Raw genomic sequence first — 114,579 nt, forward strand, 5'->3', positions numbered from 1 at the left:
ATCCCGCCGCCGCCCAGAGCTCCGAGTCTCAGGCCCCTACACGTCGTGGCCTCTCGACGGTCGGTGGCAGCCGATGGTGGCCTCTCGACGGTGAAGGGCCAGCCGAACGTGGCCTTTCGACGGTGAAGGGGGGTCAGCCGGCGTCGCTGCGTCGACGCCGCCGGCGCTGCGACAGCGGGAGCGCCACCCATAGGGCGGTCGCCAGGACGGCGAGCCCGCCGCCGATCCAGAACGCCGTCGAGTGCGACAGCAGGACGTCCAGGACGAGGACCACGCCACCGACGATGCCGACGACGAGAAGGCACAGCCCCGTGCCGATGAGGTGGTCGGTGTGGCGCACCACGTAGTCCTTGAGGCCCTCGCGGAACAGCATCCGGTGCATCGCGACGGGCGCCATGAACACGAGGGTCGCCACGGCGACCGACAGCAGCGTGATGACGTAGATGGTCCGCTGCAGGCCGGTCAGCTGCGAGAACCGCTGCTGGAAGGGGATCGTCAGCAGGAAGGCGAAGAGGATCTGGACGCCGGCCTGGACGATGCGCAGCTCCTGCAGCTGCTCGTTGAAGTTGCGGTCGATCCGCTGGGCTTCGCTCTCGTCCCGCTCGTAGGCGTGTGGGTCGCTCATGCCTCAGGTGTACCCGCAGTGGGCCCGTCGCGCCGCCCCTCCGCGCGGGCTCCCGAAGGGCCGCGACGACGGAGGGCCCGGCACACCAGGTGGGGTGCCGGGCCCTGCATCACGTCGTCCGCCGGCGCCGGCACGCGCCGGGCGGACCGGCGCGTCAGCCTGCGCTGACGCGCGAACGGAGGGTGTCGAGCTCGGTGCGCAGCTCGGCGGGCAGCTGCTCGCCGAACTTGTCGAACCACTCCTCGATGAGGGGCAGCTCGGCCTCCCAGTCGGACGCGTTGACGGCGAGGGCCTTGGCGACCTGCTCGGGCGTCATGTCGAGGCCGTCGACGTCGAGGGCGTCGGCCGTCGGAACGAGGCCGATGGGCGTCTCGACGGCCTCGGCGTCACCGTCGAGGCGCTCCACGACCCACTTGAGGACGCGGCTGTTCTCGCCGAAGCCGGGCCACAGGAACGAGCCGTCCTCCTCGTCGCGACGGAACCAGTTGACGCCGAAGATCTTCGGCAGCTTGGACGCGTCGGCGCCCTTGCCGATCTCGAGCCAGTGGTTCATGTAGTCGCCGGCGTGGTAGCCGATGAAGGGGAGCATCGCCATCGGGTCGCGGCGCACGACGCCGACGGCGCCGACGGCCGCGGCCGTGGTCTCGGAGGAGAGCGTCGCGCCGATGAACGTGCCGTGGTTCCAGTCGCGCGACTCGTAGACGAGCGGCACGGTGGTCTTGCGGCGACCGCCGAAGAGGATGGCGTCGATCGGCACGCCGTTCGGGTTGTCGTACTCCGGCGCGATCATCGGGCACTGCTTGGCCGGCGTGCAGAAGCGGCTGTTCGGGTGGCTCGAGAGCGTGCCCGCCTTGCCGTCCTCGGGCGTCCACGAGTTGCCGTGCCAGTCGGTGAGGTGGGCCGGCGGCTCGTCGGTCATGCCCTCCCACCAGACGTCGCCGTCGTCGGTCAGGGCGACGTTGGTGAAGACCGAGTTGCCCTGGTCGATGGTCGCCATCGCGTTGGGGTTGGTCGAGGCGCCGGTGCCCGGCGCCACGCCGAACAGCCCGAACTCCGGGTTGACGGCGTAGAGCCGGCCGTCCTCGCCGAACCGCATCCAGGCGATGTCGTCGCCGACCATCTCGGCCTTCCAGCCGGGGATGGTCGGGGTGATCATCGCGAGGTTCGTCTTGCCGCAGGCCGACGGGAACGCGGCCGCGACGTAGTGGACGGACCCCTTGGGCGAGGTGAGCTTGAGGATGAGCATGTGCTCGGCCATCCAGCCCTCGTCACGGGCGATGGCGCTCGCGATGCGCAGCGAGTAGCACTTCTTGCCGAGCAGGGCGTTGCCGCCGTAGCCGGAGCCGTAGCTCCAGATGGCGCGCTCCTCGGGGAAGTGGACGATGTACTTCGTGTCCGAGCAGGGCCACGCGACGTCGGCCGAGCCCTCGGCGAGCGGGGCGCCGACCGAGTGCAGCGCCGGCACGTAGGAGGCGTCGGTCTCCTCGATGCGGCGCAGGACCTCGTCGCCGCAGCGGGCCATGACGAGCATCGACACGACGACGTAGGCCGAGTCGGTGATCTCGACGCCGAACATCGGGACCGTGGCGTCGAGGTGACCCATGACGAACGGGATGACGTACATGGTGCGGCCCTGCATCGAGCCCCGGTACAGCTCGGTCATCCGAGCCTTCATCTCGTCCGGCGCCATCCAGTTGTTCGTCGGACCGGCGTCCTTCTCCTCGAGGGAGCAGATGTAGGTGCGGTCCTCGACGCGGGCGACGTCGGAGGGGTCGCTCTTGCAGTAGAACGAGTTGGGCTTCTTGTCCTCGTTCAGGCGCACGAAGGTGCCGGCCTCGACGAGCTGGTCCGTGAGCTCGGTCCACTCCTCGGGAGTGCCGGTGATCCAGCGGATGTCGCGTGGCTGCGTCAGCGCGGCGACCTCGTCGACCCACGCGGCCAGGCCGGCGTGCGTCGTGTGCGTACTCGGTTTCTCTTGGGTCGTGGTCACTTGCGGGCCATCCCTTCGCGCGGTGCACTGCCGGCACCACGTCGTGCCGGTTCTGCTGCTCGCTCGTGGGCCCTCGTCAGGCGCGGGTGGCGCCCCGCCGGGTGTCCACATAGTGAGCAGATGACGTGATGGACTCACCGTACGCCCGGCCCGGAGCGCCGATGACCGGTCTGTCGTCAGGGTCCGGTGAAACGGCTCACACCCGCTGGGCGTTGCAAGACCGGTGACGGGATCGTGTCGGTTTCTTGCAGGAATTGCAGCGGGATTGCCGTGTGGTGGACAGGGCTCCGGGGCCTGTCCGAGGGGGCCGTTGCGGTACGCGTCCGGGGTCGGCGCCGCGGGGTCCGGGCGGGCCGCGTCACCTCGATTTCGTGGTTCGCGACCCGAGGCGCTAAGGTAACTTCTCGTCCCGCCCGGAAGGGCGAAGACACCTGCACCCGTAGCTCAACGGATAGAGCATCTGACTACGGATCAGAAGGTTTGGGGTTCGAATCCCTACGGGTGCGCTCTGTGTTGAGACAGAAGGCGAAGGCCCCGACCGGATGCGGTCGGGGCCTTCGTCATGTCCGCCTTCTCAGGCCTGCGTCTCGACGCCGAAGAGCAGCAGGAGGAAGGCCAGTCCGGCGAGGCCGCACAGCACGATCGCCGGCAGCGATCGCTCACGCTGGCGCCACGCCGCGAGCAGGACCATGAGCCCCGAGAGCCCGGCGAGGACGAAGCCGCCCTGGACCGCGAGGTTCTGCACCGCACTCGCGTGCCGGGACCCGACCTCGACGAGCGGCGCCACGGCGGAGGCGACGACGCCGACGACGAGCATCGCCACCGCCACCCAGCCGAGCCGGCTCGTCGGCAGCACCGTGACGGGGCCGCCCGCGGTCCGCAGGTGGTGGACCACGGCGACGACACCGCCGGTGGCCACGAGGGCGAACCCCGCGTAGAACACCACGGCCAGGTCCTGCCCCTGGAAGCCGAGCGCCACGACGACGAGCGCGGCGCCGACGAGCAGGAGCCCGGCGGCGAACCGCCCGATGCGAGTGGGTCGCGGGCCCGTGGGGGTCGCAGGGGAGGGGGTGTCGGTGCGCAGGCTCATGGCGGCTCCTTCGACACCTTCATCGTCCCGCCCGCGGCAGCCGCCGGTCCGCCGGCGTGACGAGGCAGACAGTCGGACGTGGACGAATCCCTTGCGCGGCGACGGGCCCCGGGGTTGGGTGTGCTGAGGAACCGTCAACGACGTCCGGAGGCCACGATGACCGCTGTGCAGACCGACTCGTCCACCGCGCTGGACCCCGCCCTGTCGCACACCCGCGGTGAGAGCGAGCCGCCGCTCATCGAACAGACCATCGGGGACAACCTCGATGCCACCGTCGCCCGGTTCGGCGACCGGGAGGCGCTCGTCGACGTCACCCAGGGCCGACGCTGGACCTACACCGAGCTGCAGCGCGACGTCGACGCCTTGGCGCGCGCCCTGCTCGCCGTCGGCGTCCGCACCGGCGACCGCGTCGGCATCTGGGCCCCGAACTGCTCCGAGTGGACGCTCGTGCAGTACGCCACGGCGAAGATGGGCGCGATCCTCGTCAACATCAACCCGGCCTACCGGGCGCACGAGCTGCAGTACGTCCTGAAGCAGGCCGGCATCTCGACGCTCGTCGCGGCGGAGTCCTTCAGGACGAGCGACTACCGCGGCATGGTCGAGGAGGTCCGCGACGAGGTGCCCGGCCTCGAGCGCGTCGTCTACATCGGCACGCCCGACTGGGACGATCTCGTCGCGCGGGCCGGCGAGGTGTCGGCCGAGGAGCTGGCCCGGGTTCAGGCGGGCCTGAGCAACACCGACGCCATCAACATCCAGTACACCTCCGGCACCACCGGGTTCCCCAAGGGCGCGACGCTCAGCCACCGCAACATCCTCAACAACGGCTACTTCGTCGGCGAGCTGTGCGACTACACCGAGGCCGACCGGGTGTGCATCCCCGTGCCCTTCTACCACTGCTTCGGCATGGTCATGGGCAACCTCGCGTGCACGACGCACGGCGCCTGCATGGTCATCCCGGCGCCGGGCTTCGACCCCGCCGCGACGCTCCGGGCGACGCAGGACGAGAAGGTCACCTCGCTGTACGGGGTCCCGACGATGTTCATCGCCGAGTGGAACCTGCCCGACTTCGACTCCTACGACCTGTCGAGCGTGCGCACCGGCATCATGGCCGGCTCGCCGTGCCCGGCCGAGCTGATGAAGAAGCTCATCGCCTCGGGCATCGAGGAGATGACGATCTGCTACGGCATGACCGAGACCTCACCGGTGTCGACGCAGAACCGCACCGACGACACCTTCGAGCAGAAGGTCGGCACGGTCGGGCGCGTGGGCCCGCACCTGGAGATCAAGATCGTCGACCCGGTGTCGGGGGAGACGCTGCCGCGCGGGCAGGCCGGCGAGTTCCTGACGAAGGGCTACTCGGTGATGCTCGGCTACTGGGAGCAGCCCGACAAGACCGCCGAGGCCGTCACGGACGGGTGGATGCACACCGGCGACATCGGCGTCATGCACGAGGACGGCTACGTCGAGATCACCGGCCGGATCAAGGACATGGTGATCCGCGGCGGCGAGAACGTGTACCCGCGGGAGATCGAGGAGTTCCTGTACACCCACCCCGACATCCTCGACGCCCAGGTCATCGGGGTCCCGGACGAGAAGTACGGCGAGGAGCTGTGCGCGTGGATCCGGATGAAGGAGGGTGCGACGCCGCTGACGTCGGAGTCGCTGCGGGCGTTCTGCACCGGGCAGCTCGCGCACTACAAGATCCCCCGCTACGTCGAGATCGTCGAGGAGTTCCCGATGACGGTGACGGGCAAGATCCGCAAGGTCGAGATGCGCGAGGTGACGGCGAAGCGCCTCGGCCTGGGCTGAGGCCCGCGGGCCCACTCCCGTGGTGATGGTGGCGGATCGGGTACGGATCGGAAAGGACGCGTCGCAGGGGCGCGAACCGGCTTGTGGCGCAGTAGGTTGCCGGTGGAGTGGTCGTCCTGGACCCGTGACCCGAGAGGGATGGAATGTCCGACACCAACAAGACGATCCTGTGGGTGGTCGTCGCCGTCGTCGTCGTAGCGCTCATCGCCTGGTTCTTCGTCTCGGCGAGTCGCCGCAAGGAGATCGAGGCCCGGCGGGCCGAGGCCGACCGCATGCGAGCGAGCCTCGACGCGCGTCTCGCCGAGGTCCAGCAGCAGCAGGACCGCGCCTCGGTGACCGGCGAGATGGCCGCCGAGGCGCGCGCCGAGGCCGAGGCCAAGGCGCGTGAGGCCCGCCGGCTCGAGGAACAGGCCGCCCAGGCGGCTGCCGTGGCCGAGCGCGCCCAGGCCCAGCACGACGAGATCGCCCGCGAGGCCGACCGCATCGACCCCGACGTCCCCACCGAGGACGACGACCGGGGCGGCAGGGCGGCAGCGGCCGGCGTCGGTGCGGGTGCCGGGGCCGCCGTGGGCAGTGCGGCCTTCACGCAGGAGGAGGACGACGACGACCTGGCCGACGCCGAGAACCCGTTCGGTGACTCCGCGGGTTCCGCTGGGGCGCAGGCTGGTTCGCACGACCCGGACGACGAGGCCCGCGCCGACGACGGCGGGCGCTGGGCGCCGGCCACCGACGCGGCCTCGGCGACGACCGCCGCGTCCGACGTCGACGGGCACGGGGAGACCAAGGGCGCCGCTGCCGAGGAGGCCGCGTCGGGTGAGGACGCGTCGGGCGAGGGAGCCGCAGAGGACGCATCGGCGGACGCCGGAGTGGGTACAGGGGCAGTGCCGTCGTGGCACGACGACGCCGAGCCGGAGTCCGACTCGCCGTCGACGGCCGCGGCAGCCACCGACGAGGACGCCACCGGCTCGAGCAGCGCGGCCGCGGGCGCCGCGTCCGACGACGCCGGGCAGCCCGGGGTCGTCGCCGAGCGCAACGGAGCCGACGACATGAGTGACACGACCCAGCTTCACGAGACGTCGGCAGACGACGCCGACGAGACCAGCACGAGCGCCACCGGGCGGTCCGAGCAGGCCGAGCAGGCCGAGCAGGCCGAGCGGACCGACGAGCCGACGGCCGAGGCCGAGGAGGGCGCCGCCGGCCTGTCCGCCGGTGCCGCCGGAGCGACCGCCGCGGCGGCGGGCGAGCCCGTCGCCACCGGCGACGAGGAGTCGGAGCCGCGGGAGACGCCCGCCGCGGCCGCCACGTCAGCCGAGTCGAGCGAGCCGACCGACGGCCCCTCCTCGGGCACCTCCACCGGCGGGGCCGGCTGGGAGCCCGAGGACGCCGACGGCGCCGAGGAGGTCGAGGAGGTCGAGGAGGTCAGGGTCCCGGCGCTCGAGGACCGTGACGACGTCATCGCCGAGGGCGGGACCCCATCGGACGACCCGGGTGACCACCGCGGCCAGCCGTGGGCGACGACGACGGGCCAGCGCCCGCCGGAGGCCGAGGAGCCGGCCGCCCCGGATGCCAGCGACGCCGCGCTCGGCGAGCGCGAGGACCCGACCAAGGCCCCCGAGGGCGAGCAGGCCGCGGCCGACGCCGCACCCGCGTCGGCCGACGAGGCACGTGAGGCGCGCGAGGTCGACGACGAGCACGCCACCGAGGCTCCGGAGGCCACCAGGGCTCCCGAGGGCGCGGACGCGCCCGTCGAGCCGAAGGCGTCTGCCGAGCAGGAGACGTCGACGCAGCACGGGACGTCGACGCAGCCCGAGGCGTCCGCAGGCGCCGAGGCGGCGTCCGGTCGACGCGTCTCCGAGTACGACGAGGTCGTCGACGGCGGCTTCGGCATGGGCTCGGCCGCGACGATCTCCGACGGCGCCCAGCCGCTCGGGCACGCGGTCAAGGGCGTGCGCGACGGCAACCGCTTCCTCACCCCGGGCGAGGACGGCTACGACGACGTCGAGCCCGACGTCTGGTTCTACGACGATGACGCCGCCCGGCGCTCCGGGTTCTCGCGCCGCGAGGACTGAGCACAGCGACTCCACGACGGGGCCGGTCGCCACGGGCGTCCGGCCCCGTCGTCGTGCCGGCCCGCGCCGCGGCGTCCGGGCGCCGGAAACCCCGGCGAGGGCACCACCCGTGCGCACCTAGACTGGCCCGCATGGTCTCCCCGCTCGTCGCGCTCACGCCGAAGGTCCAGTCCGCGATCGCCACCGCGCTCGGTGACGACTTCCGCGAGGTCGACCCGGTGCTGCGCCCGTCGCAGTTCGCCGACGTGCAGGTCAATGCCGCGCTCGCCCTCGCCAAGAAGGTCGGTGCCCCGCCGCGCGACGTCGCCGCGAAGATCGTCGAGGCCCTCGACCTCGACGGCGTCTGCGACTCGGTCGAGGTGAGCGGTCCGGGCTTCATCAACCTCACGTTCTCCAGCGCCTGGCTCGCCTCGCTGCTCCAGGAGGTCGACGCCGACGAGCGCTGCGGCGTGCCGGTCGAGCAGGCCCAGAACATCCCGATCGACTACTCCGCGCCGAACGTGGCCAAGGAGATGCACGTCGGGCACCTGCGCACCACGGTCGTCGGCGACAGCCTGGCGCGCACGCTCGAGCACCTCGGCCACCACGTCATCCGGCAGAACCACATCGGCGACTGGGGCACACCCTTCGGCATGCTCATCGAGCACCTGCTCGAGGTCGGCGAGGGCTCCGACGAGGCCGGGCTGCTCGTCACCGACCCCAATGCCTTCTACCAGGCGGCCCGCGTCAAGTTCGACGCTGCCGAGAAGGCCGAACCCGCCGGCAGCGCAGGCGACTTCAACGTGCGCGCCCGGTCGCGCGTCGTGCTGCTGCAGGCCGGCGACGCCGAGACCCTGCGGCTCTGGAACGAGCTCGTCGACCTCTCGAAGGTCTACTTCAACAAGCTCTACTCGACGCTCGGCGTCACGCTGACCGACCTGCACCTCGCCGGCGAGTCGAAGTACAACGACGCCCTCCCCGGCATCTGCGACGAGCTCGAGTCGCGCGGCATCGCCGAGGTGTCCGACGGCGCCCTGTGCGTCTTCCTCGACGGCTACACCGGCCGCGAGGGCAAGCCGGTGCCGCTCATCATCCGCAAGTCCGATGGCGGGTACGGCTATGCCACAACGGACCTCGCGACCATCAAGTACCGGGTCCACGAGCTCGACGCGCACCGGGTGCTCTACGTCATCGGTGCACCGCAGGCGCTGCACCTCAACATGGTGTGGGACACCGCGCGCAAGGCCGGCTGGCTCCCGGACGACGTCACGCCCGTCCACGTGCAGATCGGCAACGTGCTCGGCGAGGACCGCAAGATGCTCAAGACCCGCTCGGGCAAGCCGCTGCGGCTCATGGCGATGCTCGAGGAGGCCGTCGACAAGGCCGGTCAGGTGCTCGAGGAGGCGCGCCCCGACCTCGACGCGTCGACCCGCGCCACGATCGCCCGCCAGGTCGGCATCGGCGCGGTCAAGTACGCCGACCTGTCGGTGGCGCACGACAGCGAGTACGTCTTCGACCTCGACCGGATGGTGTCGCTCACCGGCAACACCGGCCCGTACCTGCAGTACGTCGTGGCCCGGATCCGCTCGATCTTCCGGCAGGTCGGCACCGACCCCTCGGTGCAGCACGACACGATCCTGCTCGGCGAGCCGCACGAGCGTGCCCTCGCCACGCACCTGCTCGGGTTCGGCGACGTCGTGGCCGAGGTCGGTGCGACGTACGAGCCGCACCGTCTCGCCGGCTACCTCTTCGAGCTGGCCCAGGCGTTCTCGGCCTTCTACGAGAACTGCCCCGTGCTCAAGGCCGACCTCGACGAGGTGCGCGCCTCGCGACTGACGCTGTGCGCGTTGGTCTTCCGGGTCATGACGACGGGCCTCGACGTGCTCGGCCTCGAGGCGCCCGAGCAGATGTGACAGCGGGCGCCGCCCGTGCCGGCTCGGGCTGGGACGGGCGGCGCACCCCCTGTGGATGACGACGGACGCCGGTCGCTCGGCGTCAGTAGCGTCGCCGGCCGTCCGTGGCACGCCGAGACCGACCGCTGGGGCGTGGTGGCCGCGGCCCTCCTGCTGCTGCAGGTCCCGCTCCTCGTGGCCCAGGTCGTTTCGGCCGGGTCCGTCCTCGACGCCTGGCGGGCCCTCGACCCCGTCGCCCTCGAGGCGTCGTCGGGGCGACGTCTGGCGCTCGCCGCCGTCGGGTTCGCGGCACTCGTCGGGTGCGCGGTCGTCTTCTTCACGTGGGTACGCCGGATACGAACGTCCGAGCGGTGCGAGCAGGTCGCCGTCCTCGGGCCGCGCCTGGCCGCCTGGGCCTGGTTCATCCCGGTCGCGTCCGTGGTGCTCGGGCCGCTCGCGCTGCGCGACGTGTGCACCGGTGTCGCGGCGGCCCGACGGCGTGACCGGGGGCTCCCCGCCGGGCGGGACGGGGTGATGACCGTGCTGTTGGCGGTCTGGGCCGCGGCGCTTGCGCTCGTCGCCCTGATCCGCCGGGTCGGGCTCGCCGCCCGTCGCTGACAGGGCGCGTCCCGTACCGGTGTGCTCGATTCGGCTGCCTCCGGGCTGGGTCCGGAGGAGAGTCGGGGCATGACCGACTGGGACTTCACCGGCCTCAAGGCCACGTACGTCAACTGCACGCTGAAGAAGAGCCCCGAGCAGAGCCACACCCAGGGCCTCGTCGACGCCAGTGCCGCGATCATGCGCGACCACGGCGTCGACGTCGACGTGATCCGGTTCGTCGACCACGACGTCGCCACGGGGGTCTACCCCGACATGCGCGAGCACGGGTGGGAGTCCGACGCGTGGCCCGACCTGTACCCCGGCATCCTCGAGAGCCAGATCCTCGTCGTCGCAGGCCCGATCTGGCTCGGTGACAACTCGAGCGTCACGAAGCGCTTCATCGAACGGATCTACTCGCTGTCGGGGATGCTCAACGACAAGGGCCAGTACCTGTTCTACGGGCGCGTGGCCGGGTGCCTCATCACCGGCAACGAGGACGGCATCAAGCACTGCGCGCAGAACGTCCTCTACAGCCTCCAGCACGTCGGCTACACGATCCCGCCCAACGCCGACGCCGGCTGGATCGGCGAGGCCGGTCCCGGTCCGAGCTACCTCGACCCCGGCAGCGGCGGCCCGGAGAACGACTTCACGAACCGCAACACGACCTTCATGACGTGGAACCTCATGCACCTGGCGCGGATGCTGACCGACGCGGGTGGCGTGCCGGCGTACGGCAACCAGCGCTCGGAGTGGAACTCCGGCGAGCACTTCGGCTGGCACAACCCCGAGTACCGCTGACGCGCCGGGCTCGGGTGCCGCCACTGCGTCAGCTGATCGGCGCAGCGGCGCCCTGCCGGACGCCGTGGACGCGCTCGAGCAGGTCGGCGTACCGCCCGACGACCTCGGCTGCCGCAGCCGCCCCGGCGTCGGGCACGTCGTACTCGGAGTCGATCCCGAGCTGCCACGTCGGCGGCTCGTCGGCGCCCGAGAGCACCCACGCGGCCTGACGCGCCGCGCCGACACCGACGTACTCGGCCGGCGACGGCACGACGACGGGCGCCCGGAACAGCCCGGGTGCGATCTCGCGGACCGCGCGGGAGGCCGAGGCGCCGCCGATGAGCAGCACCCGCCCGACGCGGACGCCGTTGTCCCGCAGGGCGTCGACGCCGGCGACGAGGTTGCACAGCATCCCCTCGACGGCGGCGCGGGCCAGGTTCTCCGGGGTGGCGTTGGCCCGCGTCAGGCCGCTCAGGGTGCCGGTGGCGTCGGGCAGGTCAGGGGTGCGCTCGCCGTCGAGGTAGGGCAGCAGCGTCAGGCCGTCGGCGCCCGGGGCCGCGGCCAGGGCCAGGCGGTCCAGCTCGGCGAGGTCGACGCCGAGCACCGCCGCCGACGCGGTGAGCACGCGGGCCGCGTTGAGGGTGCACATGAGCGGCAGGTGGCGGCCGGTCGCGTCGGCGAAGCCGGCGATGGCCCCCGACTCGTCGCGGATCGCCGAGCCGTGCGGCGTGAACACCGTGCCGCTCGTGCCGAGCGACACGACGACGTCGCCGGGCTCGAGGGTCAGCCCGAGCGCGGCACCCATGTTGTCGCCGGTGCCTGCGGCCACGAGCATGCCGGACCCTGTGCGCCCGGCGGCCTCGGCGGGAGCCAGGACGTCGGGCACCTCGAGGCCACGGCCGAACGCCAGCTCGAGCAGGTCGGGGCGGTAGTCGCCCTTGGCCGCCGACCAGTACCCGGTGCCGGACGCGTCGCCACGGTCGGTGGTCCAGCGCTGGAAGCCGTTGCCCTGCTTGAGGATCCGACCTGTGAGCCAGTCGTGCGGCAGGACGACGCGGGCCACGCGGGCCGCGTTCTCCGGCTCGTTCCGGGCCAACCAGCGCAGCTTCGTCACGGTGAAGCTCGGCACGAGGACGAGCCCCACGGCGTCGACCCACGCCGCCGCGCCGCCGAGCTCCTCGGTGAGGTCGCGGGCGGCGCCGGCGCTTCGGGTGTCGTTCCACAGCAGCGCGTCGCGCACGACCGCGTCGGTGTCGTCCATCGCGACCATGCCGTGCTGCTGGCCCCCGACGGCGATGGCGGCGACACCGTCGAGGACGCCGTTGCCGCTCGCCTGCTCGAAGGCCTCCCACCAGCGGTCCGGGTGCACCTCGGTGCCGTCGGGGTGCGGTGCCCGGGCCGTGCGCACGACGGCGCCGGTCTCGGCGTCGCACACGACGACCTTCGTCGACTGCGTCGAGCTGTCGACGCCGGCGACGAGGGTACGGCCGTCGGTCACGTGGTCACCCGGGTGCTCCATGCCTGAAGCGTCTCCCGGGCGCCCTTGTCGTGCAAGGCCGAGAGCGCGTCCGTGAACACCGCTGCGAACCGCTCGTCGTCGGCGAGGCCGCCGAAGAGGTCGCGGTCGCGCAGGAACGCCAGCGGGTCCTCGCCCTGCCGGGCCGCCGCAGCCATGACGCGGTCCTTGACGCGGTCGACGACCTCGATCGGCTCACCGGCCTCGTCGACGCCCTCGGCGTACCGGGCCCACGCGGCCACGACGAGCGCCGACCGGTCGATCTGGCCGCCCGTCTCGAGGTTGCGGTTGATGACCGGCACGAGCCACTTCGGGATGCGGTCGGAGGACTCGGCGCACAGCCGGGCCAGGGTGTCGCGCACCTCGGGGTTGGCGAAGCGTTCGATGAGCTGGTGACAGTACGCGTCGAGGTCGACGCCCGGCACCGCGGGCAGCGTCGGGCTGCCCTCGTGCTCCATGTAACCGAGGAGGAAGTCGACGAAGAGCGGGTCCTGGCAGACCTCGTGGGCGTACCGGTAGCCGGAGAGGTAGCCGAGGTAGCACAGCGCCTGGTGGCTCGCGTTGAGCAGGCGCAGCTTCATCAGCTCGTAGGGCACGACGTCGTCGACGAGCTGCACGCCGGCGTCCTCGAACGGGGGCCGGCCGTCGGTGAAGTGGTCCTCGAGGACCCACTGGGTGAACGGCTCGCACACGACGGGCCAGCCGTCGGCGACACCGAACTCGCCTGCGAGCCGGTCGATGTCGTCCGGGGCGGTCACCGGCGTGATGCGGTCGACCATGCAGTTGGGGAACTGCACGTGCTCGTCCATCCAGTCGGCGAGTCCGGGGTCCTTGAGCCGGGTGAAGGCCGTCATCATCTTCCGGGCGACGTCGCCGTTGCCGGGCAGGTTGTCGCACGACATGACGGTGAACGGGGGCGTTCCGGCGGCCCGCCGCGCCGCGAGCCCGGCCACGACGAACCCGAAGACGGTGTGCGGCGTCGCGCCCTCCTCGAGGTCGGCCCGGATCGACGGGTCGGACGCGTCGAACTCCCCGGTGACCTGGTTGACGAGGTAGCCACCCTCGGTGATCGTCAGGCTGACGACCCGCGTCGAGGGGTCGGCGAGCTTGTCGACGACGGCCTGCGGGTCGTCGGGGGCGAACAGCATCTCGACGATGCTGCCGACGACGCGCGGCTCCCGGCGACCGTCCGGGTGCTTGACGACGAGCGTGTACAGCCCGTCCTGCGCGGTCAGCGTGTCGACGATCCGACGGTCGTGCGGGAGCACGCCGACGCCGCAGATGCCCCAGTCGAGGGCCTCGCCCTCGTTCATCAGCGCGTCGACGTACATCGCCTGGTGCGCGCGGTGGAAGCCGCCGACGCCGAAGTGGACGATGCCGGTCGTCACCGCGCTGCGGTCGTACGAGGGTCGGGCCACGCGCGGGTCGAGATCGGCCAGCCCCGCGGCCGACAGCGGCGTCGCGGTCTGGTCGGTGGGGTCTGCGCTCATCGGACGGCGCCCATCGACAGGCCCTGCACGAGCTTGTCCTGCGCCGCGAACCCGGCGGCCAGCACCGGCAGCGACACGATGAACGAGGCCGCGCAGACCTTCGCGAGGAAGAGGCCCTGGCTCGTGACGAACCCGGTGAGGAAGACCGGGGCCGTGCCGGCGACCGTACCCGTCAGCACCCGGGCCAGCAGCAGCTCGTTCCAGCTGAAGATGAAGCAGATCAGCGCGGCGGCCGCGATGCCAGGCATGACGACCGGCGCGATGATGTCGCGCAGGGTCCGGGTCAGGCTCGCGCCGTCGACCTGGGCGGCCTCGAGCATCTCGACCGGCACCTCCGCGAGGAAGGACCGGAGCATCCAGATCGCAATCGGCAGGTTCATCGCCGTGTAGAGGATGATCAGGTACCAGATGTTGTCGAGCAGGTGGACCTTCTGCGCGATGAGGTAGAGCGGCAGGATGCCGGCCACGATCGGCAGCATCTTCGTGGACAGGAAGAAGAACAGCACGTCGGTCCACTTGCGCACCGGACGGATCGAGAGCGCGTAAGCCGCGGGGAAGGCCAGGAGCAGCACGAGGACCGTCGACACGACGCTCGCGGTCAGCGAGTTGAGCAGTGCCGGCCACGGGCCCGCGGCGAAGAACGTCCGGTAGCCCTCGAGGCTCAGCGGGGCGAGGACGCTCGGCGGGTTCGTCGCCGCGTCGGTCTCGCGGTGGAAGGAGGTCAGGACCATCCAGAGCACCGGCAGCGCGAAGAGGATGCCGATGACCCAGGCGAGCAGGCCGAGCAGGGCCGCCTTCTTCGGTGGCTTGCGGTGGACGATGCTGTCGGGGGTCGAGGAGCGGCGCGACGGCGTCGTGGCCGCGGTGCCCGGCTCCGTGGACTCGGTGGTCTGGGAAGCGGCGCTCATCGGGACTCCTCCTTGAACAGGCTGAACACGGTGCGCAGGGCCAGCGTGGCGATGATGATCGTCGCGATCACCACGACGACGCCTGCGGCAGAGGCGCGCCCGTAGTCCTGGGCGGTGTAGAAGGTCTGGTAGATGAAGTAGGGCAGGTTGGCCGTGCCGAGACCGCCGGACGTGATGGTGAAGACGGCGTCGAAGTTGGCCACGACGTAGATGGCACCGAGCAGGGCCGACAGCTCGATGTACTGGCGCAGGTGCGGCAGCGTCATGTTGACGAAGATCTGCCAGCCGGTGGCACCGTCGATGCGGGCGGCCTCGACGACGTCGAGCGGCCGGCTCTGCAGGCCCGCCAGCAGGATGAGCATCATGAACGGCGTCCACTGCCACACGAGCGCCGCGATGATCGCCCACAGCGGGTTGTTCGTGATCCAGTCGGGTTGGGGCGCGTCGGGGCCGAAGACCCACTTGAGCAGGCCGTTGAAGAGGCCGTACTCGGGGTTGTAGAGGGCGTGCTTCCAGAGCAGCGCCGCGGCGACCGGCACGATGAGGAACGGCACGATCATCAGGGTGCGCACGATGCCGCGGCCGCGGAACTTGCGGTCGAGCAGGAGGGCGATGGCCAGGCCCAGCACGAGGCTGATCCCGACGACGCCCACGGTGAGCAGGACGGTGACGACGACGGCCTGGCGGGCGTTCTCGTCGGTGAAGACCCGCCGGTAGTTGTCGAAGCCGGCGAACCCCCGCTCGTCGGGGTAGTAGGCGTTCCAGTTCATGAAGGAGATGACGAGCGTGCCGATGAACGGCAGCTGCGTCAGGACGATGACGAAGATCAGGGCCGGCAGCAGCGGGGCGCGTCGGGCCCAGTCACCCGCCTTGGCCAGGGTCGTCGACCGGCCGGTGTCGTCGACCGACGACCGGGTCTGCGGGGTCTGCGTGGCGGTGCTCACTGGTTGGCCTCCCTCGACTGGTAGCGCTCGGCGACGTCCTGGGCCAGGCGCTGGCCCTTGTCCAGGGCCTCGTCGACCGTGGTCTTCCCGGCGATCGCCGAGCTGACGTCCTGACTGACCTGCGTCCCGAGATCGGGAAACTCGGGGATGTCGACGAACTGGATGCCGAGGGCCGGCCGCGGCTGGACGCCGGGGTTGGTGGGGTCGGCGGCCTCGATCGCGGCCTTCGTCGGGGCGGCGAAGGCGCCGGCCTCCGCGAGGTAGGAGGCGTTGTCGTACGTCGAGGCGCGCTTGCCCGCGGGCACGCGCGACCAGCCGAGCTTCTCGCCGACGAGCTGCTCGTACTCCTTGCTCGAGGCCCACGAGACGAACTTCCAGGCGTTCTCCTGCTTCGTGCTCGCGGCCTGGATGCCCCACGACCACGCGTAGAGCCAGCCCGAGCTCTTCGTCTTGACGACGGGCGCCGGGGCGTAGCCGAGCTTGCCGCGGACGGGGGAGTCCTTGGCCTCGAGCGACCCGGCGGCCGAGGTCGCGTCGTACCACATGGCCACCGAGCCCTGGGTGAGGTTGTTGAGGCACTCGGTGAAGCCGGCCTGCGGCGCACCCTTCTCCCCGTGCTGACGGACCAGGTTGACGTAGAAGTTCGTCGCCTCCTTGAACTCGGGGGCGTTGACCTTGGGCGTCCAGTCCTTCTCGAACCACGTGCCGCCGAAGGTGTTGACGAGCGTCGTCAGCGGGGCGAAGAGCTGGCCCCACCCGGGCTGGCCGCGCAGGCAGATGCCGGCCATGCCGGGCTGGGCGCCGTCGACCTTGGCGGCGATGTCGGCGACCTGCTGCCACGTGGGCTGCGCGGGCATCGTGACGCCCTTCTGCGCCAGGACGTCCTTGCGGTACATGAGGAACGACGACTCGCCGTAGAAGGGTTCGCCGTAGACCTTGCCGTCGGACGACAGCGACACCTGCATCGGCTTGAGGATGTCCGCCTGGTCGAAGGCGGTGTCCTTGGCGATGAAGCCGTCGAGCGGGCTGATCCACTTCGCCTTGGCGTAGATCGGGATCTCGAAGTTGCTGAGCGAGGCGACGTCGTACTGGCCCGCCTGGCTCGAGAACTCCTGGCTGATCTTGTCGCGCACGTCGTTCTCGGGGAGCACCGTGAAGTTCACCTTGATGCCGGTCTTCGCCGTGAAGTTGTCAGCGGTCAGCTGCTGCAGGTCGACCATCTGCGGGTTGTTGACCATGAGGACGTTGATCGCGTCGTCGCCGCCGCCCTGGCCGACGGCCCCCCAGCCCGCGCACGCCGAGAGGCTCGCCACGAGTCCCGTCGTCAGGGCGGCCCCCGCGACCGCGCGACTGCGGCGGCTTCTCCGGTGTCCGTTCCGTTGCACGTCTCCTCCTTGAGTCCGCTCATTTGAGCGCTAGGCTGCACATATGAGTAAAGTGACTCGGGTCACCGGTGTCAACAGGTCGCCCGAAAACCGGGGTCCTGTCACGGCGGTGGGTCGCAGGCGCAAGACTTCAGGCGTGAAGGAGACCGGGATGGAGCGACGCGGGCCGGCCGAGCTCGTGCTCGCGGCGGCCGTGGCCCGCCGCCACTACCTCGCCGGCCAGTCCAAGGTCGAGATCGCCGACGAGCTCGGCCTCAGCCGGTTCAAGGTCGCTCGCCTCATCGACTTCGCCCGCGAGGCCGGCATCGTGCGCATCGAGATCGTCGCCGACGGCGAGCTCGACCTCGACCGCTCGGCCCGGCTGCAGGAGCGGTTCGGGCTGCGGCACGCCGTCGTCGTCGACGGCTCGCGCATCGAGTCCTCCGCCCTGGCCGACCACCTCGGACGCGCCGCGGCCGGGCTGCTCACCGACGTCGTGCAGGCCGGCGACGTGCTCGGCCTGCCGTGGTCGCGCTCGGTCGACGTCATGACGCGCTCGCTGCGCGACCTGCCCCCGGTCGACGTCGTCCAGCTGAGCGGCGCCATGGAGGTGGAGGGCCACGACAGCAGCGCCGTCGACATCGTCCGACGCGCCGCCCGCGCCACCGGCGGAGGCTCCTCGATCTTCTACGCGCCGCTGCTGCTCGACGACGCCGCCGGCGCGGCCACGCTGCGACGCGAGCCCCAGGTGGCGCGCGTCCTGGCGCAGGCGTCGAGGGTCACCGTCGCCGTCATGGGCGTCGGCGCGTGGGCGCCCGGCCTGTCCACGATCCACGACGCGGTCACGTCCGCCGACCGCGAGGCCCTCGCCGGCCTCGGCGTCGTCGGCGAGATCGCCGGTGTCCTCTTCGACGCGTCCGGCACCGTCGTCGAGCCCCCGCTGACCGAGCGGGTCGTCACGATCAGCCCCGACGCCCTGCGCGGCATCGAGGAGGTCGTCGCCATCGCGTCCGGCGCCGACAAGGGCGTGGCGGTGCGCGCCGCGCTCGCGGGAGGGCTCGTCAACGCCGTCGTCGCCGACGCCGCCCTCGCCGACGCGCTGCTCTCCTGACGCGCACCCGGCCCGGGTCGCGACGTGCTCGGAGCGGGGCCGGCGGCGGCACGGCCGTGACACGCCCACGATCAGAGACGGCCCGGCCGAACGGGTCGATCCGGTGTGTGATGTGACCGGCAGTCCTCCCCGTGCGCGGTGGTCCGTGCTCTAGGTTCGGGAGCCAGTGCCGTCGTGAGCGAAGGAGCCAGCGTGCAGATCGGTGTACCCCGAGAGACGCGAGCCCGCGAGACGCGGGTCGCCGCCACGCCCAAGACCGTCGGACAGCTCGTCGGCCTCGGCTACGACGTCGTCGTCGAACGCGGTGCGGGAGTGCTCGCGAGCTTCTCCGACGACGCGTACGCCGACGCCGGCGCGCGGATCGTCGACCGCGACGAGGCCTGGGGCTCGGACGTCGTGCACCAGGTCAACGCGCCGGCCGACGCCGACATCGCACTTCTGCGACCCGGTGCCGTCATCGTCTCCCTGATGGCTCCCGCCCTGAGCCCCGAGCTCGTCGAGAAGCTGCGCGCAGCCGGCGTCACGGCCATGGCCATGGATGCGGTGCCGCGCATCAGCCGGGCCCAGTCGCTCGACGTGCTCTCGTCGATGGCCAACATCGCTGGCTACCGCGCCGTCGTCGAGGCGGCCCACGAGTTCGGCTCGTTCTTCACCGGGCAGGTCACCGCGGCGGGCAAGGTGCCGCCGGCCAAGGTCCTCGTCGCCGGAGCCGGCGTCGCGGGTCTCGCCGCGATCGGCACGGCACGCTCGCTCGGTGCGATCGTGCGCGCCACCGACGCCCGGCCCGAGGTGGCCGAGCAGGTCGAGTCGATGGGAGCGGACTTCCTCGCCGTGCAGATGCCGGAGGTCGACGAGGCCACCGCGTCCTCCGACGGCTACGCCAAGGAGATGGGCGAGGAGTACAACCGCCGCGCGGCCGAGCTCTACGCCTCGCAGGCCCCGGACGTCGACATCGTCGTGACCACGGCGCTCATCCCGGGTCGCCCCGCCCCGCGGCTCATCACGGCCGAGATGGTCGCGACGATGAAGCCCGGTTCGGTCATCGTCGACATGGCCGCCTCCAACGGCGGCAACGTCGAGGGGTCGGTGGCCGACGAGCTCGTCGTCACGGCCAACGGCGTCAAGATCATCGGCTACACCGACCTCGCCGCCCGGCTGCCCACGCAGGCCTCCCAGCTCTACGGCACCAACCTCGTCAACCTCATGAAGCTGCTGACGCCGGGCAAGGACGGGCAGGTCGTCCTCGACTTCGACGACGTCGTGCAGCGCAACATGACCGTCGCGCGCGACGGCGAGCTGCTCTGGCCCCCGCCCGCGATCCAGGTGAGCGCCGCGCCGGCGCCTGCTGCCGCGTCCGGCAAGCAGGTGGTGAAAGAGCCTGAGCCACCGAAGGACCCACGGCGCAAGTACGTGGCCATGGGTATCGGGGCCGTGGTGTTCGCCCTCGTCGCGGCGGTCTCGCCGCCGAGCTTCCTCGGGCACTTCACGGTGTTCGCCCTCGCCGTCGTCGTCGGCTACTACGTCATCGGGCACGTGCACCACGCCCTGCACACCCCGCTGATGTCGGTGACCAACGCGATCAGCGGCATCATCGTCGTCGGGGCACTGATCCAGCTGGGACAGTGGCGAGCCGGCACGTCCGGCGTCATCGTCGTGCTGGCCTTCCTCGCCACGCTCATCGCGAGCATCAACATCTTCGGTGGGTTCCTCGTCACCCGCCGCATGCTGACGATGTTCCGGAAGGGCTGAGCACCAATGGATCTCGCACTCATCCAGGCCGCCTACATCATCGCGGCGCTGCTGTTCATCCTGTCCCTCGCGGGCCTGTCGAAGCACGAGACCGCCAAGGACGGCAACATCCTCGGGATGGTCGGCATGGCGCTCGCGCTCGTCGCGACGCTGTGGCTCGCGCTGCGCGGGGCGCCGGCGGCCAACTGGCTGCTCATCGCCGTCGCCATGGCGATCGGCGCAGGCATCGGCATCTGGCGGGCTCGCCGCGTCGAGATGACCGGGATGCCCGAGCTCATCGCGATGCTCCACTCGTTCGTCGGTGCCGCAGCGGTGCTCGTCGGCTTCAACACGTTCCTCGCGTCCGGCTCGGAGGCCTCCGACGGCGTGCACCTCGTCGAGATCTTCCTCGGCGTCTTCATCGGTGCGGTCACCTTCACCGGGTCGATCGTCGCCTTCCTCAAGCTGTCGGCGCGCATCTCGTCCAAGCCGCTGATGCTGCCCGCGCGGCACTGGCTCAACCTCGCCGCGCTCGTGGTGTCGGCCGCGCTGCTCGTGTGGTTCGTTGCCTCGCACTCGATCGTGCCGCTCATGGCGATGACCGCGATCGCGCTGGCGTTCGGCTGGCACCTCGTGGCCTCGATCGGCGGCGGCGACATGCCCGTCGTCGTGTCGATGCTCAACAGCTACTCGGGATGGGCCGCTGCCGCGGCCGGCTTCATGCTCGGCAACGATCTGCTCATCGTCACCGGCGCGCTCGTCGGCTCATCGGGTGCCTACCTGTCGTACATCATGTGCACGGCGATGAACCGCTCGTTCGTGTCGGTCATCGCCGGTGGCTTCGGCTCCGACGGGGCGGTCACGAGCGGCGACGTCGACTACGGCGACCACCGCGAGACGAACGCCGAGGAGGTCGCCGACCTGCTCACCCACGCGTCGTCGGTCGTCATCACCCCCGGCTACGGCATGGCCGTGGCGCAGGCGCAGTACCCGGTCGCCGACCTCACGGCGAAGCTGCGCGAGCGCGGCGTCGACGTGCGCTTCGGCATCCACCCGGTCGCCGGGCGCCTGCCGGGCCACATGAACGTCCTGCTCGCCGAGGCGAAGGTGCCCTACGACATCGTCCTGGAGATGGACGAGATCAACGACGACTTCCCCGGCACCGACGTCGTGCTCGTCATCGGCGCCAACGACACCGTCAACCCGGCCGCCGCCGAGGACCCGGGGTCGCCGATCGCCGGCATGCCGGTGCTGCAGGTCTGGAACGCCAAGGACGTCGTCGTGTTCAAGCGCTCGATGAACGCCGGGTACGCCGGCGTGCAGAACCCGCTCTTCTTCCGCGACAACAGCGCCATGCTCTTCGGCGACGCCAAGGAGCGCGTCGAGGACATCATCAAGGCCCTCTGACCCCGCCCTTAGGTCCATTCCGACGCTTTCGGCACCGAACGAGTCGTTCGGTGCCGAAAGCGTCGGTGCACCGACCTGTTCGAGGCTTTCCGGCGTGGTCGCCACCGATCGACTCGTTCGGTCGCGTGTGGGGACGCGTTCGTCAGACGGCGCGGCGGCGGCTGCGGTCCCGGGCCAGGGCCGCCTCGATCCGTGAGCGCACCTCGGCTGGCCGATGGAGGTCGCCCCAGGTCAGCCGGACCACCTCGTAACCGACGCGCCGAAAGGCGTCCTCCCGACGCTTCTCGGCGAACAGCAGCGCCTGGGCCTCGTCCGGGGAGCCCGCCGCGTACTTGCTGCGGCCGTCGAACTCCACGAGCACCCGACTGCCTCGAATGACGAAGTCCGCTCGCTCGGGAAAGCCGTTGGGGCCGAGCGTTCCCGGCTCGAACTGCGGCTCGAGGTCGTAGCCGAGACCGCGAAGAACCAGGGCAGTCATCGACTCTCCGGGCGACTCGTGCCTCGGGTCGAGCCAGGGGACCGCAGACCGCGCGCGGACGAGCCCACGCTGTCCGCGCAGGGCCGCGATGGCAGCCTCCACCTCGCGTCGTGTGGCGTCGCCGCGCCTGAGTGCGGCGTCACCGGCCACGACGAGCGAGGCCACGTCACGCAACCCCGACTGCACGACGGCAAGGGCCGGGTGCACTGTCAGGCCGCGATGGGGCAGGGCTGACGCGTCGACCCCCTCGTGCACGTGCACCCGGCTGTAGGACCGGTAGGTGGTGTCGGATCCGATCCACATGAGGTGGACGGTCCCGAGATCGACGGCCTCCAGTGGCAGCCCCAGCAGGACGAGCGCCGAGCCGTGGCTCGCGACGGCCTGACCGCCGTACTCCTGCAGAAGGGCGGTGGTGCGCAGGAGGTGGCGGTCGCGCGCATCCCTCGGCCGACGGGTGGCATACCAGCCGCGGTGCAGGGGATAGGCCTGACCGGCCCGGACCCGTCGCCTCAGCTCGGCACTCGTCACGCCGAGGGTGCGGGCGTGCGCTGCCGAGACGACATCGTCGCGGGCCAGTGATGCGAGGTCCATGTCGTCGATGGTGCTCCACCCTGGCGGTGACCCGCTGTAGGGCTGTGGACAACCTCTAGGTGAGGGGGCGAACGCGTCGTTACATGCCGAACGCGCCGGTGCACCGGCGCGTTCGGCACCGAACGAGTCGTTCGGTCGGGTGTAGAGGGGGAGGGGCGGATCCGTCAGACGTTGGCGGGGACCTTGGCGCCCTCTTCCTCCTCGCCCGTCTCGAGCTTGCTGTTGCGGCGCGAGTAACCGAAGTAGATGGCGAAGCCGAGGATCATCCACACGATGAAACGCAGCCACGTCTCGATCGACAGGTTGAGCACGAGGTAGAAGCAGGCCGCCGCGGAGATCCACGGCACGACCGGGTTGCCCGGCACCTTGAACGACCGCTTGAGGTCGGGACGGCGCTTGCGCAGGATCGGGATGGCGATCGAGACGAGCATGAAGGCCGTCAGCGTGCCGATGTTGACCATCTCCTCGAGCTTGCCGATCGGCGTCAGCGAGGCGATGAGCGCGACCGCGGTGCCGATGATGAGCGTCAGGCGCACCGGGGTGCCCGTGCGCTCGCTCGTGCGACCGAGCGAAGCGGGGATGAGGTGGTCGCGGCTCATCGCGAACGTCACGCGGGTGGCGCCGATCATCAGCGTCATGACGACGGTCGTCAGGCCGGCGACGGCGCCCGCCGAGATCAACGTCGCGTACCCCTCCTTGCCGACCGCGGAGAAGGCCGAGGCGAGCGCCGCGTCGGGGTCGATCTTGTCGTACTTGACCATGCCGGTGATGACGAGCGAGACGGCCATGTAGAGGATCGTGCAGATGACGAGCGAGCCGATGATGCCGATGGGCAGGTCGCGCTGGGGGTTCTTGGCCTCCTCCGCCGTCGTCGCGACGACGTCGAAGCCGATGTACGCGAAGAACACGACGGCGGCACCGGACATGATGCCGAGGACTCCGAACGTCACCGGCTCGATACCGGTCAGCCACTGGAAAAGCGGCGTCGTCAGGCCGGCGGCTGCCTCGCCCGGCTGCGACGGCGGGATGAACGGTGACCAGTTGTCGCGGTTGATGAAGCCGATGCCGGCGAAGATGACGAACAGCACGATGAAGAGCTTGATGGCGACGAGAACGAGGTTGACCCGCATCGACTCCTTGATGCCGACCGCGATGAGGACCGTCAGCAGGGCGATGAGGAGGAAGGCGGGCAGGTCGAAGTGGGAGCCCGGCGCCAGCGACGCGGGCCAGGTGATGCCCAGCTGCTCCAGCAGCTTGACGAAGTAGGTGGACCAGCCTTGGGACACGACGCTCGCGCCGAGCATGAGCTCGAGCAGCAGGTCCCAGCCGATGATCCACGCGACGATCTCGCCAAGGGTCGCGTAGGAGAACGTGTAGGCCGACCCTGAGATCGGCACCGTGGACGCGAACTCCGCGTAGCAGAGTGCGGCCAGGCCACAGACGACGGCGCCGACGACGAACGAGAGGGCGATCGAGGGTCCGGCGAAGTCCTTCGCGGCGCGGCCGGTGAGGGTGAAGATACCGGCGCCGATGATGACGCCGATGCCGAAAACTGTGAGGTCGAGAGCGGTGAGTCGCTTCTTCAGGTGGTGCTCGGCCTCGTCGGCCGCGGCCATCGTGGCCTCGATCGACTTGGTGCGGAAGATGCTCATGTGGGCCTCCCGGGCTGGAGTGCGTTCGTCAGCATCTGCCCAACGTAGACCCCATGGATGCCCACGGCGAGCCCTGCTGTGCGCGAGTCCAACCCGCGATCCGACGCGTCACGAGACCGTGTTGGCGGTGTAGTGCGGGCGGGTATGTGAAGGGGTTCCGGAACGGCCCGGGCAGGCGGCGCGGCAGGCGTTCAGGCGTCGCGGGAGCCGCGTTCCCCGACGGGCCAGATCGGCCCGGTGTCGGCGCCGCGACGGCGTCGCTTGAGGTCGTCGCTCTCGTAGACCGTCTCGGGCCGGGGGCCACGCTGCACGGGGACCGCGCGCGAGTAGGAGTCGAGCCGCTCCTGGACCGGGTTGTGCGTGCGGTGAACGTCGGGGTAGGAGTCGCCCGAACCGGTGGGGCTGATGGGGCTGCCGGGTGGCGTCGGGCCACCGGGGCTGTCGGGGCCGCCGGGGCCGCGCGGACCGCGCGGACCGTCGTCGGGGAAGTCGGGCAGCTCGATCTCCTCGTAGTCCTCGTCGCCGGGCGGCGGGGAGATGTGGAAGATCTCGGCGCAGATGACCCGGTAGGTCCGGTCGGGGTCCGGTACCCACTTGACCTCGCGCAGGGCCTGGTCCTGGCCGGCGCTCTCGAGGACGAACTTGCCGTAGCCGAGGACGCGGCCGGGCGCCGTGCGCACGTAGCTCATGTCGGTGACCTTGAGCAGCGGCATCATCGCGACCTTCTTCGTGATGATGCCGTAGCGCAGCAGGAGCCGCTTGTCCGTGGCGAGGAACCAGTGGTTGCCGTAGTCGAACAGGATCCACAGCAGTCGCAGCAGCACGGCGATGAAGACCCACCAGAAGATGGTCCCGAAGGCCTGGGTCTGACGGGTGACGTTGGAGTCGATCCAGATCGCCAGGGCGAGGGCGGCCACCGTGGACGCGACCGGCTCGATGAGGGTGGCCCAGTGGGAGTGCACCGCCACGACGAGCTTCTCCCCGGGCAGCAGGACCCGGTCGAGCCCCTTGGGGGTGTCGCGCGTCAGTCGAAGCTGCACGGTGGCCTCCTCACCCGGTGCGGGTCACCGGTTCAGCAGCGAGTTGAAGAAGGCGAGGATCGCGTTGAACCCGTCGACGATGACGCCCCAGATGCTGCTGACGATGTCGGCGGCCTTGGTCGGCGACGTGAAGATCGCGTAGACGAAGAACGCCAGCACGACGATCAGGATGACTTTCTTGGCCTTGGGGCCCATCGCGTGTCGCTCCTTGGAGGGTGGGGCCGAGGCTGCCCTGACAGTCACAACGGCACAGGAATGGAACCAGTGTGCCGCAAGGGGCTGCTGTGGCGAGCCACCGGAGCCCGCGTGTTGGTCACGGGCGTCGATATCCTCGGCGGGTGCCGCGCCCGACCCCGACGTTCGCCGACGAGCTGCGTGACGCCCTGACCCGGGCGATCCGAGGGGTCGACGAGCGGCAGCTCGCACGCGCCACCGAGGCGCTCGTGGAACGCTACCGCGCCGTGGCCCCCGCCGGCGCGCCGATCCTCGCCTCACCCGCGCACGTCCTTGCCTATGCCGCCTACCGGATGCCGGCCACGCATGCAGCCCTGGCGCGGGTCCTCACCGACGTGGCGGCCTCGGGCTTCGAGCCCACCAGCCAGGTCGACCTCGGCGGCGGTACCGGGGCGGCCGCCTGGGCCGCGGCAGCGGCCTTCCCGACGCTGGAGCGCATCAGCGTGCTCGACCAGGTCGAGGAGGCGCTGCGGCTCGGCCGGACGCTGGCCGCCGACGCGCCGGCCGCCGCGCTCCGGTCGGCGCGGTTCGACCGTGCGGTGGCGGGGCGGTGGCCCGAGGGCCGGGTGGACCTCGTCACCGTCTCGTACGTGCTCAGCGAGCTCGACGCGTCCGAGCAGGAGGCGCTCGTCACGGACGCCATGGCGCGGGGTCGTGTCGTCGTCGTCGCCGAGCCCGGCACTCCGGACGGCTACGCGCGGGTCCTGCGGGTCCGTGACGCCTTCCGTGGCGCGGGCTGGACGCTGCTCGGGCCCTGCCCGCACGCCGCGGACTGCCCTCTGGCGCAACCTGACTGGTGTCACTTCGCCGCCCGCGTCAACCGGTCCGCCGAGCACCGCAGGCTCAAGGGGGCAGACCTGTCGTACGAGGACGAGAAGTACTCCTGGGTGGCTGCGGCCGAACCGGATGTTGTTGCGTCGCAGACGAACTCGGCCCGCATCCTGCGACATCCACTGAAGCGCAAGGGCTTCGTCGAGTTCCAGGTGTGTCGGCCTGACGGCTCCGCGGGTCGGGAGGTCGTGTCGAAGAAGAGCGGCGAGCGCTACCGAGCGGCGCGCGACGCCGAGTGGGGCGGTCTGCTCCCGGGGTGAGCGAGGCCCCGCGGTCGGCTGAAGTGGTTCTGAAGTGGTGCTCAGGACAGTGGTCCTCATCAGGAAAACCACCCGGATCCCCGGGCCGACCAAGGAGCACCCCGATGAACACCTCGACCACCGCCTCCTCCACCATCACCTCGACCCCCACCCCGACCGCGACCACGTCGCGCTTCGCCCTGGGCCGCGCGCGCACCCGGCTCCTCGCCCTCCTGCTCGCGACGGTCGGCGTGCTCGGCCTCACCGTGGCCGGCGCAGGCTCCGCCTCCGCGAACGCGGCGAACAACCAGGACATCTGCTGGCACACCATCGGAACGCGGACGCTGATCAGCGAGACCCTTCCTGCTGGCAACGGCGCAAACCAGATCCTGGACACCTACCTCTACCGATACAACGGCTCAGCCTGGGTCTTCACCGGGGTGTCCGAGCGCCTCCGTGGCACCACCGCCGGCTATTGGGTGCACCCGAGCGGGATGATCAGCAACGCGTCCGGCTACCAGCTGGTGAAGGGGACCGGCTACTACGTCATCCGCAACCACATGTTCTCGGCCACGAACCCCAGCCTCGGCGCATGGTTCTACGAGATCGGCTACGCGGACGACCTCCGCGGTGCGACAAGCTACTGCTACGCCTGATCCCCTCCGTCCCATGCGACCGCGCACCGTGACCCACGGCGCGCGGTCGCCGGCCGTCCCGGCCGACCCCGGCGGATCCGGCAGCGACGCAGCGATCCCGCGTCTACGCTCGGGAGCGGGACAGGCTGCCGGTGGGGGGACCGGTCGAGCAGGTGGGGGACGCCGTGCTGATCAGTGTGCTCGGGTCGATGCGCGTCGAGGGCGACGACGGGACCGACGTCGACGTCGGCGGCGTGAAGCAGCGCGCCGTCCTCGCCCAGCTGGCGCTCCAGCCGAACGTGTCGGTGTCCCTCGACCGGGTCGCCGAGGGCGTCTGGGGCGAGCAGGTCCCGGCGCGCTACCGCCAGAACGTCCAGGTCTACGTCTCGACCCTGCGCCGGGTCATCGAGCCCCGACGCCCGGCGCGGACCCCGAGCCGGATCCTCGGCCACGGCGAGGCCTACGAGCTGGTGGCGGGCCCCGACGAGATCGACGTCCTGCGCTTCCGGGCGGCGGCCGCGCTCGGTCGGGACGCGCTTGCCGACCACCGGCCGGAGGCGGCGGCCTCGGCGTTCCGCGGCGCGCTCGACGTCTGGCGGGGCGACGCCCTCGCCGACCTCGCCGCGGTGCCCTTCGCGGCCGACTGGGTCACGGCGCTGGCGGACGAGCGCGCCGCCGCCGTCGAAGGACGGATCGAGGCCGACCTCGGGCGTGGCCGGGCCGCCGAGCTCGTCGCCGAGCTGCGGGCCCTCACCGCCCAGGACCCCGGGCGGGAACGCCTCTGGCAGCACCTGGTCCTCGCGCTCTACCGGGCCGGCCGGCAGGCCGAGGCCCTCGATGCCTTCCGTGAGGCGCGCCGGCGGCTCGTCGAGGATGCCGGCATCGACCCGGGACCCGAGCTCTCCCTGCTCGCCGACCGCATCCTCAAACAGGACCCGGGGCTGCTCGTCTCCGCCCCGGTGGTGGCCCAGGACGCGGTCGGGACGGAGGTCCCGGTCCCGCTCACGGCCATGGTCGGGGGCGAGGCCGCCGTGTCGGCGGCGGCCGGCCTCGTCACCGCCGGCGAGCGTCTCGTCGTCGTGACCGGTCCCGGAGGCGTCGGCAAGACACGGACCGCGCTCGCGGTGGCGGCACGACTGCGGCGAGAGGGCCGGGTGGTCCGTTGGGTGGCGCTCGAGCACGTCACCGATGCCGAGGAGGCTCTGGGCCGCATCGCGGCGAGCCTTCCGGACGGCACGTCGGACGGGGCGCCGGACGGTCCCGGCGGAGAGCCCTTCGTGCTCCTGCTCGACAACGTGGAGCAGGTGGGCGCCCTCGGGCCGCCCCTGCGCGACCTGCTGGAGGCGACGCCGGGCCTCACCGTGCTCGCCACCTCCCGCTCGCCGCTGGGGGTCGTGGGCGAGCGCGTCGTCCAGGTCGAGCCGTTGCCGGCCGACACGGACGCCGTGAGTCTCTTCCGCGAGCGTGCCCTCGCGCACGCCCCGACCTTCACGCTCGACACCCACCGCGAGGCGGTCGTGCGGATCTGCGAGACGCTCGACGGCCTGCCGCTCGCCATCGAGCTCGTGACGCCACGGCTCGCCCTCTTCGACGTCGAGCAGCTCGCCGACGAGCTCGCTGCCGGCGGGTGGTCGGAGGACCTCGACGCGAGGGCGTCGACGCACGAGCGACAGGGGTCGCTGCACGGCCTCGTCGGCTGGAGCCTGGACCTGCTCCCGGCACCGGGTCGCGATCACCTGCGTCGGATCGCCCGGTGCCCGGGCAGCGTCGACCTCGAGGTCGCTGTCGCGCTCGGGACGGTGGTCGGCCTCGGGCCGGCCGCGGCGCAGGCGTCGGTCGGCGACCTCGTGCGGGCCTCGTTGCTGCGACCCGTCGAGTCGGAGGCGGGCCGGCGCTTCGCCATGCTCAACACCGTCCGCGCCGTCGTCCTCGCCGACGCGGACGAGCCTCCCGCCGCGCCCACGGGCGGGGCCGAGCGCACCGAGGTCCTCGACGTGCTCGCGGGGCTCTGGGTGGCCCGGGCCCGCGCCCGGCGTCCTCTCGGCCAGCCGGACGCCCGGGCCACCGCGGCTGCGCGGGCCGACCTGCCGTTGACCTGGCTGGTCCTCGACCACCTCACGCAGGCAGGCCGCGGCGCCGAGGCGGTCGAGATCCTCCTGGCCGATCGTCGCGTGCACATCGTGCTGGGCGTCGCCGACGAGGCGCTGCGGCGGTACGCCGAGCTGCTCGACGCGGGCCTGCCCGACGGCGTCCGCCAGCGGGCGATGGTGGGGGCGGGCTCGGCCGCCTACGGCTGCAGCGACCCTCGCGCGGCGTCGTTCCTGCTGGCCGTCGACGAGCTCGACGCCGCGGACGGGCTGTGGCGGGTCATCGGTCTCACGACGCTGTGCGCCCTGCAGGCGGACGAGGGCGAGGCCGACCTCGCGCGAGCGCACGGAGCTGCGGCTCTGGCCACGGCGCAGGCCGTGGGCGATCCCGCGCTCCTCCGGATGGCGCACTCGGCCGCCGGGTGGGCGGCGCTGCGGGCCGAGGACTACGAAGCGGCGGGACGCCACGCGTCGGCGCAGGTTCAGCTTGCCGACGACCACGCCGCCACGGTGCTCGCCCTGCTGGATCTCTCACTGGCTCAGCTGTTCTCGGGCGACACGGCCGCCGCGTTGGAGAGCTGTGCCGAGACGGTGGGACTGGCCCGCCGGCTCGGGCCGTCCTACCCGCTGGCCCAGGCGTACCAGCAGCTGGGCTTCGCGTTGCTGCAGGCCGACGACGCGTGCGCCGGCGCCGCGCAGCTGGTGCTCGCGCTGCAGGTCGCGCCCGACCACCACGACGCCGGCTTCCTCCTCGAGAGCTGCGCGGCCGTCGGCCTGGCCTCGGTCATGGCCGACGGGCCCGGTGGTGAGGGGACGCGCCTGCTGCAGCGGGCGAACGCGTTCGCGCTTAGCATCTTCGGCGTCGACAGCGCACTCAGCGACGTCCTGGCTGATGTGGCATCGCGGCACGACCAGGTGGCGTCACACCCGGGAGCCGCCCTGCCGGCCGTGGGGACGGTGGCCGACCTCGTGGCGTCCGCGGTCGCGGAGGGGGAGCGGGTGCAGGGGCTCGTCGAGGCTCAGACGACGCCGTAGAGGCGGTCGCCGGCGTCGCCGAGGCCCGGGACGATGTACCCCTTCTCGTTGAGCTTCTCGTCGATGGTGCCGAGCACGACCTTGACCGGGACGCCCAGCGACTCGGTCTCCTGGCGCAGGTGCTCGACACCCTCGGGGGCGGCGAGGAGGCACACGGCGGTGATGTCGTCGGCGCCGCGCTGGACCAGGTACTTGATGGCGTCGGCCATCGAGCCGCCCGTGGCGAGCATCGGGTCGAGGACGAAGACCTGGCGGCCGGTGAGGTCGTCGGGCAGGCGGTTGGCGTAGGTGACCGGCTCGAGGGTCTCCTCGTTGCGCTGCATGCCGAGGAACCCGACCTCGGCGCTGGGCAGGAGGGCGACCATGCCCTCGAGCATGCCGAGGCCGGCGCGCAGGATCGGGACGATGAGCGGCTTGGGGTTGGACAGCTTGATGCCCGTGGTGGCCGCGACGGGCGTCTCGATCTCGAACGGCTCGACGCGCACGTCGCGGGTGGCCTCGTAGGCCAGCAGCGTCATGAGCTCCTCGGCGAGGCGGCGGAACGTCGGGGAGTCGGTCCGCTTGTCGCGCAGGTAGGTGAGCTTGTGGGCGATGAGCGGGTGGTCTGCGACGTGGACGTCCATGGGTGGAAACTTAGCGCGTGGCCAAGCGATCCGAGACCCCCACCGACGAGGCCGTCCCCGCGACCGCCGACAGCTACGACGCGTGGGTGGGGGAGGCGCTCGTGCTGGCGGCCGCCACCGCGTCGTCCGAGGACGTGCCCGTGGGGGCGCTCGTCGTCGACGAGGAGGGCGGGGTCATCGGACGCGGACGCAACGTCCGGGAGGCCGTCGGTGACCCGACCGGGCACGCCGAAGTGGTCGCGCTGCGCGAGGCGGCGGCCTCGCGCGGCACCTGGCGACTCGACGGCTGCACGCTGGTCGTGACCCTCGAACCGTGCGTCATGTGCGCCGGCGCGGCGATGCAGGCGCGGGTCGAACGGGTCGTGTTCGGTGCCTGGGACCCCAAGGCGGGGGCGTGCGGGTCGGTCTGGGACCTGACGCGCGACCCCCTCGCCACGCACAACGTCGACGTCGTCGGAGGCGTCCGCGCGGGTGAGTCGGCCGAGCTCCTCGTCGATTTCTTCGAGGGCCGCAGGCTCGGGTAAGGTCTCCTCTCGGTGGCGTGTCCGAGCGGCCTAAGGAGCACGCCTCGAAAGCGTGTGTGGGGGTAACTCCACCGTGGGTTCAAATCCCACCGCCACCGCCAAATGACTGAGGCGCCCCCGAGCTTGCGAGTGGGGCGCCTCAGTCATTTCTGCGGTTGACGATGCGCGGGATTTGGGAGGAGGCCGGAGCGAAGCGGAGGCCGACGGCTCCCACCGCCACCGCCAGCGTGACCTGTGAAATCGCCGGTTCGGGCTTCACAGCCCGGACCGGCGTTTTCTCGTCTTAGTCTCAGTCCAGTCTCATTGGGTCGTTCAGGCGGGTTCGCACGAGTCCCGTGAGGTCCGCGGAGGTGGCTGGGTTTCGATCTGGACTTGGGTGCACGCGCCTGCACACAAGTGCGCGCTAGGCGTGGGTGCCTGGTTCGGGAGCGCCGGGTGAGGGCGAGGGGCAAGAACGCGTGACGTGGGAGTCAGCGGTCGAGGGCCAGCGCCCGAGCTGACCACGCGACGGTGCCGAGAGCCGCAGCAGTCAGCGCCAAGACGCCCGCGGCGCCGGCGCCCGCAGCGACGAGCCCAGTCAGGCTGGGCAATGCCACTTGGCCAGCGCGGTTGCCCAGGAGTCGCAGCGACATCGCGCGGCCGCGGGCACCGTCGGGCGCGGCCTCAGCAAGCCACGACATCGTCAAGGGCTGCCCGACGCCGAGCCCTAGCCCCGCGACGGCGACCCCGACGGCGAGCACCCACAGCGGCGCCGGTGCTGCACACGTGGCCATCGCGACGGCGGCACTGACGGTGAAGGTGACCAGGACGCGTCGTCGTCCGAATCGGCTGACGAGGTGGCCGAGTCCGATGCGGGACGTCATCGAGGCCACCGCGCGGACGACCAGGAGGGCCCCGATGGTCGAGGAGGAGATCCCGCGTTCGACGCCGAGGGCCGGCAGGTAGGCCAGTGTGATGTCGACGGCGGCCAACACGATGCAGCTGGTGAGTAGCGCGCGTGCCAGGCCAGGCAGGCGCAGCAGGCTCGGGCGGGGGTGAGGACCCCGACCGGGCGAGGGCGATGGGGCCGCGGAATGCCGCGACCGGCTCACGCCGAAGGCGGTGCCGATGACGCCGGCGGACGCTGCCAGCCCGACGATGAACACCGATGTCGTGTCGGGCCGCACGCCATCGCCGCCGAGAACCGCCAGCGCCGCGGGCCCGAGCGCCTGCCCCAGGGACGCGGCGAAGGTGTACCGCCCGAAGGCGCCGTCGAGTCCCGGCCCGCTGGAGCGGTTGGCAACCCACGTCTGCTGGGCGATGACGCCGAACAACTGGCCGAGGCCTAGCAGCACGGTGCCGACGAAGAGCCCGGCGACGCCGGCGGAGAAGAAGATGAGGATGAGCGTCGCGGCGCCCAGGCAGGCGCCTCCGCCCAGGGCCAGGACGCGCTCGCCGACGCGGTCGACAAGGACTCCGCTGGGTAGCGCGAGCAGCATCGGCATGAGGGCGAAGGCAGCGGAGAGGATCCCGAGCAGGGCGCTTGGGACGCCGATGTCCAAGGCTCGGTAGACGGTCGCCGGCCGGATGGCGAATGCGACGAGCTGGACGAGCAGCGTGTTGGCCAGCACCACTGCCCAGAGAAGGGGGCCCGGTCGGAGCGGCAGGTCACGCACCGGCGAGCAGGATGCCGTCCGCGTCGCTGTGCAGCTCGTCGCCCGGCCGGAAGGTCACGCCGCCGAAGGTGACGGGCACGTCGCGTTGGCCGGTGCCGGTCTTCGTGCTCTTGCGTGGGTTGGAGCCGAGCGCCTTGACGCCGACGTCGACGCCTCCAAGCGCGACGACGTCGCGGACGGCGCCGTTGACGACAATGCCTTCCCAGCCGTTGGCCGCGGCCAGCTCAGCCATGTGGTCACCGAGCAGGGCGACCTCGAGCGAGGCTGCACCGTCGACCACCAGGACGCGTCCGGTGCCTTCCTCGGCGAGCACCTGCTTGACGAGGACGTTGTCCTCGAAGACCTTGACCGTCGTCACGGTGCCCGAGAAGGCGGCGCGGCCACCGAGGTTGCGCAGCTGTGTCGAGCAGGACCGGGAGTCCTGGCGCAGGCGGTCGTAGACATCGGCGGTGGGCTCCATGGGATCTCCTGTGGTCGGGGCGTGCGAGGGTGCCCGAGCGCCCGGTCGGTGAAGCGCTCGGTGGTCTGGTGGTCGGTGCGCCGGCGGCGGCTCGTGGTGGGTGCTCAGCGCTCGTCGCGCCGGTCGTGCCCGAGGCGCCACACGGCCGCGGCGCCCAGGCTGGTGTCGATGTGTCGGCGCATGATCTCGGCGGCGGCCCGGCTGTCGCCGGCTGCGATGTGGTCGACGAGCAGCTGGTGCTCCTCGACCTTCTCGTCGCGGGCGGCCTGACCGCGCTCGTTCTGCAGGGCGAGCCGGCGGTATCGGTCGGCCTTGTCCCACAGCGCATCCAGGGCCTCGATGAGCAGCTCGTTGTGGCTGGCGCGATAGATGGCCTGGTGGAAGGCGCGGTGGGCGACGAGCTGCTCGTAGGCGGGGTGGCTGGGCAGCGGTTCGAGCCCATCATGGGCGGCTCGGATGGCATGCAGGTCGGCACTGGTGCGTCGCTCGGCGGCTAGTCCCGCGGCCAGTGGGTCGAGGGACTTGCGGATCTCGAGCAGGTCGCGGGCCTCCTCGGCGCGCAGGGGTGCGATGCGGGCGTCGCGGTGGGCGTCGAGCTCGACGAGGCCTTCGCTCTTCAGGCGTCGCAGGGCCTCGCGCAGGGGAGTGGTGCTGATGCCGATCTGGCTCGCGAGCTCGCGCTGCTGCAGAACGGCCCCGGGCTCGAGCTCACCGGACAGGATGCGGCGGCGCAGCTGTCGGTAGGCGTAGTCGCTCTTGGTCTCGTACAGCTCGGCGGGCTGTGTCATCGCGATCCCCTTTCGGTGGGCGGTTATAACCTACTGGCTGCGCTTCATCTCCGCCAGGGCCGTCACCCTGTGGGCAAGGGCTCCCCGCTAGCCCTGGTGGTGTACGCGCAAGCCAGATGAGTCTGCACGAGTCAAGAAAGGCGTGAGATGGCCTTGACGTCATAGGTTATAACCGTGCACTCTGGCTCGGCAAACGCATGAGGCTGCGGCCTCGTTCTTCAAGGAGGAAGAGCATGAACTCAGTCCCCCAGGGCGTCCGCGTCGGCGCCGCGCCGGGCCGCCCCCGGCGCCTGACGCGGGCGGTCGTCGCCATTGGGGCGATCTCCTCGGTCGCGCTGCTGGCCGCCTGCAGCGGTTCGGCCGACAAGGCGGAGCCCGGCATCACCAACGTCGTCAAGACCGGAGCGGCCCCCGACTACTACCCGGCCGACTACGCCAAGGTCATCGAGGCCTCGAAGGGCGAGGGCGGCACGCTGACGATCTACAGCAACACCGACCAGGAGAACTGGGCCCCGATCTTCCGTGACTTCCAGAAGAAGTACCCCTGGGTCACCAAGATCGCGGCGAACAACCTCGACAGCGACGAAGTCTTCCAGCGCGTCCTCGCCGAGGGCGCGACCGGCACATCGCCCGCCGACATCCTCGTGTCCAACGCCGCCCAGGCGTGGGCCGACTTCGCCGAGCGCCCGGGGACGCTGCTCGACTACGCCTCGCCCGAGGTGGCCAAGCTGCCGAAGGTCGCGACGCTCATGCCGAACGTCTACTCGATGTCCATGGACCCCATGTCGATCGTCTACAACGCCTCGCTCATGCAGCAGAAGCCGACCGGCCTCAAGAGCCTGGCCGACATCGTCAGCAAGGACCCCAACACCTACAAGGGCAAGATCACGACGCGCGACGTCGGTGGCGCGTTCGGCTTCACCGTCGCCCACGCCTTCGCCACGGCCCGCCCCGACGCGTGGGCGCAGCTGGAGAAGGTGCTGCCCCTCGGCAAGGCCGAGTCCTCCTCGGGCACCCAGCTGGAGAAGATCACCTCGGGGGAGTACCTGGCCGGCTTCTTCATCAGCGCCGCGCCCGCCTACCCGAAGGTGACCGACAGCGACGGTCTCATGGAGCTGACCTTCCTGGACGACGGCACCGTCGTGCTGCCGCGCGGCATCGGCATCGCCGCCAAGGCGCCCCACGCCGCGACGGCCAAGCTCTTCGAGGACTTCGTCCTGTCCGAGGAAGGACAGCGGGCGGTCGCCGAAGGCGGGCTCACGTCCTACCGCGACGGCATCGAGGCCACCCAGGGCCGCCACACCTACCAGGAGCTCGTCAAGAAGGTCGGCGAGGCCAACGTCATCAACGTGCCCTACGCCAAGGTGCCCGACGACGAGGTCAAGGCCTTCACGAGCCGCTGGAACGGCCTGCTCGGCCGCTGACGGCTGACGAAGCGACGCACCAACCGACGTGAACGAAGGGCTGAGCACAGCATGACGACGACGACGTCCCCACCGAGCCTCGAACGGCGAGCCCCGACGATCGCCCCGGCACCGCGCTACCGCGGTCTGCTCGGGCGACCCCGGGAGCTGTGGCTGCACTACGCGGTCATCGCCGGTCTCGCGGTGCTCGTCCTGGCGCCGGTGGTGCCGACCCTCTACCAGTCGGTGCTGGACCGACCGCTCTACGAGGCGGGTGGGGTGCTGAGCCTGGACAACTACGTCCGGCTCTTCACCGAGGCCGGCTTCGGACAGGTCGCGCTCAACACGCTGCTGTTCGCGCTCCTCACGACGGTCATGACGCTGGCCATTGCGGTGCCGATGGCGGTCGTCGTCGTGCGCACGAAGCTGCCGGGCGGCCGCCTGCTGGCGGCCGCCATGCAGTGGCCGTTCTTCATCTCCTCGCTCATCCTCGGCTTCGGCTGGATCACGATGTACGGACCCGCGGGGTTCGTCAGCGTCAAGGTCCAGCAGTTGCTCGGGTTCCTGCCGTGGAACCTGTACTCGATCCCGGGGATGGCCCTGACCGAGGCCGTCGCCCTGGCCCCGATCGCCTACACGTTCTGTGCCGGTGCCCTGCGCCAGAGCGACGCCTCGCTCGAGTCGGCCGCCCAGGTCTGCGGTGCCGGACCGCTGCGCATCGTCTTCCAGGTGATCCTGCCGATGCTGCGCCCGCCGATCGTCTACAGCTCGATCCTGGTGGTGTCGATGTCCGTGGAGACCCTCAGCGTGCCGCTGCTCTACGGCCAGCCCGGCAACATCCAGGTCTTCTCGACCTTCCTCTACAAGAACGGGCTGCAGTCGATCCGCCCGGACTACGGGGTGCTCGGCGCCGCGTCGGCGATCATCCTGCTCGTCACGGTGAGCCTCGTGGCCGTGCAGGCCAAGCTGCTCAAGGACGCCCAGCGCTTCGTGTCCGTACGCGGCAAGGCGACCCGGCCTCGCCTGCTCGACCTCGGCTGGCTCAAGTGGGTCAGCACGGCAGCCATCGTCGTCTACGTCGTCATGGGCGCGCTCGTGCCCATCATCGGGCTCATCTTCCGGTCCTTCACCCGGATCTTCACGCCGCTGCAGTCACCGTTCCGATCGGTCACGTTGGCGAACTACGAGCGCATCTTCGGCTACACCGCCTACATCCAGTCCATCCGCAACAGCATCATCGTCGCGGTCGTCGGCGCGCTGCTCGTCAGCGTCGTCTCCCTGCTGGCCGTCATGGTCGCCCGACGCTCCGACTTCCGGTTCCGCCGGACTGTCGAGTACCTGGCCCTGGCACCTCAGGCGATGCCCGGCATCATCGTCGGCATCGGCCTCTTCTGGGCCTTTGCGTACGCCCCCTTCGGCATCGGCACCCTGCTGCAGGGCTCGCTGTGGGCCCTCATCATCGGCTTCGGCCTGCGAGCCCTGCCCAGCGGCTTCGGCTCGCTCGCCCCCTCGATCATGCAGATCGGCCAAGAGCTCGACAACGCGGCACGCGTCTCCGGTGCCGACTGGGTCAAGACCTTCACCACCATCCTCGCCCGCCTGCTCACCCCGGCCTTCGCCGGCGCGCTCGTACTGACCTTCGTGACGATGCTCAAGGAGTACTCGCCGGCGGTGTTCCTCGGCTCGGCCGACAGCAACATCATCGGCACGACGATGCTCGAGCTCTGGGTCCAGGGCAACACCGGTTCCGTGGCGGCGCTCGCCACCCTCCAGATCGTCATCACCGCCGCCTTCGTCGCGCTCGCCGGACTCCTCCTGAAAGGACGCAGCACCGATGCCTGACGTCACCGTCACCCAGCTCCGCAAGCAGTTCGGAGACAACACCGTCCTCGACAACGTCGACTTCACCATCAAGGACGGCGAGTTCTTCACCCTCCTCGGCCCCAGCGGCTGCGGCAAGTCCACGACGCTCAACTGCATCGCCGGCCTCGAACGACCCACCGGCGGGTCGATCTCGGTCGGGGACAACACCTTCGTCGACATCGACGGCGGCGTCTTCGTCCCGCCGGAGGGCCGCAACCTCGGCATGGTCTTCCAGTCCTACGCGCTCTGGCCGCACAAGACCATCGCGGACAACCTCGCGATGCCGCTGCAGATCCGCAAGACCGACAAGGCGTCCCAGACCCGCCTGATCGACGACGCCCTCGACAAGGTCGGGCTGCTGCACCTGCGGGGCCGCTACCCGCACCAGCTCTCCGGCGGCCAGCAGCAGCGCGTCGCCCTGGCCCGAGCCCTCGTCTACTCCCCGAACGTCCTGCTCCTCGACGAGCCCCTGTCCAACCTCGACGCCAAGCTGCGCGAGCAGGCTCGCGCCTGGCTCAAGCGTCTGCAGGTGGAGCTCGGCATCACGACCGTGTACGTGACCCACGACCAGGACGAGGCGCTCGCGCTCTCGGACCGCATCGCGGTCATGTCCGGCGGCCGGATGCTGCAGGTGGCCACGCCGAAGGAGATCTACGAGGCGCCCGCGAGCGCCGAGGTCGCCGCCTTCGTCGGGCGGTGCAACTTCCTCGCGGCCAGCGTCGACCAGGCCGGCGGCTCCGCGGCCGTCGTGACCCTCGCCGCCAACGGGCAGCACATCACCGTCACCACCGAGGAGGCGGTGCGGGCCGGGCAGTCCGTCACGGTCGCCGTTCGCCCGGAGCGCGTCACCGTGCTCGCGCCCGGTGCCGAGGCGCCGGCAGGCGCCAACACCGTGTCCGCCGAGGTGCTCACCGTCTCCTACCTCGGCTCCCGGTACGAGTACGACCTCGGCGTCGGCGACCAGATCGTCCAGGTGGTCTCCGACCGGGGCGGTCTCACCGGCCGCGTCCAGCTCGCGATCGCCCCCGACGACGCCCGCGTCTACGCCGACGCCGACGTCCTGTCCGACGACGCCCAGGCACTCCTCACGGTCGGCCACTGACCGTCCCACGTACGAACCACCCGAGACGACAAGGAAACCCAACGTGACCACCCAGACCCACAACCGCCGCTACACCCTCGGCGTCCTGCACGGCGACGGCATCGGCCCGGAGATCGTGCCGGCCTCGGTGCTCGTCGCGGACGCCGCCCTCGAAGCCGTCGGAGCCGCCCCCGTCGAGTGGCGCGAGCTGCCGCTCGGCTTCGCCGCCATCGAGTCGCTCGACGAGGCCACCCCGAAGACCACCCTCACCGCGCTCGCCGAGACCGACGGCTGGCTGCTCGGCCCGCACGACAGCGCCGCCTACCCCGAGCCGTTCCGCTCCGAGCTCAACCCGAGCGGCACGATCCGCAAGCACTTCGACCTGTACGCGAACGTCCGCCCGGCCAAGGCGTTCCAGGGCGCCCGCGCCGTCGTCGAGGGCACCGACCTGGTCATCATGCGCGAGAACACCGAGGGCTTCTACGCCGACCGCAGCACCTACCGCGGCACCGGCGAGTTCATGCCCACCCCCGATGTCGCCATCGCACTCGGCATCATCACGCGCCAGGCGTGCGAGCGGATCGCGCGTGAGGCGTTCGAGCTGGCCATGCGCCGGCGCAAGCGGGTCACGATCGTGCACAAGGCCAACGTCCTGAAGATGACGACGGGCTTGTTTCGCGACGTCTGCCAGGAGGTCGCGCAGGACTACCCGGAGGTCACGGTCGACGACTTCCACATCGACGCCATGACCGTCCACCTCGTCCGTCGCGCGCACGAGTTCGACGTGCTCGTCACCGAGAACATGTTCGGCGACATCCTGTCCGACCTCGCCGGCGAGCTCGCCGGCTCGCTCGGCATCGCGCCCTCGCTCAACGCGTCCCAGGACCGGGCCATGGCCCAGGCGGCCCACGGGTCGGCCCCCGACATCGCCGGTCAGGACCGCGCCAACCCCATCGCCATGATCCTGTCGACGGCGATGCTCTTCGAGTGGCTCGGCGCCCGGCACGGCGACGAGCAGCTGACGCGGGTGGCCGCCCTCATCGAGCGTGGCGTCGAGGAGACCGTGGCCCAGGGCACGAGCACCCCCGACATGGGTGGGTCGGCCGGGTGCCGCGAGTTCGCCGAGGCCGTCGCCGCGACGATCAAGCAGCTGTGAGCACGAGCACGGCGCCGAAGGCGGCCGTGGCGGTCATCAACGCCACCCCGCTGTCGGTGGAGCCGGCCCGCTCCGGGCTCGGGGCCGCCTTCCCGGAGGCCGACCCGTGGATGCTGCTGGACGACAGACTGATCCGCGACGCGCAGGCCGCCGGCGAGGTCACGCCTGCCCTGAACCAGCGGATGCTCGACCTCATCGCGTACGCGGTGGCTGCGGGCGCCGACGCCGTGCTCCTCTCGTGCTCGATGTACGGGGGAGCGGTGGCTGAGGCACGAGCCCGCCACGGCATCCCGGTGCTCGGGTCGGACGAGGCGCTCTTCGAGGAGGTCGCCACCAGCGGCTTCGCACGCGTGCTCCTGCTCGGCCCGATGCGACAGGCGGTCGCCGACTCCGTGAGCCGGCTGCGCGGGGTCCTCGACGCGTCCCGCGCCGCCTGCGAGGTGGTCGGGCGCCCCGTCGACGGCGCCGCGGCCGCCGTCGCCGCCGGCGATGCCGACACGTTGCACGAGCTGCTGCTCGCCGCCGCGCTCCCGTACGTGCGCACCGAGGGGAGCCAACGCACCGACACGGACGGCACCGGCGGCCCGGTGGACGCCGTCGTGCTCGCGAACTTCTCGATCAGCCCCGCGCGGGCCCGGCTCGCGGACGCACTCGGCGTGCCGGTCCTCAGCCCGACCGAACTGGCCGCCGCGCGCGTGCGCGCCGAGCTCACGGCTCCGGAGGTGCGGGCGTGAGCCGCGGGCCCTGGCTCGGCTGCGTGGCCGACGACTACACGGGAGCGACAGACGTGGCGGCAGGTCTGCGCCGCAGCGGAATCCGCACCCGCCTCGTGTTCGGGGTCCCGTCGACGGCCCTCGACATCAGCGACACCGATGCCGTGGTCGTGGCGCTGAAGACGCGCACCGCACCGGTCGCGGACGCCGTGGCACAGTCCAGGGCCGCGACCCGGTGGCTGCTTGGTCGCGGAGTGGAGCAGCTCTACGTCAAGTACTGCTCGACCTTCGACTCCACACCGACGGGAAACATCGGGCCGGTGCTCGACGCCGTGCTCGACGACGCCGGGCAGCGGCTGACCGTGCTGTGCCCTGCATCGCCCGAGCACGGCCGGACCGTCTTCCACGGCCACCTGTTCGTCGCCGACCACCTGCTCTCTGAGTCGTCCATGGCCACCCACCCGTTGACGCCGATGACCGACGCCGACCTGCGCCGGGTGCTCGCGCCGCAGACGCCGCACGCGATCGGTCTGCTCGACCACGCCGTCCTGGCCGCCGGCACCGCTGCGGCGAGGGAACGGCTGGAGCGCCTCGCCTCCGAGGGCATCCGACACGTCGTCGCCGATGCGGTGGACGAGGCCGACCTCGCCGTGCTGGCAGCGGCCTGTGCTGGTCTGCGGGTCGTCAGCGGCGGGGCCGGCCTCGCCCGCGCGATGGCATCCGGGCGACCCGTGGCCGGGACGGCCCCGCTCACCCTCCCGGACGGTCCCGCTGTCGTCGTGGCGGGCTCCTGCTCGAACGCGACGCTCGAGCAGGTCGAGCAGGCGCGCGCGGCCATGCCCTCCTTCAAGATCACCCCCCTGCTCAGCGACGACCCCGAGGAGATCTGGTCGATGACCCAGACCTGGCTCGACGAGCACCTGGACTCCCGGACCGGGAAGCCCGTCCTCGTCTACTCGTCCGCGACCGCCGCCGAGCGTGCGACGTCCGGCCACGTCTTCGACATCCGCACCCCGGACGTGCTCGAGACCCTGCTCGCCCGCACTGCTCGGCACGCTGTGGACCGCGGTGCCCGGCGCGTAGTCGTCGCGGGTGGTGAGACCTCAGGGGCTGTAGTCCAGGCGCTCGGGGTCGGCAGCGTCGACATCGGGCAGGAGGCCGACACCGGCGTGCCCTGGTGCCTCACCCCAGGCCCCGACCCGGTGGCGCTGCTGCTCAAGTCGGGCAACTTCGGTCGGCCCGACCTGCTGGTCCGGGCGGTGGCATGAGCACCCTGACGGCGCCCGAGAGCCTCTTCGACGCGGCGACGCGGCGCGACGTCGTCGACCTCGGCCGGTCCTTCTTCGAGCGCCGCCTCACCTTCGGTCGCACGGGAAACCTCAGCGTCCGCGTCGGGGACCATGCCTTGCTCACCCCGACCGGGGGCTCCCTCGGGGCGCTCGACCCGACGCAGTTGTCCGTCATCGACGCCCGCACCGGGAGCCACCTCGCCGGCCCGAAGCCGTCGAAGGAGGCGTTCCTGCACGCCGCGGTGTACCGGGCCCGGCCGAACGCCGGCGCCGTCGTACACACCCACAGCACCCACTCGGTGGCCGTGTCGGTGCTGCGCGACGTCGACCCGGCCGACGTGCTGCCCCCGCTCACGGCGTACTACGTCATGCGCGTCGGGCGGCTGCCGCTGCTGCCGTACCACGCGCCCGGTGACGACGCCCTGGGCCCGGCCGCCGAGGAGGCCGCCCGAACCCACCACGCCCTGCTCCTGTCCAACCACGGCCCGGTCGTCGCAGGCGCCGACCTCGCCTCGGCGGCCGACGCCCTCGAGGAGCTCGAGGAGACGGCCCGCCTGCACCTGCTCCTCGAAGGGCGCGCCACCCGGCCGCTCACACCGGAGCAGTCCGACGACCTGCACCGCCGATTCACCTCAGCCTGAAAGAGACCGCCCGTGACCGTCGCCGCACCCAGTACGAAAACCGTGCCCTTCGACACCCTCAGCGCCCACTGCGCCGCGATCCTGACCAGCCTCCAGGTGGCCCCCGGCGACGCCGCGCTCGTCGCCGACAGCCTCGTCACGGCCGACGCCTGGGGCCACCCGTCCCACGGCGTGCTGCGGCTGGGCTGGTACGCGGCCCGCCTGCGCTCCGGGGTCATCGACGCGTCGAGCCCCACCGAGGTGGTCGTGGACGGCGGCGCGGTCTGCGTCCTCGACGGGCACGACGGCGTCGGCCAGGTCGTGACCAAGCGAGCGAGCGACCTCGCTGTCGAGCGGGCCCGGAAGCACGGCGTCGGCGTCGTCGCCGTGCGCAACAGCAACCACTTCGGCACCGCCGCCTACTTCACCCGCGGGATCGCCGAAGCCGGCTGCGCCGCAATCCTCACCACGAACGGCAGCCCGGCGATGGCGCCGTGGGGCGGCCGTGAGAAGACCGTGGGCGCCAACCCCTGGTCACTCGCCGTCCCCGGCGGCACGCACGGGCCCGTCGTGCTCGACATCGCCAACACCATCGTCGCCCGCGGCAAGGTCTACGCCGCGCTCGAGCGCGGCCAGCAGATCCCCGAGGACTGGGCCATCACGGCGGAGGGTGCCCGCACCACCGACCCCCGTGAGGCCATCGCCGGGCTGATCCTGCCGATGGCCGGGCACAAGGGATACGCCATCTCGCTGATGATGGACGTCTTCTCCGGCGTGCTCACCGGCAGCTCGTTCGCCACCGACATCGCCGGCCCCTACGTGCCGGACGGTCGCAGCGGGTGCGGCCACCTCGTCATCGCCCTCGACATCGAGGCGCTTCGTCCGCGCGCGGAGTTCGACGGCGACCTGGCATCCCTGCTCGCGACGACGACCGGTGTCCCGCTCGCCGAGGGACATGACCGCATCTACTACCCGGGCCAGCTCGAGGACCTCAGACTGGCGCAGGCGCTCACCGACGGGGTGTCCTTGCCCGACAAGACCTTCGAAGAGCTCGGCGTCCTCGCCGCGGCGTGTGGCGTCGAGACGATCGGTGGGCGCTGACATGCTCACGGTGATGGTGGACCTTCTCGTGCTGCCCGAGCGGCTCGACGACTTCCTCGACGCGATCACGCGCAACGCAGCGGCCAGCGTCCGCGACGAGCCGGGGTGCCTGCGCTTCGACGTGCACCGCAGCCTCGAGGACCCGTGCCGGTTCCTGCTGCACGAGGTGTACCGCGACCGCCCCGCGTTCGAGCGTGACCACCGGGCGGCGCCGCACTACGCCGAGTGGCTCGAGGCCGCACAACGCTGCCTCGCCAGAGCACGGCAGACCACGCTCTTCGAGACAGTCGCCCTGACCGGAGGCGACGCTGCGCCGGAGAGGAGCCCGGCGTGACGACGACAACGGGCCACCTGGTCGGCACCGCCCACAGCACCGGCTCGGTGCGCGAGCTGCGCGTCGGCGGGCGCACGCTGCGCTTCCACGACGTCACGACGGTGGCACCGGCGTCGATGCCGGTGAGTCGCCGCCTGCTCCTCGAGAACGTCCTGCGCTTCCACGACGGCTCCGCTTCCGGCGACGCCCAGGTGCGAGCCGTCGTCGAGGGCTCGTGCGCCACGCCCGTCGATCTTTACGCCTCGCGCGTGTTCCTCCACGACACCAACGGCGTCCCGACGCTCGTCGACCTCGCCGCGATGCGCGATGCCATGGCCGCGCTTGGCGAGGACCCCGCCCGCGTCAACCCGGTCATCGCCTCCGAGCTCGTCGTGGACCACTCGGTCATCGCCGACGTCTTCGGCACGGCGGAGGCGCGCGAGCGCAACGTCGAGCTCGAGTACGCCCGCAACCGCGAGCGGTACGAGTTCCTCCGGTGGGGCCAGGCCGCCTTCGACGGCTTCGAGGTCGTGCCGCCCGGCACCGGGATCATGCACCAGGTCAACGTCGAGCACCTGGCCCGCGTGGTCATGACCGAGGACGGCTGGGTCTTCCCGGACGTCTGCCTCGGCACCGACTCGCACACGACGATGGTCAACGGTCTCGGCGTCCTGGGCTGGGGCATCGGCGGCATCGAGGCCGAGGCCGCGATGCTCGGCCAGTCCATGTCGATCCAGGTGCCGCCGGTCGTCGGCGTCCACCTCGACGGCACGCTGCCGGCAGGCGCGACGGCGACCGACCTCGTGCTGACCATCACCAACGTGCTGCGGCGGCACGGCGTCATCGGGGCGTTCGTCGAGTTCACCGGGCCGGGCGTGGGCAGCCTGCCGCTCGCCGACCGCGTCACCATCTCGAACATGAGCCCCGAGTTCGGCTCGACGTGCGCGCTGTTCCCCATCGACGAGGAGACGCTGCGCTACCTGCGGATGACCGGCCGCGACGACGCGCACGTCGCTCTCGTCGAGGCCTACGCGCGGGCCCAGGGCCTCTGGCACGACACCGAGCGCACGCTCGAGTTCGACGCCACGGTGCGGCTCGACCTCTCGACCGTCGTGCCCTCCCTGGCCGGACCGTCGCGGCCCGAGGACCAAGTGCCCCTCGACGAGTCGAAGCGACGCTTCCGCGCTTCGTTGGCTGCGCTGTCCGGCCGGCCATTGGGCGAGTCTGCCTCTGCTGCAGTGCAGCTCGACGGTGTGGCGCACGAGGTCAGGGACGGTGCCGTCGCCATCGCCGCCATCACGTCGTGCACCAACACCTCGAACCCCGACGTCATGGTCGCCGCGGCGCTGCTCGCTCGTAACGCCGTGCGTGCCGGTTTGCGCACCAGGCCGTGGGTCAAGACCACTCTGAGCCCCGGCTCACGCGTTGTCATGGACTACTACGCCCGGGCCGGCCTCGTCGACGACCTCGAGACCCTGGGGTTCCACCTGACGGGCTACGGGTGCATGACGTGCATCGGCGCGTCGGGCCCGCTCGTCGACGAGGTGTCCCGGGCCGTGCGCGCGGGCGTCACCGTCGCGTCCGTGCTGTCCGGCAACCGCAACTTCGAAGGTCGCATCCAGCCCGAGGTCGCGATGAACTACCTCGCCTCGCCGCCCCTCGTGGTCGCGTACGCCCTCGCCGGCACGATGGACGTCGACCTCGCCACCGAGCCGCTCGGCCACGACCCCGATGGTGCGCCCGTCATGCTCGCCGACCTTTGGCCCGGGGCCGACGAGGTCCGCGAGGTCATCGCCGGCTCCCTGTCCGCGGACCTGTTCACCGCCGCGTACGCTGACGTCTTCAGCGGCGATGGTCGGTGGCAGGACGTCGCGGTCGCGCCCAGCGAGCTCTTCCCGTGGGACGACGCCTCGACCTACGTCCGCCGCCCGCCGTACCTCGACGGCATGACCCGCGACCCCCAGCCCGTGCGCGACATCACCGGCGCGCGCGTCCTGGTCAAGCTCGGCGACCTCGTCACGACCGACCACATCTCACCGGCTGGTGCCATCACCTCCGGCACCCCGGCGTCCGAGCACCTCGCCGACCGCGGGGTCACCGGCCGCGACCGCAACACCTACGCGTCGCGTCGGGGCAACCACGAGGTGATGATGCGCGGCGCGTTCGCCAACGTCCGGTTGCGCAACGGCGTCGCGCCGGGAACACGGGGCAGCCGCACTCGCGACTTCGCCCGAGACGGCGAGGTCACGACCGTGTACGACGCGGCCGCGTCCTACCGCGCGAGCGGCATCCCGACGGTCGTCGTCGCCGGCCGCGACTACGGCGGTGGCTCCTCCCGCGACTGGGCCGCCAAGGGACCCGCCCTGCTCGGGGTCCGAGCCGTCATCGCGCAGTCCTTCGAAAGGATCCACCGCTCCAACCTCGTCGCCATGGGCGTCATCCCCCTCGAGCTGCTCGATGCAGACCCCGACGACCTCGCGCCGACGGGGGAGGAGGTCATCGACATCACCGGCCTCGACGCGCTGGACACCGGGTCGGTCCCCGCCGCGGTCACCGTGCGAAACGGCGAGCGGACGTTCACCGCGCGTGTGCGCCTCGACACCCCACGCGAGGCCGACTACATCCGCCACGGCGGCGTCATGCCCTATGTCGTCCGCCAGATGCTCGGAAGGGATGCGTAGCCGCGAAGTAAGCAGAGCCACCCAGACGGAGACGACGGACGCCCGGCCGCATCGGCGGATGAGCCGGAGTGCGTAGCCGCCCTCAACGCGAGCTCGAAGGCATGTGTGCGGACGACGGCTCCCACCGCCAGCGCCAGCGCCAGCGCCACCGCCAGCGCCGGCGCCAGCGCCACCGCCACCGCCAGCGCCGGCGTGACCTGCAGGCCGGCTCTCGGCTCACATGTCCTGGTCGGGCGTCTCCTCCGTGGCGATGACGTGCATGACCGCGTTGATCAGGGCCAGGTGGGTGAAGGCCTGCGGGAAGTTGCCGAGGTGACGACCGGTGTGCGGGTCGATCTCCTCGCCGTAGAGCTCGAGCGGCCCGGCGAACGACAGCAGCTTCGCGCACAGCTCGTGCGCGCGCTTCGTCTCGCCGATCTCGGCCAGGGCCGACACGAGCCAGAAGGAGCAGATCGTGAAGGTGCCCTCCTCGCCGGCGAAGCCGTCGTCGGTCTCGTCGACGCGGTAGCGCAGCACCAGCCCGTCGACGGTGAGCTCGTCGGCGATCGCGAGGACCGTAGCCCTGATCCGCGGGTCGCCGGGCGGCAGGAACCGCACCAGCGGCGCGAGCAGCAGCGACGCGTCGAGGGCGTCGGTGTCGTAGTGCTGGACCAGCACCCCGCGGGCGTCGACGCCGTGGGTGAGGATGTCCTCCTTGATCTCGTCGGCGGCCAGCTGCCACTCGGCGGCCTGCGACTCGTAGCCGATCATCGAGGCGAGGCGTGCGCCGCGGTCGACGGCGACCCAGCACATGATCTTCGAGGACGTGAAGTGCTTGAGGTCGCCGCGCACCTCCCAGATGCCGGCGTCGGGCTCCCGCCAGTGCTTGAGCGCCGCCTCCACCTGCCGTCCGAGGATCGGCCAGATGCGCCCGTCGAGGTGGTCGGCCACCTTCGAGTGGAGGTACACCGAGTCGAGCAGGGCACCCCACACGTCGTGCTGCACCTGGCTGTGCGCCGCGTTGCCGACGCGCACGGGACGCGACCCGGCGTAGCCGGGCAGGTGGTCGAGGGTGGACTCGGGCAGGTCGCGCTCCCCGCCGATGCCGTACATGATCTGCAGGTCCTCGTCGCGTTCGGCCACGTCGGCGATGAACGAGAAGAAGTCCACGGCCTCCCAGTCGAACCCCAGCGAGTACAGCCCCCACAGGGCGAACGTCGCGTCCCTGATCCAGGTGTAGCGGTAGTCGTAGTTCCGTTGTCCGCCAATGGTTTCGGGCAGCGAGGTCGTCGCGGCAGCCGCGACGGCACCACTCGGGCTGTAGGTCAGGCCCTTGAGCGTCAGGGCGCTTCGCTGCAGGTAGGTGCGCCAGGGGTGGTCGGGGAAGTGGCCGCGAGCCAGCCAGTGCTGCCAGTGGTGCGCCGTCCACTCCAGGCGGTCGTGCGCCTGCGCGCTCGTCGTCGGCGGGGGCACCGCGCCCCACGACAGGGCCACGAAGCGCTCGTCGCCCTCCTTGAGCAGCGTCCGGGCCGTGGCCTGGCCGCCCTCGAAGCCGAGGCGGAAGTCGGTGGTGAGCCGCAGCGTCACGCCGGTGCCGTCGGCGTTCGCCCACCCCTCGTGGTAGCCGCCCTCGCCGTACTCCCACCGCACCGGCCTGCGCCCGTAGTCGAGGACCGGCTCGCACGCCATCACGGTCTGCACCTCACCGGACACGCAGCGGATGGTCCGCAGCAGCGTGTGCTCGGCGTCGTAGTCCATCGGCGTGCGGTGGTGCTTCTCCGACACCCCGTCGTCGTGGTGCCACGGCCCGATGAGCAGGACGTCGCGCACGATGATCCAGCCCGTCGACGTCCCCCAGCTCGTCTCGAGGATGTTGGTGCCCGGCAGGTAGCGCCGGGCGGTCGGCACGCTCGTGTCCGACGGCCCCAGCCGGAAGCGTCCCGCGTGCCGCCCCAGCAGGGCTCCGAAGATGCTCGCCGAGTCCAGCCGGGGCAGGCACATCCAGTCGATGTCGCCACCCGGGGCGACGAGCGCCGTCACCTCGCCGTCGGACAGGAAGCCGTAGTCGGCGATGGGCACCGTCTTGGTGTGCGCGTCGGCGGCTGTCTGCGCCGACGCGGCGACCGATCCGTCCATGTCCACAGCGTCCCCCCGGCGCTCGGGTACGGACAAGAGCACCGGGACGCTCCTCGGGACGGTCAGACGGACGTACCCTGATCCCGTGTCTGGCGTGCACAGGGAGCCGGAGGCGGACCTGACCCGGATGAGCGACCGGGAGCTGGTCCTCGAGCTGGCTCGTACGGAGGACCGGCTGCGCGAGGAGTCCACGACCGGGTCCCGGCCGCTGCCGGGCCAGACCGCTCGGCTGGCCGAGCTGCGCCGGCACGAACGGCGGCTGCGGGCCGAGCTGGCGCATCGCCGGGAGGCGCCCGACGCGCCCGACGCGCCACAGACCGACGCCTGACCTCGGCGCTGCCGGGGCACGCCACCGCCCGGCCCGCGCTGTTGGAGCCGGGCGATGACGCTGTGTCTGCGTGCTACCCACCCCGGGCCCGCTGATGCGGGTTCGTGGACATTTCGTCCGTCCGCCCGCGCTCTGGGCGCGGCCGTGGCCCGACCCCCGTCGGAGGGTCGGGCCACGGGGGAGACGGGCTCGAACGCTCGCCCGGCTCGGCTCGCCTCGGTCAGCTGAGGGGCGTGGCTGCCGTGACGAACTCGTTGGTGAAGGTCTTGGACAGGTCGATCGACTTGCCCTGGACCTTCGGGTTGAACTCGCCGAGGACGGCGAGGCACGTCTGCGGGCCGTCGGCCGGCATGAGTCCGGTGGGGTTGAAGATGCCCTTCTCGCTGTTGAGCGCCGCGACGTAGGCGTCCTTGCCGACGCCCTTGTAGTAGTCGGCCGGCATCTTGTCGGCGATGGCGGCGCCGTCGTGGGCCTGGATCCAGGCGAGCGTGGCGACGTAGGCGTTGACGAGCTTCTGCACCGTGGCCTTGTTGCTGTTGACCCACTCGGTCGGCATGTAGAGGGACGTTGCCGGATACGTGCCACCGAGCGCGGCCTTCGAGCCCGCGGCCGTGCGCATGTCGAGCAGGATGAAGGCCGTGCCGTCCGAGAGGGCCTTGCTCACGGTCGGCTCGGTCGTCATGCCGCAGGCGATCGTCTTCTGCTTCATCGCGGCGATGAACGTCTGACCGGCGCCGACGCCGCGGCGGGTCTCCTGCGTCGGGTCGACGCCGTTCTTCTTGCTGAGGTACTGGGTCAGGAAGTCGGTCGAGGAGCCGGTGTCGGTGATGCCGAGCGCCTGGCCCTTGAAGTCGGCCGGGCTCTTGATGGTGCCCTTGAGGTCGCTGCGGCACAGCTCGACCTCGCCGGGGATCTGGAGCATCGACACGACGGCCTCGGAGGACTTGCCCTGGGCCTGGAGGGCGATGTTGTGGTCGTAGAACCCGCCGACGCCCTGGACCTGCCCGGCGAGCATGTTCTGCGTCGCGTCGCCCCCGGCGGGCTCGTCGACGAGGTTCACGTTGACGCCGGCCTTGGCGTAGTAGCCGAGCTGCTTGGCGAGCATGAACGGCAGGTAGATCTGCTTGCTCATGCCGCCGACCATGATCGTCACGGTGGGGGCGTTGGCGTCGACCGACCCGGCCGTGCCGGAGGCGCCGGAGGCGCTGTTGGCGCACGCTGCCATCGTCGAGGCGGCGAGCAGGGCGGCGCCGAGCGCGCCGAATCGCTTGGTGTTCAAGGGAACTCTCCTTTGAGTCTGTTGTGGTTCTGGTGCTGGAGGTGCAGGCGTCGGCGGGCTACTCGTGCGCGCCTCCTCCGTGGGTCTGGGGCGGACGCCACCGGAGGAGCCGGCGCTCGAGGAGGGTGATGAGACCCTCGGCGGTCAGGGCGATGGCGGCGACGAGCACCATGCCGGCGAGGACGCCGTTCATGTCGAAGTTGTTCTGCGAGGACCGGATGAGCAGGCCGAGCCCCTCGTTGGCGCCGAGGATCTCGCCGACGAGCGCGCCGATGAGGGCGAAGCCGAAGCTGATGTGCAGGCTCGCGAGGATCCACGTGAACGCCGACGGCAGGACGACGTCGCGGGTCACCCGCCACCGCGACGCCCCGAGCAGGCGGGCGTTGGCCACGAGGTTGCGGTCGACCTCGCGGCTGCCCTGGAAGGCGTTGAAGAAGACGCCGAAGAAGACGAGGACGACCGCGAGGATGACCTTCGACTGGATCCCGAAGCCGAACGCGACCGTGAAGATCGAGCCGAGGATGATGCGCGGGATCGAGTTGGCGGCCTTGAGGAACGGGGCGAAGATCTCCGAGAGGATCTGGATGCGGCCGAGGGCGATGCCGAGGACGACACCGAGGACCGAGCCGATGACGAACCCGAGCACGGCCTCCTCGAGGGTCACGACGATCTGGGCGCCCAGCGAGCCCTGCGGTGTGCCGACGGTGACCCAGTCGACGAGCGTGCTCCACACGCCGGTGGGCTCGCCCCAGAAGAACGGGTCGACGACCCCGGCGTGCACGCACAGCTGCCAGGCCCCGAGGAGGACGACGACGATCCCGAGCCGCGCGGCGGCGAGCCGGACGCGTCGGCGCCGGACCGCGGCCCGTGGGTCGGTGCGGGGCTCGGTGGTGGCGGCGGACGCGTCGACCCGGTCGGCGGCGGGCGCGCGCCCCGGCGTCGGGCTCCCCGGCGTCGGGCGGTCGGTGGCCGTGGCGGGGACGGGGGCGGGGCCCCCTGCGGTCGTGTCGATCACGAGGCCACCTCCGCCAGACGCGTCGTGCGTGCGTAGGCCTCCGCGACCTCGGCCCGCAGCGCCTCCCAGATCTCGCCGTAGAGGCGCGTGAAGCGCGGGTCGAGCCGGATCTCCTGGACGACGCGCGGCCGCGGCAGGTCGATCTCGAACTCGGCCTTGACGGTGCCGGGTCCGGCGGTGATCACGACGACCTTGTCGGCGAGGGCGATCGCCTCCTCGAGGTCGTGCGTCACGAAGACGACGGCCGGACGCGTCTGGTCCCACAGGTGCAGCAGCTCGGTCGACATGATCGCCCGGGTCTGCACGTCGAGGGCGCTGAACGGCTCGTCCATGAGCAGGATCCGGGGCTGGTTGACGAGCGTCTGGGCCAGGGCGACGCGCTTGCGCATGCCGCCGCTCAGCTGGTGCGGGTAGCGGTCCTCGAAGCCCGACAGGCCGACGCGGCGCAGCCAGTCACGGGCCAGGCCCGTGGCCTCCGCCCGGGAGCGGCCGCGGTAGAGCGGTCCGGCCGCGACGTTGTCGAGGACCGAGCGCCACGGGAAGACGGCGTCCTGCTGGAAGACGAACCCGGTGCTCGTGTCGATGCCCCGCACGGGCTCGCCGTGCACGACGGCCTCGCCGCGGGTGGGGCGCTCGAGCCCGGAGACGAGCGTCAGGGTCGTGGACTTGCCGCAGCCGGTCGGTCCGACGACGGCGCAGAACTGGCCGTCCTCGACCGTCAGGCTCAGGTCCTGGATGGCGGTGTAGCTGCCGCCCCCACTCGTGGGGAAGGTCTTGGTGACGCTGCGTAGCTCGATGGCGGCCATGGGCCGGAACCCTTTCTCCTCGTTGAGTTGCGTCACCGTAGGAGTGGGCCCGCCGCGGCCTGAAGCCTTGTGCGCCTTGGCCGTGATAGTCGCGTTGTCCGTGGTTTTGTGCGTTCTGCTCAGTCATGCTGGATCGCGTCCCCGACGGCGTGAGGAGAGGTATGCCGAGGTTTGCCCGGACGCTGGCGTCCCGGATCCTCCTGGCCGTGCTCGGCATCGTCGTGGTGACGATGGCCGTCGGGTTCGGCTTCTACACGCGTCTCACGGGGCAGGCCGCCGACGCGCACGCCATCGACCAGGCGAGCAGCGTGGCCGTCACCGTCGGGCGCATCCCGGCCGTGGCGTCGGCGGTCGAGCAGGGCGACCCCGGGCACGTCCTGCCCCAGCTGGCCGAGCACATCCGGTCGGCCACCCAGGCCTCCTACGTCGTGATCATCGACAGCGCCGGGGTGCGGTACTCGCACCCGAACCCGGCCCTCATCGGGCAGCGCGTCGAGGAGCCCGTCGTGGCCCTCGACGGGCAGGTGCACACCGGTATCGACGAGGGCAGCCTCGGCCGGTCGGCCAACTCGCGCGCCCCGATCCTCGACGCGTCGGGCCGCCCGATCGGCGAGGTGTCGGTCGGCATCCTCGAGTCCGAGGTCGGCGTGCGGGTGTCGGCGGAGGTGACCGACATCGCGCTGTACAGCCTCGTGGCCCTCGGGCTCGGCGTCGTCGCCTCGCTCCTGCTGGCGCGGGCCATCAAGCGGGTCACCTTCGGGGTCGAGCCTGCCGAGATCGTCGCGCTCGTCCAGGAGCGCGAGGCGATGCTGCACGGCATCCGCGAGGGCGTGCTCGGCATCGACGCCGACGGCGCGATCAACGTCCTCAACGACGAGGCGCGCCGGCTCCTCGGGCTCGAGGCCGCCCGGCTCGGCCAGCAGGTCGAGGAGGTCGTGCCACCCGGTCGCCTGCGGACGGTCGTCACCGGCGAGGCCGAGGGCACCGACCTCGTCGTCGTCACCGACGAGCACCTGCTCGTCCTCAACCGGATGCCGGTCGTCGTCGGCGGCCGCGACGCGGGGTCGGTGGTGACGATCCGCGACCGCACCGAGCTGGAAGGCCTTCTGCGGCAGCTGGACTCGGTCGAGGGACTGAGTACCGCCCTGCGCGCCCAGGAGCACGAGTTCTCCAACCGGCTGCACGTGCTGTCGGTGCTGCTGGAGATGGGCGAGGTGGAGGAGGCGACCCGCTACAGCCAGCAGCTCTGGCAGGAGACGTCGCTGGCCAGCGAGGACATCCGCTCGCGGGTCGCCGCTCCCGTCGTCGCCGCCCTCCTGCTCGCCAAGACGACGGTGGCCGCCGAGCACGACGTCGTGGTGAGCCTCGACCCGACGAGCCGCGTCGAGGCCGACGACGTCGAGGGCCTGCCGGTCACGACGGTGCTCGGCAACCTCGTCGACAACGCCGTCGACGCGGTCGCGGGCGACCCCACCACCGCCGGACGCCACCCCCGCGGTGAGGTCGTCGTGCGCCTGGTGCGCCAGGACGGCGTCCTGCACCTGTCGGTCACCGACTCCGGCCCCGGCATCCCGGCCGACCGCCTCGAGGACGTCTTCGTCGACGGGTACTCGACGAAGAGCCCACGTGGGGCGATGCGTCGGGGCGTCGGGCTCGCCCTCGTGCACCGCCTCGTGACGCGCGCCGGCGGGACGATCACGGCGAGCTCGCCGGGCGGGGCCCGGTTTGAGGTGGCCCTGCCGCTCCGGGTGCGGGAGGGGGCCGCATGATCGAGGTGCTCGTCGTCGACGACGACTACCACGTGGCCCACGCCCACGCCCTGGCCGTGGGGCGGGTCGAGGGCTACCGCGTCGTGGGGGAGGCCCACACCGGGGCCGAGGCCGAGCGGCTCGTCGGCGATCTGGCTCCCGACCTCGTCCTGCTCGACATGTACCTGCCCGACTTCACCGGCCTCGACCTCGTGCGACGGCTCGCGGCGAGCGGGCGACCCGTGCCCGACTTTCTCCTCGTCACGGCGGCCAGGGACCTCGAGTCGGTGCGCACGGCGATGCAGCTCGGCGCCTTCTACTACCTCGTCAAGCCCTTCACCTTCGCCGCGCTGCGCGAGCAGCTGGAGGCCTACCGGGCCTGGGCGGAGCGGCTGGGCCGCGCGCCGGCCGGGGAGGACGAGCTCGACCAGGACGTCGTCGACGCCCTCTACACGCTGCGCGGCACGCCACCGCGCCGCGCGACCACGGTCCGCGGGCTCCAGCCGACGATGGCGCGGGTCCTCGAGATCGTCACGGAGGCGCCGTCGCCGGTCGGGGCGGCCGAGGTGGCCCAGATCCTCGGGGCGAGCCGCCCGACCGCGCAGCGCTACCTCGCCTCGCTCGTCAAGAAGCAGCTCATCGACCTCGACCTGTCCTACGGGTCCACCGGGCGCCCGGAGCACCGCTACCTGCCGCGTCGCCGCTGACCCGGGCTGGCGCCCGCCGACCGGCACCGGCCCGGAACGAGTGGGGATGGGTCCTGCTTCTCAGCGTGGTCTCAGGCGGCGTCGGCCAGTCTCGGGGCCGCCGGAACGTCCGGCGGGGGCACCGTGCCCTCTGGCTGAACGAGCCGATACGACCGTTGCGAGGAAATCCACCATGCCTGACACCGTCAGTACCGTTCTCGAGCAAGGACGCAGCCGCTTGTTTCTCGAGCAAGGACGCAGCCGCTTGTCGAGTACACCCCTGCTCAACAAGGTTCCAGCCATCACGGCCACGTTCTGGCTGATCAAGATCCTGTCCACGACGATCGGCGAGACCTTCGCCGACTACCTGGCAGTCCAGGTCGGCCTGGGCACGGCGGTCACCGACGGGGCGATGATGACGCTCCTCGCCATCGCCCTCGTCGCCCAGCTGCGGGCCCGTCGGCTCGTCCCGTGGCTCTACTGGCTCACCGTCGTGCTCGTCAGCATCGTCGGCACCCAGATCACCGACTTCTTCACCGACACCCTCGGCGTGAGCCTCTACGTCAGCACCGCGGTCTTCACCGTCATCCTCGCCGTGGTCTTCACGGTCTGGTGGCGTCAGGAGCGCACCCTGGCGATCACGGCGATCGACACCCCGCGACGCGAGCGCTACTACTGGGGTGCGATCCTCACGACGTTCGCCCTCGGCACGGCCGGCGGCGACCTCGCCACCGAGGCCCTGTCGCTCGGTTTCCGTAACGGGGCCTTCATCTTCGGCGGCCTCATCCTCGGGGTGTGGCTCGGCCGGCGCCTCGGCCTCAACGCCGTGCTGGCATTCTGGATCGCCTACGTGTTGACGCGTCCGCTCGGCGCCTCGCTGGGCGATCTGCTGACCCAGGCTCGCGACTTCGGCGGCCTCGGCCTCGGCGCGAGCCTCACCAGCCTCGTCTTCCTTGCCGTCATCGTCGCCCTCGTTGCACGCGAGCAGGTCAACGCGACCCGGCACGGAATCCGGGCCAAGGGCGAGGCGCCGGCCGTCAGCCCGCACCGGGACTACGCCTGGGCCGCCGCAGGTGCGGTCGCCGTTGTGGCCGCGGCCGTCGTGCTCGCACCGTCACCGACGCCCGCCGTGGCCGCCCCCACCGCAGCCGGGACCGCGGGGAAGCCAGCGCCTGTCAACCCGCTCGAGGCAGACCCGACCTCGCCGATCGGCGACCTGCGCCCGTTCGCCGTCATCGTCGACGACGTGGCAGCCAGGACGAAGAAGGGCGACCTGTCGGCGGCGACGGCACGGATCAAGGACCTCGAGGTCGCGTGGGACAACGGGGAGGCAGCCATGAAGCCTGCCTCGCCAGACGACTGGCACGCCATGGACTCGGCGATCGACGCCGCCCTGACCGCGCTGCGGGCCACGCCGCCCACGAAGGCGGCGAGCCTGTCGGCTCTGACGTCCCTGCAGTCCACCATCGGCACGCTCGAGAAGAAGCAGTAGCAGTCGCTCGGGCACAATCGAGAGCGCGGCGCGCACACGCCGCATACGACCCCGAGGCATGCGCCCCGGGCGGAATCGGAAGGACTCAGACCGTTGGCTCGTCTCCGGTCGCGCCCGGGAGTGCGTCGCCAGGCGACGGTCGCCGCCGCGGTGGTGGTGGCCGTCGCCCTCCTGGTGGGCGGCTCCCTCCTGGTGCTCGTGCTGCAGCGTGCCCTGACCCAGACGCTGCAGGACAGCATCACCGCGATCGTCAACGAGGACGCGAGCGTGCTCGCGGCCAGGGGGACGCCGGGACTCGAGCTCAGCGAACGAGACGAGGGCCCGGACAACGTTCTCGTGCAAGTGATCTCACGGCAAGGCAGTACCGACACAGTCGTGTACACCTCGCGGCCGAACCGGACCGCTCCGGTCACGGACCTGGCACCCCGGGACGGACAGACGCTCGTCAGCGGCCGCTCGCTGCTGCCGCGGCCGCAGTCCCTGCAGGCCCCCCTGGTAGTGGCCCGCGGCGTCGACCACGCGGACACGCCGTACGTGCTCGTGGCGTCCGCCTCGCAGAGCACGCGCGAGCAGGCCGTGCTCACCACAGCGTCGCTGCTGTCGGCGGCCGTGCCGCTGCTCGTCGGGCTCACGGCGCTCGTCACGTGGTGGCGCGTCGGTCGGGCGCTCGCCTCCGTCGAGGCGATCCGGGCCCAGGTCGAGCGCACCGGCGCCTCGCACCTCCACGACCGCGTACCGGTCCCGCCGACCGACGACGAGGTCGCCCACCTCGCGGAGACCATGAACTCCATGCTCGCGCGTCTGGAGTCCGCCCAGCAGGCGCAGCGGCGGTTCGTGGCCGATGCGAGCCACGAGCTGCGCTCACCCCTCGCGACGATCCGGACGTCGTCGGAGCTCGTAGGACCCGGGAACGCGGAGACGTCGTGGGAGCAGCTGGGACCGATCGTGCGGGCCGAGACGGAGCGGATGGGCCGGCTCGTCGACAACCTGCTGCTCCTGTCACGCGCGGACGACGCGTCGCTGGCCGAGGTCCGGCGCGAGGTCGACCTCGACGACCTCGTCGACGCAGAGGCCCGGCGGCTGCGCGGCCTCGGCGGGGTCACCGTCCGGCTCGACAACGCTCCGGTGCGCGTCCTCGGCGACGAGCACCAACTCCAGCAGGTGCTCCGGAACCTGCTCGACAACGCGGCCAGGCACGCCCGCGGGGCCGTGGAGGTCACCGTCTCCACCGACGACGGGCAGGCGATCGTCCGGGTCGACGACGACGGGCCCGGGATCCCGGTCGAGGATCGGCATCGCGTCTTCGATCGCTTCGTCCGCCTCGACGCGAGCCGGTCTCGCAGCTCCGGCGGCGCCGGCCTCGGCCTCGCCATCGCGAGGGAGCTGGCGGCCGCGCACGGCGGGACGTTGTTCGCGACCGACTGCACCGGCGGTGGTGCGCGGTTCGAGCTGACCCTTCCGCTCGCCCCGGCAGACGCGCCCTCCGTCCCACCGGCCTGACCGGGGAGGGAGCTCAGCCGGGGTCGCTCTCGAGGAGCCGGTAGCCCGCTCCCCGCACCGTCTCGATGCTCGACGAGGAGAACGGCGCGTCGATCTTGCGACGCAGGTACCCGACGTAGACCTCGACGATGTTGACGTCGCCGTCATAAGCCGGGTCCCAAACGGCGTCGAGGATCGCGGCCTTCGTGACGACCTCCCCGACGTGCATCATTAGGAAAGTCAGGAGCGCGAACTCCTTGGTGGTCAAAGGGATCTCGGTGCCGCCACGACGCACCCGACGGCGCGCGGGATCGAGCGACAGCGACCCCGCCGTCAGCACAACCGGCCGCTCGGGGGCACCACGGCGGATGAGGGCCCGCAGCCGGGCGACGAGCACGACGAAGCTGAACGGCTTGGTCAGGTAGTCGTCGGCCCCGAGGTTGAACGCTTCGGCCTGGTCGTGCTCGCCGTCGACGGCCGTCAGCATGAGTGTCGGGGTCCACACCCCGGCGTCGCGGAGGCGTTCGACGACCTCGTAGCCGTTGAGCTTCGGCAGCATGATGTCGAGCACGATCGCGTCGTAGACGGACTCCGACGCGGCCCACAGTCCGTCCTGACCGTCGTGGCACACGTCGACGACGAAGCCCTCCCGGGACAGACCCCGGCGCACCACCTCGGCGAGGGGGCGCTCGTCCTCGACCAGCAGGATGCGCACTGGTCAGGCCCTCCCGCGGGTCGCCGAGGCGGCGGCGTCGTGGCTCATGCCTGCGACCCTACGGGTCCGCACCTGAGTCCTCGCTGAGCGGAAGCAGCGGCCCCGCAGGAGAGGTGGCCGGGAGCCCTGGGCGCCCGACCACCTCACCACGCGCTCCGACCGGACCCGGCCGGCTCAGGCTGTCACGGCAGGTCGGCCAGCTGCTGGGAGGAGGCCGCGCTCTGGAAGCCCCGCAGGGGCAGGAAGACGCCCTGGGCGCCGACGACCTGCTGTCCCTGCTTGCTGATGACGAACCTGATGAGCTCGCGCAGCACGGGGTCCAGCTGCCGGCCCGGCTTCTTGTTGACGTTGAGGTAGACGAGCCGGCTCAGCGGGTACTGCGCCGAGGCGACGTTCTCGTACGTCGGCGCGTACGCCGGGTCGTTGTCGTGGTTGCTCAGCGAGAGCACCTTGACGGGCTGGTCGACGTAGGCCATCCCGGTGTAGGCGATGCCGTACGGGTCGTCCTCGACGTGCTTGGCCTGGTTGAAGACCGTGGTGTCCCACGAGACGTCGGGGTCGGCCGGCTGGCTGCCCACGGCCTCGGCGGAGCGCCACTCGCCGCGCTCGCCGTTGTAGTTGAGCACCCTCTCGCGGACGAACTCCTCGAAGCCGTTCCACGGCTTGATGCCGTACACGTGGATCGGCTTGTCCTGCCACTCACCGGTCAGGCCGAGGTCGCCCCACGTGCGGATCGGCGTGCCGCCGCGGTGGTGCGTGGTGGACAGCAGGCGGTCGAGCTGATCGAAGGAGAGCTTGTTGATCGGGTTGTCCTTGTTGACGACGAAGCCCATGGAGTCGAGGAACCCGAAGTGGCGGTAGCTGCCGCCGGAGATCGGGATCGAGGTCGGGCCGTAGCCGAACTTGTCGCGGAAGGCGACGTCGTCGGAGGGCTTGAGCTCGCGCGAGACGAAGACGCAGTCGAGCTTGCCGTCGATGAGGGCGAGCGCCCCGAGGCTGCCCGCGTAGGGCGGGTCGATGTTGATGTGCACCTTCGGGTACATCCGGGTGAACTCCGCGACCCAGTCCTTGGACAGGGCCGCGAGCACGTCGGACGCGCCGCAGTCGTAGGTCCCGCGCAGCGCGTTCCGCTGGAGTGGGCGGTAGGACGTGAGGGCGGGGTCGGGGGTCGGCTGGAGCAGCTCGGGCGTCGGCGTGGGGCGGCCGTGCTCCTTGTTGAACTCGTCCTGGGCGTCGGTCTGCTTCGTCACAGTCTTCTGGGGGGCGATGGCCCACAGGGTCAGGTCCTTGGCCGTCGTGTTCGTCTCGGCCAGGCCCACGGCGGCGCCGGTGGCGGTCAGTGCGGCGCAGGCCACGGCGACGGTGGCGAGGCGGAGTGGGGGTCGTTTCATCTCGCGGCTCCTCGTTGAGCGGTCGGTTGTCACGGCGCGCCACAACGTAGGAATGCCTCTGTGCGGGAACAAGATTGCGAAGGTTGGCGGCATTGAGTTCATAAAGGTCGTGGTGACCGACGGCTGATCCGGGAGCCGGGGCGGGGCTAGGGTGCGGCTGTGCAGGAGAGGCGTTCGGCCGACGGTGGCCGGGCCCGCCCGGCTGGGCCCGGGCCGGCGCGGCGCTCGCGCCTGCGGCTGCGCGACCAGGTGATCCTGCTCGTCACCGGACTGGTCGCCCTGACCCTGCTGCTGTCGGTCGCCGTCGCGGCGTACACCGTCCGTGGCATCGTCGAGCGCCAGTTCGAGATCAGGGCCCTCACGGTCGCCCGGGCGGCCGCACTCGACACGAGGCTCGCCCCGTGGCTCGACGGCCCGGCCACCCGCGACGGGCCGGTGCAGGCGGCGGCCGAGCGCGTGCGGGTCGGCACCAACGTGCAGGCGGTCGTCGTCCTCGACGCGAACGGCGTCCGGTACAGCCACCCCGACGCCTCCCGCGTAGGCAGCCCGGTGCGGGTCGACCTGGACCCGGTCCTCGCGGGGGCCGAGACGATGTCGGTCGAGGACGACGCGGAGGGTCCGGCGGCCCGGGCGCGCGTGCCCCTGCGGGACGCCGCCGGGCGGGTCGTCGGGGTCGTCAGCGTGGGGCTCGGCATGGGGCGCGTCGAGGACAGCGTGTGGGCCCTGACGCGGGGGCTCGTGGCGGCGGCGGTCGTGGTCCTCGTGCTCGGCGTGCTGGGCGCCTTCGTCCTCGCCCGACGCCTGAGGCGGACCACGCACGGGCTCGAGCCGGCCGAGATGGCGGACCTGCTGCGCGGGCAGCAGGCGCTGCTCGAGGGGGTCAAGGACGGCGTCGTGGCCCTCGACCCGGACGGGGTGGTGACGGCCGCCAACGAGGAGGCGCACCGCCTCATGGGCACCCGCCCCGGGGTCTCCCCGGAGTCGGCGCGGGCTGGGCTGCCGGACGAGGTGCAGGCCCTGCTCGCCCGCCCGGAGCCCCCGCGAGGCGAACTGACCGTGGTCGGCGACCACACCGTCGTGGCCACCCGGCTCGCGGTCGTCCGCGACGGCCGCGACCTCGGCACGGTGCTCGTGCTGCGCGACGAGTCCGACCTCGACGACCTGGCGCGCGAGCTCGAGGCCACGCGGGCCCTCGGCGACGCGCTGCGGGCGCAGGCCCACGAGTACACCAACCGGATCCACACGGTGGCCGGCCTGCTGCGCCTCGGGCACGTGCCGCAGGCCCGGGAGTACCTCGTGCAGCTGCAGGCGTCCACGGCGTGGGGCGAGCTCGTCGACGACCCGTACCTGGCCGGGCTGCTCACGGCGAAGGCGGCCGTGGCGTCCGAGGCCGGCGTCGTGCTCCGCGTGGGCGACACGACGTGGGTCGACCGGCCGCTCCGGCACCCGCTCGACTGCGTGACGGTCGTCGGCAACCTCATCGACAACGCGGTCCGCGCCGCGCAGTCGGCGGCCACGCCGGACGGCGACGAACCGTGGGTCGAGGTGACCCTGCTGGCCGACGCCGCCGACCTCGTCGTGCACGTCGTGGACTCGGGCCCCGGCGTCGCCACCGAGGACCGCGAGGCGATCTTCCGTCCCGGCTTCACGACGCGTCCCGGCGGTTCGGTCGACCGCCGCGACCACGGGCTCGGGCTGGCCCTGGCGCGGCGCACCGCGAGGCGGCACGGCGGGGACGTCGAGCTCGTCGACCCCGGCAGCGCCGACCACGGGGCGGCCTTCTCGGCCCGGCTCGAGCACGTCGTCGAACCGGCGACCGTGGCCGGGCGCACATGAGCGGCGCGACGGTGGCCGCGCGTCCGAGGCGGTGGGGGCCATGACGGTGCTGCGCGTCCTCGTCGTCGACGACGACTTCCGCGTGGCCCGCCTGCACGCCGACGCGATCGACGCCCTGGCGGAGTGCGAGGTGGTCGGCCAGGCGCGGACGGCAGCCGAGGCGCTCCTGCTGGCGCGGACGCAGCACCCGGACCTCGTCCTGCTCGACGAGTACCTGCCCGACGCCCCCGGCTCCAGCCTCCTCGGCCGCCTCGGCGCGCCGGCCATCCTGGTCACGGCGGCCAACGACACCGCCACGGTGCGTCGGGCGCTGGCCGCCGGCGCGGTGAACTACATCCTCAAGCCCTTCGACCTCGACCTGCTCGTGGAGCGCGTCACGGCGTACGCGCGCACGCGGGCCAGCCTGAGCGGCTCGGGACCGATCGAGCAGGCCGAGATCGACCGCGCGATCGCCCGGATCCACGGGACCGCCCGCGCTGAGGGCGGCGGCCGTCGTGGCGGGTCCGAGGCCACCGCGGCCCTCGTCCGCGACGCCCTCGCCGAGGCGTCGGGGGCGCTGACGGCGAGCGAGGTCGCGGAGCGGATCGGCGTCTCGCGCGTCACCGCGCAGCGCTACCTGTCCGACCTGGCTCGGGTCGGCCGGGCCACGATCACCCTCGCCTACGGCTCGGCCGGGCGCCCCGAGCACAGCTACACGTGGGTCGGCTGACCTGCCGTTGCCCCGGTCCCGTGCGCGCGCGTCGGGTTGTCGCGTTCTCGTGTGCACGACGTGAGGCGGAGAGATGCTGGAGGGTGATGCGGCGCGCCGATGCCGCACGAGTCCCCGCCCGGGACCGGGAGCGGGCACGGGGAAGGAGCACGCCATGAGCACGTCGTCAGGACAGACACCGTCAGGGGCTCCCGAGCTGGAGAACGCGTCGGTCGACCCGTCGCTGGACCAGCTGAGGCTGCCGCCGCGCGAGGAGGGACCGCCGCCGGAGGACTACGTCGAGAACGACGACGTCCTCGACCCGCTGCCGACCCCCGACGAAGGGGACGTCGAGGACCACGTGTGGGTCGAGGAGTTCGGCGACTCCTTCTCGCGGGAGGTCGGGCGCGCCCCGTCGCAGGCGCGCGTGCCGAACGAAGAGATGGAGGGCTGAGCGATGGTCAGACCGGTCAGGACGTTCACGCTGGGATACGGGTTCCTCGCCCGCGGGACCCTGTGGTCGTGCGACAGGGATGCCGCCGGGAAGGGCCTGCACACCGGCATCGACCTGCTCACCGACATCGGGGTCGACGTGGTCGCCGCCCGCCCGGGGCTCGCGCGCCACGTCGACTTCGGCAACGCCCTCGGCGAGCACCAGGTGGCGGTGGAGGTCGCGGACGGCACCGTCGACTTCTACGCCCACATGCGGATGCGCATCGGGCACGGCATCCAGGTGAAGGCGGGCGACAAGCTCGGCGAGGTGGGCCTGGAGGGGAACACCAACACCCCGCACCTGCACCTCGAACGCCACAAGGACACGAGCGGCTGGCACTGCGGGGTCCACGTCAGCCCGCAGCCGAGCATCGACTTCCAGGTGGCGGCGGCCGTCGCGGCGCACGCCCCGCAGGCGCCCCGCGTCGACTACTCCCTGCCGATGCAGTGGATCCCGGACTGGTGGCCGGAGCCGGGACAGGCCGGCAGCTACTACGGGCCGAGCACGCCCGGCAAGGCCTTCTACTCGGGCCGCGTCGCCGCCGGCACGAACCGGGGCTGGAAGGCCTCGGGGTTCCTCGACCAGCAGAGCATCCAGACGCACATCCGCCAGATCCAGAAGGCCGCCGGGGCGGGCGTCACCGGGCGCTACGACCTCGCGACCCGCGACAAGGTCCAGAAGTGGCAGCAGGACCACGACGTGTCGCCGGCCAAGGGCATCGTCGGCCAGCTGACGTGGGTGGCGATGGCGCGCGCCCACCACCAGTAGCCCATCACCGGTAGCCCGACGCCGGGCGACCTAGAGCCACCGGCGCACCCGGGCCCGGTAGGCGTCGTAGGCCGGACCGAACTTGCCCGACAGGTAGCGCTCCTCGGGCTGGATCGCGCCCCACGACAGCAGGGCGACGCCGACCGGCACGAGCACGAGCGCCCAGGCCGACGGCACCAGCAGCGCGACGCCGACGTCGAGGGCGATCAGGCCGAGGTAGAGGGGGTTGCGGCTGACGCGGAAGGGCCCCGACTCGAGCAGCTGCGTCGTCGGGCCACCCGGGAGCACCGACGTGCCCCGCGACGCCATGACCGCCAGCGTCCAGCCGTTCCAGAGCACGAACGCGACGACGAGCACGCCACCGACCCAGCGAGCCGGCCCGGCCGGGACCGTGAACGGGTCGCCGACCCGGCTGGTCAGGCCGAGCCCCAGCAGGAGCGGCGCGCCGAGGGCGACCGGCGGCCACACCCGGAACGACGGCGCATCCACGCAGCGATCGTCCCACCGGCCGCGGACCCGGGGAGGGTTCCGGCTTTGGCGATTCCGGGGACAGCGTCCCGGGCCGGTGCCAGTCTGGGAAGCGGCTCGACAACCGGTCGAACTGACGGTGGCGGCGCGTTGAACAGCGAGCGCGCCGGCGCCGGCGCCGGGGGTCAGGCCTCAGGTTCGAGGGGACGCCGGTCCCGGGACGAGGCGCAACGGCTGACGTCCAGGTCGACGGCAAGGGTCCCCGCGGCGTGGGCAGCGCCGCGGGGACCATCTCGTGCCCGGTCTCAGGCGGCGGGGAGCCGGACGGTGACGCACAGGCCCCCGGTCGGGCGGGCCGCGAGGGTGAGCGTGCCGTCGTGCGCCTGCACGAGGCGGTCGACGATCGCGAGTCCCAGCCCGACGCCGGAGTGGTCGGCGTGGACGCGGTCGGTGCCGCGCCGGAACGGCTCGGTGAGCGTCGACACCAGGCGCGGGCTGAGCACCTCGCCGGTGTTCTCCACGGTGAGCAGCGCGGCGCCCGCCTCGACGCTCGTCCTGATCAGGACGGTGCCGTGCTCGGCCACGTTGTGGACGATCGCGTTGTGCACGAGGTTCGTCGCCATCTGCAGCAGCAGCGTCGGGGAGCCCGTGGTCGGGGCCCGCTCGCCGGACGCCTCGAGGGTGACGCCGTGCCGCGCGGCCAGGGGCAGGAGCGTCTCGGTGACCTCCTCGGCGAGGAGAGACAGGTCGACGGGTTCGCGGGTGAACGACCGCTGGTCGGCGCGGCTGAGCAGCAGGAGGGCCTCGGTGAGGTCGATGGCCCGGGCGTTGACGACCTGGAGGCGGTCGAGCAGCTCGCCGACGTCGCGGTCGGGGTCCCGGCGGGCCACGTCGAGGAGGGTCTGCGTGATGGCGAGGGGGGTGCGCAGCTCGTGGGAGGCATTGGCGGCGAAGCGCTGCTGCTCGGCCACGTGGGCCTCGAGGCGCGCGAGCATGGCGTCGAAGCTGTCGGCGAGCTCGCGGAACTCGTCGCGGTGGCCCTCCAGCTCGATGCGGTGCGACAGCGACCCGGTCGCGGCCCGACGCGTGGCGGAGGTGATGCGCGTCAGGGGAGCGAGCATCCGCCCGGCGAGGAACCAGCCGCCCACGAGGCCGAGGACGAGCAGGACGACGAGGGCCTGGACCGCCCGGGGCGTGAACGCGTCCGCGAGGTCCGAACGCGTCGGGGTGAACGGCCCGGGGCCGAAGGTCGACCGGTCGGGCACGTAGCGCAGCAGGAAGACCCAGACCGTGGCGAGCAGCAGTCCGCCGGCGACCATGAGGAACCCGGCGTAGCTGAGGGTGAGCTTGAGGCGGACGCTCATCCCCGGGGTCCTATCCACGATGTCCTCCTGCGCGGTCGGTGGTGCCGGCCGTGCCGGCGGTGCCCGGCTCGCTGTCGATGCGGTAGCCGACGCCCGGGACGGTGACGATGACCCAGGGCTCGCCGAGCCGCTTGCGCAGCGCGGACACGGTGATGCGCACCGCGTTGGTGAACGGGTCGGCGTTCTCGTCCCAGGCGCGCTCGAGCAGCTGCTCGGCGCTGACGACGCCACCCTCGGCGGCGAGGAGCACCTCGAGCACCGCGAACTGCTTGCGGGTCAGCGCGACGTAGCGGCCGTCACGGTAGACCTCGCGGCGGAACGGGTCGAGCCGCAGGCCGGCGAGCTCGCGGACAGGCGGCCGGTGGTGGGCCCGCCGGCGGTCCAACGCCCGCAGCCGCAGCACGAGCTCCTGGAAGTCGAAGGGCTTGGTCAGGTAGTCGTCGGCGCCGAGCTCGAACCCGGACGCCTTGTCGTCGAGCCGGTCGGCGGCGGTCAGCATGAGGATCGGCATGCCGGAGCCGGACGCGACGATGTGCCGGGCGATCTCGTCGCCCGACGGGCCCGGGACGTCGCGGTCGAGCACGGCGATGTCGTAGGTGTTGGTGCCCAGCAGCTCGAGCGCGGTCTCGCCGTCGCCGGCGACGTCGGCGGCGATCGCCTCCAGGCGCAGCCCGGTGCGGACGGCATCCGCCAGGTACGGCTCGTCCTCGACCACCAGCACGCGCATGACTCGATGCTAGAGAGGCGCACCTTTCGTCCGCGTATCGAAATCCGCAGACGGGCCGGCAACACGTCGCTGCCTTGACTGGGTCGCATGCCGACGAACCGACAACGCCCGACCCATCACCTGACCCGATCGACCCTGGTCGCAGTCCTTCTCGCCGCCGCGGCCCTTCCTGCCCTCGCCGGGTGCAGCGCCGGCGGCGACCCTGCCGGCCCCTCCGCGACGAGGGCGCTCGCGGGCTCACCGGACGCGGCCTCGCCCGGCAAGTCGGCGGGCCCGTCACGCGGTGCGTCGGCCGACGCGTCGGGGAAGGCCTCGCCCGTGGGCCGCCGAAGCGTGCGCGTCGCGCAGCCGCCTCCCGGCGCGCCGGAGGGCGACGCCCACGCGCGGCTCGGCGCTGCGGACGGGGAGGTCCCCTCCGGTGTGACGGCCTTCGACGACTACCCCGCCGTCGACAACCTCGACCCCGCGCTGCTCGGTGCCCTCCGTGCCGCGTCGAGGCAGGCCGGGGCCGACGGCGTCGAGATCTACGTCTCGAGCGGTTGGCGGTCCAGGGCCTACCAGGAGCAGCTCCTCGACCAGGCCGTCGCGCGGTACGGCTCGCGCGAGGAGGCGGCCCGCTGGGTCTCGACGCCTGCCACGTCGGCGCACGTGTCGGGGCACGCCGTCGACGTCGGGAGGTCGGACGCCGCGGAGTGGCTGGCCGACCACGGTGCCCGGTTCGGCCTGTGCCGGGTCTACGACAACGAGCCGTGGCACTTCGAGCTGCGGCCCGACGCCGTGAGTCAGGGCTGCCCGGCCGGGTACGCCGACCCGACGCAGGACCCGAGGACCCAGCGGTGACCGTCGGCCTGCGGGGCACCGCGCCCCACCCCGTCCCGGGTCCTCCACGGACGCTGCTGCCCGACGACGCCTGGCACGGCTACCTCGCCGTGTACGACCACCTGGCCTCGGTGACCATCGCCGTACTGCCGATGGTCGCACTGGCGGCCTGGGTGCTGGCACGGAGGCGGCGGAGCGCCGGCGTTGAACCCGGGTGGGCGACGCGCACCGCCGTGACCGAGGTGGGCCTGGTGTACGCGATGCTGCCGGCGCTGTGGCTGACCCTTGACCCGGGCGCCCGCGCGGGCTCCGTCACCGGCGCCGTGAGCCTCGTGCCGCTGCAGGACCTGCCCCACATGGGGACCTTCCAGGTCGTCGGCAACCTCCTGCTCCTGGCGGTACCGGGGTTTCTCGCGCCGCTGCGGTTCGCGGTCGTCGCGTCGCTGCCGCGGATGCTCGTGGCCGCGGCCGCCGTCTCCGCGTCGATCGAGACCGCCCAGTACGTCCTGCAGCTGGACCGCGTGTCCTCCGTCGACGACGTGCTGCTCAACACCATCGGTGCCGGGCTGGCGGCCCTCGCCTCCCGACGCGGGTGGCGCGGCAGGCGTGACCGCGACCTCACGCGACCGCGACGAGCGGCCGTGGTGTGATCGTCGCGTGGACAGTGACGACCGCCCCCGCCGGAGCGGGCTGCTCGACGTCGGCGACGGCAATGACGTGTATTGGGAGGAATGGGGAGCCGCGGACGGTGTGCCGGCGCTCTACGTCCACGGTGGCCCCGGAGGGGCTCTCGGTGCGAGTGCCTACCGTGAGCGGTTCGACCTGGGCGCGACGCGGGTGGTGGGCTTCGAGCAGCGCGGGTGCGGTCGCTCGACACCGCACGCCGGAGACGCCAAGGCGTCGCTCGCGACCAACGACACCCCGCACCTCGTCGCCGACATGGAGGCGTTGCGCGTCCACCTCGGCATCGACGCGTGGGTGATCAACGGCGTCTCCTGGGGCTCGACGCTCGCGCTGGCCTACGCGCAGGAGCATGCGGCGCGCGTCCTCGGGGTCGTCCTCTACGCGGTGACGACGACGAGCCGGTCCGAGGTGGACTGGATCACCGAGGGCATGGGCGCGATCTTCCCCGAGGCCTGGGACCGGTTCGCCGGTCACGCCGAGCGGGCCGGCATCGGCTACCGCCGCGGTGAGGCGCGCCTGGTCGAGGCCTACGCAAGGCTGCTGGAGTCGCCGGACCCGCAGGTGCGCGACGCCGCCTCGCGCGAGTGGGCCCTCTGGGAGGACACCCACGTCAGCATCGGCGCCGGCGGCTTCCACCGGCATCCCCGCTGGGACGACGACCGGTTCAGGCACGCCTTCGCACGGCTGACGACCCACTACTGGTCCCACGACGGCTTCTGCGACCCGCCGATCCTCGAGCGGATGAACCGGCTGCGGAGCATCCCGGCGACCCTCGTCCACGGACGGCGCGACATCTCGAGCCCGGTGACGACGGCGTGGCGCCTGCACCGGTCGTGGCCCGGATCCGAGCTGCTCGTCGACGAGGGCGACGGGCACGGCGGCACCTCGATGACGGCCCGCTGGTACGCCGCCAACGCCGCCCTCGTCGCCCGGGTGCGACGCCAACACCGGTCCGAACCGCCGGCACCGTAGGTCGGCCCGTGGCGCCCCGCGCTTGCGGGCACGGCCGGGTCGCCGGGCCGGCTCCGCACGCGGCCTCAGGGCTCCACGCAGAACTCGTTGCCCTCGGGATCTGCCATGACGACGAGCTCGCCGTCGGCACCGATGATGCTGCCGCCGAGCGCGACGAGCCGCTCCACCTCGGCGCCGACCGGCCCCATCGCCCTGAGGTCGAAGTGCTGGCGGTTCTTGGCGGTCTTCGGCTCCGGCACGCGTCGGAACCACAGGTTGGGCCCGCCCCACCCGGCCGGCTCGACCCACGCGCGGTCGGTGGTGCTGTCCTCGTCGACGTTCGAGCCCAGCGCGGCGGCCCAGAAGGTCGCGAGCGCGAGGGCGTCGGCGCAGTCGAACGTCACGGACTTCACGTGAGACACCATGTTGAGGAATCTAGGGCGTCGTGCACCGCGCGGCACCCACGACGTGAGGGACGATCGAGGCATGGCTGACGACACCTTCGACCTCGCCCGCTTCGTGGCGGCCCAGGACGACGGCGGCACCTACGATCGGGCGCTCGCCGAGCTGCATGCCGGGCGGAAGCGGTCGCACTGGATGTGGTTCGTCTTCCCGCAGGTGGCGGGGCTCGGATCGAGTCCGGCGGCTCGCACCTACGCGATCAGCGGGGTCGACGAGGCCCGCGCCTACCTGGCCCACCCGGTGCTCGGGGCCCGGCTCCGCGAGGCCGCGCTCGCCGTCACCGACCTGGGCGCCCGGGACCCGGCCGCCGTCATGGGCTCGAGCATCGACGCGATGAAGCTGCGCTCGTCCATGACGCTCTTCGCCGTGGCGGCGCGGGACGAGGACGACGCGCGCCTCTTCCGGGGCGTCCTGGACCGGTACTTCGCCGGCCAGGAGGACCCCAGGACCACCACCCTGCTCACCTGAGCCGCCCGGCGCCGATCCCGCCGACGGCCGATCGCCCTGTGTTCACGGACTGTTCGGCCATCGGTCGGTGACCGTGGATGCCGATCGGGATCGTGGCCGGATAGCGTCCTACGTGCAGGCCGCAGTGACCGCAGGTGCGGTCGTGCCGGACGCCGTGATGGCCGAGTTGGTGCTCATGACGTCCGACACGCGATCAGGCCCAACGTCGAACCTGCTTGCGGCAGAACGCCTTCCAGGCAGACTCGAACTCAGCTTCGGCTCGTTCGGCGCGCGCCTGCTCGAGGGCGTGGAGGCGACCGTAGGTGAAGCCGTTCTCGCCCGCGAGGTGGGCCTGCACGCCCAGCTCGCGCAGCCGCACGCGCGCCGTCACCGCGTCCTGGTGGGTCCCGAGGATCTTCTGCACCCGCTTGGCGTCCTTGGCCAGCGAACGAGCTCGCTTGCCCGACGCGCGCTCCGCGGACTCGGCCGCGTAGCGCAGGCGCTTGGCCTTCTTGCGGGCCTCGTGGAAGGCCGCGTCGCGCTCGGCCTGGCCGGAGGCGTCTGCGATGTCCCCCACGGCACGGCGGAGCCGCTCGAGGTCGCGGGCCAGCAGCCGACGCGCCATCTTGCGTGCCGGGTTCGCGGCAGCGGACTCCAGCGGCGGGTCGGCCAGGAGCGCGTCGAGGGTGTCGAGCAGTCGCAGGTACCGCTCGCTGTCGATCGCCTCGCCGACCTTGGCGAGCCCGGACGCGTGGTCCGCGCCCAGCTCGTCGTCGATGCGGTTCGCGACGGGCCCCATGACCAGCTCCGGGGGCTCGGCCGAGACGACCTCGACCAGGTGCTCGCGCAGCACCTGGGCATCGCGTGCCGGCGCGAGCTCCTGCCCGATCCAGCGCAGCTCCTCCCGGACAGGGTCGGTGGCTGCACGGTCGAGCACGGGCCGGAAAGTCGTGAGGGCGGAGCGCAACGTCCGGGCGGCGATGCGGAGGCGGTGGACCGACTCGGGCAGCCCTGCGCGGAGGCGCGCATCCTGCTCGTTCAGCCGCGCCACCTGCGCTGCGAGGTGCGTCGACAGCAGCTCGCCGACCGACCCTTCAGGCAGCTCGGCGCGCAGGGGCCCGGCGGGGGTCCGGGTGAGCGGGTCGCCCAGTGCGCGAGCGAGTTTCGAGGCTGACGCCGCAGGTGCTGCGCCGGCCTCGAGAAGGACGTCGGCGAGGGCATCGAGCACCGAGGCCGGGCCCCGGTCGAGCTCGACCTCCCACTCACGCCACGTCTGCTCCGGGCTGTCGGTCTCGAGCAGGCGGGCGCGCACCGAGTCGTCGGTGACCCGGGCCAGGACGCTGCCGTCGGCATCGCGCACGGCGTACTCGCGCCGGGCCGTGCTCAGGGTCACGACGGGGGCGAGCGGCCGGTTCCGGGTGATGCCGCGGGCGCGGGCGCGCAGCTCCTCGGGAAGCCCGTCGTCCGCGCTCCCGAGCGGCACGCGCACCTCCGTGCGGGTGTCCGGCCCGGCGGGCAGCTTGAGGGTCCACCCGTCGTCGGTGCCCCCGGAGCGCCTCCGCAGCGTCATCCCGTGCCGCGCGAGGTCGTGGTCGGGCGTGTCGTAGTACACGGCCTCGAGATCGTGGTCGTCGGGCTGTTCGACCGAGACGACGCCCTCGGCCGCAGTGAGGTTGGGGAAGACGGTCTCCGCCCCCACGTCGAACTTGCGCTCGGTCTCGTTCACCTCGGAAGCGGCCATGCTCCGATCTTGGTCCGCCGGGCCGCGCTGGCAAAGACCCCCGGGCTCACACGTACCGGCTCGCGGACCGGCCGCCGCGGCTAGGGTGCCCGTATGGCGACCTTCCGCACCGTGCTCGAGGCGACCGGCGGCAACAACGTCGGCATCGTCGTGCCAGAGGCGACGGTGCTCGCCTTCGACCGCGGCACGCGGGTGCCCGTCATCGTCACGATCGACGGCGGCTACACGTACAAGACGACGATCGGCGTCATGGGCGGTCGCTACCTCGTGTCGTTCAACGCGGAGACCCGCAAGCAGACCGGCCGCGGTGCCGGCGACGAGGTCGAGGTCGAGCTGGTCGCCGACCCCGACCGCTGACGCGTCCCGCCTGCGGGGACGCCGTCAGGGCCGCAGCCGTCACGGCCGTGGCCACCCGGTGCTCCCAAGCGTCCTCCTGGACCGTCTCAGCACGTCGTACCGGTCCCGCCGACCCGGATGCACGACGAAGGCCGAAACCGCCTCCGGAGGGCGGGCGGGCTGCCCTGAGCGACGACGTCACACCGGGAGGGTGACGCGCTCGCGTGGTCGTCGGACGGCACAATCGCTCATGGGAGGACACGTCCGCAGCCGGCGCGCCGTCGCAACGGTCGTCGCCGCGCTCGCCGTCGGCGCCGTGGCCGCCGGCTGCAGCGGCGGTGGCTCGGTGACGCTGCCGACGTCGGTGTCGCGGACCGCCACGACGAGCGTGACCGGACCCGCCCTGACGCTGCCCACCCTCACGCGCACGGGCCAGACCCCGAGCGAGGCCCCGAGCGAGACCCCGAGCGCGACTCCGAGCGCGACCCCGACCGAGACCTCGGCGGTGTCGCCGAGCCCGACGAGCGGCACGGCGTCGGAGCGGCCGACGGCCACCCGACCGGACGCCACCCGGACGACCACCGTGACGCAGACGAGCACCGCGACCGTGACGCAGACGGCCAGCGCGACCGTGACCCGGACGGAGACGGCGACCGTGACCGCGTCACCCACGACGCGGAGCGCGACGCCGACGCCCAGCGCGGCGGAGAGCACGTCGACCCAAGCCGCCCCGGTGGCATCGGCCCCCGTCGCCGACCAGGGGACGGTCTGGTGGCCGTGGCTGCTCTTCGCCCTCGTCGTGCTCGGAACCCTCGTCGGGCTCCTCGTGCGCCGCCGCCGGACGAGCGAGGTGCTCGCCGCGTGGGACGCCCGGCTCGACGCCGCCCGGCAGGAGGCGTCGTGGGTCGAGGACGCCCTGACCACGCAGGTGCTCTCGACGGCGACCCCCGAGGAGGCCTCGAGCGTCTGGTCCGCGGCCCAGCCCCGGCTGCTGGCGATCGACGAGGACCTCCACGCCCTCGTGACCGACGCCCCGGACGAGCAGCGCGCCGCGACCGCGACGGGCCTTCGCGAGCAGCTGGGCCGCCTCGTCGCGGCCGTCGGAGCCGACGTGGCCGCGGGGCCGGGTACGGACGCCGACGGCTTCCGGACGCGGCGGGCCGCGATCGACGCCGCACGGCGCGACCTGCGCGGCACCCTCGGCCCCGCCGGCCCGCCACCGCCTCCTCCGGGCTAGGACGCGTCGGCCGGGACGCGTCGGAGGGTCCCGTCAGGGGGCGTCGGCCGGGACGAGGTAGCCCTCGGCGTCGACCGTCACGCGCACCGGGTCGCCGATCCACAGCGAGCCGTCCGCGCCGTCGTGGTGGAACCCGAAGATCACGGTGCTGCCGTCGGCGCGGGTGACCACCGGTGCCGCGAACAGGGTCGGGTCGGCCCGGAACGGCCGTGCCAGCGTCAGGTCCCACGGCCCGAGCAGGCCGGGGGAGGGCACCGACCACGTGCAGCAGCCGGCCGCGTCGCGCCGGCGTTCGGGGGTCATCTCGTCGGGGTGGCAGGTGAAGACGAGCACCGGCCGGCCGTCGACGACCTGGCTGCGCAGCACCTCGAGCTGGCCGAACCCGGCGCCGGGGGCGCAGAGCGGCGGGCGCACCTCCCACGTCTCGAGGTCGGGGCTCCACGCATGGGCGATGACGCCGTCGTCGTTGCGATCGGCGTCGCGGGCGCGGGCGGTCACCAGCAGGTGCCAGCCGTCGCCGTCGGGGTCCGGCAGCACGAGGGGGTCGCGCCACGTCTCGCTGCTGCCCTCGAGGTCGGGGCCCTCGGTGGGGACGGGGTGCGAGGAGAGCGTCTTGTAGTGCCGGGGGTCGATCCGCAGCGCCGGCTCGGAGGACGTGCGCGTCCAGTGGTGCAGGTCGTCGGAGACGGCCGAGCCGATCCGTTGGTCGTAGACGTGGTGCCCCGCCGTGGAGATGGCGGTGTAGAACATCCGCCAGCGGTCGCCCTCCCGGATCGTCGAGCCCGTCCAGATCGCAAGGTCGTCGAAGCCCGCCTCGGCGGGCACGAAGGTCTCGCCGAGGACCTCCCACTCGACGCAGTCCGTCGACACGGCGTGCCCGACGGTCGCGTTGACGTGGCGCAGACCCGGGTCGCCGAGCGAGGTCGGGGCGTGCAGGTAGAACAGGTGGACCCGGTCGCCGTCGGTGACGGTCCAGGCGTCCCAGACCCAGTGGTCCTCGAGGCGCAGCATGGGCCGAGTCTGACACCGGCCGGCCCCGAGCGGGAGCGCCGGATCAGTTCTGTCGGGCCGCCAGCGCCTCGAAGTTCTCGTACAGCTCGGGGACGCCGAGCTTGTCGCGCAGCTTCGTCGCCGCGGGACCGACGCGGGCCCAGAGCCCCGACACCCAGAGCCAGTCCAGCACGAGGTCGGTGTCGAGCAGCCCGTTCTTCGTGAGCGTCCCGATCGTCTCGCCCCAGTTCAGGATCCGCGACACGAGGACGTCGTCGACCGACGCCGTCTCGGGGTCGAACGTGTCGGCCCACACGGCGTGCTGCGCTTCCTCGATGCCCATCGCCGAGCCCCACTGTGCGAGCTGCACGAGCAGGGCGGCGTCCTCACGGTTGGCCACGTGACCTTCTCCTGTCCGGCCTCGGTCCCCGCCCCTCGGTCCTCGATGCTGACGGCATCGACGCTACTCGCGGGCGCCGGCCCCGGAGGGTCTTTCGGCGGTGGTCCGGGGCTTGCGGGGTCGGGATGCGCCGGCTGTGCCCGTCAGCATCCCGACGGGCCGCACGCCCCCGCGTCGGAGGGTGGCGCGCCGATCTGGACCAGCTGTGGCGCCGCCCGCAGCGTCGCGGCCATGGGAAGGCCGGCGCGCCCGGACGGTGCCGAGGCCGGCCCGCAGCAGCCGCCGCTCCCGGCGTCGGCCGTGGTGGCGTCGGCATCGTCGAACAGCCCGGCGCCACCGCAGACGCCGGTTTCGGGGAGGGTGAGCTCGACGCGGGAGGCAGCCGCGTCGTCGCCGGCCAGGGCGGCCGCCACGGAACGCACCTGCTCGTAGCCGGTGAGGGCGAGGAACGTCGGGGCCCGGCCGTAGCTCTTCATGCCGACGACGTAGAGGTCCGACTCGTCGTGGGCCAGCTCGTGGGCGCCGTGCGGGTAGACGGTCCCGCACGAGTGGACGTTGGGGTCGATGAGCGGGGCCAGCGCGGCCGGTGCCTCGAGGCGGCTGTCGAGCCGCAGGCGCACCTCGGACAGGATCGAGAGGTCGGGCCGGAAGCCGGTCAGGCCGACGACCTCGTCGAGGCCCTCGATGCGGGTGCCGTCCTCGCCGACGAAGGTGAGGGCGCCGCCACCGACGCCGTGGTCGGCGTCGGTGCGCTCGACGGCCCGGGTCCGGAAGCCGGTGACCACCTCGACGCGTCCGGCGACGACGGCCTCGCGGGCCCGCTGCCCGAGCGCCCCGCGGGCCGGGAGCTGGTCGGCGTCGCCCCCGCCGTAGGCGTTGCCCACAGCACCGCGGCGCAGCACCCAGACGACCTCGGTGCCGGGAACGCGCTCGGCCAGGGCGGCCAGGGCCACGACGGCGGTCAGCGCCGAGTGGCCGGAGCCGACGACGGCGGTGCGCCGCCCGCCGTGGCGACCGGCGTCGGTCGGGTCGGCGCTCGCGGCGTCGGCGGTGTCCGGGACGCGGTACGTGACGTGCGGGGCGACTGCCGGGTCGTGCTCGCCGTCGGCGGGGTAGCCGTCGGCTCCGAGGGGGCCCGGACGCGTCCACGTGCCCGACGCGTCGACGACGGCCCGGGCGCTGAGCCGCGACGCGCGGCCCGCGCCGTCGGTGACGTGCACCGTGAAGGGCTGGCTCTCGCGACCCGAGTCGACGACGCGGTCACGGCCGGCCCGGGCGACGCCGGTCACGCTGTGGCCGTAGCGGACCCGGTCGCCGAGGGCATCGGCCAGCGGTTGCAGGTAGAGGCGGACCCACTCGGCGCCGGTGGGGTAGCGGTCGGGCTCGGGCGCGACCCACCCGGTGGGCTCGAGGAGGCGCCGTGCGGCTGGGTCGACGAGCTCGGACCAGCGGGAGAAGAGCCGGACGTGTCCCCACTCGCTGACGGCCGCGCCCGCGTGGTCGCCACGCTCGAGGACGACCGGGTCGAGGCCGCGCTCGAGCAGGTGCGCGGCCGCGGCGAGCCCGATCGGGCCGGCGCCGATGACGGCGGTGGGCGCCTCGGTGGCAGGCGTCCCGGTGGGGGCGAGGGGGGCCATGGGTCAACCTCCGGTTCGGTGCCGGGCGTGGTCCGGCAGCACGGTGATTCGACATCCGTCGATGTGATGACGCGGCCATCTTGCGCCGCTGTTTCGATGGATGTCAAGATAGACGCATGTCGAATCAGCTCGCGGTCCGAGATGTCACCACCCGGCGCGAGACCGACGGCACCGGCGTGTGCTGCACGCCGCTGGCCCGGGGCCCGCTCGAGGCGGCGGACGCCGAGAACGTGGCGGCGATGTTCAAGGCCCTCGGCGACCCGGTGCGGCTGCGGCTCTTCTCCAACGTCGCCTCCGCGGCGGGCGGCGAGGCCTGCGTCTGCGACATCCAGGACGTCGGGGTGTCCCAGCCGACCGTCTCGCACCACCTGCGCAAGCTGCGCGAGGCCGGGCTGCTGGAGTCCGAGCGTCGCGGCACGTGGGTGTACTACCGCGTGGCTTCCGGGGTGCTGGCGACCATGGCGCAGCTGCTCGCGCCCGCCGACGCCTGACCGCCCCCGGATGGGAGCCAGGCCCGAGACCGCCGCCGTCCCCGACGCGCGGGCGACCCCTGCCGGCACCCCGTCGGACTCCGGGGAGGTCGACGTCGTCGTCATCGGAGGTGGGCAGGCGGGGCTCGCCACGGCGTTCCACCTGCGCCGGGCCGGGCTGGTCCCCGGGAGCGACTTCGTCGTCCTCGATGCCGGCGAGCACCCGGGCGGGGCCTGGCAGCACCTGTGGCCGTCCCTGCACCTGTTCTCCCCGGCCGAGTTCTCCTCGCTGCCAGGCTGGCTCATGCCTCCGTCGGGCGAGCCCTACCCGCCCGCGCGGCACGTCGTCGACTACCTGGCCGCGTACGAGCAGCGCTACGGCCTGCACGTGCGCCACGGTGTCGCGGTCCGCGCGGTGTCCCGGGTCGACGAGGACCCCGCTGGGTGGCTCGAGGTCGCCGCGGCCGGCGGACCTGCCTGGCGGGCGCGCGCGGTCGTCAGCGCCACCGGCACCTGGGGGCGCCCGTTCCTGCCGCACTACCCCGGGCAGGACGCGTTCGCCGGCCGGCAGCTGCACAGCGCCCACTACGCCGGTCCCGAGCCGTTCGCGGGCGCGCGGGTCGTCGTCGTCGGTGGCGGCAACACCGCCGCGCAGCTGCTCGCCGAGCTGTCGCAGGTCGCCGCCACGAGGTGGGTCACGCTGCGCCCGCCCCGGTTCCTGCCCGACGACGTCGACGGGCGCGTCCTCTTCGACGTGGCCACCGCTCGCCGCAGGGCCCTCGACGCCGGCCGTGCCGACCCCGGGGGAGTGGCCGGTCTCGGGGACGTCGTCATGGTCCCGTCGGTCCGGGCCGCCCGCGACCGCGGGGTCCTCGTGGCCGAGCCGATGTTCGAGCGCCTCACCCCGACCGGCGTCCGGTGGGCCGACGGCACCACCGCGGCCGCGGACGCCGTCGTGTGGTGCACGGGCTTCCGCCCGGACCTGCGCCACCTGGCACCGCTGCGCCTGACGCGCGACGGAACCCATCCCGCCACATCGGGGACCCGGGCCACCTCCGAGCCGAGGCTGCACCTCGTCGGCTACGGCGACTGGACCGGGCCCGCGTCCGCCACCCTCATCGGCGTCGGCCGCACCGCTCGGGACGCGGTCGCGACGATCCTCGGGCGCCGGCGGGGGCGGTCCTGATTCACCCCCGGCAGGTCGCGCGGCCCACCTAGCATGGAAGGTGCGCACCCTGGAGGGTCCATGACACGCGTCGCGATCGCAGAGGAGATGCGGGCTGCTCGCGACGACTTCCACGACCTGGTCGAGCACGCGCCCCGTTCCGAGCTGCGCCGGCGCAGCAACGGGACCCGGTGGACGAACGAGCAGCTGCTGTTCCACATGCTCTTCGGCTACCTGCTCGTGCGGAACCTCCTGTGGCTCGTGCGCGGGTTCAGCCACCTGCCCGACGCGGCGTCGCGCGGTTTCGCAGCGGCGCTCGATGCGGCGACGCGTCCCTTCCACGTCGTCAACTACCTGGGGTCCCTGGGCGGTCCCCGCCTGCTGGGCAGGTCCGGGATGGAACGCGCCATGGACCGCGTCACCGGCAGCCTGGTCGACCTCCTGGATCGTGCCGATGACCGGGCCCTTCGCCGCAGCATGCACTTCCCCCTGGGCTGGGACCCCTACTTCCACGACGTCATGACCGTGGAGGACGTCCTGCACTACGCGACGGTCCACTACCGGCACCACCGACGGCAGCTCACCCTGCCCGGCGCCCAAGCGCCCTGAGCCGGCGATGCGGCACGCACCAGCCGACGGAGCCGCCCTGCGCAGGACGCTCCCGGCAACGGCGGCCCTGCTGGCGGCGACGGCCGTGTGGGGCTCCACCTTCATCGTCACCAAGGACTCCCTCGACGAGCTGGACCCCGCCTCGTTCCTGACCTGGCGCTTCGGCATCGGCGCCGCCGCGCTCCTGCTCGTCCGCGGGGCCACCGTCGTCCGGCTGACGCGGCCCGAGCTGCGGCGCTCCGCCCTGCTCGGGGTGGCCCTGGCCGGCGGGTTCCTCCTCCAGACCAGCGGCCTGCAGCACACCCTGGCCGGGGTGTCGGGCTTCCTCACCGGTGCCGCCGTCATCCTGACGCCCGTCGTGGACGCCCTCGTCTTCCACGAACCGGTCGGTCGGGCCGGGTGGGCGGCCGTGGCCCTGTCCACCGTCGGGATCATCGCCCTCGCCGGCGGCGTCGCGGTGCCCTCCTCGCTCGGCACGGCGCTCACCCTGGGAGGCGCCGCCTGCTTCGCCGTGCACATCACCGGCCTGAGCCAGTGGGCCACGCGCGAGAACGCCTTCGGCCTGACCGCCCTCAGCGTCACCGTCGCAGCGCTGCTCTGCGCCGCCTTCGCGCTCGCGACCGGGCGGGGCGTCACGATCCCCGCCACGGCCACCGCCTGGCAGTCGGTGCTCTACCTCGGCGTCCTCGCCACGTGCGTCGGCTTCCTCGTCCAGGCCTGGGCGCAGTCGGCGCTGACGGCGACGGCCGCAGCGGTCGTCATGACCATGGAACCCGTGTTCGCCGCCGGCCTCGCTGCCGTCGTGGGCGAGACCGGCCTCGGTCGGGTCGGCTGGGCGGGGGGCCTCCTGGTCCTCGCCGGCATGGCCCTCACCGAGCTCGGACCGCGCGAGTGTTGCGACGCCATGGCACCCCGGGTCGAGTGCTGCTGAGGCGCGCCGCGCCGCTCGTGGGACGGACGCGTCAGTGCCCCGCGGGCGTCACGTCGAGCGAGGCCAGCAGGTCGAGGACCCGGCGCCGGATCTCGTCGCGGATGGGGCGCACCGACTCGACGCCCTTGCCGGCCGGGTCGTCGAGCTCCCAGTCCTCGTAGCGCTTGCCGGGGAAGATCGGGCAGGTGTCGCCGCAGCCCATCGTGATGACGACGTCGGACTCCTTGACCGCCTCGGTGGTGAGGACCTTGGGGGTCTCGGCCGTGATGTCGATGCCCTCCTCGGCCATGGCCGCGACGGCGGAGGGATTGACCTGGTCGGCCGGGGCGGAGCCGGCGGACCTCACCTCGACGGCGCCACCGGACAGGTGGGCCAGGTAGGCGGCGGCCATCTGGGAGCGGCCGGCGTTGTGGATGCAGACGAAGAGGACGGAGGGCTTGTCGGTCACGACGCTGGCTCCTGGGGTGCGATGGGGTGGGAGGTGGCTCAGTGGCCCGGGTCGTGGGCGGCGGCCCGGTCGGTCCGCGGGTCGGCGTGCTGGCCGTGGGGGACCACGACGTCGTCGGCGCTATCGCCCGCGTCGGGGTAGAGGGCGAGCGTCACCCCGACACCGACGGCGAGCCCGAGGAGCTGCGCGACGACGAAGCCGGGCACCGAACCCGGGGCGATGCCGGCGAAGGTGTCGGTGAAGACCCGGCCGAGCGTGACTGCCGGGTTGGCGAACGACGTGGAGCTGGTGAACCAGTACGCCGCACCGATGTAGGCCCCGACCGCGGGCGCGGCGAGGGCGGCGCGCCCGGTGCGGGCCAACGCGAACACCAGCGCCACGAGGCCGGCACTCGCGACGACCTCGCCGATGCCGTGCCCGACAGTCATGCGGTCGGTCGACGAGATCGCCGTGCCGACGCCGAACATCGCGTTCGCGAGCAGCGCGCCGCAGACGGCGCCGAGCACCTGGGTCACCGTGTAGGCGCCGAGCTCGGCGGGGCGCAGCCCGTGACCGCTGCGGCGGCCGAGGAACCAGTCCGCGGCCGAGACGAGCGGGTTGAAGTGCGCGCCGGACACCGGTCCGAACAGCAGGATCAGCACGGCCAGGCCGAGCGCCGTGGCGATGCTGTTCTCCAGCAGCTGCAGGCCGACGTCCTGCGGCGACAGGCTCTGCGCCGCGATCCCCGAGCCGACGACGACCGTGACGAGCATTGCGCTGCCGAGGAACTCGGCCAGGAGTCGGCGGGGGAGAGCTGTGGAGGTCGTCACCCGACGATGTTGACGCGTCCGAACCAGTCAGTCAAACTTGAGTCAATGAATGTTGAGCGAACTGACGAGCTTGCGCGCCGGGCCCGCGCCCATGCGGCGCTCGCGGACGTCACCCGCCTCCGGATCATGGACCGGCTCTCGGTCAGCGACGCGGCGGCCTCCGAGCTCGGAGCCCTCCTCGACGTCCCGTCCAACCTGCTCGCGCACCACCTCAACGTGCTCCAGGACGCCGGCCTCGTGGCGCGCCAGAGGTCCGAGGGTGACGGCCGCCGCACCTACGTCACCCTGACGCGGGACGCCGTTCTCGCGACGAACGCATCGGCCGGCGACCTGCGACGCCCCCGACGCGTCCTGTTCGTCTGCACCGCCAACACCGCCCGCTCGCACCTCGCCGCCGCGCTGTGGCGCCGGGCCAGCCCGATCCGGGTCGCCTCGGCCGGCACGCAGCCCGGCGACCGGGTCAACGAGCGGGCCGTGGCAGCTGCCGCACGCCACGGCCTCGAGCTGCCCGACGTCCGGCCGGCGCTGCTCGAGGACACCGCGCGCGCCGGCGACCTCGTCATCACGGTGTGCGACCGCGCCCACGAGGAGCTGCGCGGCGCCGACTGGGCCCACTGGTCGGTCCCCGACCCGGTCGTGGCGGGTGGCTCGAGGGCCTTCGACCGGGCGCTCGACCGGCTGGCCGGCCGGGTCGCCGCCCTCGCACCACGCTTCGCCCCTGCGCGCTGAGCGACCCGCGGGACGGCGACGGCCCCGGCCCCACGGGGACCGGGGCCGTCGGCCTCCTGAGCGTCGGTCAGGCCGACTCGCTCGGCCAGGACTCGAGGTGGAGCGCCTCGTGCCCGTCGCGCAGGGCGGTGAGCGTCTCGTCGGTCAGGGGCACGTCGGTGTCGGTGACGACGTAGCCGAGCTGGCCACGCGTCGCGAGCGATTGGCCGACGACGTTGACCCCGGTCGCGGCCAGCGTGTTGTTGATCGAGGCGAGCACGCCGGGGATGTTGTGGTGCAGCAGCGCCATCCGGAAGGAGCCGTCGCGCGGCGTCGGGAGCACCTCGGGCAGGTTGACCGACAGCGACGTCGCGCCCTCGGCGATGTAGCCGCTCAGCTTTCCCGCGACGAAGGAGCCGATCTCCTCCTGGGCCTCGGCGGTCGACCCGCCGACGTGCGGGGTGAGGATGACGTTCTCGAGGCCGCGCAGCGGCGACTCGAACGGATCGCCCTGCGCCTTCGGCTCGGTGGGGAACACGTCGATGGCCGCACCGGAGAGGTGGCCCGAGAGGATGTGGTCGCGCAGTGCCTGGTCGTCGACGACCATGCCGCGCGAGGCGTTGATGAACACGGAGCCGGGCTTCATCATCGCGAACTGCTCGGCGCCGAAGAGGCCGGCGTTGCCCGGCCGGCCGTCGACGTGGAGGCTGACGACGTCGGACGCCTCGAGCAGCTCGTCGAGCGAGCCCATGCGGCGGGCGTTGCCGTGCGCCGGACGGTCGGCGGTGTCGAAGAAGACGACGCGCAGGCCGATGGCCTCGGCGACGTTCGACAGCTGCGTGCCGATGTTGCCGTAGCCGACGATGCCGAGGGTGCGGCCGCGGGTCTCGTAGGCGCCCTTGGCCGACTTGTCCCAGATCCCGTCGTGCATCTTCTGGGTCTTCTCCGGCAGGCGCCGGGCCAGTGCGATGACCTCGCCGAGGACGAGCTCGACGACGCTGCGGGTGTTGGAGAACGGGGCGTTGAAGACGCCGACTCCGAGCTCGGTGGCGCGGCCGAGGTCGACCTGGTTGGTGCCGATGCAGAAGCAGCCGATGGCGCGCAGGTCGGGGGCGGCGTCGAGCACGGCCGCGGTGACCTTCGTGTTCGACCGGATGCCCAGCACCGTGACGCCCTCGAGGGCCTCGATGAGCTCGTGCTCGCTCAGCGATCCGGAGCGGGTCTCGACCTCGAAGCCGTTGCGGCGGAACGCCTCGGGCGCGACGGGGTGGACGTTCTCCAGCAGCAGTACCTTCACGCGTGTCTCCCTCGGGGGCTTCCCGCACGGTGCGGGGCGCCCGAACTCTTGGTGGGTCTCGGTATCAGGGTGCCCCAGCCGGCGGCCGGGGCGCGATCTCGTGCGCGGGCTGAGACGCGCCGCCTCGGTGGTGTCACGGCTCGGCGCCCGTGGTGGCTCGCTCGAGCGTCCGGGCGAGGGTCCGGGCGAGCAGCTCGCCGGTGTGCTCGAGGTGGTGGCGCATGGCCGCCTCGGCGTCGGCGCCGCGGCGGTCCAGGACGGCCGTGACGATCGGCTCGTGCTCGTCGCGGATCTCCGCGAGGGTCCGCCCCGCGGTCGTCGTCGGGGGTCCGAGCAGTGCGGTGGTGGCCCGGAGCCGGTCGATGATCGCGGCGGCGCGCTGGTTGCCGCCGGCGCGCATCAGGGTGTCGTGCACGGCGTGGTCGGCGACCCAGAACTGCTGCTCGTCGGCGGCCCCGCCGTGCTGGCCCAGCGCCGCACCCATGGCGTCCAGCGCCGCGCGGATCTCGGCGTGCTCGGCCTCGGTGCCCTGCTCGGCGGCGCGGCGCGCGGCCGGCGGCTCGAGCGCGAGGCGGATGTCGATGATCTCCTCGATGTCGCGCGCCTGCGGCGTGAGGACGCGGAAGCCACGGTTGCGGTCGATCCGCACGAGCCCCGCCTCCGCGAGGCGCAGCAGCCCCTCGCGGACCGGGCTGCGCGAGACGCCGAGCAGGTCGGCGAGCTGGTAGACGGAGTACGTGGCGTCCGGGACGAGCTCGCCGCCGATGATCCCCGCGCGCACGGCGTCGACGACCGCGTCCGCGAGGGAGGGGGCGCCGTGGGGCAGGCTCAGCCGGGGCATGCGTAACATGTTACTCATGGACGAGCCCGACGCGAACGTGGTGCAGGCGCTTTCCCGTGCCGGCCTCGACGTGCACGCCGATGCCGGTACTCGCAGCATGTACGCCTCCGACGCGTCGCTGTACCGGATCCCGCCGCTCGCGGTGGTGCGCCCGCGCAGCGTCGACGACGTCGGCGCGACTCTGGCCGTGGCGCGGGAGACCGGCATCCCGGTCACCTCGCGCGGCGCCGGCACGTCGGTGGCCGGCAACGCGGTGGGGCGCGGCGTCGTGCTCGACTTCTCGCGGCACCTCAACCGCGTCCTGTCGGTGGACCCGGACACCCGCACGGCGGTCGTCGAGCCCGGCACCGTCCACGCGGTGCTCCAGAAGGCCGCCGCGCCGCACGGCGTCCGGTTCGGGCCCGACCCGTCGACCCACCCGCGATGCACCATCGGCGGGATGATCGGCAACAACGCCTGCGGCTCCCGGTCGCTCGCCTACGGCCGCACCTCCGACAACGTCGCCGGCCTCGAGCTGCTGACCGCCGCCGGCGAGCGCCTCGCCACCGGCTACGACGACGCCGGGGTGCCGTTCACGCGGGGCGCCGAGGACGTCGTCTCCGGCGCCTGCGCCGTGATGGCCCGCCACCTGTCGACGGCACGCACCGAGTTCGACCGCTTCGGCCGGCAGGTCTCGGGCTACGCCGCGCACCACCTGCTGCCCGAGCGCTTCGACCTCACCCAGGCCCTCGTCGGCTCCGAGGGGACGCTCGGCGTCATCACGCAGGCGACCGTCCGGCTCGTCGTCGACGCGCCCGTCCGGGTCGTCGTGGCCCTCGGCTTCGCCGACATCGTCGCAGCCGGCGAGGCCGCGCCCGCGGTCGTGGCCCACGGGCCGACGTCCTGCGAAGGCCTCGACTCCCGCCTCATCGACGTGCTCCGGGCCCGGCGCGGCCCCGGTGCCATCCCGCCCCTGCCGCGCGGGCGTGCTTGGCTCTTCGTCGAGTTCGCCGGCGACGACGCCGGTGAGGTGGTCGCGCGCGCTCGGCGGCTCGTGGCCGAGAACATCGCCGACGACGCGGTGGTCGTCGAGGACCCCGCCGTGCAGGCCCGGCTGTGGCGGATCCGCGAGGACGGCGCCGGGCTCGCCGGTCGCGCGCCCTCGGGCAAGCCGGCGTGGCCCGGGTGGGAGGACGCGGCCGTGCCGCCCGACCGTCTCGGTGAGTACCTGGCGGCCTTCGACGAGCTCGTCGGCTCCTACGGCATGACGTCGGCGCCCTTCGGCCACTTCGGCGACGGCTGCATGCACGTGCGCCTCGACCTGCCCCTCGACCAGCCCGACGGCACGAAGGTCATGCGCGAGTTCCTCACCGAGTCCGCCCGCCTGGTCGGTGGGTTCGGCGGGTCGCTGTCCGGCGAGCACGGCGACGGCCGGGCCCGCTCCGAGCTGCTGCCGCACATGTACTCGCCCGACGCCATCGCCCTCTTCGGCGGCATCAAGCACGCGTTCGACCCGGGCAACCTGCTCAACCCCGGGGTTCTCGTCGACCCCGATCCGGTCGACGCGGACGTGCGGCCCGCCGGCCACTTCCCGGTGCGCAACCTCGCGATGGCCTACCCCCACGACGGGGGCGACCTCGCCCAGGCGGTGCACCGCTGCACCGGCGTCGGAAAGTGCCGGGCCGACAACTCGGGCGCCGGCGGAGTCATGTGCCCGTCCTACCTCGCCACCCGCGAGGAGAAGGACTCGACGCGAGGCCGCGCCCGCGTCCTGCAGGACGTCGTCCGCGGCGAGCTGCCGTGGTCGCACCCGTCCGTCCACGACGCGATGGACCTGTGCCTGTCGTGCAAGGGCTGCGCGTCGGACTGCCCCACGGGCATCGACATGGCCACCTACAAGTCGGAGGTGCTGCACCAGACCTACCGTCGCCGACTGCGCCCCCGCTCGCACTACACGCTCGGGCGGCTGCCGATGTGGGCCCGGCTGGCCGGGCGCGTCCCGGCTCTCGCCAACCGGTCGCTGACGCTGCCCCTCGTCGCGCCGGTGGCGCTGTGGCTCGCCGGTGTCGACCGGCGTCGTTCGATCCCGGCGTTCGCCAGGCGTCCGTTCCGCCGCAGCTTCTCCGCGCGGTCCTCGGACCTGAAACCTGTTGTCCTGTTTGCCGACTCGTTCTCCGACTCGTTCTCTCCCGAGGTCGCCGAGGCCACGGTCCGGGTGCTGCGCGACGCCGGGTACGAGCCGCGCCTGCCGAGCGGCTCGGTCTGCTGCGGCCTCACGTGGATCACGACCGGACAGCTGGACTCGGCGAAGAGCATCCTGCGCCGCACCGTCGCGGCGCTGGCCGACGACGCCCGCGCGGGCCTGCCCATCGTCGGGATCGAGCCCTCGTGCACCGCCGTGCTGCGCTCCGACGTGCACGAGCTGCTGCCCGGCGACGACGACGCCGCGCTCGTCTCCTCCCGGGTCCGCACGCTCGCCGAGCTGCTCGCCGAGACGCCGGGCTGGACGCCGCCCGACCTCACCGGGACGCAGGTCGTCGCCCAGCCGCACTGCCACCACCACGCGGTGCTCGGGTGGAAGACCGACGCCGACCTGCTCGTCGACACCGGGGCCACGGTGCAGACCCTCGCCGGCTGCTGCGGGCTCGCCGGCAACTTCGGCGTCGAGATCGGCCACCACGACGTCTCGCTCGCCGTCGCCGCCCAGAACCTGCTCCCCGCGCTCGACGCGTCCCCGGACGCCGTCGTGCTCGCCGACGGGTTCTCGTGCCGCACCCAGGTGGCCGACCTGCGTGACCGCCCCGCCGTGCACCTCGCCCAGCTCCTCGACCCCGACGCCCCGAGTCGCCGCCCCCCGCACACACCCTCGGCCTGAGCCGTGCCTCGCGGAGGGCCTGCGCACACGTCAGGTTCTTCCGTTGTCGACGGTGCCCGTTTCTGCCGATACTGGCGGCATGGGGACGCAGGAATCGGAACCGGGACAGGAGTCGCTCCGACGCCTCGAGCAGCTCGAGGCCCGGGTCGACGCCAACCGCGCGGACATCGATGCGCTCATCGCCAGGAGCGACGGCGCCGACGTGCGGGCGGACGCCAGCGAGGCGCGGGCGGACGCCAGCGAGGCGCGAGCGGACGCCAGCGAGGCAGCGGCCGGTGCGAGCCGGCAGCGGGCCGACGAGGACCGCGCCAGGATCGGCGACCTCGAGGCGCGGGCCGACGTCGACCGCAAGCTGATCACCGAGCTGCAGGCCGACGGACTGCTCAACCGCGGGCAGGTCGAGCAGCTCGAGGAGGCGCTGCGGACCTCGCGCACGATCGGCGCGGCCATCGGCATCGTCATGGCGAACCGGCGCGTCGACGAGCGGTGCGCCTTCGACGTGCTCCGCACGGCCAGCAACCTCCGCAACCGCAAGCTGCGGCTCGTCGCCGAGGACGTCGTGCTGACCGGGGCGGTGGACGACCTCCCCGTCCTCTAGCGACGAGCCGCCGGGCTCAGGCCCCGGACGGCACGAGCGCGTCGTCCTCCGCGGTCACGGCAGAGTGCTCGATGCGCTCTTCGGCGGCCCGGGACGCGCCGCGCGGGATCGACAGGGCGATGACGGCTGCGAGAGCGGCCACCCCCGCGCCGATGAGCAGGCCGACGCGGAAGCCCGCCTCGCTCGGGAGCGCGATGCCGCCACCGACGTCGGTGGACAGGTTCGCGAGGACGACGCCGACGACGGCGGCCGACACCGACGTGCCGATCGAGCGCATCAGGGTGTTGAAGCTGTTGGCGGAGCCGGTCTCGGACAGCGGCACCGAGCCCATGATGAGCGCCGGCATGGCGCCGTAGGCGAACCCGACACCGGTGTTGGTGACGCAGACCGCGACGAGCAGCCCCCACGTCGAGCCCATGAGCGCCACGGCCGAGAGGTAGCCGAGAGCGACGACAGCGGCGCCGACGGCAAGGGTGGTCCTCGGCCCGCGGGCGTGCGACAGGCGGGCGCCGAGCGGCGAGACGAGCATCATCATGAGTCCGCCGGGGGCCATCCACAGGCCCATCTGGAGCATGTCCTGACCGAGGCCGTACCCGGTGGTGGTCGGCAGCTGCAGCAGCTGCGGCACGATGAGCGACTGCGCGTACATGGCGAACCCGATGACGACGGATGCGAGGTTGGTCAGCAGCACGACGGGGCGGGCCGTGACGCGGAGGTCGACGAGCGGGTCGGAGGTCCGCAGCTCGAACCAGCCCCAGGCGAGGAGCACGACGACGGCGCCCCCGAGCAGGCCCAGGGTGCCGGCGCTCGTCCAGCCCCAGTCGGCGCCCTTGGACACGCCGAGCAGCAGGCAGACGAGTCCGACGCCGAGGCCGACGGCACCCACGGGGTCGAAGCGGCCGCGGGCGGTGACCGGGGTGGCCGGGATGACGAGGAAGATGAGCACGGCGATGGCGACGGCCAGGACGGTGGCGCCCCAGAACAGCATCCGCCAGTCGGCGTACTCGGCCACGGCGGCGGCGACGGGCAGGCCGAGCGCGCCGCCGATGCCCATCGAGGCGCTCATGAGGGCGATCGAGGTGCCGAGGCGCTCTGGCGGGAGCAGGTCGCGCATCGCGCTGATGCCGAGCGGGACGAGGCCCATCGCGGCGCCCTGCAGGGCTCGGCCGGCGATCATCGGGACGACCGAGGTGGCGAGGGCGCACACGAGGGACCCGGCCACGAGCAGCACCGAGCACGCGAGCATGACGCGACGCTTGCCGTAGAGGTCGCCGAGGCGGCCGCTGATCGGCGTCGCGACGGCGGCCGCGAGCAGTGTCGCCGTGATGACCCACGTCGCGTTCGACGAGGTGGTGTCGAGCAGCCGCGGCAGCTCGCCGATGAGGGGGACGACGAGCGTCTGCATCACCGCGGCGACGATGCCCGCGAAGGCGAGCACGGCCACGACTGCCTCGGTGCGGACGGCAGGCCGTCGGGTGGGAAGGGATGTCTCGATCACGAATGTGTACTGTACATGTGACATGCACGATGCACAATTTGTGTAGCCTGCACGTGGGCAGCTGCCCCGATACCGTGGGGCGGCGACCCCGACGACATCGCACGACACCGCACGACACCAACGACACGACAGAGGACGACATGGCCAGGGCACGACGACGCACCGAGGCGCTCGAGCTCGAGACGATGCTGCTGTCGCGCTACCTCATCCCGAACCGACGGTTCTCCGGCCAGCACTCGAGGCGTCTGGAGCGCAGCTGGTACACGCTGCTCAGCCGCATCGTCGCGCAGGGGCCGATGTCGCTGAACGAGCTGAGCGAGGCGCTCGGCCTCGACGTCTCGACGCTCAACCGCCAGACCGCCGCGCTGACCAGGGCAGGTCACCTCGAGCGCGTAGCCGACCCCGACGGCGGGATGGCGCGCAAGTTCCGAGCGACGCCCTCGGGCACGGCCGACCTCGAGGCCGACCGGCGCGCCAACGCCGAGGGACTCGGGACGGTGGTCGCCGACTGGAGCGACGACGACGTGGCCGACCTCGTCGCCCTCCTGCGGCGCTTCAACACCGACCTCGAGAACCTCGACGGCCGGCCTTGGCCGCGCGCCTGACCCTCGAGCCGCGTCTCACCCGGCCGTGACGGTGAGCGACACGACGGTGACGCGTCGCCCGGAGCCGCCCGGTGACTCCACCGACAGCCCCACGTAGCGCGCCGTCGTGCCGAGGGCGAGTGAGCCGAGCTGCGTCCCCGGTCCGATGCGACCGACGCGTCGGAAGCCGAGCCCGTCGTCGGACACCTCGACCGTGCCGAAGCCGGGTGCGGTGCCCCAGTCGACCACGGCCTTGCCGAGGGCACGGGCCTCGCCGAGGTCGACGACCATGCGGCCCGACCCGGTGACGGCCCAGGCCGTCGAGTCCGACCCGTCGACGGCGGCCGCGGGGGAGGTCATCGTCGGGGGGAGCGGCGAGGTCGGGAAGGTCTGCCGGGCGAGAGCGAGGTCGTCCAGCGGGTAGGCCCGTCCGCCGACGCGGACTGTCACGGTCCGGGCGCGCGACACGGTCGCCCGACGGCGCTGACCGTCGGCGAACACGACGTCCACCTGCGCGTCGATTCCCTTGAGCCGCAGCGTGACCGCGTCATCGACGGTCACGATGAGCCCCGACGGTGGGCGACCGCCACCGACGGCCGACACGGATGCGCGCGGCGCCAGCACGACGCCCGACGCGGCGGCGACCGACGCGCGCAGCACCGTGCCGTCGCCCGAGACCTCCTGCGTCCCCTCGAAGCAAGGAACCGGACCGTCGGCCGCCATCGCGACGTCGGTGTCGACGGCGTCACCGGTGAGGTTGACGACGCTGAGCAGGCCTCCGGCGAGCGACGCGGTGACCCCCGGTGCGCTCGGTCGCGGAGCTGACGCGTCGGCGGCGTCCGCGAGGCGCGCGAGGTCGGCCGAGCGCACCTCGGGAAGCCCCTCGACGACGATGCCGGTGCTCCCGGCGGCGGGGCCGGCCGACAGGGTGAGGATGCTGTCGCCGACCTCGATCGGGTTCGAGCCACCGCGTACGAGGAAGCCGACGCGGTCGTCGATCCCGACCCAGCGCGTGCTGCGCAGCATCCGCGGGTAGGAGGCGCGCGTCGTCCACGACGACCCGTCGTCGGAGGTCTGCACGACGTAGGCCCGGCCCGCCGCGGCTTCCCAGTCGATCGTCACCTGGCCGACGGCCGTCGGAGCGCCGAGGTCGACCGCGAGCCAGCTGTCGGCGCGGGACCGGTCGGTACGCGACACGGCCCAGCGCGTCGAGGAGTCCGCGTCGGTGGCGAACGCCGCGCCGCGGCCGGTGTCGGCCGACGACGCCGTGGTGGCGTGCCGGGCCGCGAGGTCGGCGCCACCCGCGACTGTGCGCACCTCGAAGGAGATGACCGAGTAGCCGTACGTCGGGTCGGGCGTGACGCCGAGCATCCGGACGTACCGCGCGGTGACCGAGCCGGGGACGTCGACGACGTCACGACGCGCGACCCCGGTCGGCAGGCCGCCCTGGGCGTCGGCGGCCTTCGCCTCGAGCGTTCCGTCGGCGGTGACGAAGGTGCGGCTGCCGTCGAGCCCGCGCACGCCCGGCATCGTCAGGTTGTGCAGGCCGAAGGTGCCCTCGCGGTCGGCGACGCCCGAGCTCGTCATGACGACCTCGCCGCCGGGGAGCGTCGCCAGCGCGACGCGACCGGCGGAGCCGAGCGTCAGCACGGTGACCGACGCGTCGTAGCCGTCGCGCGCGGCGACGTACGTGCGGGCGCTGCGGGCGGTGACGCCGAGGTTGGTGCGCGGGAGGTACATCGGCGAGGTGCCGCCGAGGTTGAAGAACCAGTCGTCGTGGTCGGGCTGCCACGCGAGCTTGACGAAGCCGGGCTTGCTGACGGCGCCGGCCCACGCCTTCGGGCTCTGGTGCGACACGATGCCCGGCCCCTCGCCGAGGTCGACCGCGCCGGTGCCGGCGGCGTACAGCTCGGCGGACGTCAGCGGCTCGGGAGCCCCGCCGCGGGCGGCGCGCCACTCGTGCAGCAGGAAGCTGATCGCGACCTCGGCCCGAGCCTCGGGCTCGTACTTCGGCTCACCGGAGAACTTCGTCAGCCGGTGCTGTGGCGCGTAGTCGAGGTAGGGCAGCAGCCGGTCGGCGAGGTCGGCCTCGGACCGGGCCGCTGCGCGGTCGCCGAGGACCTGGGCGAGGAAGGCGAGCGGGATGACGTCACGGCCGTAGAGGTGCTCGCGGTCGTCGACGAGCGGCATGAGCGGCTCGCCCGAGTCGCTCATGAAGCCGACGAGCCGGCTCCACAGGGCGTCGCCGTTCGGCTGCGCGGTGAGCACCTCGGGCAGCGGGCGGCCGGCCACGAGGAAGTGGACCGAGTTGCGGCCCGACGTACGCCACATCTCCGACTGGTAGTGCGGGCCGAAGGAGCCGTGGTTCTCGACGACGAACGCGTCGTAGACGTTGTGGGCGGTGTTCATGAGCACCGGGACGCCGTCGACGACCGCGGGGTTGGCGGCGTCGGCCTGCGGCAGGCTGCCCTCGTTGCGGCTCCAGCGACCGTACGCCGCGAACCAGTCGTTCCAGCGGGCGTCGTCGGACGCCCACGCGAGACCGGGCGCGATCGACTGGGCGTACACGCCCATCTCCTCGAGCTTCGTGTCGCCGACCCAGCCACCCTTGAGGCCATTGGGGGTCCACGAGCCCGAGGCCGGGTCGTTGCCGGTGCCGAGCGAGGTCGTGTACGCAGCCTGCCCGACCGCGATGGCCTGGTACGCGTCACGGGTCTGCTCGTCGAGCTCGTCCCAGAGCAGGCGTGCGGCCAGCTGGACGTAGAGCTGGAAGGTCGTGTCGAAGAACAGCGTCTTGCCCCATGCGGTCCCGCCGACGACGCGGTTGGCGCCGGCGAAGTACTTGAGGCTGGCGATCGTGCGGGAGCGGAGGGTGGCCTCGTCGATGCCGGCCTCGTCGGCGTCGAAGCCGCCCCGCGTCAGCAGGACCGCGTGCCCGAGCACGACGGCGAACCCGAAGTCGGTGGTGCGGTAGTGGCCGGCCGTCGCGTCCCATTGTGTCTCGGACCAACGGGTGTGGCGCAGCAGGGCGCGATGGTAGGTCTGCGCCACGGCGTCGGAGTCGAGCCAGCCGGCGGGCGCGGCGAGGGGCGTGGGTGCGCCGAAAGCCGACGCGGGGGAGGCCTCGGCGAGGGGCAGGCAGACCGCGACACCTCCCGCTCCGAGGAGCCCGAGGAACCGGCGACGAGAGGTGACGACCGTTGTCATGGCGCGATCCTTCGGTCGTGTCCGGCAGGCTGTCAACGGTCCGCCGCAGGGCTGTCCGGAGCGGACAACGATGCAGGACAACGCCGGACGAGACGGGATCAGTCGGCTCCGGCCGACGGCCCGGCCGAGGCCGAGGGCTTGTCTTCGGCGCACGCCTCCCGGAGCATTGCTGCATGGAGCGCGACGCGGAACGCCGGGCCCTGGCCGAGGTGCAGGCACGCCTCGAGCAGCGGTTCCCGCACCTGCACCCGGACGTCGTCGCGGCAGCCGTCACCGTCGCGCACCAGAGCCTCGACGGACCGGTGCGCGACTTCGTGCCCGTGCTCGTCGAGCACGCGGCCCGCGACCGCCTCGCCTTCGCCGACCCCGAGGCACCCGACCCCGCCCCGGCAGGCGGCAAGGACGGCGCGGACGGCCTGTCGGGCCCCGCCGACGCGTGAGCGCCGACGCCGCGGCCGAGGTCGTCCGGGCGGCCGTCGGTGTGTGGTGGGTCGTGCTCCCCGCGCACGAGGCTCGGCTGGCCGAGATCACCTCCAGGGCAACGGATCCCGGGCGCGGAGTACTCGACACGGCCGAGCGTCGACGCGTGTCCGACGCGGTTGTGGCATCGGTGGCCGCGAGCCGTGCGGTCGGGTACGTGCTCGTGCGACACGCGCTCGGCGAGGTGCTCGGCGTGCCGCCGGGCGAGGTGGCGCTCGACCGGTCCTGCGCGCGCTGCGGCGAGCCGCACGGCCGGGTCCGCGTGACCACGGACGCCGGCCTGCACGTGTCGGTCACCCACGCCGGGCGCGGCGCCTCGTCCGCCGCGCACCCGCCGGCCCCCGACGTCGTCGCCGTCGCCCTGACGCGGCTCGCGCCGGTCGGCGTCGACCTCGTGCGGGTCGGGGACACCGACTTCCCCGGCTTCGAGGGCGTGGCCCTGCACCCCGGCGACGGCCCGGCACCCGACGCCGTGGCGCGGGCGCGCGTGTGGGCCCGCAAGGAGGCGGCGCTCAAGGCCGTCGGCGCCGGGCTCGACACCGACCCGGCGTCCTTCGCCGCACCGCGGCCGGGCGTGCCTGCGCCCCTGGGCCCGGATCGCCTGCCGGTGGCCGTCGCCGACCTCGACGATGCTCGCGGGCCCACACGGCTGCTCGATGAGGTCGGGCTCGTCGGTGCGGTCGCGCTGGCCCGGGCCGACGCGTCGGTGCCGGTGGTCGTGCTCGAGGGCAGCGCCGGGCTCGCAGCCCGGGCGTCGGGGTCAGGGCTGCTCGGGGAGCTCGGACAGCTCGGACAGCTCGGGCAGGGGGCGCTCGTCGAGCCAGGCCGCGAGCAGCCCACGCACCGATGACGATCCGGCATCGAGCGCGCCGCCGCGCGCGGCGTGCTCGACCGCGAGGCCGACGAACGCCTCGGTGCTGACGGTGCCGTCGGCGTGGGTCGCGGTCCAGTCGCGGAGCAGGCCGAAGAACGTCGCGTCGCCGACGTGGGTGCGCAGCGCGTGCAGGGCCAGGGCGCCACGCTTGTAGACCCGGTCGTCGAAGAGGTCGCGCGGGCCCGGGTCGGACAGGACGAGGTCCTGGGGGAGGGCGGCGAGCCGCGCGTGGTGCTCGCGGGCGTTGACCGACGCGGGGACGCCGTCGGCGGCCTCGGCCCAGAGCCACTCGGCGTAGCAGGCGAAACCCTCGTGCAGCCAGATGTCGCGCCACGTGCCGAGAGTCAGGCTGTTGCCGAACCACTGGTGGGCCAGCTCGTGGGCGACGAGCCGCTCGTGCCGCCGGTCGCCGCGCAGCCAGTTGACCCCGAAGGTCGCCATGCCCTGGGCCTCGAGCGGGATGTCGAGGTCGTCGCGGGTGACGACGACCGTGTACTCGGGGAAGGGGTAGGGCCCGAACCGCTCGGACAGCACCGCCACCATCTGCGGGAGCCGGTCGAGGTCGTGGCGGGCCGTGGACCCGTTGCCGACGGGCACGAGGAGGCGCACGCGCAGGGGCACGTCGGCGAGGAGGTGCTCGGTGTAGCGGCCGACGTGGACGGCGGCGAGGTAGGTCGCCATCGGGTGCGCCTGCTCGAAGACGTGCCGGGTGCGGCTGCCCCGCGCCCGGGCCTCGGTGAGCACGCCCGTGGCCGCGACGGTGAACGGCGAGTCGCACTCGACGGCGATGCGGTAGGTGGCCTTGTCGCCCGGGTGGTCGTTGCAGGGGAACCACGTCGGCGCGCCCGTCGGCTGCGAGGCGACGAGCGCCCCCTCGGCCAGCTCCTCCCAGCCGAGCGTGCCCCAGCGCGTGCGCGTCGGACCGGGGGTGCCGGCGTAGGCGATGGTGACCTCGGCGCGCGCGCCGGCCTCGAGCGGACGAGGCAGCCGCACGGTGACGGCGTCGCCGCGGTGGGTCCACTTCGCGGGCGAACCCGTCACGGTGACCTTGCCGACCCGCAGCCCGACGAGGTCGACCCGCAGGGTCTCGACGCTGTCGAGCGCCCGGACCGACAGCGTGGCCCGACCGGAGAGACGGTTGCTCGTGACCCGGTAGTCGAGGTCGAGGTCGTAGTGCTCGACCCGGTAGCGGGGGTCGCCGCGCTCGGGCGTGTACGCGTCGATGACGGTGCGGTCGGTGCGGCGAGGGGGACCGGGGACGCTCACCGTTCAGGCGCCCGGCTTCTCGCGCCAGGGGGCGATCGGGTTGCCCGTCCACCGGCTGCCGGCGGGCACGCTCTCACCGCGGAGCACGAGCGAGCCGGGCCCGACGGTGGCGGTGCGGGCGATCGAGGCCGCCGGCAGGATGACCCCGTGCGGTCCGAGGGTGGCGCCCTCGTCGAGGGTGACGCTGTCCATGCTCATGATCCGATCATGGAACAGGTGGGTCTGCAGCACGCAGCCCCGGTTGACCGTGGCGCCGTCGCCGAGGCTGACGAGGTCGGCCTCGGGCAGCCAGTACGTTTCGCACCACACGCCGTGCCCGATCCGGGCGCCGAGCGTGCGCAGCCAGACGTTGATCGCGGGCGTGCCGGTGGCGGTCCAGGCGAACCACGGCCCGGCGACCATCTCGACGAACGCGTCGACCACCTCGTTGCGCCACACGAACGAGCTCCACAGGGGGTGCTCGACGGCCCGGATGCGCCCGACGACGACCCACTTGGCCAGCGTCGTGACGGCGGCGGCCACGGCGCCGGTGGCCGCGAGGACGACCCCGCCGAGCAGGGCCGCCACGACCCAGCCCCAGCGCAGCGCGACGGCCTCGACGGCGAGCAGGACGCCGAACGCGAGGGCGACGGTCACGATGACCGGCACCACGCGGCACAGCTCGACGAGGCCGCGGAACACCTTGAGCCGCAGCGGTGGCCGGAACGTCCGCTCGTCGTCGCTGCCCTGCGGGGGCCGCCGCAGCCGGACCGGCGGGCTGCCGAGCCAGCTCGAGCCGGCCTTGGACTTCGGCGGCGCCGCGGACAGGACCGCGACGAGCCCGAACTTCGGCACGCGCCGGCCGGGGGCGGTCATGCCGCTGTTGCCGAGGAAGGCCCGCTTGCCGATCTTGACGGGTGCGATGTGCACCCAGCCGTGCGCCAGCTCGTAGCTGCCGACCATCGTGTCGTCGGCGAGGAAGGCACCGCTCGCGACCGTCGTCATCGACGGCAGCAGCAGCACGGTGGAGGCCTCGACGTCGCTGCCGACGCGGGCCCCGAGCAGCCGCAGCCACACCGGGGTGAAGAGGCTGGCGTAGAGCGGGAAGAGCAGGGTGCGGGCCTGGTCGAGCAGGCGCTCGGTGAGCCACACCTGCCAGCCGACCCGGCTGCGCACCGGGTGGAAGCCCTCGCTGAGCCCGAGCGCGAGCAGCCGCACGAGCACGACGGTCAGCGTCGCCAGCCCGACCAGGCCGATGACGGTGACGACCGGCGTCCACGCGAGGACGGTGAGCGCGGCGTCGCCGACACCGGTCGAGCCCCGCAGGGCGCGGGCGAGCACGAGCAGGGCAGGAATGAGGGCGACGAACGGCAGCAGCGACAGCAGCGCGCCCGAGGCGCCGTAGACCGCCACCCACGCCGGGCGCCGGGGCGGTCGCTCGGCCGGGTGGCCGAGGGCCGCGGGGTCGTGGACGCGTCGGGCGGGCGAGCCGGCGACGACGCGTCCGGCGGGGACCGACGTGAGCACCGTCGAGCCGGGCTCGACGATCGCGCCGCGGCCGATGTGGACGTCCGGGCCGATGGTGCTGCGGGCCCCGACGACGGCCTCGCGCCCGACGTGGACGGTGCCGACGTGCACGACGTCGCCGTCCATCCAGTAGCCCGACAGGTCGACCTCGGGCTCGATGCTCGCGCCGGCGCCGATGGTGAGCAGCCCCGTCACCGGCGGCACCGTGTGCAGGTCGACGCCGGGGCCGACCGTCGCGCCGAGCAGCCGGGCGTAGTGCACGATCCACGGCGCGCCGGCCATCGTCACCGCACCCATGGCGTCGGCGAACCGCTCCGCCGCCCAGAGGCGCATCTGCACCGACCCGCCGCGCGTGTAGGAGCCCGGCTTCAGCCCGCGCAGCAGCAGCCGGCACGCGAGGGCGGTGATCCCCATCCGCCCGACGGGCGTCACGAAGGCGACGAGACCGACACCGAGCACCCACCACGACACCGCCCGCGGCCACGTGGCGATCCCCGCCGCGCGCAGCAGCTCGGTGGCGATGCCGAGGCCGACGAGCCACTGCAGGCCCTTGATCGTCAGCAGCACGACCGAGACGAGCGTCTGGAGCAGCTGGGTGCGCCGGGGGATGCGGCGCACGACGCGCTCGGGCGCGCCGACCTCGGCCGCGACCGGCGCGAACGACTCGAGCAGCTCGACCTGGGCGCCGAGCCGCGGGTGGGCGTGGACGTCGGCGACCGTGACGGTGGGGTAGCGCTCGCGGAGCAGCGACACGAGGCGCGCCGAGGACAGGCTGCCCCCGCCGAGGGCGAAGAAGTCGGCCTGCGGCGAGCCGACCGACGTGCCGAGCACGTCGGACCAGTGCCCGGCGACCCACGCCGCGGTTCCCTCGAGGCCCGACGCGTCGGCGTCCGACCCGGCACCGGCCAGCGGCCACGGCAGCGCGGCCCGGTCGACCTTGCCCGACGTGCGCGTCGGGATCGACTCCACGGTGGCGAGGACGGGCACGAGCGCGGCGGGCAGCTCCTCGCGCAGGCGCTCGCGGGCGGCGTCGAGGTCGAGGTGCTCCGACGCCGGCACGAGGTAGCCGACGAGCACCTGGCTGCCGACCGGTGTGGTCTTCACGGCGGCGGCCGCGGCGGTCACGTGGGGCAGCCCCTGGAGGGCGGCATCGACCTCGCCGAGCTCGATGCGCCGGCCGCCGAGCTTGACCTGCTCGTCGGCACGGCCGACGAACACGAGGCCCTCGGCGTCGTTGACGACGAGGTCGCCCGAGCGGTAGGCGCGCTCCCAGCCGAGGGTCGGCATCGGCGCGTACTTCTCGGCGTCCTTGGCCGGGTCGAGGTAGCGGGCCAGCCCGACCCCGCCGATGATGAGCTGGCCGGTCCCGCCCTCGACGACCGGCTGGTCGTCGGGCCCGACGACGGCGAGGTCCCAACCCTCGAGCGGCAGCCCGATGCGCACCGGCCCGACGCCGTCTAGGCGGGCCGCGCAGGCCACGACGGTCGCCTCGGTGGGGCCGTAGGTGTTCCACACCTCACGGTCGGGTGTCGCGAGCCGCGCCGCGAGCTCGGCCGGGCACGCCTCGCCGCCGAAGATGAGCAGACGCACCGGCTCGAGCGCCTCCGCGGGCCACAGCGCCGCGAGCGTCGGCACGGTCGAGACGATGGTGATGTCCTGCGCGACGAGCCACGGCCCGAGGTCCTGCCCGGTGCGCACCAGCGAGCGCGGCGCGGGCACGAGGCAGGCCCCGTACCGCCAGGCGAGCCACATCTCCTCGCACGACGCGTCGAAGGCGACCGACAGGCCGGCCAGCACCCGGTCCCCCGGCCCGATGGGATTGTCCTGCAGGAAGATCCGCGCCTCGGCGTCGACGAAGGCCGCAGCCGACCGGTGCGACACGGCCACGCCCTTGGGCACCCCCGTGGAGCCGGAGGTGAAGATGACCCACGCGTCGTGCTCGGTCGTGACCGTGACGCGTGCGGGGCGCGTCGGGGCCGGCCCGGTGTGCCTGGGCTGCCTGGGGCCCTTGGCGGCCGGGGCCGCCCGGCCCACGGGGCGGATCCGGCGTCGCGGCCCGACGACCGCCGTCACGGCGGCCTCGCCGAACACGAGGTCGGCACGCTCCTGCGGGTCGTCCGCGTCGACGGGGACGTACGCGGCCCCGGCGTGAAGGATGCCGAGCACCGCCACGTAGAGGTCGACCGTGCCCGACGGCGCGCGCACGCCGACGCGGTCGCCCGGGCGCACGCCGGCGCGGCCCAGGTCGGCGGCCAGCGCCAGGGACGCCTCGGTGAGCTCGGCGTAGGTCAGCACGGTGACCGTGTCGTCGACCGCGGGCGCGTCGGGGTGGGCTGCCGTCGTGGCCGCCAGCACGTCGACGAGCGTGCGCGGTTCGGGGGCGCGTGAGGCCGCGCGCAGCCGGTCGGTCACCAGCCAACCTCCTGTCGGGGTTGCGTCACCTCCGACGCTAGAGCCCCGAGGTGAACGGCAGGGGTGGTTCGACGACCTCGTTCGAAGGGGGCTGTAACGCGGAGGGCCCTTCGGCGGATTCAGGGGGTAGGGAGGCGTCGTCGACCCCCGAGCGCCGGCGCCTCCCGCACCCTCTTGCGCCCCTCCCGACCGCGGAAACCGGCGAAGAGAGCAGGGGGCCGAGCGGCCACGACGAACGACCGCTGGTCGACGGGAACGCCCGACTCGCCTCAGGACACGCCGCGTCAGGGGCCCGTGCGCGGGCAACGGTCGTCGGGCCGCGGGACGGCCCGCCGGCAGGGTCGACCGGCCCCGGAAAATCGAGGGATGCGTCCGGTGACGTGGTGCCCTGCGGTGCGGGACGATGTGCACGTGAGCACCTCTGCTGACGCGTCGGCCAGCGAGTTCGCGCGGGTGGCGCGTGACCTCGCGGAGACCCATGGGGTGCTCCCGACGGTGGAGGCGGTGGTGCACCGGGCCGTCGAGGTCGTGCCCTGCGACTGGGCCGCGGTCGCCGTCACCGACCACCTGACGTGGCGCCCGGCGCGGCTGTCGGCGTCCAACGACCCCGGGCTGGCAGACGTCATCGCGCAGATCGCGGGAGGGTGCGGCGCGAGCCCCGGAATCGCGGCCTTCGACTCCGGAGACGTGGTCGTCGTGCACGACCTCGCCGAGGACGGACGCTTCCCGGAGTACGCCGCCCAGATGGTCGCGCGCACCGGGGTGCGCTCGGTGGTCTCGCACGGACTCCGGCTCGCCGGCGCCACCGTCGGCGTCATGACGTGCTACGCCCGGTGCCCGAAGCAGTTCGACGAGGCCGCCGTCGAGCGGGCCCACCTGCTGGCGCAGCACGCGGTCATCGCCATCGAGGCCTCCCTCGCCGACGACCGCGCCGACAACCTCGAGGCGGCCCTGGCCCGCAGCCGCACGATCGGGGCGGCCGTGGGCATCCTCGTCGAGCGCTACCGGCTCACCGCCGACGGGGCGTTCGCGGTGCTGGCGCGCCTGAGCCAGAACAACAACCGCAAGGTCGCCGACGTCGCGGCCGAGCTCCTCGAGACCGGCACCGTGCCCGGGCTAGAACCGCTCGTCGGCTAGCGGGGCCTTCCCCCGACCCGGGCGCAGGGTGACGCCCGTCGCGGCCCTCGACCGATCCGGGCGGTCCGGCGTGGGTGGGGGCGGGGCGACGACGGGTCACCGACCCTCCACCCTGCCGCGCGCCGACGGCCCCGCCTGCGAGGAGGACGGCCATGCCAACCCACGACCGCATCGAGGACGTGTGGGGCGAGCGCACGTCGAGCGGTGGGTGCGCACGGCGTCGACGCTGCACTCCAACGGCGACGCGTTCGACCTCGCCGTCCGCGACGGGAGCGTCGTCGGCGTGCGGGGACGCTGGGAGGACCGTGCCGACCACGACCGTCTCGGTCCGAAGGACCTCTTCGGCTGGCAGGCGATCGGGTCGTCGCACCGCCTGACCCGGCCCCTGGTGCGCCGGGGCGGCGGGTCCGGCGGGCGCGTGACGGACGGGTCGCCGTCGGCACGGTCCCCGGCGAAACGTGGTGCCCGGCAGGCGCTGGGACGGGCCGGCGTCGGGTACGCGTCGGGCATGGCAACCAACGACACCGACACCGCACCCGTCGCAGGGCGCCCGGAGCCCGAGGCGCCGAGCGACCTGCCCAAGGAGTCGTTCCGGGCCGTCGTCGCGCGCGCCCGTCGCGAGTTCCGTCGCGACCGGCTCACCGACCTGGCCGCCGCCCTGACCTACTACGGGCTCCTCGCGCTGGCCCCGGCGCTCGTCGTGCTCGTCGCCGCCATGGGCCTGGCCGGTCCCGACGTCGCCGACCGCGTCGTGCAGCAGACCCAGTCGCTCGCCCCGGGATCGAGCGCCCAGCTCGTCGCGCAGCTCGTGCACCAGGCGCAGTCGAACCGGACCGGCGCCGGCATCGGCGCCGTGGTCGGCATCCTCGTGGCCCTCTGGTCGGCGTCCGGCTACGTCTCCGCGTTCATGCGCGCCTCGAACGTCGTGTACGACGTCCCGGAGGGCCGGCCGATCTGGAAGACCGCGCCGATCCGCATCGGCGTGACCGTGCTGGCCGTCGTCGTGCTCGTCCTGGCGGCCGTCATCGTCGTCGTCTCCGGACCGGTGGCCAAGCAGATCGGTGACCTCGTCGGAGCGGGTGACACCGCGGTGCTCGTGTGGAGCATCGCCAAGTGGCCGGTGCTGCTCGTCCTGCTGTCGGTGCTGCTCGCCGTGCTCTTCTGGGCCAGCCCCAACGCCCGCCAGGGCGGCGTGCGCTGGGTGAGCCCCGGGGGCGTCATCGCCGTGGTCGCCTGGCTCGTCGTCTCGGCCTTGTTCGCGCTCTACGTCACCTGGTTCGCGTCGTACGACAAGACGTACGGCTCGCTCGCCGGGGTCGTCGTGTTCCTCGTGTGGCTGTGGCTGACGAACATCGCCCTCCTGCTCGGGGCCGAGGTCAACGCCGAGCTGGACCGCAGCCGTGCCATCGCCGGAGGGCTGCCCGAGCACGTCGAGCCCTTCGCCGAGCCCCGCGACACCCGCGCCATGGACGACGACGAGCGGGCCGAGGCCGAGCGCGCCGTCCGGTACCGGGAGGGCCCGGGGTGACGACCGGGACGCCCGAGGTCCGGGACGGCCACGGGTCGCGGCTCGTCGACACCCGGGTCCCGCCCGACCCCCGCGGCGTGGCCCTGCTCCTGCACGGCGGCGGCAGCCGGCCCGGCGCCCTGCGGGTCAGCCCGGCGCAGCTGTCGGTGCTGCGCCTCGTGCCGACCGCCGCGCGCATCGCCCACGCGGCTCCCGACGTCGCGGTGCACCGGCTCCTCAACAGCTACCGCGGCTGGGACACCCGGCACACGCCGGTCCAGGACGTCGCCTGGGCGCTCGACATGCTGCGCGCGCGGCACGGCCGGGTCCCGGTGTGCCTCGTCGGGCACTCGCTCGGCGGTCGCGCAGCGATCCTGTCGCTCGGGCACCCCGACGTGCACGGTGCGGTGGCGCTGGCGCCGTGGGTCCGGGCCACGGACGTGCCGGCGCCGGGACGTGACCTCGGTGGCGCGTCGGTGCTCGTGGTGCACGGTGACGAGGACCGGGTCGCGAGCCCGGAGCAGGCCTTCCGGATGGCCCGTGCCCTGTCCGCGCGGGCGCTCGTCGGCTACGTCGCGGTCCGCGGGGGCCGGCACTCCATGCTGCGACGGCACGCCGTCTTCGACGGCCTCGCAGCAGGTTTCGTGGCCGCGACCCTCGGGGGCGCGGGCGCGCGCGGCCGCGGGCGACACGAGGAGAGCGGCGAGGGGCGTGGCGAGGGGAGTGGCTCCGCGGCCGTCGTCGCGCGCGTGCTGGCCGGCGAGTCCTTCGTCGAGGTCTGAGGCCCCACGACGTGCAGGCCCGAGGCGGCACCTCCACCGTGGCGCCGACCCGCACCCGGCGGCACCGGCCGGGGCGAGCGGGTCCCGGAGATCAGCCGATGTCGACAGCCGGCTGCGGCTGCACGGCTCGTGCGAGGTCGCGCAGGTAGTGCGAGAAGCCTTCCGGGGCACGGCCGGTCAGGCGCGACGACGTGACGACGCGTCCGGACGCGGTCGCCTCGACGCGTCCGCCCACGCGCCGCACGGCGTCGACGAGCGCGACGTCCTCGTGGGCGAGCAGCGAGCGGAACCCGCCCGCGGCGCGGTACGTCGAGAGCCGCACCCCGAGGTTGGCCCCGTGCACGTGGCGGTGGCCGTCGGCGCGGTCGTGGGCGCGCACCCACCGGGCGAGCGCGGCCGGTTCGAGGTCGTCGTCGGGCTCGACGAGGCCGACCACGGCGTCGGCCCCGGCCTCGGCCATCGCCACGTGCACCGCCAGCCACTCCTCGGGGACCCGGCTGTCGGCGTCGGTGCCCGCGACCCAGACGCGGTCGCCGGCGGCGGCGTCGCGGCAGCCGATGAGGCGCACGGCGGCCTCGACGCCGGCGGCGCGGGCGCGGCCCACACCCCCGCTCGTCTCGACCACGTGGACGGTCGGGTGGGCCGCAGCCACCCTCGCCGACCGGTCGGTGCACGCGTCGAGTGCCACGACGGCCACGACCCCGACGTCAGGTCGCAGGTCCGCGAGCACGCGGCTCGCGCGCTCGACCGCGGACAGGCAGGCACCGAGCAGGCGCTCCTCGTCACGCGCCGGAACGACGACGGCGACGTGGGTCAGCGCCCCGGGGCGCACGGCAGGGTCGGTGGTCCGCGTCATGAGCGGCCCCCTTCGGGGTCGTGGGTGCCGTGCGCGGCCCCGGTGGGGTGGGTGCTCCTCGGCCCGAGGACGGTGAGGAGGAAGTCCGGCTCGACGTGCTCGACGAGCACGTCGAGCCCGGTGGCGGCCCGCCAGAGGTCGTGCACGGACGGGCCGTCGAGTGGCCAGCCGACGACCTCGTGGCGCCAGTGGCACAGCAGCACGACGCCGTCGTCGGTCAGGCCCTCCTCGACGCGTCGGCGCAGCTCGCGCAGTCGCTCGGGGCTCAGGAAGTAGCCGACCTCCGACACGACGACGAGGTCGAACGGGCCCTCGGGGTGGTCGTCGACGGCGTCGGCACGGCGCACCTCGACGTGGTCGAGGTGGTGCAGCCGTGCGCGGGCGTGCTCGACGGCCGCCGCGCTCGAGTCGACGGCGAGGACGGCGTCGCACCGCGTGGCCAGGTCGGCGGCGAGGGCTCCCGCCGAGCAGCCGACCTCGAGCGCCCGGACGAACCGTCGACGCGGCAGCGCTGCGAGCGTCGTCGCACGCTTGCGCTGCTCGTACCAGTCGGTGTCGGTGCGCCACGGGTCGGCGTCGGAGCGGTGCAGCTCGTCGAGCGCGACATCGGGCTCGGCCGGCTCGGCGAGGAACGTCTCGTGGCGGCGCAGGAAGTGCCCGACGAACTCCGGCGACAGCAGCTGCTCGTCGCCCGGCTCGTCCGACAGCGGAGCCATCTGGGTGCGGTGGAGGGCGAGGGCCTGCGACTTCGAGCGGTGGGTCACGGCGTCGAGCGGCAGCACCATGGCCTCGCGCCACGGCACCGAGGCCCGGGTTCCCCAGTGCCACAGCCAGACCGGGTACTCGACCGCTCGGGCATCGGTCCGGCGGGCCGCGATGCTCGCCGCGCGCCCGGCGGCCTCGTGGCCGGGATGGCCGTCCCCGCGCCACGGCGCGACGACGAGCGTGCGCGACCCGGTCGCCCCGATCGCGTCGACGACGGCGGCGACGATCGTGTCCACGTGCTCCCCGAGACGCCCGTCGGGCAGGCCGCACACCACGAGCCGCGCGCGGGCGGCGAGCATCCCGACCGCGGCGCGGGTCTCGGCCTCGCGTTGCGCGGCCAGCGCCTCGGGCGTCCACGTCGGCGAGTCGGGGTGGGACGCCTCGCCGTTCGACAGCAGGACCACGGTCACCGGCAGGCCCGCTGCCGCCGCCAGGCGGAGGAGGCCGCCCGCGCCGAGGGTCTCGTCGTCGGGGTGCGCGGCGACGACGACGAGCGCGTCGTGGGCCGGCACGTCGAGGCCGGGCAGGCCCTCCCACTCCGGGCAGGCCAGCCAGTGCTCCTCGTCGGTACCGGTCTCGTCGTGCCGGAACGGCACTGCCTCGGCACTCACGGGGCCCCCTCTGCCGCATCGAGCACGCTGCGCCCGAGGGCGGCGGCGTCGCGCTCGGCATGTTCCTGCCGGACGTACAGACGCAGGTCGGCGACCCGGGCCGCGTGCTCCTCCTCCAGCGCGAGCGGGCCGGGACCGAGTGCGTGGTCGACGCGCTCGAGGACCTCCTCGACGGCGCCGGCGACGACGCGTCGCACCCGCAGGGCCAGCCGGGCCCCGTCCGCACCGAGCGCGTCGCCGGCGTCGACGGCCCGGGCCGCGTCGGCCAAGGTGGTCGACGCGACGTGCAGCGCCGCGTCGACGGCGCCGAGGTGCATGAGGGCGACCTGGTCGGGCGCCCGCCGCCGGCACTGGTCGAGCAGCCTCCCCGCCACGGCGCACGCGCCGCCGAACCACACGGCGGCCACGCCGATGCCGCCCCAGGCGAAGCCGGGCCGCTCGAGGTACCAGCCGGGTTCGCCCACGGGCACGGCCTCGGCGTCGTCGAAGGCGACCGGCCCGCTCGGCACGGCCGCGAGTCCGCGGGCGACCCACGGCACGGGCTCGACGCGCGTGGCGCCGGTGCGCAGGTCGACCGCGTAGAGGCGTCGGCGCTCGTCGTCGCACCAGGCCGTGACCAGCGCGTGGCTCAGGGTGCCGGCGAGCGAGCACCACGGCTTGGTGCCGACGAGGTGCGTGATCCCGCCGATCGGGTGGGCCGTCAGCCGCGTGCCCGGTCCCTCGGCCGCGAAGACGCCCCACGTCTGGCCGTCCGCCACGACCGGCACGTCGTACCCGGCGGCAATCGCCTCCGCCAGGATCGCGCGGGCGTCGAGGTGGGGTTCGAGGGCGCGTGCCACGGTGAGGTCACCGGCCGCGACGTTCGCGAGGGCCGCCCAGAGGGTCGCGGTCGCGCCTGCGCCCGGCAGCGGGAACGATTCGGGTGCAAGGGATCCCAGCTCGAGACCCGCTGCGGGGTCACCGGCTCGCTCGAGGGCCTGCTGCCGCAGGTGCGATGCCCGGCCGCCGAGTGACGATCCGTGGACCGCGGGCGTGAACACGGCCGGGCCCGAGGACCCTTCGGGGCGTGGGGTGCCCGGTCGCGTCACGCGGTGCCCTCCCGGGGCGTACGTCGCCGGCGCGCTCGGGGCCACGGGCGTCCTCCATCGTCGGTGCGAGGGGCCGGCCCCCTGCGGTCGAGCACCCCGTACCCCGCGGGCGGCGCGCTGACGCACCGCACAGGCAGGTGGTCCGAGAGCGCGCGCCAGGACGACGCCGCCCCGACTGCGCTTCTGAACCAGGACGACGCCGCCGTGGTGCGCTTACCCCGCGCGGGCCCGTCCGATTCAGGGTCGTTGTCGCACGGTCGGGTTCGGCTGTGGGTGGCGGGTCCGAGAGGTTAGCCTCGCACCCGGCGGCGGTCGTCCTGGAGGGTCTCGTGAGGGGCCTCGCCGAACCGGCGCCGGTACGCGGCGGCGAACCGACCCTGGTGGTAGAAGCCCCACCTCATCGCGACGTCGGTCACGGTCGTCCCGTCGTCGCGCTGCCCGAGGGAGAGGTCGCGACGAGCACGGTCGAGGCGGACCCGGCGCAGGTACTCCGACGGGGTCGTCTCGAGGTGGCGCCGGAACGCCTGCTGCAGCGCCCGCGGCGTCACCCCGGCCGCGTCGGCCAGCTCGGCGAGCGTGAGGGGGTCGGCCGCGTGGGCCTCGATGTGGTCGAGGGCCCGCGACAGGGCTGTCGAGGACGCCGCGTCCTCGCGGTCGGCGACGGTCGGGCTGATGTCCGCCGTCGTGGGGAAGGCGTGGAGCACGGCGGTGGCGACGGCGTGCGACACCGCCTGGCGTGACAGGGCGTGCTCGGCGGTCGCCGGGTGGGCCAGGGCACGTGCGGCGTCCTCGATCGCCTCGCTCAGCGCGCGGCCGCGTCGGGCCGTCAGCGGACGGTGGTCGAGCAGCCGGACGGGCGACAGGTCATCGTCCCGGCCCGGGGCCAGCTCGGTGAGCAGCTGGGGGTCGAACATCGTGACGCTGTAGCGGGCGCGGTCCACGGTCCCGGCGTACGGCCGGTCCGGCGGGGCCAGGGTGAACACCTCGCCCGCCCCGAAGGACCGACTCCGGCGGCCGCCCCCCACCCGATGGCCGGCGATGGCGCCCTCGTGGACGCTGCACAGGCTGATCCGACCGAGCGGGAGCACGTCGTAGCGCATGGTGAAACCGACGTCGAGGTGGTCGATGCTGAGGGCGTCCGGCCCCTCGACCCGGTCGACGTGGGCGTGCGGGTCGGGCGTCGTGCTCCCGATCCGCATCGGTGCGTAGGCGTCGCTGAGGAACGCCTCGATCCGACCGAGATCGGTGCTGTCGAAGACCACGGAGTCCATGGCACGTCCGTTCGCGTGCGGCCTGACGGCCGTCGGTGTCCCTCGAGGTCGAGGGGACGGGCGAGCCGCGGTCTGACCCCACGCCGTCACCTCGAAAGTACCCCCTCCCGAGCCTTCGGGCGCCTTTCGTGCCTCGCGGATCTGCTCGGGCATCCGTTCGGGCGTCCGCTCGGGACTCGCTGGGGGCGACAGGGCGGGGCACCCGTTTGCCTCGTTCGTCGGGCATCGTTTAGGTTCGAGCCGGGCGCACCTCCCTGCGCCCCATTCGAGTTGCCCGACCGCCTTGTGTCCGCGGTCCTGCACCACGTGCCCCGTGGTGCCCAGGATCGGAGAGTCACATGCCTGCGTGCCGTCGGTGCCCGTCGCAGCCCCGCCGTGGGGTGGACCCCCGGCCGAGCGCCCGCGTGCGACGGGTGGGTTCGCGGTGACCGACGGGCTCAACCCCGCGGCCCTGGCCGCCAGCCTGCGCCGCCTCGACGAGCGCGGCGACCCGAGCGCCCTGCGCCCCTCGCTCCAGCGGGTCATCGAGGCCTGCGACCAGCTCTTCGACGTCGACGGCAGCGGCCTGATGCTGACCGACGAGCACGGCGACCTGCACTACACGGCGGCCTCCGACGGCCCCGGCACCCTCCTCGAGCAGGCACAGGTCGAGACCGGCCAGGGCCCCTGCATCGACACCTTCACCCACGACCTCGCGGTGGAGACACCTGACGTCGTGACGGACTCCCGCTGGCCCGACCTCGGACGCCGGCTCGAGGGGCTCGGGGTCGCCGCGGTGCTCGGCGTCCCCGTGCACCTCGCGGGGGTCTGCGTGGGCAGCCTCAACCTCTACCGCGCGCGTGCCGGGGCGTGGGCCGACGCCCAGCAGCCCGCGCTCGAGAAGTTCGCCGAGGTCGCCGAGACGATGATGTCGGCGGCGATTGCGGCCGACCGCGCGGGCGAGGTGGCGAGCCAGCTGTCCTACGCCCTCGACTACCGCGCCCCGATCGAGCGCAGCGTCGGCTTCCTCATGGGCCGCGACGGGATGTCGCAGCCCGACGCGTTCAACCTGCTTCGCTCGACCGCGCGCAACAGCCGGCGCAAGGTCGCGGACGTCGCCGAGCACCTGCTCGGCACAGGCCTGTTGCCGGGAGAGGAGCGCACGTGAGCCCCGAGAACCCCGAGGACCCCGAGGTCCTGCTGCAGCCCCGGTCGGCCGCCCCGGCGACAGCGGCCGGCGGCCTGCTCGACGGTCACCCCGGCCCTCCCGCGCCCCGTGTCGCCGGGCCGGTGCTGCGGCCGGAGGCACTCGATGCCCTCCAGCGCCTCGTCGACGCCCTCGTCGACGAGCCCGGCGGCAGCGAGGACGAGGCCCCCGCGGACCGTGTCCCCACGGCCGAGCTCGACGACGTCGTGCGGCTCCTCGGCGGCGAGGGCGGCCCGGTGCCGGAGGTGCTGCTCCTCGCGCACCGGGCGGTGGCCCTCCGCCTCGAGCGGGACAACCTGCGCGTCGCGCTCGAGACGAACCGCTCGATCAGCGCCGCAGTCGGGGTGCTCATGGGCCTGCACCACGTGACCCAGGACGACGCCTTCGACCTGCTCGTGCGCGCGAGCCAGAACCGCAACCGCAAGCTGCGGGACATCGCCGAGGACGTCATCCGGACCGGCGTGCTCCCCGCCTCGGAGGAGCCGGAGTGAGGGCGTTCGAGGCTGTCTGACAAGCCGAGGGCGCGGGTAGCGTCGACACGTACCCGATCCGTGAGCGAGGCTCCGATGACGTCCCAGGCCGAGTCCGGCCGTCCCAGCCCGACCGTCGACCCTTCGGCGCTCGCGACCCGTCTGGCCGCGGTGGCCGACAGCGACGGCCAGGCCCTGCTCGAGCCCTCCCTGCGCAGCATCGCGGTGGCGTGCGACGACCTCTTCCGCGTGGACGGGACGGGCATCATGCTCGCCGACGAGTCGGGCGAGCTGCGCTACGTCGTGGCCACCGACGACGTCGGTCGTCGCCTCGAGCAGGCGCAGCTGCAGACCTCCGAGGGCCCGTGCATCGACGCGTTCGTGCGGGGTGGACCCGTGACCGTCCCGGACCTCGCCGTCGACCGACGGTGGGTGCGGTTGGCGCGAGCCTTGTCCGACAGCGAGATCCGTGCGGTTCTCGGAGTGCCGATCAACCTCGGCGGCGCTCCGGTCGGCACCCTCAACGTGTATCGGACCGAGGAGACGGTGTGGGGCGAGGACGTCGCCGCGGCCCTGGTTCGGTTCGCCGAGGTCGCCGAGCAGCTGATGGGAGCCGCCGTCGCGGCCGAGCGGGCCGGGGCCCTGGCCGCCCAGCTGACCTACGCCCTCGAGTACCGCGCCCCCATCGAGCGCGCCGTCGGCTTCCTCATGGCGCGCGGCGGCCTGACGCAGCCCGACGCGTTCGAACTGCTGCGGTCCACGGCACGCAGCAGTCGTCGACGCATCGGTGAGGTCGCGAACGCGGTGCTCGCGTCCGCCGACGGGGCTGACGGCGCGTCCGGCGACGGGTCCGGCTCCGACGCGTCTTTCGAGCGCGGGGTGCCCGTCCGACGCCGTTCCGGGCCGCCCGGCGGCCGCTGAGCGATCTGCTGAGCGACCCGCCGGGCGATCGGCCGGGCCGGGCCCCGAGGGTGTCCCCGGGGCCCGGAAGTCCCCCGGCCCCGGGGACACGTGCAGGGGGCTCGGCGCTCAGCCGGCGAGCGGTTCGGGCTCCCCGAGCTCGTCGCGCAGCTGCTGGAAGGTGCGCCCGAGCAGCCGGGACACCTGCATCTGGGTGGCGCCGAGCTCGGCGGCGATCTCGCGCTGGGTCCGGTCCTCGACGAAGCGCAGGTGCAGCACCCGGCGGGTCCGCGGGGACAGGGACGCCAGGGCGCGGCCGAGGTCGACGTGGTCGCAGAGCCGCTCGAGGTCGGGGTCGTCCTCGCACACGGCGTCGGCCACGTGGTTCTGCTCGCCCGTCGTGGTCGGCAGGTCGATGGACAGCGGCCGGAAGCTCGAGTCCGAACCCTCGGCCTCGCCCATGGAGACCGTGTCGACGCCGAGCGCGTCCGCGAGCTCGTCTCGGGTCGGGGTGCGGCCCAGCTCGTGGGTGACCACCTCACGTTTCTGGCGCAGGGCGAGGCGCAGCTCCTGCACCCGGCGGGACGGGCGCACGACCCAGCCGTGGTCGCGGAAGTGGCGCTTGAGCTCGCCAGAGACCGTGGGCACGGCGTAGCCGGCGAAGGAGGCACCGACCCGCGGGCGGTAGCGGCGGATCGCCTTGAGCAGGGCCAGGCGGGCGACCTGGAGCAGGTCGTCGCGCTCGATGCCGCGGTTGCAGTAGCGGCGGGCGAGGCCGTCGCAGAGGTCGGCGTGCAGCGCGAAGATCTGGTCGACGACGCGATGGCCCTCCGGGGTGTCGGCGCCACCGGCCTCGGCCAGCTCGGCGAAGAGGGCATCGGTACGGGCGTCGCGCTGCGCGTGGACGCGTGCGGACTCGGCCCGCAGCTCGGTGCGGTCCCGCCGGTTGGTGTCCGCGAGGGCGCCTCCGGAGGTCCCTCCGGGTGTTTCACGGGGCGTCTCGACCGTGCGGGCGGGTGTGCGGACAGGGGTGGACGTACGGGTGGAAACGGTCATGCCGGTCCTCCGTCGTTTGGTACGACAAGAGTCGGCACGTGATTGGACCGCTCGAATCTCCTTCGACCCTCGCACCGCGGTGACCGAGGGAAAAGCCGAAATGCGAAGCCTCGGGCCCCGGATGGCGTTTGCGCGGCGCCGCCTCGGGTAGTTGCCGGTCGGGAGCACGTCGGCGCGAGGCGCCGGGCCCGCGAGCGGTCAGGAGGAAGTCATGGCGTCGTCCGAGATCGGCGAGCGCGCAGCGGCCATGGTGCGAGACGACGAGCGCGGGGGTTTCCCGCCCCAGCAGGAGCCGCCAGGGCTGACGAGCCGGATGCAGCCGGTGCCGGACCACGGTGAGACCACCTACGTGGGACACGGCCGCCTCACCGGGATGAAGGCGCTCGTCACCGGAGGGGACTCCGGGATCGGCCGAGCCGTCGCGATCGCCTTCGCCCGCGAGGGCGCCGACGTGGCCATCAGCTACCTCGAGCCCGAGCAGTCCGACGCCGAGGACACCCTGGAGTGGATCCGCCGCGAAGGTCGCACCGGCGCCCTGCTGCCCGGCGACCTGACCCAGCGGCAGACCTGTCTGCAGGTCGTCGCCGACACGGTGCGCGAGCTCGGCGGCCTCGACATCCTCGTCAACAACGCCGGGTTCCACTGGGACAAGGGGGCCAAGGGCCTCGAGGGCCTCCAGCCCGACAACGTCCACCGGGTCCTCGGCACCAACCTCGAGGCGGTGCTCTGGCTCTGCCAGGCGGCGCTGCCGCACCTCGGTCCGGGGTCGTGCATCATCAACACCACCTCGATCCAGGCCTACGACCCGTCCCCGAGCCTGCTCGACTACGCCGCCACGAAGGCCGCTCTGAACAACCTGACCGTAAACCTCGCGGCGTCATTGGGGCCCAAGGGAATCCGCGTCAACGCCGTGGCACCGGGCCCGATCTGGACACCGCTGCAGCCTGCCACGCGCGAGGCGGACAAGATCGAGACCTTCGGCGCGCAGACGCCACTCGGCCGGGCCGGCCAGCCGGCGGAGGTGGCGCCGGCGTACGTCTTCCTCGCCTCCCCGAGCGACGCGAGCTACGTGTCGGGCACCGTGCTCGGCGTCACCGGTGGCGGGGCGGTGTTCTGATGCCCGCCACCGCGGGCCCATGAGCTCCTCGGGCCGTGGAGCGGCCACCGCCCCTCCCCACCGCCCACGGCCCGAGGACTTTCCCGGCGCGGCGCAGTGGGTGCCGCCGAGGGCGTCCGTCGCCGAGCTGCGGGCCGCCGTCAACGACTGCCGCGGGTGCGACCTGTTCCTCGCGTCGTGCCAGGCGGTCATGGGCGAGGGCCCGCCCGACGCGCACGTCATGGTGGTCGGGGAGCAGCCCGGTGACCAGGAGGACCTGGCCGGCCGACCGTTCGTGGGCCCGGCCGGCCGGCTGCTCGACTGGGCGCTGGCCGACGCCGGGTTCGACCCGGGCGCCGTCTTCCGCACCAACGTCGTCAAGCACTTCCGCCACACGCAGCGGGGGAAGCGGCGCATCCACGAGGGCCCGTCGCGCTGGCACGTGGCCGCCTGTGAGCCGTGGTTGCTGGCCGAGCTCGGCGCCGTCCGCCCGTCCGTGGTGGTCCTCCTGGGCGCCACGGCGGGCCAGGCGGTGTTCGGCACCTCCTTCCGGGTCGGTGCCATGCGCGGTCGTCGGCTCGAGTGGCCCGCCGAGCACCCGTCGGCGTGGGCGCCGACCGCCGTGGTGGCGACCGCCCACCCCTCCTCCGTGCTCCGGTCCCGCAGGCGCGACGAGGACCTGTCCGTCCTCGTGGCCGACCTCGTCATGGCGCGGCAGCTGCTCGATGACCTGTCCGAGGACTGACGGACCGGCCCACGGGTAGGGGGCCGGGGACCACCCGTCACGAGAAGGAGCCCCCATGCCGCTGCGCGCGACCGCCCTCAACTGCACCCTCAGCGCCTCGCCGGCCGAGTCGAGCACCGAGCTGCTGGCCCAGCAGGTCCTCGACGAGCTGGCCCGCCACGACGTCACCGGGTCGGTCGTGCGCGTCGTCGACCACGACGTGCGCCCCGGCGTCGAGCTCGACATGGGCGACGGCGACGAGTGGCCGGGCATCCGCGAGACGATCATGGCCAGCGACATCCTCGTGCTCGCCACCCCGACCTGGCTCGGCCAGCCCAGCAGCGTCTGCCAGCGCGTCCTCGAGCGGCTCGACGCCGAGCTGTCCGAGAAGGACGAGCAGGGCCGCCTGCGCACGTACGGCAAGGTTGCCGTCGGGGTCGTCGTCGGCAACGAGGACGGCGCCCACCACATCAGCGCGGTGCTCTTCCAGTCGCTCAACGACGTCGGCTTCACGATCCCGGCCGGCGGCGTGACGTACTGGAACGGCGAGGCCATGCACGGCACGGACTACAAGGACCTCGGGTCGACGCCCGAGACCGTGGCGGGCACGACGACGACGCTGGCGGCCAACGCGGCCCACCTCGCGAGGGCGCTCGCCGACGCTCCCTACCCGCCGTCCTGACCGGCAAGGTCCACGCGCCCGTGCACGAGTGCGCGGACGCTCTCGTCGTGGAGCCGCTCGAGCGCGTCGACGCGTCGGCTCGCGGTGGCCACGAGCGACCTCAGGTCGAGGTCTTCGAGCCGGGCGGTGAGCGGCCCCAGTCCCTCCAGCTGCTGCCAGGCGAGCAGCATCTGCCACAGGCGCTGCGAGCCGAGGGCTGCGAGGCCGAGGGCCTCGACCTCGACGACGTCGGTGAGCGGCGTCCGCTGCGTCCACGAGCCGTTGGGCTTGAGCCGACCCAGGCGTTCCGCGACGAGCGTCGACGCGCGTCGGGCCCGGCTCGGTTCGACACCGAGGGCGCACATGAGCCGGCCCAGGGCCTCGCGGTCGGCCCGCACCTCGTGCACCATCCCGCCGAGGACCTGCCGCGCTGACGCCTGAAGGTGGCTGCGGGCCGTCAGGCCGAGCCGGGCGGCCCCGGCTGCGAGGGCGGCGTCGTGGTCGCGGAGGTAGACGACGAGCTGGTCACGGGTCGAGGGGCCGGAGGGGTCAGAGGTGCTGGGGTTGCCGGTCGCCGACGTTGCGGCGGCCTGCGGTTCGGGGCTCGCGGGAGGGTTCACGGCTGCAGCACCACCTTGAGGCAGCCGTCGTGCTTGTCGCGGAAGGTGCGGTAGAGGTCGGGAGCGTCCTCGAGGGCGCCGTGGTGGGTGGCGAACGACTCGAGCCCGAGCACGTCGTCGTCGGCGTCAACGATGTCGAGCAGCTCGTCGGTCCACCGCCGCACGTGGCACTGGCCCATCCGGATCGTCAGGCCCTTGTCGAAGAGGTCCATCATCGGCATCGGGTCGGCCGAGCCGCCGTAGACGCCGCTGACCGACAGCGTCCCGCCGCGGCGCACGGCGTCGACGGCGGTGTGCAGGGCCGCGAGCCGGTCGATGCCCCCGTGCTCGATGGCGGCCCGCGCGATCGCCTTGGGCATCCGTGCCGCCGCCTTGATCGCCTGCTCCGAGATCGGGTTGCCGTGGGCCTCCATGCCGACCGCGTCGATGACGGCGTCCGGCCCACGCCCGTCGGTGAGCTCGCGCAGGGCGTCCGCGACGTCGTCGACGCCGGAGAGGTCGACGACCTCAGCGCCGCTGGAGCGGGCGAGGTCGAGCCGGTCGCCCACGAGGTCGACGCCGATGACGCGCCCGACGCCCCGGTGCACGGCGCTGCGCACGGCGAGCTGCCCCACGGGCCCGAGGCCGAGCACGGCGAGGGTGTCGTTGCCGTTGACGCCGGCGTGGTCGACGGCCTGCCACGCCGTGGGCAGGATGTCGGAGAGGAACACGTAGCGCTCGTCGGGCAGGCCGTGGCGCACCTCGACCGGCCCGAAGTCGGCGTGCGGCACCCGCACGTACTCGGCCTGGCCGCCCGGCACCGACCCGTAGAGGCTCGTGTAGCCGAAGAGGCTCGCGCCCTTGCCCTGCTCGGTGTTCTGCGTCGTCTCGCACTGCGCGAAGAGCCCCCGCGCGCACATCCAGCAGCGGCCGCAGGAGATGTTGAACGGGACGACGACGCGGTCGCCGGGCTCGAGGGTCCCAACGCCGGAGCCGACCTCCTCGACGATGCCCATGAACTCGTGGCCGAGCACGTCGCCCTGGCGCAGGTACGGCGCGAGCACCCCGTAGAGGTGCAGGTCGGAGCCGCAGATCGCCGTCGAGGTGACCCGCACGATCGCGTCCGTCGTGTGTTCGATGGTCGGTTCGGGTACCTCGGCGACGCGGACGTCTTCCATGCCCCACCAGCAGACAGCCTTCATGCCCGGGACCTACCCGGCGTGTCGCGCACGAAACGGTCGGCCGGAGCGGGGCACGGCGACCGGATGCCGCGAGAGGAGATCCCATGGACACCACCGAAGGCACTGCCACGACGACCCGGTCGCCCACGCCGAGGCCTGCGCCCACGCCGGTGGGCGCGTCCGGCGACGGAGCACCGGTGGCACTGGTGCTCGGGGCGTCCCGCGGGCTCGGCCTGCTCCTCGCGCGCGAGCTGCTGGGACGCGGCCACCGCGTCGTCGTCGCGGCCCGCGACGAGCGCGAGCTGGCCACCGCCGTGGAGCAGCTCGCGGCCGAGGGGGAGGTGCACGCGCGGGCCTGCGACGTCGGGGACGCCGATGCCGTCGGAGCCCTCGTCGGCGACGTCGAGCGGGAGATCGGCCCCGTCGAGGTGCTCCTCACCGTGGCCGGCACCATCCAGGTCGGGCCGGCGCGAGCCATGGCCCTCGGCGACTTCGAGGACGCCATCGCGACGATGACATGGGGCCCGATCCACGCCGCTCTGTCGGTGCTGCCGCACATGCAGCGTCGTGGCCACGGACGCATCGGCACCGTCACGTCGATCGGCGGGATGGTGTCACCGCCGCACCTGCTGCCCTACG

The 114,579-nt window shown here is 73.0% G+C and carries 103 protein-coding genes and 2 tRNA genes (1 of these 105 only partly in view); 59 read left to right on the forward strand and 46 right to left on the reverse strand.

Annotated elements, in window-relative coordinates; genetic code table 11:
* Positions 1-133: 133 nt before the first annotated feature.
* Both BIV28_RS00920 and BIV28_RS00925 read right to left on the reverse strand, forming a co-directional pair.
* Positions 134-625 (reverse strand): DUF6328 family protein, encoded by a 492-nt coding sequence (locus tag BIV28_RS00920; RefSeq protein ID WP_076258514.1) that lies wholly within the window; start codon positions 623-625, stop codon positions 134-136.
* 154 nt (positions 626-779) lie between these two features.
* Complete coding sequence (locus BIV28_RS00925; protein ID WP_423221528.1) at positions 780-2,726, reverse strand: phosphoenolpyruvate carboxykinase (GTP); 1,947 nt, start codon at positions 2,724-2,726, stop codon at positions 780-782.
* A 322-nt stretch (positions 2,727-3,048) separates the two neighbouring features.
* Between BIV28_RS00925 and BIV28_RS00930 the strand changes: the two genes are divergently transcribed.
* Positions 3,049-3,121: transfer RNA gene (locus tag BIV28_RS00930), tRNA-Arg, on the forward strand.
* A gap of 68 nt (positions 3,122-3,189) precedes the next feature.
* On the opposite strand, the gene BIV28_RS00935 is transcribed toward BIV28_RS00930, so the two are convergent.
* Complete coding sequence (locus BIV28_RS00935) at positions 3,190-3,705, reverse strand: hypothetical protein (RefSeq protein WP_076258516.1); 516 nt, start codon at positions 3,703-3,705, stop codon at positions 3,190-3,192.
* Positions 3,706-3,861: 156 nt separating this feature from the next.
* On the opposite strand from BIV28_RS00935, the gene BIV28_RS00940 reads away from it, so the two are divergent.
* The 5 genes from BIV28_RS00940 (at position 3,862) to BIV28_RS00960 (ending at position 10,852) form a co-directional block, all read left to right on the forward strand.
* Positions 3,862-5,514, forward strand: a complete 1,653-nt coding sequence (locus tag BIV28_RS00940; protein ID WP_076258518.1) for an AMP-binding protein — start codon at positions 3,862-3,864, stop codon at positions 5,512-5,514.
* Positions 5,515-5,657: 143 nt separating this feature from the next.
* Positions 5,658-7,583, forward strand: a complete 1,926-nt coding sequence (locus tag BIV28_RS00945; protein WP_076258519.1) for a sunset domain-containing protein — start codon at positions 5,658-5,660, stop codon at positions 7,581-7,583.
* Between the two features lie 131 nt (positions 7,584-7,714).
* Positions 7,715-9,475, forward strand: coding sequence for an arginine--tRNA ligase (argS, locus tag BIV28_RS00950; protein WP_076258521.1), 1,761 nt, complete (start codon positions 7,715-7,717; stop codon positions 9,473-9,475).
* Positions 9,476-9,526: 51 nt separating this feature from the next.
* Positions 9,527-10,072 (forward strand): DUF4328 domain-containing protein, encoded by a 546-nt coding sequence (locus BIV28_RS00955; protein ID WP_076258523.1) that lies wholly within the window; start codon positions 9,527-9,529, stop codon positions 10,070-10,072.
* Between the two features lie 69 nt (positions 10,073-10,141).
* Positions 10,142-10,852 carry a flavodoxin family protein gene (locus BIV28_RS00960; protein WP_076258525.1) on the forward strand — a complete coding sequence of 237 codons (711 nt, stop codon included), beginning with the start codon at positions 10,142-10,144 and terminating at the stop codon, positions 10,850-10,852.
* A 28-nt stretch (positions 10,853-10,880) separates the two neighbouring features.
* Here BIV28_RS00960 and xylB read toward each other — a convergent pair whose 3' ends face one another.
* From xylB to BIV28_RS00985, 5 genes are read right to left on the reverse strand one after another with little or no spacing between them, the layout of a single operon-like run.
* Positions 10,881-12,350 (reverse strand): xylulokinase, encoded by a 1,470-nt coding sequence (gene xylB / locus BIV28_RS00965; RefSeq protein ID WP_076258527.1) that lies wholly within the window; start codon positions 12,348-12,350, stop codon positions 10,881-10,883.
* Positions 12,326-13,837 (reverse strand): mannitol dehydrogenase family protein, encoded by a 1,512-nt coding sequence (locus tag BIV28_RS00970; protein WP_076258529.1) that lies wholly within the window; start codon positions 13,835-13,837, stop codon positions 12,326-12,328. The genes xylB and BIV28_RS00970 overlap by 25 nt, the downstream gene beginning before the upstream one ends.
* A complete protein-coding gene (locus BIV28_RS00975; protein ID WP_083706929.1) occupies positions 13,834-14,745 on the reverse strand; it encodes a carbohydrate ABC transporter permease in 912 nt (303 codons plus the stop codon). The genes BIV28_RS00970 and BIV28_RS00975 overlap by 4 nt, the downstream gene beginning before the upstream one ends.
* The gene (locus tag BIV28_RS00980; protein WP_076258530.1) at positions 14,742-15,689 is read right to left on the reverse strand and encodes a carbohydrate ABC transporter permease; all 948 of its coding nucleotides are present in this window, start codon (positions 15,687-15,689) and stop codon (positions 14,742-14,744) included. Before BIV28_RS00980 ends, BIV28_RS00975 begins: the two co-directional genes overlap by 4 nt.
* Positions 15,686-17,002, reverse strand: a complete 1,317-nt coding sequence (locus tag BIV28_RS00985; protein ID WP_423221529.1) for an ABC transporter substrate-binding protein — start codon at positions 17,000-17,002, stop codon at positions 15,686-15,688. Before BIV28_RS00985 ends, BIV28_RS00980 begins: the two co-directional genes overlap by 4 nt.
* Before the next feature lie 208 nt (positions 17,003-17,210).
* Between BIV28_RS00985 and BIV28_RS00990 the strand changes: the two genes are divergently transcribed.
* The 3 genes from BIV28_RS00990 (at position 17,211) to pntB (ending at position 21,299) form a co-directional block, all read left to right on the forward strand.
* Positions 17,211-18,164, forward strand: a complete 954-nt coding sequence (locus BIV28_RS00990) for a sugar-binding transcriptional regulator (RefSeq protein WP_207555686.1) — start codon at positions 17,211-17,213, stop codon at positions 18,162-18,164.
* Positions 18,165-18,356: 192 nt separating this feature from the next.
* Complete coding sequence (locus BIV28_RS00995) at positions 18,357-19,913, forward strand: Re/Si-specific NAD(P)(+) transhydrogenase subunit alpha (RefSeq protein ID WP_076258533.1); 1,557 nt, start codon at positions 18,357-18,359, stop codon at positions 19,911-19,913.
* 6 nt (positions 19,914-19,919) lie between these two features.
* A complete protein-coding gene (gene pntB, locus BIV28_RS01000; protein WP_076258535.1) occupies positions 19,920-21,299 on the forward strand; it encodes a Re/Si-specific NAD(P)(+) transhydrogenase subunit beta in 1,380 nt (459 codons plus the stop codon).
* A 142-nt stretch (positions 21,300-21,441) separates the two neighbouring features.
* Here the strand turns inward: pntB and BIV28_RS01005 are convergent, their stop codons facing one another.
* From BIV28_RS01005 to BIV28_RS19830, 4 genes are all read right to left on the reverse strand, one after another.
* Positions 21,442-22,368 (reverse strand): hypothetical protein, encoded by a 927-nt coding sequence (locus BIV28_RS01005; RefSeq protein WP_076258537.1) that lies wholly within the window; start codon positions 22,366-22,368, stop codon positions 21,442-21,444.
* A gap of 164 nt (positions 22,369-22,532) precedes the next feature.
* Complete coding sequence (locus BIV28_RS01010) at positions 22,533-24,020, reverse strand: amino acid permease (protein ID WP_076258539.1); 1,488 nt, start codon at positions 24,018-24,020, stop codon at positions 22,533-22,535.
* Positions 24,021-24,211: 191 nt separating this feature from the next.
* Positions 24,212-25,060 (reverse strand): PH domain-containing protein, encoded by an 849-nt coding sequence (locus BIV28_RS01015; protein ID WP_076258541.1) that lies wholly within the window; start codon positions 25,058-25,060, stop codon positions 24,212-24,214.
* A 24-nt stretch (positions 25,061-25,084) separates the two neighbouring features.
* Positions 25,085-25,303: a hypothetical protein gene (locus BIV28_RS19830; protein ID WP_207555705.1), complete on the reverse strand. Its 219-nt coding sequence runs from the start codon at positions 25,301-25,303 to the stop codon at positions 25,085-25,087.
* A 95-nt stretch (positions 25,304-25,398) separates the two neighbouring features.
* Between BIV28_RS19830 and BIV28_RS01020 the strand changes: the two genes are divergently transcribed.
* From BIV28_RS01020 to BIV28_RS01030, 3 genes are all read left to right on the forward strand, one after another.
* The gene (locus tag BIV28_RS01020) at positions 25,399-26,385 is read left to right on the forward strand and encodes a small ribosomal subunit Rsm22 family protein (RefSeq protein WP_076258542.1); all 987 of its coding nucleotides are present in this window, start codon (positions 25,399-25,401) and stop codon (positions 26,383-26,385) included.
* A gap of 104 nt (positions 26,386-26,489) precedes the next feature.
* Positions 26,490-27,020 carry a hypothetical protein gene (locus tag BIV28_RS01025; protein WP_076258544.1) on the forward strand — a complete coding sequence of 177 codons (531 nt, stop codon included), beginning with the start codon at positions 26,490-26,492 and terminating at the stop codon, positions 27,018-27,020.
* 164 nt (positions 27,021-27,184) lie between these two features.
* Positions 27,185-30,121 carry an AfsR/SARP family transcriptional regulator gene (locus BIV28_RS01030; protein WP_207555687.1) on the forward strand — a complete coding sequence of 979 codons (2,937 nt, stop codon included), beginning with the start codon at positions 27,185-27,187 and terminating at the stop codon, positions 30,119-30,121.
* On the opposite strand, the gene upp is transcribed toward BIV28_RS01030, so the two are convergent.
* Positions 30,106-30,744, reverse strand: a complete 639-nt coding sequence (gene upp, locus BIV28_RS01035; protein ID WP_076258548.1) for a uracil phosphoribosyltransferase — start codon at positions 30,742-30,744, stop codon at positions 30,106-30,108. The two genes, BIV28_RS01030 and upp, sit on opposite strands and share 16 nt — an antisense overlap.
* Before the next feature lie 17 nt (positions 30,745-30,761).
* Here upp and BIV28_RS01040 point away from each other — a divergent pair, with 17 nt between their 5' ends.
* Complete coding sequence (locus tag BIV28_RS01040) at positions 30,762-31,268, forward strand: nucleoside deaminase (RefSeq protein ID WP_076258550.1); 507 nt, start codon at positions 30,762-30,764, stop codon at positions 31,266-31,268.
* Between the two features lie 11 nt (positions 31,269-31,279).
* Positions 31,280-31,369 (forward strand) — tRNA-Ser (locus tag BIV28_RS01045).
* A 369-nt stretch (positions 31,370-31,738) separates the two neighbouring features.
* Here the strand turns inward: BIV28_RS01045 and BIV28_RS01050 are convergent.
* From BIV28_RS01050 to BIV28_RS01060, 3 genes are all read right to left on the reverse strand, one after another.
* A complete protein-coding gene (locus BIV28_RS01050) occupies positions 31,739-32,923 on the reverse strand; it encodes an MFS transporter (RefSeq protein WP_242652711.1) in 1,185 nt (394 codons plus the stop codon).
* Complete coding sequence (gene rraA, locus BIV28_RS01055) at positions 32,916-33,383, reverse strand: ribonuclease E activity regulator RraA (RefSeq protein WP_076258551.1); 468 nt, start codon at positions 33,381-33,383, stop codon at positions 32,916-32,918. The genes BIV28_RS01050 and rraA overlap by 8 nt, the downstream gene beginning before the upstream one ends.
* A 104-nt stretch (positions 33,384-33,487) precedes the next feature.
* Positions 33,488-34,171: a GntR family transcriptional regulator gene (locus BIV28_RS01060; protein ID WP_076258553.1), complete on the reverse strand. Its 684-nt coding sequence runs from the start codon at positions 34,169-34,171 to the stop codon at positions 33,488-33,490.
* A 233-nt stretch (positions 34,172-34,404) separates the two neighbouring features.
* Between BIV28_RS01060 and BIV28_RS01065 the strand changes: the two genes are divergently transcribed.
* Genes BIV28_RS01065 through acnA form a run of 10 tightly spaced genes read left to right on the forward strand, consistent with a single transcriptional unit; the run spans position 34,405 to position 46,391 of the window.
* A complete protein-coding gene (locus BIV28_RS01065) occupies positions 34,405-35,595 on the forward strand; it encodes an ABC transporter substrate-binding protein (RefSeq protein ID WP_076258555.1) in 1,191 nt (396 codons plus the stop codon).
* A 51-nt stretch (positions 35,596-35,646) separates the two neighbouring features.
* A complete protein-coding gene (locus BIV28_RS01070) occupies positions 35,647-37,416 on the forward strand; it encodes an ABC transporter permease (protein WP_076258557.1) in 1,770 nt (589 codons plus the stop codon).
* Positions 37,409-38,539 (forward strand): ABC transporter ATP-binding protein, encoded by a 1,131-nt coding sequence (locus BIV28_RS01075; protein ID WP_076258558.1) that lies wholly within the window; start codon positions 37,409-37,411, stop codon positions 38,537-38,539. The genes BIV28_RS01070 and BIV28_RS01075 overlap by 8 nt, the downstream gene beginning before the upstream one ends.
* A gap of 43 nt (positions 38,540-38,582) precedes the next feature.
* Complete coding sequence (locus BIV28_RS01080) at positions 38,583-39,674, forward strand: isocitrate/isopropylmalate dehydrogenase family protein (RefSeq protein WP_076258560.1); 1,092 nt, start codon at positions 38,583-38,585, stop codon at positions 39,672-39,674.
* A complete protein-coding gene (locus tag BIV28_RS01085) occupies positions 39,671-40,408 on the forward strand; it encodes an aspartate/glutamate racemase family protein (protein WP_076258562.1) in 738 nt (245 codons plus the stop codon). The genes BIV28_RS01080 and BIV28_RS01085 overlap by 4 nt, the downstream gene beginning before the upstream one ends.
* Positions 40,405-41,655 carry a 3-oxo-tetronate kinase gene (otnK, locus tag BIV28_RS01090; protein ID WP_076258564.1) on the forward strand — a complete coding sequence of 417 codons (1,251 nt, stop codon included), beginning with the start codon at positions 40,405-40,407 and terminating at the stop codon, positions 41,653-41,655. Before BIV28_RS01085 ends, otnK begins: the two co-directional genes overlap by 4 nt.
* Entirely contained in the window at positions 41,652-42,317 is a 666-nt protein-coding gene (gene otnC, locus BIV28_RS01095; RefSeq protein ID WP_076258566.1) for a 3-oxo-tetronate 4-phosphate decarboxylase, read from the forward strand. Before otnK ends, otnC begins: the two co-directional genes overlap by 4 nt.
* A gap of 42 nt (positions 42,318-42,359) precedes the next feature.
* Positions 42,360-43,397: an Ldh family oxidoreductase gene (locus BIV28_RS01100; protein ID WP_076258568.1), complete on the forward strand. Its 1,038-nt coding sequence runs from the start codon at positions 42,360-42,362 to the stop codon at positions 43,395-43,397.
* A gap of 13 nt (positions 43,398-43,410) precedes the next feature.
* Positions 43,411-43,731, forward strand: a complete 321-nt coding sequence (locus BIV28_RS01105; RefSeq protein ID WP_207555688.1) for a putative quinol monooxygenase — start codon at positions 43,411-43,413, stop codon at positions 43,729-43,731.
* The gene (gene acnA / locus BIV28_RS01110; RefSeq protein WP_207555689.1) at positions 43,728-46,391 is read left to right on the forward strand and encodes an aconitate hydratase AcnA; all 2,664 of its coding nucleotides are present in this window, start codon (positions 43,728-43,730) and stop codon (positions 46,389-46,391) included. Before BIV28_RS01105 ends, acnA begins: the two co-directional genes overlap by 4 nt.
* A gap of 216 nt (positions 46,392-46,607) precedes the next feature.
* On the opposite strand, the gene BIV28_RS01115 is transcribed toward acnA, so the two are convergent.
* Positions 46,608-48,506 carry a glycoside hydrolase family 15 protein gene (locus BIV28_RS01115; RefSeq protein ID WP_076258572.1) on the reverse strand — a complete coding sequence of 633 codons (1,899 nt, stop codon included), beginning with the start codon at positions 48,504-48,506 and terminating at the stop codon, positions 46,608-46,610.
* An 85-nt stretch (positions 48,507-48,591) separates the two neighbouring features.
* Between BIV28_RS01115 and BIV28_RS19835 the strand changes: the two genes are divergently transcribed.
* Positions 48,592-48,834, forward strand: a complete 243-nt coding sequence (locus BIV28_RS19835) for a hypothetical protein (RefSeq protein WP_207555690.1) — start codon at positions 48,592-48,594, stop codon at positions 48,832-48,834.
* A gap of 220 nt (positions 48,835-49,054) precedes the next feature.
* Here the strand turns inward: BIV28_RS19835 and BIV28_RS01125 are convergent, their stop codons facing one another.
* Genes BIV28_RS01125 through BIV28_RS01135 form a run of 3 tightly spaced genes read right to left on the reverse strand, consistent with a single transcriptional unit; the run spans position 49,055 to position 51,934 of the window.
* Positions 49,055-50,113, reverse strand: a complete 1,059-nt coding sequence (locus BIV28_RS01125; protein ID WP_207555691.1) for an ABC transporter substrate-binding protein — start codon at positions 50,111-50,113, stop codon at positions 49,055-49,057.
* Positions 50,114-50,171: 58 nt separating this feature from the next.
* Positions 50,172-51,128, reverse strand: coding sequence for an ABC transporter permease (locus BIV28_RS01130; protein WP_207555692.1), 957 nt, complete (start codon positions 51,126-51,128; stop codon positions 50,172-50,174).
* Positions 51,125-51,934, reverse strand: coding sequence for an ABC transporter ATP-binding protein (locus tag BIV28_RS01135; protein ID WP_076258575.1), 810 nt, complete (start codon positions 51,932-51,934; stop codon positions 51,125-51,127). The genes BIV28_RS01130 and BIV28_RS01135 overlap by 4 nt, the downstream gene beginning before the upstream one ends.
* 161 nt (positions 51,935-52,095) lie before the next feature.
* On the opposite strand from BIV28_RS01135, the gene BIV28_RS01140 reads away from it, so the two are divergent.
* From BIV28_RS01140 to BIV28_RS01155, 4 genes are all read left to right on the forward strand, one after another.
* Positions 52,096-53,703: an ATP-binding protein gene (locus tag BIV28_RS01140; protein ID WP_207555693.1), complete on the forward strand. Its 1,608-nt coding sequence runs from the start codon at positions 52,096-52,098 to the stop codon at positions 53,701-53,703.
* Entirely contained in the window at positions 53,700-54,389 is a 690-nt protein-coding gene (locus BIV28_RS01145) for a response regulator (protein WP_076258579.1), read from the forward strand. The genes BIV28_RS01140 and BIV28_RS01145 overlap by 4 nt, the downstream gene beginning before the upstream one ends.
* A gap of 244 nt (positions 54,390-54,633) precedes the next feature.
* Entirely contained in the window at positions 54,634-55,860 is a 1,227-nt protein-coding gene (locus BIV28_RS01150; RefSeq protein ID WP_076258580.1) for a COG4705 family protein, read from the forward strand.
* Between the two features lie 93 nt (positions 55,861-55,953).
* Positions 55,954-57,360, forward strand: coding sequence for a sensor histidine kinase (locus BIV28_RS01155; RefSeq protein WP_076258582.1), 1,407 nt, complete (start codon positions 55,954-55,956; stop codon positions 57,358-57,360).
* Positions 57,361-57,373: 13 nt separating this feature from the next.
* Here BIV28_RS01155 and BIV28_RS01160 read toward each other — a convergent pair whose 3' ends face one another.
* Entirely contained in the window at positions 57,374-58,054 is a 681-nt protein-coding gene (locus BIV28_RS01160; protein ID WP_076258584.1) for a response regulator transcription factor, read from the reverse strand.
* Positions 58,055-58,236: 182 nt separating this feature from the next.
* On the reverse strand, positions 58,237-59,445 hold the full coding sequence (locus BIV28_RS01165) for a PstS family phosphate ABC transporter substrate-binding protein (protein ID WP_076258585.1): 1,209 nt from the start codon (positions 59,443-59,445) through the stop codon (positions 58,237-58,239).
* Between the two features lie 159 nt (positions 59,446-59,604).
* Between BIV28_RS01165 and BIV28_RS01170 the strand changes: the two genes are divergently transcribed.
* The 4 genes from BIV28_RS01170 to BIV28_RS01185 all read left to right on the forward strand — a co-directional run bounded on the left by BIV28_RS01170 (position 59,605) and on the right by BIV28_RS01185 (position 63,230).
* Positions 59,605-61,281: a sensor histidine kinase gene (locus BIV28_RS01170; RefSeq protein WP_083706932.1), complete on the forward strand. Its 1,677-nt coding sequence runs from the start codon at positions 59,605-59,607 to the stop codon at positions 61,279-61,281.
* A 40-nt stretch (positions 61,282-61,321) separates the two neighbouring features.
* Positions 61,322-61,990 carry a response regulator gene (locus tag BIV28_RS01175; RefSeq protein WP_207555694.1) on the forward strand — a complete coding sequence of 223 codons (669 nt, stop codon included), beginning with the start codon at positions 61,322-61,324 and terminating at the stop codon, positions 61,988-61,990.
* A 154-nt stretch (positions 61,991-62,144) separates the two neighbouring features.
* Complete coding sequence (locus BIV28_RS01180) at positions 62,145-62,423, forward strand: hypothetical protein (RefSeq protein WP_076258587.1); 279 nt, start codon at positions 62,145-62,147, stop codon at positions 62,421-62,423.
* A 3-nt stretch (positions 62,424-62,426) separates the two neighbouring features.
* Positions 62,427-63,230: a peptidoglycan DD-metalloendopeptidase family protein gene (locus BIV28_RS01185; RefSeq protein WP_076258589.1), complete on the forward strand. Its 804-nt coding sequence runs from the start codon at positions 62,427-62,429 to the stop codon at positions 63,228-63,230.
* A gap of 30 nt (positions 63,231-63,260) precedes the next feature.
* Here BIV28_RS01185 and BIV28_RS01190 read toward each other — a convergent pair whose 3' ends face one another.
* The 3 genes from BIV28_RS01190 to BIV28_RS01200 form a co-directional block, all read right to left on the reverse strand.
* Positions 63,261-63,719, reverse strand: a complete 459-nt coding sequence (locus BIV28_RS01190) for a methyltransferase family protein (RefSeq protein ID WP_076258591.1) — start codon at positions 63,717-63,719, stop codon at positions 63,261-63,263.
* A 284-nt stretch (positions 63,720-64,003) separates the two neighbouring features.
* On the reverse strand, positions 64,004-65,062 hold the full coding sequence (locus BIV28_RS01195; RefSeq protein WP_083706933.1) for a sensor histidine kinase: 1,059 nt from the start codon (positions 65,060-65,062) through the stop codon (positions 64,004-64,006).
* Between the two features lie 10 nt (positions 65,063-65,072).
* On the reverse strand, positions 65,073-65,789 hold the full coding sequence (locus BIV28_RS01200; RefSeq protein ID WP_076258594.1) for a response regulator transcription factor: 717 nt from the start codon (positions 65,787-65,789) through the stop codon (positions 65,073-65,075).
* A 318-nt stretch (positions 65,790-66,107) separates the two neighbouring features.
* Here BIV28_RS01200 and BIV28_RS01205 point away from each other — a divergent pair, with 318 nt between their 5' ends.
* From BIV28_RS01205 to BIV28_RS01215, 3 genes are read left to right on the forward strand one after another with little or no spacing between them, the layout of a single operon-like run.
* Complete coding sequence (locus BIV28_RS01205) at positions 66,108-66,629, forward strand: M15 family metallopeptidase (protein ID WP_242652712.1); 522 nt, start codon at positions 66,108-66,110, stop codon at positions 66,627-66,629.
* Positions 66,626-67,258 (forward strand): VanZ family protein, encoded by a 633-nt coding sequence (locus tag BIV28_RS01210; protein WP_207555695.1) that lies wholly within the window; start codon positions 66,626-66,628, stop codon positions 67,256-67,258. The genes BIV28_RS01205 and BIV28_RS01210 overlap by 4 nt, the downstream gene beginning before the upstream one ends.
* 7 nt (positions 67,259-67,265) lie before the next feature.
* A complete protein-coding gene (locus BIV28_RS01215) occupies positions 67,266-68,264 on the forward strand; it encodes an alpha/beta fold hydrolase (RefSeq protein WP_076258598.1) in 999 nt (332 codons plus the stop codon).
* A gap of 65 nt (positions 68,265-68,329) precedes the next feature.
* Here the strand turns inward: BIV28_RS01215 and BIV28_RS01220 are convergent, their stop codons facing one another.
* Positions 68,330-68,668: a VOC family protein gene (locus BIV28_RS01220; RefSeq protein WP_076258600.1), complete on the reverse strand. Its 339-nt coding sequence runs from the start codon at positions 68,666-68,668 to the stop codon at positions 68,330-68,332.
* 61 nt (positions 68,669-68,729) lie between these two features.
* Here BIV28_RS01220 and BIV28_RS01225 point away from each other — a divergent pair, with 61 nt between their 5' ends.
* The gene (locus tag BIV28_RS01225; RefSeq protein WP_076258602.1) at positions 68,730-69,173 is read left to right on the forward strand and encodes a DUF1810 domain-containing protein; all 444 of its coding nucleotides are present in this window, start codon (positions 68,730-68,732) and stop codon (positions 69,171-69,173) included.
* A gap of 193 nt (positions 69,174-69,366) precedes the next feature.
* Here BIV28_RS01225 and BIV28_RS01230 read toward each other — a convergent pair whose 3' ends face one another.
* Entirely contained in the window at positions 69,367-70,893 is a 1,527-nt protein-coding gene (locus tag BIV28_RS01230) for a CYTH and CHAD domain-containing protein (protein WP_076258604.1), read from the reverse strand.
* 93 nt (positions 70,894-70,986) lie between these two features.
* Between BIV28_RS01230 and BIV28_RS01235 the strand changes: the two genes are divergently transcribed.
* Positions 70,987-71,250, forward strand: a complete 264-nt coding sequence (locus BIV28_RS01235) for a DUF1905 domain-containing protein (protein ID WP_076258606.1) — start codon at positions 70,987-70,989, stop codon at positions 71,248-71,250.
* 177 nt (positions 71,251-71,427) lie between these two features.
* Here BIV28_RS01235 and BIV28_RS01240 read toward each other — a convergent pair whose 3' ends face one another.
* Complete coding sequence (locus tag BIV28_RS01240) at positions 71,428-71,943, reverse strand: hypothetical protein (RefSeq protein ID WP_076258608.1); 516 nt, start codon at positions 71,941-71,943, stop codon at positions 71,428-71,430.
* A gap of 19 nt (positions 71,944-71,962) precedes the next feature.
* Between BIV28_RS01240 and BIV28_RS01245 the strand changes: the two genes are divergently transcribed.
* Positions 71,963-72,466, forward strand: coding sequence for a hypothetical protein (locus tag BIV28_RS01245; protein WP_076258610.1), 504 nt, complete (start codon positions 71,963-71,965; stop codon positions 72,464-72,466).
* Positions 72,467-72,499: 33 nt separating this feature from the next.
* On the opposite strand, the gene BIV28_RS01250 is transcribed toward BIV28_RS01245, so the two are convergent.
* From BIV28_RS01250 to BIV28_RS01260, 3 genes are all read right to left on the reverse strand, one after another.
* Positions 72,500-73,477, reverse strand: coding sequence for a glycoside hydrolase family protein (locus tag BIV28_RS01250; protein ID WP_076258612.1), 978 nt, complete (start codon positions 73,475-73,477; stop codon positions 72,500-72,502).
* A gap of 43 nt (positions 73,478-73,520) precedes the next feature.
* On the reverse strand, positions 73,521-73,856 hold the full coding sequence (locus tag BIV28_RS01255) for a DUF4760 domain-containing protein (RefSeq protein ID WP_076258614.1): 336 nt from the start codon (positions 73,854-73,856) through the stop codon (positions 73,521-73,523).
* A gap of 143 nt (positions 73,857-73,999) precedes the next feature.
* Positions 74,000-75,493, reverse strand: a complete 1,494-nt coding sequence (locus BIV28_RS01260) for an FAD-dependent oxidoreductase (RefSeq protein WP_076258616.1) — start codon at positions 75,491-75,493, stop codon at positions 74,000-74,002.
* A gap of 116 nt (positions 75,494-75,609) precedes the next feature.
* Here BIV28_RS01260 and BIV28_RS01265 point away from each other — a divergent pair, with 116 nt between their 5' ends.
* Genes BIV28_RS01265 through BIV28_RS01280 form a run of 4 tightly spaced genes read left to right on the forward strand, consistent with a single transcriptional unit; the run spans position 75,610 to position 78,668 of the window.
* Positions 75,610-75,984: an ArsR/SmtB family transcription factor gene (locus BIV28_RS01265; protein WP_076258617.1), complete on the forward strand. Its 375-nt coding sequence runs from the start codon at positions 75,610-75,612 to the stop codon at positions 75,982-75,984.
* 10 nt (positions 75,985-75,994) lie between these two features.
* Entirely contained in the window at positions 75,995-77,149 is a 1,155-nt protein-coding gene (locus BIV28_RS01270) for an ArsO family NAD(P)H-dependent flavin-containing monooxygenase (RefSeq protein ID WP_083706934.1), read from the forward strand.
* Positions 77,150-77,209: 60 nt separating this feature from the next.
* On the forward strand, positions 77,210-77,737 hold the full coding sequence (locus BIV28_RS01275; RefSeq protein WP_207555696.1) for a DinB family protein: 528 nt from the start codon (positions 77,210-77,212) through the stop codon (positions 77,735-77,737).
* Between the two features lie 7 nt (positions 77,738-77,744).
* Positions 77,745-78,668: a DMT family transporter gene (locus BIV28_RS01280; RefSeq protein WP_076258621.1), complete on the forward strand. Its 924-nt coding sequence runs from the start codon at positions 77,745-77,747 to the stop codon at positions 78,666-78,668.
* 31 nt (positions 78,669-78,699) lie between these two features.
* On the opposite strand, the gene BIV28_RS01285 is transcribed toward BIV28_RS01280, so the two are convergent.
* On the reverse strand, positions 78,700-79,116 hold the full coding sequence (locus BIV28_RS01285) for an arsenate reductase ArsC (RefSeq protein WP_076258623.1): 417 nt from the start codon (positions 79,114-79,116) through the stop codon (positions 78,700-78,702).
* A gap of 38 nt (positions 79,117-79,154) precedes the next feature.
* Positions 79,155-79,925: an aquaporin gene (locus tag BIV28_RS01290; protein WP_076258624.1), complete on the reverse strand. Its 771-nt coding sequence runs from the start codon at positions 79,923-79,925 to the stop codon at positions 79,155-79,157.
* 45 nt (positions 79,926-79,970) lie between these two features.
* Between BIV28_RS01290 and BIV28_RS01295 the strand changes: the two genes are divergently transcribed.
* A complete protein-coding gene (locus BIV28_RS01295; protein ID WP_076258626.1) occupies positions 79,971-80,654 on the forward strand; it encodes an arsenate reductase/protein-tyrosine-phosphatase family protein in 684 nt (227 codons plus the stop codon).
* 67 nt (positions 80,655-80,721) lie between these two features.
* Here BIV28_RS01295 and serA read toward each other — a convergent pair whose 3' ends face one another.
* Positions 80,722-81,930, reverse strand: coding sequence for a phosphoglycerate dehydrogenase (serA, locus tag BIV28_RS01300; protein ID WP_076258627.1), 1,209 nt, complete (start codon positions 81,928-81,930; stop codon positions 80,722-80,724).
* 133 nt (positions 81,931-82,063) lie between these two features.
* Positions 82,064-82,771: a GntR family transcriptional regulator gene (locus tag BIV28_RS01305; RefSeq protein WP_076258629.1), complete on the reverse strand. Its 708-nt coding sequence runs from the start codon at positions 82,769-82,771 to the stop codon at positions 82,064-82,066.
* A 16-nt stretch (positions 82,772-82,787) separates the two neighbouring features.
* Here BIV28_RS01305 and BIV28_RS01310 point away from each other — a divergent pair, with 16 nt between their 5' ends.
* Positions 82,788-85,625 (forward strand): FAD-binding and (Fe-S)-binding domain-containing protein, encoded by a 2,838-nt coding sequence (locus BIV28_RS01310; protein ID WP_076258630.1) that lies wholly within the window; start codon positions 82,788-82,790, stop codon positions 85,623-85,625.
* A 79-nt stretch (positions 85,626-85,704) separates the two neighbouring features.
* Complete coding sequence (locus BIV28_RS01315) at positions 85,705-86,223, forward strand: ANTAR domain-containing protein (protein WP_076258632.1); 519 nt, start codon at positions 85,705-85,707, stop codon at positions 86,221-86,223.
* A gap of 16 nt (positions 86,224-86,239) precedes the next feature.
* Here the strand turns inward: BIV28_RS01315 and BIV28_RS01320 are convergent, their stop codons facing one another.
* Entirely contained in the window at positions 86,240-87,721 is a 1,482-nt protein-coding gene (locus BIV28_RS01320) for an MFS transporter (protein WP_242652713.1), read from the reverse strand.
* Positions 87,722-87,861: 140 nt separating this feature from the next.
* On the opposite strand from BIV28_RS01320, the gene BIV28_RS01325 reads away from it, so the two are divergent.
* The gene (locus BIV28_RS01325; protein WP_076258636.1) at positions 87,862-88,326 is read left to right on the forward strand and encodes a MarR family winged helix-turn-helix transcriptional regulator; all 465 of its coding nucleotides are present in this window, start codon (positions 87,862-87,864) and stop codon (positions 88,324-88,326) included.
* A 15-nt stretch (positions 88,327-88,341) separates the two neighbouring features.
* Here BIV28_RS01325 and BIV28_RS01330 read toward each other — a convergent pair whose 3' ends face one another.
* Positions 88,342-91,512, reverse strand: a complete 3,171-nt coding sequence (locus BIV28_RS01330) for a discoidin domain-containing protein (RefSeq protein WP_076258637.1) — start codon at positions 91,510-91,512, stop codon at positions 88,342-88,344.
* 173 nt (positions 91,513-91,685) lie between these two features.
* Here BIV28_RS01330 and BIV28_RS01335 point away from each other — a divergent pair, with 173 nt between their 5' ends.
* Both BIV28_RS01335 and BIV28_RS01340 read left to right on the forward strand, forming a co-directional pair.
* Positions 91,686-91,952, forward strand: a complete 267-nt coding sequence (locus BIV28_RS01335; RefSeq protein ID WP_076258639.1) for a three-helix bundle dimerization domain-containing protein — start codon at positions 91,686-91,688, stop codon at positions 91,950-91,952.
* On the forward strand, positions 91,949-92,842 hold the full coding sequence (locus BIV28_RS01340) for a 4'-phosphopantetheinyl transferase family protein (RefSeq protein ID WP_076258641.1): 894 nt from the start codon (positions 91,949-91,951) through the stop codon (positions 92,840-92,842). Before BIV28_RS01335 ends, BIV28_RS01340 begins: the two co-directional genes overlap by 4 nt.
* Here the strand turns inward: BIV28_RS01340 and BIV28_RS01345 are convergent.
* Together BIV28_RS01345 and BIV28_RS01350 are read right to left on the reverse strand one after the other, a co-directional pair.
* Positions 92,753-94,132, reverse strand: coding sequence for a M1 family metallopeptidase (locus tag BIV28_RS01345; RefSeq protein ID WP_076258642.1), 1,380 nt, complete (start codon positions 94,130-94,132; stop codon positions 92,753-92,755). The two genes, BIV28_RS01340 and BIV28_RS01345, sit on opposite strands and share 90 nt — an antisense overlap.
* Before the next feature lie 3 nt (positions 94,133-94,135).
* Positions 94,136-98,050, reverse strand: a complete 3,915-nt coding sequence (locus BIV28_RS01350; protein ID WP_076258644.1) for a Pls/PosA family non-ribosomal peptide synthetase — start codon at positions 98,048-98,050, stop codon at positions 94,136-94,138.
* 411 nt (positions 98,051-98,461) lie between these two features.
* On the opposite strand from BIV28_RS01350, the gene BIV28_RS01355 reads away from it, so the two are divergent.
* The 3 genes from BIV28_RS01355 to BIV28_RS01365 all read left to right on the forward strand — a co-directional run bounded on the left by BIV28_RS01355 (position 98,462) and on the right by BIV28_RS01365 (position 101,476).
* Entirely contained in the window at positions 98,462-99,187 is a 726-nt protein-coding gene (locus BIV28_RS01355; RefSeq protein ID WP_076258646.1) for a GAF and ANTAR domain-containing protein, read from the forward strand.
* Positions 99,188-99,368: 181 nt separating this feature from the next.
* On the forward strand, positions 99,369-100,715 hold the full coding sequence (locus BIV28_RS01360) for a YihY/virulence factor BrkB family protein (protein ID WP_242652714.1): 1,347 nt from the start codon (positions 99,369-99,371) through the stop codon (positions 100,713-100,715).
* Positions 100,712-101,476, forward strand: coding sequence for an alpha/beta hydrolase (locus BIV28_RS01365; protein WP_083706936.1), 765 nt, complete (start codon positions 100,712-100,714; stop codon positions 101,474-101,476). Before BIV28_RS01360 ends, BIV28_RS01365 begins: the two co-directional genes overlap by 4 nt.
* 91 nt (positions 101,477-101,567) lie before the next feature.
* Here BIV28_RS01365 and BIV28_RS01370 read toward each other — a convergent pair whose 3' ends face one another.
* The 4 genes from BIV28_RS01370 to BIV28_RS01385 form a co-directional block, all read right to left on the reverse strand.
* A complete protein-coding gene (locus tag BIV28_RS01370; RefSeq protein ID WP_076258647.1) occupies positions 101,568-102,332 on the reverse strand; it encodes a glycosyltransferase family 2 protein in 765 nt (254 codons plus the stop codon).
* Complete coding sequence (locus BIV28_RS01375) at positions 102,329-103,708, reverse strand: bifunctional PIG-L family deacetylase/class I SAM-dependent methyltransferase (RefSeq protein WP_083706937.1); 1,380 nt, start codon at positions 103,706-103,708, stop codon at positions 102,329-102,331. Before BIV28_RS01375 ends, BIV28_RS01370 begins: the two co-directional genes overlap by 4 nt.
* Entirely contained in the window at positions 103,705-104,748 is a 1,044-nt protein-coding gene (locus BIV28_RS01380) for an acyl-CoA dehydrogenase (RefSeq protein ID WP_076258650.1), read from the reverse strand. The genes BIV28_RS01375 and BIV28_RS01380 overlap by 4 nt, the downstream gene beginning before the upstream one ends.
* Positions 104,749-105,086: 338 nt before the next feature.
* A complete protein-coding gene (locus tag BIV28_RS01385; RefSeq protein ID WP_076258652.1) occupies positions 105,087-106,067 on the reverse strand; it encodes a helix-turn-helix transcriptional regulator in 981 nt (326 codons plus the stop codon).
* A gap of 424 nt (positions 106,068-106,491) precedes the next feature.
* Between BIV28_RS01385 and BIV28_RS01390 the strand changes: the two genes are divergently transcribed.
* From BIV28_RS01390 to BIV28_RS01400, 3 genes are all read left to right on the forward strand, one after another.
* Positions 106,492-107,214, forward strand: coding sequence for an ANTAR domain-containing protein (locus BIV28_RS01390; protein ID WP_076258754.1), 723 nt, complete (start codon positions 106,492-106,494; stop codon positions 107,212-107,214).
* On the forward strand, positions 107,211-107,744 hold the full coding sequence (locus BIV28_RS01395) for an ANTAR domain-containing protein (RefSeq protein WP_076258653.1): 534 nt from the start codon (positions 107,211-107,213) through the stop codon (positions 107,742-107,744). Before BIV28_RS01390 ends, BIV28_RS01395 begins: the two co-directional genes overlap by 4 nt.
* Before the next feature lie 75 nt (positions 107,745-107,819).
* Positions 107,820-108,644: a GAF and ANTAR domain-containing protein gene (locus BIV28_RS01400; RefSeq protein ID WP_076258655.1), complete on the forward strand. Its 825-nt coding sequence runs from the start codon at positions 107,820-107,822 to the stop codon at positions 108,642-108,644.
* Positions 108,645-108,752: 108 nt separating this feature from the next.
* Here the strand turns inward: BIV28_RS01400 and BIV28_RS01405 are convergent, their stop codons facing one another.
* Complete coding sequence (locus tag BIV28_RS01405) at positions 108,753-109,679, reverse strand: sigma-70 family RNA polymerase sigma factor (protein ID WP_083706938.1); 927 nt, start codon at positions 109,677-109,679, stop codon at positions 108,753-108,755.
* Positions 109,680-109,890: 211 nt separating this feature from the next.
* Here BIV28_RS01405 and BIV28_RS01410 point away from each other — a divergent pair, with 211 nt between their 5' ends.
* From BIV28_RS01410 to BIV28_RS01420, 3 genes are read left to right on the forward strand one after another with little or no spacing between them, the layout of a single operon-like run.
* Positions 109,891-110,796 carry an SDR family oxidoreductase gene (locus tag BIV28_RS01410; protein ID WP_076258656.1) on the forward strand — a complete coding sequence of 302 codons (906 nt, stop codon included), beginning with the start codon at positions 109,891-109,893 and terminating at the stop codon, positions 110,794-110,796.
* Between the two features lie 19 nt (positions 110,797-110,815).
* Positions 110,816-111,520 carry a UdgX family uracil-DNA binding protein gene (locus BIV28_RS01415; RefSeq protein ID WP_083706939.1) on the forward strand — a complete coding sequence of 235 codons (705 nt, stop codon included), beginning with the start codon at positions 110,816-110,818 and terminating at the stop codon, positions 111,518-111,520.
* A 55-nt stretch (positions 111,521-111,575) separates the two neighbouring features.
* Positions 111,576-112,181, forward strand: a complete 606-nt coding sequence (locus BIV28_RS01420; protein ID WP_076258659.1) for a flavodoxin family protein — start codon at positions 111,576-111,578, stop codon at positions 112,179-112,181.
* Here BIV28_RS01420 and BIV28_RS01425 read toward each other — a convergent pair.
* A complete protein-coding gene (locus BIV28_RS01425; protein ID WP_076258661.1) occupies positions 112,166-112,780 on the reverse strand; it encodes a hypothetical protein in 615 nt (204 codons plus the stop codon). The genes BIV28_RS01420 and BIV28_RS01425 overlap by 16 nt on opposite strands.
* Positions 112,777-113,961: a zinc-dependent alcohol dehydrogenase gene (locus tag BIV28_RS01430; protein WP_076258662.1), complete on the reverse strand. Its 1,185-nt coding sequence runs from the start codon at positions 113,959-113,961 to the stop codon at positions 112,777-112,779. The genes BIV28_RS01425 and BIV28_RS01430 overlap by 4 nt, the downstream gene beginning before the upstream one ends.
* A gap of 83 nt (positions 113,962-114,044) precedes the next feature.
* Here BIV28_RS01430 and BIV28_RS01435 point away from each other — a divergent pair, with 83 nt between their 5' ends.
* A protein-coding gene (locus BIV28_RS01435; RefSeq protein WP_083706940.1) for an SDR family NAD(P)-dependent oxidoreductase crosses the window boundary here: on the forward strand, positions 114,045-114,579 show its 5' portion. 494 nt of this gene lie beyond the right edge of the window; the window shows 535 of its 1,029 coding nt (coding positions 1-535); it begins with the start codon at positions 114,045-114,047; the stop codon falls past the right edge of the window.

The sequence above is a fragment of the Intrasporangium flavum genome (genome assembly GCF_001956915.1).
In the GTDB taxonomy this organism is placed as follows: domain Bacteria; phylum Actinomycetota; class Actinomycetes; order Actinomycetales; family Dermatophilaceae; genus Monashia; species Monashia flava.

Bases quoted from the DNA above. Each gene is read 5' to 3' on its own strand.
- BIV28_RS00920 (WP_076258514.1), bottom strand. From the start codon at position 625: ATGAGCGACCCACACGCCTACGAGCGGGACGAGAGCGAAGCCCAGCGG.
- BIV28_RS00925 (WP_423221528.1), bottom strand. From the start codon at position 2,726: ATGTGGACACCCGGCGGGGCGCCACCCGCGCCTGACGAGGGCCCACGA.
- BIV28_RS00935 (WP_076258516.1), bottom strand. From the start codon at position 3,705: ATGAGCCTGCGCACCGACACCCCCTCCCCTGCGACCCCCACGGGCCCG.
- BIV28_RS00940 (WP_076258518.1), top strand. From the start codon at position 3,862: ATGACCGCTGTGCAGACCGACTCGTCCACCGCGCTGGACCCCGCCCTG.
- BIV28_RS00945 (WP_076258519.1), top strand. From the start codon at position 5,658: ATGTCCGACACCAACAAGACGATCCTGTGGGTGGTCGTCGCCGTCGTC.
- argS (WP_076258521.1), top strand. From the start codon at position 7,715: ATGGTCTCCCCGCTCGTCGCGCTCACGCCGAAGGTCCAGTCCGCGATC.
- BIV28_RS00960 (WP_076258525.1), top strand. From the start codon at position 10,142: ATGACCGACTGGGACTTCACCGGCCTCAAGGCCACGTACGTCAACTGC.
- xylB (WP_076258527.1), bottom strand. From the start codon at position 12,350: ATGGAGCACCCGGGTGACCACGTGACCGACGGCCGTACCCTCGTCGCC.
- BIV28_RS00970 (WP_076258529.1), bottom strand. From the start codon at position 13,837: ATGAGCGCAGACCCCACCGACCAGACCGCGACGCCGCTGTCGGCCGCG.
- BIV28_RS00975 (WP_083706929.1), bottom strand. From the start codon at position 14,745: ATGAGCGCCGCTTCCCAGACCACCGAGTCCACGGAGCCGGGCACCGCG.
- pntB (WP_076258535.1), top strand. From the start codon at position 19,920: ATGGATCTCGCACTCATCCAGGCCGCCTACATCATCGCGGCGCTGCTG.
- BIV28_RS01005 (WP_076258537.1), bottom strand. From the start codon at position 22,368: ATGGACCTCGCATCACTGGCCCGCGACGATGTCGTCTCGGCAGCGCAC.
- BIV28_RS01010 (WP_076258539.1), bottom strand. From the start codon at position 24,020: ATGAGCATCTTCCGCACCAAGTCGATCGAGGCCACGATGGCCGCGGCC.
- BIV28_RS01025 (WP_076258544.1), top strand. From the start codon at position 26,490: ATGAACACCTCGACCACCGCCTCCTCCACCATCACCTCGACCCCCACC.
- upp (WP_076258548.1), bottom strand. From the start codon at position 30,744: ATGGACGTCCACGTCGCAGACCACCCGCTCATCGCCCACAAGCTCACC.
- rraA (WP_076258551.1), bottom strand. From the start codon at position 33,383: ATGGAGCCCACCGCCGATGTCTACGACCGCCTGCGCCAGGACTCCCGG.
- BIV28_RS01060 (WP_076258553.1), bottom strand. From the start codon at position 34,171: ATGACACAGCCCGCCGAGCTGTACGAGACCAAGAGCGACTACGCCTAC.
- BIV28_RS01065 (WP_076258555.1), top strand. From the start codon at position 34,405: ATGAACTCAGTCCCCCAGGGCGTCCGCGTCGGCGCCGCGCCGGGCCGC.
- BIV28_RS01070 (WP_076258557.1), top strand. From the start codon at position 35,647: ATGACGACGACGACGTCCCCACCGAGCCTCGAACGGCGAGCCCCGACG.
- BIV28_RS01075 (WP_076258558.1), top strand. From the start codon at position 37,409: ATGCCTGACGTCACCGTCACCCAGCTCCGCAAGCAGTTCGGAGACAAC.
- otnC (WP_076258566.1), top strand. From the start codon at position 41,652: ATGAGCACCCTGACGGCGCCCGAGAGCCTCTTCGACGCGGCGACGCGG.
- BIV28_RS01105 (WP_207555688.1), top strand. From the start codon at position 43,411: ATGGTGGACCTTCTCGTGCTGCCCGAGCGGCTCGACGACTTCCTCGAC.
- BIV28_RS01115 (WP_076258572.1), bottom strand. From the start codon at position 48,506: ATGGACGGATCGGTCGCCGCGTCGGCGCAGACAGCCGCCGACGCGCAC.
- BIV28_RS01135 (WP_076258575.1), bottom strand. From the start codon at position 51,934: ATGGCCGCCATCGAGCTACGCAGCGTCACCAAGACCTTCCCCACGAGT.
- BIV28_RS01140 (WP_207555693.1), top strand. From the start codon at position 52,096: ATGCCGAGGTTTGCCCGGACGCTGGCGTCCCGGATCCTCCTGGCCGTG.
- BIV28_RS01145 (WP_076258579.1), top strand. From the start codon at position 53,700: ATGATCGAGGTGCTCGTCGTCGACGACGACTACCACGTGGCCCACGCC.
- BIV28_RS01165 (WP_076258585.1), bottom strand. From the start codon at position 59,445: ATGAAACGACCCCCACTCCGCCTCGCCACCGTCGCCGTGGCCTGCGCC.
- BIV28_RS01175 (WP_207555694.1), top strand. From the start codon at position 61,322: ATGACGGTGCTGCGCGTCCTCGTCGTCGACGACGACTTCCGCGTGGCC.
- BIV28_RS01180 (WP_076258587.1), top strand. From the start codon at position 62,145: ATGAGCACGTCGTCAGGACAGACACCGTCAGGGGCTCCCGAGCTGGAG.
- BIV28_RS01185 (WP_076258589.1), top strand. From the start codon at position 62,427: ATGGTCAGACCGGTCAGGACGTTCACGCTGGGATACGGGTTCCTCGCC.
- BIV28_RS01195 (WP_083706933.1), bottom strand. From the start codon at position 65,062: ATGAGCGTCCGCCTCAAGCTCACCCTCAGCTACGCCGGGTTCCTCATG.
- BIV28_RS01200 (WP_076258594.1), bottom strand. From the start codon at position 65,789: ATGCGCGTGCTGGTGGTCGAGGACGAGCCGTACCTGGCGGATGCCGTC.
- BIV28_RS01220 (WP_076258600.1), bottom strand. From the start codon at position 68,668: ATGGTGTCTCACGTGAAGTCCGTGACGTTCGACTGCGCCGACGCCCTC.
- BIV28_RS01225 (WP_076258602.1), top strand. From the start codon at position 68,730: ATGGCTGACGACACCTTCGACCTCGCCCGCTTCGTGGCGGCCCAGGAC.
- BIV28_RS01230 (WP_076258604.1), bottom strand. From the start codon at position 70,893: ATGGCCGCTTCCGAGGTGAACGAGACCGAGCGCAAGTTCGACGTGGGG.
- BIV28_RS01235 (WP_076258606.1), top strand. From the start codon at position 70,987: ATGGCGACCTTCCGCACCGTGCTCGAGGCGACCGGCGGCAACAACGTC.
- BIV28_RS01250 (WP_076258612.1), bottom strand. From the start codon at position 73,477: ATGCTGCGCCTCGAGGACCACTGGGTCTGGGACGCCTGGACCGTCACC.
- BIV28_RS01260 (WP_076258616.1), bottom strand. From the start codon at position 75,493: ATGGCCCCCCTCGCCCCCACCGGGACGCCTGCCACCGAGGCGCCCACC.
- BIV28_RS01265 (WP_076258617.1), top strand. From the start codon at position 75,610: ATGTCGAATCAGCTCGCGGTCCGAGATGTCACCACCCGGCGCGAGACC.
- BIV28_RS01270 (WP_083706934.1), top strand. From the start codon at position 75,995: ATGGGAGCCAGGCCCGAGACCGCCGCCGTCCCCGACGCGCGGGCGACC.
- BIV28_RS01275 (WP_207555696.1), top strand. From the start codon at position 77,210: ATGACACGCGTCGCGATCGCAGAGGAGATGCGGGCTGCTCGCGACGAC.
- BIV28_RS01280 (WP_076258621.1), top strand. From the start codon at position 77,745: ATGCGGCACGCACCAGCCGACGGAGCCGCCCTGCGCAGGACGCTCCCG.
- BIV28_RS01295 (WP_076258626.1), top strand. From the start codon at position 79,971: ATGAATGTTGAGCGAACTGACGAGCTTGCGCGCCGGGCCCGCGCCCAT.
- BIV28_RS01305 (WP_076258629.1), bottom strand. From the start codon at position 82,771: ATGCCCCGGCTGAGCCTGCCCCACGGCGCCCCCTCCCTCGCGGACGCG.
- BIV28_RS01310 (WP_076258630.1), top strand. From the start codon at position 82,788: ATGGACGAGCCCGACGCGAACGTGGTGCAGGCGCTTTCCCGTGCCGGC.
- BIV28_RS01315 (WP_076258632.1), top strand. From the start codon at position 85,705: ATGGGGACGCAGGAATCGGAACCGGGACAGGAGTCGCTCCGACGCCTC.
- BIV28_RS01325 (WP_076258636.1), top strand. From the start codon at position 87,862: ATGGCCAGGGCACGACGACGCACCGAGGCGCTCGAGCTCGAGACGATG.
- BIV28_RS01330 (WP_076258637.1), bottom strand. From the start codon at position 91,512: ATGACAACGGTCGTCACCTCTCGTCGCCGGTTCCTCGGGCTCCTCGGA.
- BIV28_RS01335 (WP_076258639.1), top strand. From the start codon at position 91,686: ATGGAGCGCGACGCGGAACGCCGGGCCCTGGCCGAGGTGCAGGCACGC.
- BIV28_RS01370 (WP_076258647.1), bottom strand. From the start codon at position 102,332: ATGACGCGGACCACCGACCCTGCCGTGCGCCCCGGGGCGCTGACCCAC.
- BIV28_RS01385 (WP_076258652.1), bottom strand. From the start codon at position 106,067: ATGGACTCCGTGGTCTTCGACAGCACCGATCTCGGTCGGATCGAGGCG.
- BIV28_RS01400 (WP_076258655.1), top strand. From the start codon at position 107,820: ATGACGTCCCAGGCCGAGTCCGGCCGTCCCAGCCCGACCGTCGACCCT.
- BIV28_RS01405 (WP_083706938.1), bottom strand. From the start codon at position 109,679: ATGACCGTTTCCACCCGTACGTCCACCCCTGTCCGCACACCCGCCCGC.
- BIV28_RS01410 (WP_076258656.1), top strand. From the start codon at position 109,891: ATGGCGTCGTCCGAGATCGGCGAGCGCGCAGCGGCCATGGTGCGAGAC.
- BIV28_RS01415 (WP_083706939.1), top strand. From the start codon at position 110,816: ATGAGCTCCTCGGGCCGTGGAGCGGCCACCGCCCCTCCCCACCGCCCA.
- BIV28_RS01420 (WP_076258659.1), top strand. From the start codon at position 111,576: ATGCCGCTGCGCGCGACCGCCCTCAACTGCACCCTCAGCGCCTCGCCG.
- BIV28_RS01430 (WP_076258662.1), bottom strand. From the start codon at position 113,961: ATGAAGGCTGTCTGCTGGTGGGGCATGGAAGACGTCCGCGTCGCCGAG.